This is a genomic window from Bradyrhizobium iriomotense (assembly GCF_030160715.1).
Taxonomy (GTDB): Bacteria; Pseudomonadota; Alphaproteobacteria; order Rhizobiales; family Xanthobacteraceae; genus Bradyrhizobium; species Bradyrhizobium iriomotense.
Genome location: NZ_BSOW01000020.1, coordinates 56,437 through 166,023 on the forward strand (window position 1 = coordinate 56,437; position 109,587 = coordinate 166,023).

The window sequence follows — 109,587 nt, forward strand, 5'->3', positions numbered from 1 at the left end:
CCGCATCCTCGGCATCGACGCCGAGTGCAAGTGTCCAGCGACGGCTGCGTTCGTCGGTCTCGCTCATCGTGCCGCTCCGGATGTGAGGAGTGCGAGGATACGTGTCTGGTGCTCCGGCCAGATATCGCTTGCGCGTGCGATCAGCCGATATCCTCTGGCGCCACCCGTGCTGCGTGCGAATAGCGCGTCCATCAATCGCCTGCGTTCGGTGCGGTCGAGCGCCGAGAATACGCGGCGGAACAGCGGCAGGCTGGCAGTGAAGGCCTCATCGTCCAACGTCATCAACCAGGCGTCGACCGCGCCGCGCAACGCTCCATCATGGATCAGCCGCTGACCCGCGCCCTCGAAGAACCCTTCGAAGAAGCCGGCCGCTTCCGCGACCGGCGTTCCCGGCGAGAGCATCCGCGCCAGCAGGCCTGCCGCGTCCTCAGCGGCGAGCAGCTCGGCCTCGTAGAGGAGCCGGGCGGCGGTGCCGGCGATCAGCCGGGTCGCCTGGTCATCGTGCAGCAGGGCTGTCAGCGCGTCGCGCCATTTGGCGACGACGTCGGCCTCGAGTTGAGCGAGCTGGATCGCGGCATCGCCCGCCAGGATTGCGCCGCGCAGCTTGGCCGCGGCTGGACCGTCGAGATTGCGCGCGGCGTAGGGCAGGGCGAGAGACGCCTGCACCACGATGCGCGGCATCAGGGCGGCGAGATGCTCGACCGTGCCGGCGCGCGCCTCGCCATAGCGCAAGATGTCGGCCATCGGTGGCAGTGCGCCGAGCAAGGCCTGGCCATCGCTGGTGAGCGCCGCCTTGGTCTCGAGCGCCCCGATGCCGCATTCGGTGGCGCGCGGCAGATCGGCGATCATGGCATTGCGCACGAGGCTCGCCAGCGTCCCGAGCTCGGCCTCCTTGCCTATCGCTTCGATGAGGCGTCCACCGGCGGCTTCCGCGATGGTCGAGCCGTAGATGAGATTTTCAACCAGCCTTACCGCGAATTCCGGCTCCCAGCGCAACTGCCAGTTCTCGCGAAATGTGCCGCGGCTGCGTCCCATATCCGTCAGCCGTCCCCAGAGTATGTCGAGCACGTTCAGCCGGTGCAGCAGCGTGGAGCGCATTAGCCCGCTCTCGCTGCGCAGATCCAGCGTCAGCGGTCGCTCCAGCGCTTCGGGTTTGAGCCGCACCGCCTTCTGCTGGCGCTGAAGGTCTTCAAGCAGCGGCGCGAGTGGCGTCGCGGACGGGATCGATCCGACGCCCGAGCCGATCAAGAGCACCGCCGAAACATCGTCCCACACGGCGCGCTCGCCATTGCAGAGGCAGGCGATGGCCGCCTCCCGCAGTTCCGCGAAACCCGGTGCAGGGCGGCCGCGCAGGGCCGCAAGCGCGGTGCCGAGCCGCTGTGCCTCGATCACCGACGCCGTCGATACGAAGTGACCGCGATCGCGCAGCACGCGCGCGACCGTGGCCAGCCACACCGCAGCCCGATCGCCCTCGGGTGTCCCCCAGAGATGCGCGCACCAGCCGGGCGCGACCACGCCCGCGCCATAGCCGCTCGCGCGGGCCAGACGCGGCGCGGTCCATGGCGCCCAGGTCGCCTTGATCTTCGTCTTCGGCCGGCCCTTGAGCAGTTCGCGATCTGCGGCAAGGCTGCGGCGCTCGCCGAGCGCCGGCACGTGCCACGCACCGCAGACGACCGCGATGGGGCCATCGCACTCCTTCGCGACTTTCGCGATCTCGATCCGCATATGCGCTTCGCGCGCGGCCTCGCGGGCCGACAACGGCTTTGCTTCCGCGCGGAGTGCCGTCATCGCGTCGGCGACGGCCGCGAACACGGGGCCCGACGCAGGATTCTCCTCGATGACGTCGGACCACCAGGACTCGCCGTCGTCATATCCAGCCGCCGTCGCGAGCGCGCCGATCGGATCGCGGCTGACCGGATCGTCGTCGGCGCTCTGCGCCGTCTCCTCTGCGATGCCGCCGGCGGCGACGCCGAGCCTGTCCGATGCAGGCAGATCGATGAAGCGCAATGTCGCGCCGTGGCGCACCGCCCAGCGCACGGCCTGATATTCCGGCGAATAGTCGGCAAAGGGAAAGAAGCTGGCGTTGGCGGGATTGTCCTCTGCATAGGTGAGCAGCGCCACCGGCGTCACCATGTCAGGGTCGCCGAGCATCGGCAGCAGGTCCGATGCATCCGCAGGGCCCTCGACCAGCACCGCGACCGGCTTGAGCATGTCGAGCGCGTCCACAAGCCGCCGCGCGGATCCCGGCCCGTGGTGTCGGATGCCGAACAGGGAGACCTGACCAGAGACTTGGCCTGCCATTTGGCCCGCCTGGTCTCAGATCAGATCGGTGAGCGAGGCATAATAGCCTTCGAAGCCGCGCCGCTTCTTCAGCACGGTCTCGAGATATTCGCCGAGCACAGCAGTGTCCTGCACTGGGTCCTTCACGACTGCGCCGATCATGTTGCTCGCAAGCGTTTCGGGCGTCAGCTCGCCGTCATTGAAGAACGTCGCCTGGCTGATCCCGCCGATCATCACCGCGATCGCCTCAGCGGTCGAAAGCCCGCCCGAAGGCGTTTTGAGCGCGATCTTGCCGTCCTCGGTCGAGCCGGAGCGCAGCTCACGGAAGATCGAGACCACGCGCGCCACCTCGTCGGCGACGTTCTTCGGCGCCGGCAGGTCGAGATTTTGCGCCATCTCGCCGACGCGCTTGACGATGATCGCCACTTCCTCCTCGGCGCTGTCGGGCAGCGGCAGCACCACGACGTTGAAGCGGCGCTTGAGTGCGGAGGACAATTCGTTGACGCCCTTGTCGCGGTTGTTGGCGGTGGCGATGATGTTGAAGCCGCGCTGAGCGTAGACCGCCGTGTTGAGCTCGGGGATCGGCATCATCTTTTCGGAGAGCACGGTAATCAGCGTGTCCTGCACGTCGCTGCCCATGCGCGTCAGTTCCTCGAAGCGGCAGAGCTTGCCGCCTTCCATCGCGCGCATCAGCGGGGTCGGGACCAGCGCCTCGCGGCGAGGCCCGTGCGCGAGCAGCTGGGCATAATTCCAGCCGTAGCGGATCTGGTTCTCGTCGGTCCCGGCCGTACACTGGATGACCAGCGTCGAGTCGCCGGTGATGCCGGCCGCGAGATGTTCAGAGACCCACGATTTCGCGGTGCCGGGCACGCCGAGCAGCAAGAGGGCGCGATCGGTTGCCAGTGTTGCAACGGCGGTCTCGATCAGCCGCCTGTCGCCGACATATTTGGGCGAGACCGTCGTGCCGTCGGCAGCCTTGCCACCCATCAGATAGGTCACGACCTGCCGCGGCGAGAGTGCCCAGCCTGGCGGGCGATGGCCGTCGCCGGCGGCGAGCGCCTTCAGCTCGGCCGCATAGCTCTCCTCGGCGGGCAACCGCAGTTTCTCGCTCATGGCTTCGCTCCATTGTCGTCCAACGCGGCGTTGAGCCGCAGCATGTCGAGGCGCGGGTCGCCTTGCAGCAGGCCTGCGCCGGTCAGGTGTTCCAGCGACTGTCGCGCTCCATCGCGCGAGGCGATGAGCCCGACCGCATAAAGTTCGCTAACTTGATCGGAAGGCTTTGCATCGTCCCGCCGGAGTGCGGCGAGCAGCGCGTTGCCCGCAGGTGCCGAAAGCGGATCGGCGAGCCGCGCCGTTGCACCTGCGATCAGTTGCGCCGTTTCGAAGTTGATGCCGTGCCTGCGCAGGGCGACTTCGGCAAACCTTGCGCGCTCGCTGGGCGCAAGCCGCGGAGCCAGCGCCACGACCAGTCCGGTCGCATCGCGTTCGCTGATGGCCTCGGCCGCCTGCGTGACGAGCGCATCTGTCCCGGTCTCCGCGATCAGCTTGATCAACGCGGTGTCGGCCGCTTGGTCCACGTTCCAATCCCAGGCGGCAACCAGCTCGTGCGGTGTAACGCCGAGCGCACCCGAGAACGAGGTGAGATCGGCGCCGTCGAACAGTGCCTTCCGGCGTTGCCATCGTGCCGGCGTCTTGGGCGGTTCGGCCTGGATCACGCGCGAGCGGCGCAAGAGCCCTTTGGTCTTCAACGAGAAAAATCCGGCGAGTTCCGCAACATCCTCGCCGGCCCCAGGACCCCGGCCGAGACGCGCAAGCAGCGATGTCGCAAGTGCCTTGACCTTGGGGGCGCGGTCGTTCGCTGCGATGCCTCCGAGGAAGGCGATATCGTCATCGGATAATCGCTCCGACAAGAGCGATAGCAGGCGCAATCGCGCATCGGCGCTCTCGTTGCCGAGCTTTGCCTCGAGCACCGTGCGTGCCGCGGATGGATCACGGCGCCTCAGCTCGGCCAGTGCCGCCTTGCGCGCCGCGGGCCAAAAATCCTCCCAATTGTCCGCGGTGAGCCGGTCACTCGTCTGCTGCCGTGAAGCGATATTGGAGGCGGCAATCTCCGCCCAGTCGCGCCAAGCGGCGTAAACATCGGGCGCATCCTCGTCACCGGCCTCGGGCATCCAGTCCGCGGGATGCGAGGTCCAGCCGCGAGCTGCGAGAAAGTGGACGAGTTCGTTCTTGAGCTGCGGGTCCTTCTTCGCTGCCATAAGGCGACGCACGAGCGGGCGCAATGCCTCGGGCACGGTCGGCAGTGCGAGCGCGGGAATGTCGGGCAGGAAGCGCAGGGTCGAGGATGGCTCTGTCGTCACTGCGACGGCGAGGAACTGGCCAGAAAGGGCGAGCAGCCGCAACTCCGCCTCGGCAGGATCGTCGCCGAACTCGGCGCGCCAGAACGGCGCGGTGGGCGTGGCCGCCGAACCCATTGTCCAGCGGGTCAGCACCGCGCCGATCGCGTCGTAGATCGCCTGAGCATTCGCTGCCTCGGTCATGGTGGCCCGATCCGCCCCCAGGGAGTTTGCGCGGCCAGGATGGTGAGCCGGTTGCCCGACCAGATCGCGGCTGTGCGCGTGAGGCTGGTGCCGCACAGGATGCCCTGGGCTTCGGTAGCGACGGGCAGTGTCATCGCGCCGTCGGCTGATCGCCACCATATGTGGCCGGTGTCGTCACGCGCGATCCGCCCCTGCGGCAGCAGCAAGGGAATATCGATGATCCAGGGTTCAGCGAGCAGGGGGCGGGTCAACGCGTCGCTGGGCGCTTCGTCCGGTATCGGCCATTCGGCCGACGTCTCCTCCGTGGTGTCCCGTCGCACGAGCAGGGCGCGGAGCGGCTGCTGCGATGGGTAGAAAGCGAGTTCGCCCTGGAAGCGCTCACCGGGCGTGAAGACCGAGCCGCGCCGTCCGGCACTGGCGGGAAAGAAGTCGAGCAGCATCGCAAAGCGTGGACCGGTCGTGGCCAGATTGAGCAGCCAGGTGGTCTGCGATACCAATCCGTCGCGGCGCGTCCGGACCTGCTCGGCGAGCACCTCCCAGGGCGCGTTCACGCGCAGCGCTAGCGGATCGGTCAGCACCGTCTCGCGTGTCTCTGAGGTCGCGACCGCGCGCCGGATCTCGGCGTCCCGCGGCGTGGCGCGAAACGCGCGAGCAAGCAGCACCAGCTTGCCGAGTTCGACGACCGCGCCACGTGGCCGGTCGCCTGCCGGGAGCGCGAGCAGTCGGCCTGGCAATTCATCGATCCGCCCGGCCAGCACCGCGGCCTTACCATCGACGAGCCGCGCCGCGATACGCCGGCATCGCGCCGTTACGTCGTCGATGAACGGCGACAATCCCAGGCGAAGCTGATCGCCGACCCATTGCTCGAGCGCGTCGAGTGCATCCAGGATCGCGCGCTCGGTCTCGTCGCTACGCTTCGCGGCTTGCGCCTCACGCCGCGCCGCGTCCTTTGGATCTTCGATGGTCTCCGGCTCCGCGCGCTGAGCAGCGCGCAGGTCCTTGTCGCCGGCCGGCGCAGCATTGCCCGCTGGCTTTGCGGCTGATGCGCCGCGCCGACGGCCCAGCCAGTCGCTGACCCAGGAGGGCGTGTCGGCTGGCGTGAACGGCACGATGGCTTCCGCATTCAGCCACAACAGGCCGAGCACGTGCTTGCAGGGAAATTTGCGCGACGGGCAGGTGCACTTGTTGCCGAGATCGCGCAGGTCGGCCATCACCCGGTAGGGATTGGCGCCGGAACCGGCGCATTCGCCCCAGATCAGCGCGCCGTCCCCGCTGCCGCCGATACCGGACCATTTCGCAGGCTTGGCGAGCCCTGCGGCTGCCTTGAGCGAAGATTGATCGGTAGCGAGTTGCTCGACCGCTTTCAGATCAATCGCCACGCCGGGGTCCCAAATCGAATCCAGGACGGTGAGTATATCGGGGAAGGATCCCAGCGGCATGTCCAAGTCGTGACGCTTTGAATTTGCTGGTGAAACCGCCTTCGCAAGATCATCACGCCCTCGTGGCTTGCGTTTTTGATCTCAAAACATATCTTACGATATATCTAACATAGGAGACGTAAGATATGTTTCGAGACAAACACCACAATCGACCTGACGGAGACGAGCGGGAGTTCCGCTTTGCCTTTGCCATGGGCCGGCATGGCGGGCGGCATCGCTTCGGCCGCGGCGGGCATGGCTTCTTCGGACGCGGCGGTGGCGCCGACTTTCCGGGCGCCCGGCGGCTGTCGTCGCAGGACCTCCAGCTCGTCATCCTCGCCTTGCTCGCCGACCAGCCGGCGCACGGCTACGAGCTGATCAAGACCATCGAGGAGCGTTCGGACGGTTTCTACAGCCCGAGCCCCGGCGTGATCTATCCGGCGCTGACCTATCTCGAAGAGGTCGGGCACGCCAGCGTCGAGCAGGACGCCGGCCGCAAGCGCTACAGCATCACCGCGCAGGGCCAGGCCCATCTCGCCGAGCATCGTACGACCGCGGATGCGATCCTTCAGGCGCTGTCGCGGATCGGACGCCGCATGGACGAGGTGCGCGAGGCCTTTGCCGGCGTCAGCGATCTCGATGGCGATGCCTCCGACGAGTTGCATCGCGCCCGCCACGGCCTGAAGCGCGCGCTTCGTTCCAAGCAGGGCTGCGAACCCGATGAAGCGCGGCGGATCGCCAAGATTCTCGACCGCGCGGCGGCCGAGATTCTGCGGAGCTGAGGGGAATACGATCATGTCGCAAGAGCAACCGCACAGCCCGATCCAGGATGCGCGTGTCAACGCCGTGATCGAACGCATGCAGGCCGCGCGGCGCCGTCCTCCGGGCGGCGGACCGCGCGGCGGCTTGGGTAGCCGCGATCCGCATGCCTATGCCGAGCAGGGCTTTTCCATTCATCCCGAGCAAGGCGAGCTGATCTACCTGTTGTGCCGGGGCATGGGCGCGACACGCGTTGCCGAGTTCGCAACCTCGGTTGGCATGTCGACGCTCTATTTCGCGGCCGCGATGCGCGACAATGGCGGCGGCACCGTGATCGGCTCGGAGATCGTGCCGGCCAAGGTCGAGACTGCCGGGCGCAATCTCGACGACGCAGGCCTTGCCGCCTACGCCGAGATCCGCGAGGGCGACGCACGCCAGACGCTGCGCGATCTCGGCGGCCCCGTCGACTTCATCCTGATCGACGGCTGGCCGGGCGGGGAGGGACCTTCGCTTGCGCGCCAGGTGATCGAGATCGTCGCGCCGCAGCTTCGCATCGGCGGCTACGTCATGAACGATAATGCCGAGCCGGATTTCCTGGAGTTCGTGCGCGATCCCAAAAGCGGCTTCGTCTCGATGACGCTGCCGCTCAAGGGCGGCACGGAGCTGTCGCTCAAGGTGAGATAACGCTCGTCAGGCCTGCAACGCCTGCATCACGACCTGCACCACCTGGCTGCCTTCCGGCGTGGTCCAGTTGCCGACGAGTTCGGCGATCAGTTGATTGGTTCCGGTGAGCGTGACGCCGCCGCGTTCCATCCGGCGCAGCGCCATGTCTTCGCCGATCGTGCTCGGCGAGCCGCCGGCATCGACGACGACCTGCACGTCAAAGCCTTCGCGGACAAGCGCGAGTGCCGGAAATACCGTGCAGACGTCATTGGTGACGCCGGCAATGATCACCTTCCTGCGTCCGGTCGCCCGGACGGCGGCAGCGAAATTCGCATCACCCATCGCATTGACGATGCCGATACGCTTGATCCGCGCCGCGAATGCTTCCGGCAGTATCTCCGCAAGCTCGCCGAGGAGCGGGCCTTGCGCGTACTCCTCCATGCTGGAGGTCAGGACCACCGGCAGCTTGTAGATCCGCGCGAGCTTGGCGAGCATCAGCGCGTTGCGCTTCATCTCCTCGAACGGAATCGATTTGACCCAGCCCATGGTGCCGACCTGGTGATCGATCAGCAGCATTGCGGCGTTGTCGGCACTGAATTTTTCATAGGTCACTGCGTGCTCTCCATGTGTTGCGCGAATTGTCCGTCAGATCAAAAATGGGATAAATACGGATGAATTGAATTGACTGATCCATCATTGGAGCAATTGGAATGGATCATCTGAACGACATGGCCTTGTTCGTCGAAGTGGTGAAGGCCAGGAGCTTTCGGCGGGCGGCCGACGCGATCGGCGTGCCGAACTCGACGCTGTCGCGCCGGATCAGTGCGCTGGAGAAGGCGGTCGGGCTGCAGCTCCTCAACCGCACCACGCGCAAGATCGAGCTGACGGAAGCCGGCCAACTCTATTTCGAGCGGTCCAAGCGCATCGTCGAGGAGGCGCGGCTCGCGCACGAGCAGCTCGGCGAAATGGTGGCGCAGCCGAACGGAGTGCTGCGCGTCTCGCTGCCGGTGGATTTCGCCGCCATCTACCTGACGCCGCTGCTGTCTGAATTCGCCACGCACTACCCCGGCATCAGCTTCGAACTGGATCTCACGCCGCGGCGGGTCGATCTCGTGGGCGAGCCGTTCGATGTGGCGATCCGCATGGGTGAATTGTCCGATTCCGGCCTGATCGCGCGTCTGCTCGCCCGCGTGCCGCGCCATCTCTATGCCTCGCCGCGCTATCTGAAGCAGGCAGGTGAGCCCAAGGAGCCGGGCGAGCTCGCTCAACATGAATGCCTGTGCATGCCGCGGACGGCGTCCTGGACTCTCCAGGCCGGAACGAAGAAACGCGACATCGCGGTCAAGGGCCGCTTCACGCTCAACAGCGTCGGCATGATCTGTCGCCTGGCGGTCCACGATCAGGGCATTGCGCTCTTGTCCGAGGCCATCGCCGCCGAGGACGTGGCGCGAGGCCGACTGCGCCGCGTGCTGCCGAAATGGCAGGCCTCCCCGATCTCGGTTTATGCGATCACGGCGACGCGCCTGCTGCCCGCGAAGACGCAACGCTTCATCGAATTCCTCCAGACCCGCCTGGGACGCGCGTAGCTGCCGGCGAGACCAACAAAGGGATGGCCGATCACCCTTGCGGGCAGTGGGCAGATGAGGCGGACACATCGGCTTTTGAGCGCGAACCAGAAATCAAATGCTCGCCCAAACCGGACATGGATGCCTTGTGCTGTGCCGTTGGATGTAATTCAATTTTTGAGATGCGGCGCCACCAAGTGGCGGGATAGGCTGCCAGCCGGATCGAGGGCCGTATTTTGGCAAAGCCGATTGATACTGAGCGCAGGCTGGTCGCTATTTTTGCGGCCGATGTCGAAGGATACACCCGCCTGATGGGAGCCGACGAGGTCGGCACCATGCGGGATTTGACCCAGCGGCGACGAACTCTTGACGGTCTAATCGCCTCCCATCGCGGTCGGATAGCAAATACCGCGGGGGACAGCGTGCTGGCGGAGTTCGGCAGTGCCGTTGACGCAGTTCGATGTGCCGTCGAGGCGCAGGAGGCGCTTACCGAAGCCAATGGCGGGCTGTCCCCGGACCGGCAGATCAACTTTCGGATCGGCGTTCACGTTGGCGACGTCATGATCAGGGGCGGCGACCTCTTCGGAGATGCTGTGAACGTCGCTGCACGGCTGCAAACGCTCGCCAGCGCGGGCGGCACCTGCATCTCCGGTGTGACGCACGCTCAGGTCAGAAAACTTCTGCCTTATGCCTTCGTTGACCTTGGTCCTCAACAGGTCAAGAACCTCGAAGAGCCGATTCAGACTTTTGCCGTAACTGCGAAGGGCTCGTCGCCCAACGCGGCTTCATCGAATGCCTCGGTGCCACTTACGCTCCCGGACAAGCCGTCGATCGCGGTTCTGCCGTTCCAAAACATGAGCGGGGATCCGGAACAGGAGTATTTTGCTGACGGAATGGTGGAAGAGATCACTACAGCGCTCTCCCGGTTCAAGGCGCTGTTTGTCATCGCGCGTAATTCGAGTTTTACTTACAAAGGCAGAGCCGTCGATATCAAACAGGTCGGGCGCGAGCTTGGCGTCCGCTACATTCTCGAAGGTAGCGTTCGCAAAGCTTCCGGAAGAGTTCGCATTACCGGGCAATTGATCGATGCGGCGATCGGGTCCCACCTTTGGGCGGATCGCTTTGAAGGTGACCTAAGAGATGTTTTTGCCCTTCAGGATCAGATGACGGAGAGCGTGGTCTCCGCAATCGCGCCGAGATTGTTGCAGGCTGAAATCGAACTGGCGACGCGGCGGCGACCAGACAACCTCAGCGCTTATGACATTTATCTCAGAGCGGCAGCGCGGCTTTATTCTTATACCCGCGAGGGTTCAACCGAGGCCCTGCAGCTATTGTATCGTGCTTTGGAGATCGACCCTCGGTATGGCGTTGCGGCGTCACTGGCAGCAAGTTGCCATCTTCACAATATCAGTCACGGATGGGCCGTCGATCCGAAGTCTACGATTGAAGAAGCGACGCGGCTTTCGCGATTGGCACTAAATGTTGACGAGAATGATCCGGAGGCATTGGCTATTGCCGGTCGCGTAACGGCCTTCTCTGGCGATATCGATGCTGCTATCGAGCTAGTAGACCGGGCGGTCGCTCTCAATCCAAATTCAGCCAATGCATGGAACCGAAGAGGCTTGACCTATCGGCATGTTGGACAGCCCGATGAAGCACTTCGGAGTTTTGAGCGCGCTATCCGCCTGAGCCCAGTCGACCCCTGGATTTTCTTGATGTTCACGGGAATGGGGATTGCCTTCATTGACCTTCAGCGCTTCGATGAGGCGGCCGCGTTTGCAAGGAAAGCTCTTCGCAAGAACCAAGTTTCTTCGATGGTTTATCGCTGCCTCGCGGTCGCCTTGGCGCATCTCGGACGCGAGGCAGAAGCGAAAGAGGCAGTTACCCACATGCTTCAACTCGAGCCCAACTTTCGCATTGCTGAATGGGTAGCCCGCACCAGTTCGTCAAAGCTCGAGGTATTTATCGAGGGTCTGCGTAAAGCAGGACTTCCTGAATGAGTGACAATGCTGGCATATTGCCAGTGATTTGCCCGACGCGTCAAGTTGTTTTCGTAAAATCCGCAATGCGCGATCCGGCGGCCGTCGACTCCTTTGCATGGGGTTGTTTTTCATATTTTGCCGTGGCGTGCCGTGAGGGAGGCCAATCTGGGGGCCACACTCCTGCGCGCATCGTCATTTACCCCAGCCGCAACTCCTTCCGCGCCTTGCGCGTCAGCTTTGCGACCACGAGCGCGTGCGCCTGGTCGAGATAGGCGGCAAGCTCGGAGTCGGGCAGGGCCTCGTTGTCGACGAGTTGCACCCATTTGGCTCGCGCGAGATAGGGCGCGGGGCGCGCAAGACCCTGCTCGATCAGCATCGCGTAGGCCATGTTCGACGTCTTGAACATGAAGCCGCCGGAGCTCTCGACGAAGCCGCGCGCGAGCGCGAACATCTTGCCGCCGACCTTGAACACCGAGGTGCCTTCCCATTGCACCACCTTGGTTGCGGCGGGCAGTCGCAGGCAATGGGCTTCGAAGCGTTTGGGAGTCATGTCAGGGTCAAAAGAGGGCCGGGGCAAGATCATTGGCCGAGTGCGTGAAGCTCGACAAGCCGAAACTTCCGTGCGTCTTCACAGTTTTGCCCGAGGCACGCATTACCTGCAGCTTCTCACGAATCCACAGGCATCGCGGAGTTCCCATGCACACGCTGTCAGCCGACCGGCCGGCCACCCGGCTCGCGACACGCCTGTCCTTCCTCGTCGCGGGCTTCGGCATCGCCTGCTGGGCGCCGCTGGTGCCATTTGCCAAGGAACGGCTCGCGGTCGACGACGGCATCCTCGGCCTGCTCCTGCTCTGCCTCGGCATCGGCTCGGTCGCGGCGATGCTGCTGACGGGTGCCTTGAGCACGCGTTATGGCAGCAAGCCGATCATCCTCATTGGCGGCATTGGCCTCGCCGTGATCCTGCCGTGGCTCGTGGTCGCAAGCACGCCGGCCGCACTCGGTCTGGTCCTGTTCGGCTTCGGCGCCGCGCTCGGCTCGATCGACGTCGCCATGAATATTCACGCGGTTGAGGTCGAGCGCGCCGCGCATCGCCCGCTGATGTCCGGCTTCCACGCGTTGTTCAGCATTGGCGGCTTTGCCGGATCGAGCCTGATGACGCTGCTGCTGTCGATCCATCTCGGCCCGCTTGCGAGCACGCTGATCGCCTCGGCTCTGATGCTGGCGGCGATGATCGCGGCCTGGCCGCTCCTGCTGCGCAGCGCACAGGCGCAGGACGGACCGTTGTTCGTCCTGCCGCACGGCATCGTGCTGCTGCTCGCGCTGCTTGCCGCTGTTACCTTTCTCGTCGAAGGCGCCGTGCTCGACTGGGGCGCGCTGCTCATCGTCGGCGCCGGCCTCGTGCCGGACACGCAAGGCGGGGTCGGCTACATGCTGTTCTCGATCGCGATGACCGCAGGACGGCTCGGCGGCGATGCCGTGGTGGCGCGGGTCGGCGATCGCGCCACGTTGATCGTCGGCAGCCTGCTGGCGATCGCCGGCTTCGTCGTTCTGCTGACTGCGCCGATCGCCGCCATCGCGATGGCCGGGTTCGTCCTCATCGGCCTTGGTGCCTCGAACCTGGTGCCGGTGCTGTTTCGCCGCGCGGGCTCGCAACGAGCCATGCCCGCGGGCCTTGCCGTCGCTGCAATCACCACCGCGGGTTATGCCGGCGTTCTGGTCGGGCCTGCCGGTGTCGGCTTCGTGGCGCGGATCGCGAGCCTGCCGATGGCGTTTGCCATGCTCGGAGCGCTCTTGTGCCTCGTGACGCTAACCGCGGGGATCGTGACGTCGGGCGACCGCTCAAGCGGTCGCAGCCGCTAGCGCGGCCCGCCGCATTGTGAGTTGAGTTGTCATCACGGGCGGCTACCATGCCGTTCAAGCTTTCCGGCGGAATGCCGGAGACATCGTTGAGGGGAGGCGATATGAGCGGCCAGGCACGGGTGGTGAAGGGATCGGATCTGTTTGTCGCGGCGCTCGAGAATGAGGGCCTCGACCGCATCTTCGGCGTTCCCGGCGAGGAAAATCTCGACCTGGTCGAGTCCCTGCGCAACTCCAAGATCGAATTGATCCTGACCCGCCACGAGCAGGCCGCAGCCTTCATGGCCGCAACCCACGGCCGGCTGACGGGCAAGCCCGGCGTCTGTCTCTCCACGCTCGGCCCGGGTGCGCTCAACCTGTCGACGGGAGCGGCCTATGCGCATCTCGGTGCGATGCCGATGATCATGATCACCGGCCAGAAGGCGATCATGAGCAGCCGGCAGGCGCGCTTCCAGATCGTCGACGTCGTTGCGAGCATGAAGCCGCTCACGAAACTGGCGCGGCAGATCGTCAGCGCCTCGAGCATTCCAACCGTGGTCCGCGATGCCTTCCGCGTTGCGATGGAGGAGCGGCCAGGGCCGGTGCATCTCGAACTGCCCGAGGACGTCGCGGGCGAGGAGGTGGCGTCCGTGCCGGTGGTCCCGGTGCATCCGATCGAGATTCCCGTCGCCCATCGCGCCGCGCTCGACCGGGCCGCCGAGATGATTTTGGCGGCGAAGCGCCCGCTGGTCATGATGGGCGCGGCGACCAGCCGGCCGCGGTCGACCCACGGCATTGCGAATTTCGTGCGGCGGACGCAGATCCCGTTCTTCACCACGCAGATGGGCAAGGGCACCGTCCCCGGCGGCACCAATCTCTATATGGGCACCGCGGCACTGTCCGAGCGTGACTATGTCCACGAGGCCATCGACGCCGCCGACCTGATCATCGCGATCGGCCACGACGCGATCGAGAAGCCGCCCTTCATCATGGGGCCGTCGGGCCCGAAGGTGATCCACGTCAGCTACACGCCGGCGAGCGTCGAGCAGGTCTATTTCCCCGATGCGGAGGTCGTCGGCGACGTCGGGCCGAGCCTCGAATTGCTCGCCGACCGCCTCGAAGGCCGGTTGCCGGATGCGGGCGCACTGTTGCCGCTGCGCGAGCAGATCCTCAGCCACATCGCCGATCGCGCGACTGAATCGCGTTGGCCGCCGACGCCGCAAAGAATCGTGCACGACATCCGGCAGGTGATGCCGGAGAACGGCATCGTCGCGCTCGACAACGGCATGTACAAGATCTGGTTCGCACGCAACTACCGCACCAGGGTCGCCAACACGCTGCTGCTCGACAATGCGCTGGCGACGATGGGCGCCGGGCTGCCGTCGGCGATGATGGCCGCGATGCTGTATCCCGAGCGCCGCGTGCTGGCGGTCGCCGGCGACGGCGGTTTCATGATGAACAGCCAGGAGATGGAGACCGCCGTCCGGCTCAAGCTCAACCTCGTCGTGCTGATCCTTCAGGACAACGCCTACGGCATGATCCGGTGGAAGCAGGCGGTCGATCACTTTGCCGATTTCGGCCTGACGTTCGGCAATCCCGACTTTGTCCTGTACGCGAAATCCTATGGCGCCAAGGGTCATCGCGTTGAGACGATCGACAGTTTCGTGCCGACGCTCGATACCGCCTTCACGGAGGGCGGCGTGCACCTGATCTCGATCCCGATCGACTATTCGGAGAACGTGCGGGTGCTGGTCGATGAGTTGAGGGCCCGCGACAAGCAGGCGTAGCTGCAAGACATGCACTCAAAAGAGGAATTGAAATGATCCGCGTGCGCTGTATCACCGAGATGGGCATGGGCGTCGACGTCCATGGCAAGGACGCGACCAAGGCGGCCAAGCGCGCGGTGTCGGACGCGATCAGGCATTCGAGCCTCGGATTCTTCCGCATGCTCGGCAAGACCGCCAACGACATGTTCGTCGACGTCACGATTGCGGTGCCGAACCCGGAAGCGGTCGATAGGGACGCTGTGGCCAAGGAGCTGCCCTACGGCACCGTGACCGTCAACGCCGTCAAGGGCGGCCTCGAAATTCCGGCCGAGCAGGGCAGCGATGCCATCATCATCGCCAATGCGGCCGTGATCGTGAGCCTCGATAAGGAATAGAGCCCGTGTCCGATTCCGATTTGGCGCTGCTGGACCGGCCGATCTGGAGCGCACTGACGACACGACAGCGGGACCTGGCGCAGGGCGGTGCGCGGGCGCTGCGCTTTCCCTCGGCGATCGGTCCCTTCGCCGACATGGTCGATCTGTCGGCCGCGAGCTTTGCGGCTCTTGGCGAGTTGATGGCGCCGTCCGAATATGTGGTGCTGTTCACCCATGACGCGGTGACCGCGCCTTCCGGCTTCAAGGTGCTGCTGGCCGAGACAGGCGAGCAGATGATCGGCACACCCGCCGAGAGCCCGCTCCACGATGCCGAGATCATAACGCTCGGCGTCGATGACGTTCCGGCGATGGTGGCGTTGACCGCGTTGACGAGGCCCGGCCCGTTCAGCAAGCGGACGCACGAGCTCGGGACGTTTCTCGGCATCCGGGTTGGTGGCGAGCTGGTCGCGATGGCCGGCGAGCGGATGAAGCCCGGCAATTTCACGGAGATGACGGCGATCTGCGTGCATCCCGACCATCGCGGACGCGGCTATGCGCAGGCGCTGCTTGGAGCGATTGGGCGCCAGGTCGTGGCGCGGGGCGAAACGCCTTTCTTGCACGTGTTTTCCAACAACGCGTCGGCGATCGCGCTCTACCAGCGGCAGGGGATGAGCATCCGCCGCGGCCTGCATGTGACCGTGCTCCAGAAGGAGGGATGAGGCCCGGTGGCGGTTGCGACCGAGCCTTGCAGACCTGCCTTGGGCTCAGGTCCTGTAGTCAACGAGCAGCGAGCTCGATGCGGAAGAGGACGAGGCGCTGCCGCTGGAGCTGTAGGAGGTCGACTGGCTGGTCGCATTCTGGAGCAGTGCGATCAGCTCCTTCATCAGGTCGGCGGTGGTAGTGGACGACGAGCTGGAGGAGCTGGAGGAGCTGGAGTCCGTGCTGCTCGTGCTCGATGAGTCGCTGCTTGCATCCGGCGGCGGAGGGGGAGCGCCGGCGTCGCCGGAGAACGTGTTGGCGAACACGTTCTTGAGCTCGTCCGCCTGATCGCTGGTCAGCTTGCCGCTCGACACCTCGTTCTGGATGAGATCGTCGATCTTCGACTGCATCTCGTCGGGCGAAGGAGGCGTTGAGGCGCTCGAGCTCGATGCATCGCTCTTAAGAGCTGAATCGATGTCATCGAGTGCCGACGAGAGTGCAGAATCGTCGCTTGAGCTGATGGTGCCCGCGGAGACTTCCTTGGTGAGTTCGCTCTTGAGGCGGTCAAGCGGTGAATAGGAACTGGTAGAGGTTGCAGAGATCGAGGTCATTGCCGGTCACCCGTGATGAAGTTGAAAATACGCCTAACATGGGTGTGAGGCTAAAGGTCGCGCGCTTAACAGGGTCTTGCCGGATGCTTGCCGGAAAGGTTGCAGCGCTTTTCGTTGTGTTGCTCGGTCCGGGATGAACACGCGGCGAAACAAAAAAGTCGCTGCTGTCGGCGCGGCCGCGACATCGCGCGGGTGGGCTTCCCCGGAGCCGATTTGTCGTTATATCCATTTCAACCAATTCAGGGAGGCAGCAGCAGATGGATGCCAGGACGCGTGATTTTTCCGCCGCGCGGACGGCGATGCAGCGCTACGTCGATCAGGAGATCGTCGCCGGCGTGTCCTGGGCGGTGCTGCGCGGGCGGGAGGTCGTCGATCAGCAATGCGTGGGCCACCTTCGCCCCGACGCCTTTTGATCCGCCAAATTCGACTGGCGAATTCCAGTGGGGCGGCGTCGCCGGCACGCATTGGTGGATATGCCCCGCGGCCAATACGGCCGGTGTGCTGATGGCACAGCGGGCGATGGGGTTCTGGAATCCGTTCTTCTTCGAATTCAAGCGGCTCGCTTACGAGGCATTGCGGACAGGCTGACGTGCTCCGCGAAGATCGCTGGAAGTGAACGGCGCAAACGAAGTGGGAGGCGTCGCCTCCCACTCACTGTTTGCATCAGTCCTTCCAGGGATCGAACTCGCCTTCGCCGGCCATGGCGACTGCGAACGGTCGCAGCGTGTGCAGCACCTTGACCGTGCCGGCATGCTGAGCGAGCACCTCGGGCAGGCGCCGATAGGCCATCGGGCTTTCGTCGAGGTCGGCACCGATCAGGGTGACGCCGCGCTCGTTCAGCCAGCGGTCCATCTCGACACGGGTGAAGCGTCGCTTCGCCTCCTTGCGTCCGAACAGGCGGCCGGCGCCGTGCACGGTCGAATAGAGCGAAGCCTTCGCCTCGGGACTGTCGACGCCTTCGAGGATCACGGCGTCGTCGCCCATGGAGCCGCCGACAAATCCCCTCTGGCCAGGGAAAGCCGGCGTCGCGCCCTTGCGCACCACCCACAAATCCCGGCCGTCATGCGTCTCGCGCCAGGCATAGTTGTGGTGGTTGTGGATGCGCTCGGTGACGCTGCCGCCGATGATCTGGCGGACGCGCTCCACGACCCACTCGCGGCCTGCATAGGCGTAACGCCCGGCGAGCTGCATCGCCGCGATGTAGCGGCGGCCGAGTTCGGAATCCTCGTCGACGACGGCAGGCGGGACGTTCATCCCGTCCTTGCCGCCGGCGGCCTTCAGGTAGCGCGTCGCCGAGGTATGTCCGAGGCCACGGCTGCCGAAATGGACGCCGATCCAGACAAAACCGTCCTCGTCGCGCATCAGGTCGACATAGTGGTTGCCGGACCCGACCGTCCCGAGTTGGGCGACGGCCTTCTGCCGATAAGCTTCCATGTCGCTCTCGCGCCACGCATCGCCGTCGTCGAACAGCTCGTGCTCGGCGCGCTCGGCGTTGGCCCGGCCGATCCCGAAGGAGATCGTTTTCGCGACGTCGCGGATGATCGTGGGCACGATCGCCGAGATGTGGTCGAAGCGCGTATCGAGCCGCGCGGCCATGTTGCCGCAGCCGATGTCGAAGCCGACGCCGGAGATGCTGATCTGCTTCTCATAGGCGATGACCCCGCCGACCGGCTGGGCGTAGCCGAGATGTCCGTCGGCGCAGATCACGCCGGACACGACGTTGCCGACCGCCATGCAGTTGCGCATCTGCGCCACGGTCGCCTCGTCATGCTCGCCGAAGATCTTCAGCGGTGCATTCTTGAAGCGCTCATCTTGCGGGCGGAGGTTCGCGATCTCGCTCGCGGCCGCGCTGGTTTCACGGGCCAGTTGTTCTTTCCGCGCGGCGTCTCGATAGAGACACCAGGCAGGCTGGCCGCGTCCTTCGCCGACGCGCGAATCCGGATCGACGCCGGCGGCGAGGCACAGTTCGCGGGCACGTTCCTGGTGGGGATCGGGTCGTCGCATGGTCTTGCTCCTACTTCATTCCGCGCGCGCCGTCTGGCTCGCGCGGGTCATTGCCGGCTACTCGAGTTGGTCGGTTCCGCCGGAACTCCGCCAAAAATAATTAAACCAATCGGTTGACAATCCATTTTGGGCGCGTATGTTTAACCACATGGTTGAACAATTCGCGCATCTCGACGCCGTTTTTCATGCCCTCGCGGATCCAACGCGGCGGGCAATGCTTGGTCATCTGGCGGAACGGGAGCTCACGATCGGGGAGCTTGCGACACCGTTCAGCATGAGTTTCGCGGGCGCCTCGAAGCACGTTCGGGTGCTGGAGCATGCAGGCCTCGTCACCCGCACGATCCGCGGCCGTACCCATCTGTGTCGGCTGCAAGCCGCTCGCCTCGCGGAAGCTGATGCCTGGCTGCGGCGTTACGAACGCTTCTGGAATGACAGGCTCGACTCGTTGGAGGCGCTGCTGCGCGCCGAGGACGAAGCGCAGGCAAAAAAGAAGTGAGGAGCAGAACGATGGATGCAAAGACCAAGCCCGATGCCTATGGCGTGCTGATCGAACCTGCGACATTGAGGATCCAGCGCCTGCTTCCCGGACCGATCGAGCGTGTCTGGGCCTATCTGACCGACAGCGACCTTCGCCGCAAATGGCTGGCGGCGGGCGTGATGGAGACGCGGGTCGGTGCGCCCTTCGAGTTCGTCTGGCGCAACGATGAACTCAACGATCCCCCAAGCAAGCGCCCGGCCGGCTTTCCCGAAGAGCATCGGATGCAGAGCCGGATCACCGAGTGCGATCCGCCACGAAAGCTTTCGATTGCCTGGAGCAACAGCGGCGACGTGACCTTCGAGCTGGAGCCGAAGGGAAAAGGCGTGGTCCTCACCGTGATCCATCGTCGTCTGCCCGATCGTCCGACCATGCTCAAGGTCGGCGCCGGCTGGCACATGCATCTCGACATTCTGGTCGCGCGCATCTCTGGCGAGGAGCCGGAGCCGTTCTGGGATGGCTGGGCTCGGCTTCAGCAGGACTACGATCGGCGGTTGCCGGCCTGACGGAACGCACCAAACAACAACAGGAGGTTAGCCATGCAGACTCATGTCGTTTCGGCGCAGGAGTGGGAAGCTGCGCGTCAGCAGTTGCTCGTCAAGGAGAAGGCTGCAACCCGAGCGCGTGACGCACTGGCCGCCGAGCGGCGGCGGATGCCGTGGCTCGCGGTGGAGAAGAGTTACGCCTTCGACGGACCCGAGGGCAAAGCGAGCTTGCTCGACTTGTTCGCGGGCCGCCATCAGCTCATCGTCTATCGCGCTTTTTTCGAGCCGGGCGTGTTTGGTTGGCCCGACCACGCTTGCCGCGGCTGTTCCATGGTGGCCGACCAGGTCGCCCATCTCGCTCATCTGAACGCGCGCGATACCACGCTCGTCTTTGTCTCGCGTGCGCCGCAGGCGGACATCGCACGTCTCAAGGCGCGGATGGGATGGGAGATACCCTGGTACACGATCACGGACGGCTTCGACGCCGACTTCGGCGTGGGCGAGTGGCACGGCACCAACGTGTTTTTCCGCGACGGCAGCAATCTCTTCCGCACCTATTTCATCAACAACCGCGGCGATGAGCAGATGGGAGGTACCTGGAACTACCTCGACATCACACCGCTCGGCCGGCAGGAGGTGTGGGAAGACTCGCCCGAGGGCTATCCCCAGACGCCGACCTACAAGTGGTGGAACTGGCATGACAATTACGAGGCAGGTGCGGCGCCCGACAAGAGATGGGTCGAGGTGTCGGATGCTGGAGAGGCGGCGTTCCGGAAGCAGCAGGCGAGCGCAAAGTCGTGAGCAAGACCGCGGCGATCGGCGCGGCCAATTGGCTACGCCTCGCGGCCGCGCCGACCTTCGCGGTCATGGCGCTGCTGACGGCCGTTCTTGGCGGCGGATCGATGGATGCGTTGTGTTCGACTGCGGGGGCGTCGCCGTTCGGTGGAATGGTCCCGATGTACCTGCTGATGAGCGCGTTCCATTTGGCGCCCTGGCTGAAGTTGATCGGCAGCCGCCCCAGATTGTCTCGCGTGGGTGAAGGCCCAGCGTAAGGCGCAAGATCGAGTGACCCGGGCGCGGGAGACCGCGCCCGGGTCGTTCATGTGACGCATCAGTGCAGCGTCGTCTCCGACGCTGCGATCCACGCGATCACGGCCTCCGAGAAGCCGTTGACTCGGGTCCACGCGCCGTGGCCGACGCCGTGCTGATGCGAGGCGACGTTGACCATCGTGCCGCGTGCCTTGGGCTCGGGCACCTGGTCGTGGCTCTGCTCGTCGGTGAAGACGATCAGGCGATCACCCTTGCGGTCGATTTCCGCAACCGCCTTGCCGAGATACGTCCCGCCATGCGGCTGCGAGTTGATGATCGCATCCCGCAGTGCGAAGCCACGCCGAGGAGGAATCTTCACGACCTCGTTGGAGAAGGTGAAGATCTCGACCTCGTCGCAGATCTCGCGGGCGAGGATCGCAAGACCACACGCGGCTTCCGCGCGGGTCATTTCCGACTGCGCGGAGAGGGCCGCGAACATCGAGCCCGACACGTCGATCAGGAGCCGCGTGCGGCCGGGCAGCCGCACATGATCCTTGATCGACTTCAGCATCGCACCTTCGAGCTCGGGCTCGAAATCCGGCGCGTAGCGCGCGGCCGTGATGAAGCGATAGGGCAGGATACGATCCGTCCGCATCGCCTCGATCGCGCCCGCGATCACCTCGCGCGGCACCTGCGCATTCTGCATCAGTCGCAGGTTGCGCAGGAGCGCCATGCCGCCGAGCTTTTTCTCGGCGATCAGCCGCTCGAAGCTTTCACGCTTGCTCTTGCCGGCCGAGAGCGAAACCTCCCACGTGTCGGGGGAGGCGAGCTCGCCGTCGACGAGCTGCTTCCACACTTTCTCCTGCTCGGCGTCCTTCGGCTTGGCGTGCACCAGGAACAGCACATCCCTGATCCGCACCGCGCCGTCGCGGTCGTACTTCGCGAGCTGATAGGCGTCGAACTTGGTCAGCGCACGGGCAAGGCCCTTCTTGACCTGCGCCGAGACCGGTTGACGCTTGCGCTGCTGCTGCGGGCCGAGCGCGTCCGCCCAGTAGATCGCGAGCAGCTCCGTCATCTCGTCGGGGCGCTGGATCACCTGCGCGAGCGTGTCGGCAACCAGGGCGCGATGCTTCTCGCTACGCGCCATCTCGCGGACCACGAGCAGCGGCGCGTGTCGCAGCTTCATGACCTCGCGCGCCTCGATCGCAAGCTGCGCCACGCGGGCAGGAGCGACCTTCGGCACGAGAGCCTTGATGCGGTCGGCGATGGCGACGCCGTCCTCGTAGAACTGGTTCTCCCAGAGGAGGCAGTTCATCAGCGCGCGCTTCAGCTCCATCTCGGGCGTGAAGCGCACGGCGCGCGCACCCTCACGCGTGAAGGCGCGAACGATCTTGTTGAGCCTGACCATGACGGCCTCCTCTAGGTTGATGGTGGAATGGAAACGGTGCCGGGGAACAAGCGAGGCTGTACTGCCCCTTTCAGGGCTTCACAGAGCGGGCTCAATCTCCCAAGAGAGTCGAGGCACCGCCGTTGCGATCACGAAGTAACAGCGTTCTTCACCACCGGCGGTGGGGATGAAGTGACACGATCCGGGAACAGGCGATTGCTGTGACCCGGCCAACTGACGTTGGCCGGAAAGCGCTCTTTCCACTGAGCTACCGGTGCATGGAACACCGGACGGGATTCGAACCCGCGACCTCTCGCGTTGCAGGCGAAGTAACAGAAATCTTCACCACGGATCGTGATGGGGTTGGCGGGGAACCATCGATGCTGTTGCTGCTCTATCGAGCGGACTGAGCTACGGCATTTCAGCCGGCGGGATACGAACCCGCGACCTCCGTTCTGGCAAGCCAGCACGGCGCTCTAACCGAAGTAACAGACATCTTCACCACCGCCAGGCCGATGCTTTTGGCTTCGGCCTTTGACGGGTACGCTGGGGAACGGGCGATATCGGCGTTCAGTGACGACAACACAGGGTCTTTCCTTGCGGAGAGACTCTGCGCCGGGCCGCGTGCAAGCCTTTTCCGAAGCCGCATCCCGGTGCGTGTGTCAAAGGCGGGAGGCATACCCGCTTTGCCGTGGTGGAGAAGTATCCGACATCTTCACCACCAGCGTCGGTTGAGCCGCGACCGTCGCGGCAAACCGTCTTTAGAAAAAATCGATTGCGGCGCTTTCGACGCGCCGCCATTTGCGAACCCTTGCGAGGTTCGCTCTGCCATCGGTGTCCGGCTCATCGCCTCGTTCCCTCCGGCAGGCCCCGCGCGCTTGGGCACGCGCTTCTCCAGCGCGAGCCCCGGGATCCGGGTCTCCCGTTCCGGCATCGTGCCGGCGTATTCGAACGGGCCGCGCGGAGGGCAACAAAAAACCCTCCGGAGCGGCTGGCTCGGGAGGGTCCGTGAGAAGCGGACTTTCGATCTCGCCGTCAGGCAAGATCGCTCCCATGAGCCGGGCATGCGCTATCGATCGGTCCGAGACCGTTCGACAGTCGTGCAGATCTTTCGTAGCGGTGGTTCATCACTCGGTTCATGGTCTTTTCGCGGACGGAAGTGTTCGCGAGGGCGCGGGACATACGCCCGCAACTTGCGGATGTCAAGCGTGCTCGAAGACTTGCAGCAGACGGAAGAGGGGATGCCAAGCTATCTCGGCCTCGATGGCTTTCGGTTTGGCTGGGTCGCGGCCTGGATCGACGAGCGTGGTGACCACGGCTTTGACTATGCGCCCGGGCTCACGCGCTTGCTCGCGATGCCGCACAAGCGGGCGATGATCGACATGCCCATCGGATTGAAGATGGAAGGCTATCGCGTGTGCGACGTGCGTGCGCGCGAGCTGATTGGTCCTGCGGTTTTCCTCGGCGCGCGTCGAAACCTCTGGACGTTTCCGGACATGGCTGCGGCGAACGAGCATTACTGGCAGCGCAATGACAAAGGCGTGTCGAGCCAGCTATGGAATATCAGGGACAAGATCAGGGAGGTCGACGACGTCATGACGCCGCAGCGCCAGGCGATGATCGGCGAAGCACATCCGGAATTGATCTTCTGGAATCTCGCAGGCACCAAAAAGCTTGACCGAAAGACATCGGCGGCCGGACGCGAGCAGCGCATCGAGCTCCTGGAGAAGCGGGGCTTCGCCAAGATCCGCAAATGGCTGACGCAACGTCACGGCACGGGTATCGGTCGCGATGACCTCATCGATGCCTGTGCCTGTGCAGTGGCCGCGCGCGACAGCACACGGCACGTCGGCGACGATGAGATTGATCCGCGCGGATTGCGAATGGAGATCAACTACTAGATCGGGAAGATTCGGCAATATTTCGGGCGCGCCAGGAACCACGTCAGCCGAGCAGCGTTGGATGCCTGCACTGAAAGGATGGCGCTGAGGGACAATGCGATGAACGACGCCAGTCAATTGGCGACAGCGATGGTTGCGATCACGTTCACGGCCATGCTGCTGATCACGGGGCAATGGTTCGTGGATTACCAATTGGAGCATGAGGCGAGGGCGCCGATTGTCAGGATGGTGGCCCTGCCGCCATAGTGAGGTGCGGGATGAAGCACGCGGCCTTGCGTTGTTGCGCTGCTCGCCTAGATTGAGAGGCGACCCAACACCAAGTCCAAAGGTCCTGATGTCCGATCTCTCAGTCTTCCCGATCACCAAGCGCTGGCCAGCCAAAAATCCCGAGCTCCTTCAACTCTACTCCCTGCCGACGCCGAACGGTGTCAAGGTCTCGATCATGCTTGAGGAGATCGGGCTGCCTTACGAGGTCCATCTCGTCGACTTCGGCAAGGACGACCAGAAGACGGTGGAATTCCTGTCGCTCAATCCGAATGGCAAGATCCCTGCGATCCTCGATCCCAACGGCCCCGGCGGCAAGCCGCTGCCGCTGTTCGAGTCCGGCGCGATCCTGCAATACCTCGCCGAGAAGAGCGGCAAGCTTCTGCCGCAGGACGCGGCACGCCGCTATCAAACCATCCAGTGGGTGCACTTCCAGATGGGCGGCATCGGGCCGATGTTCGGCCAGGTCGGCTTCTTCCACAAATTCGCGGGCAAGGATTTTGAGGACAAGCGGCCGCTCGAGCGCTACGTCGGCGAGTCCAGGCGCCTGCTTGGTGTCATGGAGACGCATCTTGCCGGCCGGCAATGGGTGATGGAGGACGAGTACACCATTGCCGACATTTCCATGCTCGGCTGGGTCCGCAATCTCATCGGATTCTATGGCGCGGGCGATCTGGTCGAGTTCAACAAGTTCAAGGCGGTCGCCGACTGGCTTGAGCGTGGCCTGGCGCGACCGGCAGTGCAGCGCGGACTGAATATTCCGAAGCGTCCGTGAGGTCAGCTCAGCGCTTTGCAGGTCATGTACACCGCCATGAGCGAGACGAAACCGATCATCATCCGCCGCAGCACTGATTTGCTGACGCGGTTGGCCATGCGCGCGCCGAGATCCATGCCGACCCAGAGGCCGGCAAGGATGCCGATGACGGCCGGCCAGCCGACCACGAGGCCGTTGCTCCAGTAGATCCATGCCGGCGGAATGGTGGTGGGGATGACGGAGAAGATCAGGCTGACGAGTTGCGCCTGATGCTGCGGCACGCACAGGCCCGCGGCGAGCCCGACGGTGATCGCAAGTCCGCCGCCGATACCCATGAAGCCTGAGGAAAAGCCGGCGAGGGTGCCGACGAGGAGGAGAGGGAGCCACGGCAGCTCGCGCTGTTCCTTCTCGTCGTGACCTTTCTTGTGGTCGCGGCGCAGGACAAGGGCGGCGGTCAGCGCCGTGAGATAGACGACATAGGCCCATTGCAAAAAGCGGTCGGATACTGCGGCGGCGGCATAACCGCCGCTCACGCCGCCGATCAGAAATCCAATGCCGATCCAGACGATCCATTGCAGCGGGCTGCGGTTGCCGTTCTGCCAATAGCGCCGGATGCCGGCGAGTCCCGTCGGCGGTATCTGCGCGACCAGCGATGTCCCCTGGGCGACATGCTGCTCGGCGCCGAGCAGGAGCACCGAGAAGATCACGAGGCCGCCACCCGGGCTCACGCCGAGCAGGCCAGAGGTGAGACCGCCGGCCAGACCGACGCCGATGCCGGCGAGCAGCTCATATGCCGAGGACATCATCGCTCACGCCCTGGTCCGACGCCTGGTCTCCGCCCTGACCGGGCGAAAGCCGTCGAGCATGCGGCTGGCGGCGGCCGTGCACGCCTCCACATCGATGTCTTCGCCCCAGCATTTTTGCAGCACAAAACCCTGGAACATCGCGATCAGCGTGCGCGCGATCGCATCGGCGCTGACGTCGCGTTTGAAGACGCCGTCGTGCTGGGCCCGTTCGATCAGCGCGACGATGACCGCGCGTGGCATGTCGATGCCTTCAACGACGCTGGCGCGGACGCGGCGGTTACGCAGCGCCTCGGCCCAGCCGTGGATTCCGACGCGTCGGCGCGCCTCGCCTGCGGGATCGGTGAGCCATTGCGCATAGACGCGGACCAGCGCCTGCAACCGCTCAAGCGGATCGCCGGACCCTTGCGCGACCGAGTTGAGCACGGCCTCGCGGCGATGCCGGTCGTCGGCCAGCGCCTCGATGAGGTCGTCCTTGCTCTGGAAATAGAGGTAGACGGCGCCGTGGCTCAAGCCCGACCGTTTCACGATGTCGGCCATGCCGGTCTGGTGGAAGCCATTTTCGGAGAAGCAGGCGAGGGCAGCCTCGAGAATCTGCTGGCGCCGGCTTTCGCGCTGTTTTTCGCTGATCTTCGGCATCGCGGCTCGCTCGCAAAATAACTGACCAGATGATCGTTTTGCTTGGGATTTCTCTAACTTAAACACTGATATAAAAACCGATCAGTCAGTCATTTTTAACGTCGACGAACGGCGGCGTCAAGAGATCGGCCTGCCGTTGCTGGCGTGCCAGAAATCGAACGGCGCTACGATGTCTGACGGTCTGGGGCGGCTAGAACAGCCGGCCGCCGTTCGGCACGGCTTTGCTCGGCTGCATCAGCACGACCTTGCCCTCGGCGTCGGGGAAGCCGAGCGTCAACACCTCGGAAACGACCGGCCCGATCTGGCGCGGAGGAAAATTGACGACAGCCGCGACCTGCTGTCCCACCAGCGTTTCCAGCGGATGGTTTTCGGTGATCTGCGCCGAGCTCTTGCGCACGCCGATCACGGGGCCGAAGTCGATCCACAGCCGCCATGCCGGCTTGCGCGCTTCGGGGAACGGTTTTGCGTCAATGATGGTGCCGACGCGGATGTCGACCTTCAGAAACGTATCGAAGTCGATGGTCGGCGCAGCGGCGGCGGTGGAATCGTGATTGACGTGCATGGTGAAATCCGTGTGGCGAACTTGGGTGGTGAATATTGTGGGGCGCGCCGTAGTTTCGTACAACGCCGATCATCGTCACGCGACCCATGCATGAGGAGCGGCCTTGCCCACCACCATTTATGGCATCAAGAACTGCGACACCATGAAGAAGGCGCGCGCCTGGCTCGATTCCAACGGTGTGGCCTATGATTTCCACGACTACAAGGCCGTTGGCGTCGAGAAGGAAAAGCTCAAGGCGTGGAGCGACAAGGTCGGCTGGGAGACGCTGCTCAACCGCGCCGGCACCACCTTCAAGAAGCTACCCGAGGCCGACAAGGAAGGCCTCAACGAGAAGAAGGCGCTCGCCTTGATGCTGGCGCAACCCTCGATGATCAAGCGGCCCGTGCTCGAGATCGGCAGCAAGCTCCTGGTCGGATTCAAGCCGGATATCTACGCCAAGGACATCGGCGCCAGGCGCAAGGGCTAGTTCAGGGCGCGCGATCAAAGAGATCGTGGTCGATCGCCGCGCGCGGTTTCGGGTGCGACATCGCGTTATTTCCGCGCATCGGATTCTTGATCTCGAAGCCGCCGTCGTCGCTGATCGTCTTCACCTGATGCGATGACGTGGATGCGCGGGAAAATTTTCTATCGAGGGCTGGCCGAGCGCGCGAAAGACCGTTAACGACGGCCTGATGACCGATGCTTTGCAAGCGAGGTCATCGGGCAGGTGCGACATCAACGCCTTCGACTAAGGGAGCATCTATCCCGTAGTCGACGGCTCCGCCTGCTCCGCTTTCCGCCTTGCCTAACCCCCGTCACCTCCGGCATATTCCGCCGCCGGAGGCGGCGTTCCGGGAAGGGCTCCAAGGCTTCCGGAAAGCCGATAGCAATAAGCAAAGCCACGCGCGGCCAGCGCGTCGCGCGGGCAGGGGGAAATTTGTTTGGCCGATGAGTTCATTCTCGAAACGGAAGGGCTGACGAAGGAGTTCGCGGGATTCTTCGCCGTCCGCGATGTCGCCCTCAAGGTCCGCCGTGGGAGCATTCACGCGTTGATCGGTCCGAACGGGGCCGGGAAGACGACGTGCTTCAATCTCCTGACCAAGTTTCTCAGGCCCTCTGCCGGAAAAATCCTCTACAAGGGGCAGGACATCACCGCGATGGCGCCGGCCGACGTCGCACGCATGGGATTGGTGCGCTCGTTCCAGATCTCGGCGGTGTTTCCGCATCTCACTGCGCTCGAGAACGTGCGGGTCGCGTTGCAGCGCCAGCATGGCAGCTCGTTCGACTTCTGGCGCTCCAAGTCCGTGCTCAACCGCTTCAACCATCGCGCGCTGGAACTTCTGAACGATGTGGGCCTCAGCGAGTTTGCCAATACGCCGGCGGTCGAGATGCCCTATGGGCGCAAACGTGCGCTCGAGATTGCAACGACGCTCGCGCTCGACCCGGAAATGATGCTCCTGGACGAGCCGATGGCCGGCATGGGGCATGAGGACATCGACAAGATCGCGGCGCTGATCAAGCGCATCTCGGCGAAATACACCATCCTGATGGTCGAGCATAATCTGAGCGTGGTCGCCAATCTCTCCGACATCATCACCGTCCTGACGCGTGGACAGGTTCTGGCGCAAGGCCATTACTCCGATCTCTCCAAGGACGAGCGCGTCAAGGAAGCCTATCTGGGAGCCGGTCATGCCTGACACTGCGATCGCCGAGGCGCCGGCCAAGGCTGCAACGACCGGAGGTAACATCCTCCAGGTGCGCAACCTCGAAGCCTGGTACGGCGAGTCCCACATCCTGCACGGGATCAATTTCGACGTGAATGCAGGCGAGGTCGTCACGCTGCTCGGGCGCAACGGCGCCGGCAAGACGACCACGCTGAAGTCGATCATGGGCATCATCGGCAAGCGCGCCGGCTCGATTCGTTTCAACAACGAGGAGATCATCCGGGCGACCTCCGACAGGATCGCGCGCATGGGGATTGCCTTCTGCCCCGAGGAACGCGGCATCTTCGCAAGCCTTGACGTGCGGGAAAACCTGCTGCTGCCGCCGATCGTGCGGGCCGGGGGTCTGTCGCTCGACCAGATCTTCGAGCTGTTTCCGAACCTGAAGGAGCGCCTGAGCAGCCAGGGGACAAAGCTCTCCGGCGGCGAGCAGCAGATGCTGGCGATTGCGCGCATCCTGCGTACCGGCGCGAGCTTCCTGATGCTGGACGAGCCGACGGAGGGTCTTGCACCCGTCATCATCCAGCAGATCGGCCACACCATCGCGCGACTGAAGAAGGAGGGTTTTACCATCCTGCTGGTCGAGCAGAACTTCCGCTTCGCCTCGACCGTCGCCGATCGCTATTATGTCGTCGAGCACGGCAAGATCATTGACGGATTCTCCAATGCCGAGCTTGCCGCCAACATGGACAAGCTCCACGCCTATCTCGGCGTCTAGAACTGCCAACGAGAAACTTCAAAAAAGGAAAGTTGCATGAAGACCAGGTCGATTGCGTCATTTCTGCTCGGCACCGCGCTGTCGCTCACCGCGGTGGGCGCGGCTTGCGCACAGGACAAGGCCGTCAAGATCGGCGCGCTGTCTGATCAGTCCGGTCTCTACGCCGATCTCGGCGGCCCCGGCTCGACGCTGGCGGCGCAGATGGCGGTCGAAGACTCCGGCTTGGCTGCGAAGGGCTGGAAGATCGACATCATCTCCGGCGATCACCAGAACAAGCCCGACATCGGCACCGCGATCGCGCGGCAATGGTTCGACGTGGACAAGGTCGACGTCATCGTCGACGTGCCGAATTCCGGCGTGGCCCTTGCCGTCAACAACGTCATCAAGGAGAAGAACGGCGTCTACATCAATTCGGGCGCTGCGACCTCCGATCTTACCAACGCGCAGTGCTCGCCCAACACCGTGCACTGGACCTACGACACCTACATGCTCGCCCACACCACGGGCCAAGCGCTGGTGAAGGCCGGCGGCGACACCTGGTTCTTCCTCACCGCAGACTACGCTTTCGGCGCGGCGCTCGAGCGCGACACCACGGCGGTCGTGCAGGCCAATGGCGGCAAGGTCGTCGGCGGCGTCAAGCACCCGCTCAACACGCCGGACTTCTCCTCCTTCCTGCTCCAGGCGCAGTCGTCCAAGGCCAAGATCATCGGCCTTGCCAATGCCGGCGGCGATACCACCAACACCATCAAGCAGGCAGCCGAGTTCGGCATCACCAAGGGGGGGCAGAAGCTCGCGGCGCTGCTTCTGTTCCTCACCGACATCAAGGCGATCGGGCTCGAGACCGCGCAGGGCCTCAACTTCACCGAGACCTTCTACTGGGACATGAACGACCAGACCCGCGCCTTCTCCAAGCGTTTTGCCGCGAAGATGAAGAACGGCGCGCCGCCGACCATGGTGCAGGCGGGCGTCTATGCGGGCCTGCGTCATTACTTCAAGGCGCTGGAAGCGCTCGGCGGCAATCCGCATGATGGCGTCAAGGTCGTCGAGAAGATGAAGTCGATGCCGACCGAGGACGACCTGTTCGGCAAGGGCGAGATCCAGCCGAACGGCCGCACCATCCACAACGCCTATCTGTTCGAGGTGAAGAAGCCCTCCGAATCGAAGGCGCCGTGGGACTTCTACAAGCTGGTCGGCACGGTGCCGGGCGATCAGGCCTTCACGCCGCTGTCCGAAAGCAAGTGCGCGCTGTTGAAGAAGTAATAAGCAACAACGGTTCGCCGGCCATCGCCGGCGAACCACATGAGGAACGCTGAAGGGACTGGGTGCGAGATCGATGCAGGCTCTCTATGCACAGCTACTGGTGGGACTGATCAACGGCTCGTTCTACGCGCTGCTCAGCCTCGGGCTTGCCGTGATCTTCGGCATGCTGAACATCATCAATTTCGCCCATGGCGCGCTCTACATGATGGGCGCGTTCGTCGCGTATTTCCTGCTGAACAACGACTACCTCAGTATCGGCTACTGGCCCGCGTTGATCATCGCGCCGATCGTGGTCGGCATCTTCGGCATGATCCTGGAGCGGACCATGCTGCAATGGCTGACCGGGCTCGACCATCTCTATGGCCTGCTGCTGACGTTTGGCCTGGCCCTGATCATCCAGGGCGTGTTCCAGAACTACTTCGGCTCGTCCGGTCTGCCCTATGCCATTCCCGACCAGCTCAAGGGCGGCATGAATCTCGGCTTCATGTTCTTACCCATCTACCGCGGCTGGGTGGTGGTCTTCTCGCTGGTGGTGTGCCTTGCGACCTGGTTCCTGATCGAGAAGACCCAGCTCGGCGCCTACTTGCGCGCCGCGACTGAAAATCCGACGCTGGTGCGCGCCTTCGGCATCAACGTGCCGCGCATGATCACGCTGACCTACGGCCTCGGCGTCGGCCTTGCCGCGCTTGCCGGCGTGCTCTCCGCGCCGATCAACCAGGTGCGGCCGCTGATGGGCGCCGACCTCATCATCGTGGTGTTCGCGGTGGTGGTGATCGGCGGCATGGGATCGATCATGGGCTCGATCATCACCGGCTTCGCGCTCGGGGTGATCGAAGGCCTGACCAAGTATTTTTACCCCGAGGCCTCCAACACCGTCGTGTTCGTGCTGATGGTGCTGGTGCTGCTTGTGAAGCCGACGGGACTGACGGGAAGGGCGGCCTGATATGACAGCCTTGACAGACGACACCCTGCCTGTGACCGCGCGCGCGATGCGCGACGAGATGATCGTGTTCGTGTTCGTGGCGCTGGCTCTGGCCGCCGTGCCGTTCACGGGCATCTATCCGTTCTTCGTGATGCAGGCGCTGTGCTTCGCGCTGCTCGCCTGCGCCTTCAACCTGCTGATCGGCTATGGCGGTCTGTTGTCGTTCGGCCACGCGATGTTCCTCGGCACCGCCGGCTATTGCAGCGCGCATGCGCTGAAGGTGTGGGCGCTGCCGCCGGAGCTCGGTATCCTCGCCGGCGTTGCGGCAGCCTTCGTGCTCTCGATCGTGACCGGCTACATCTCGATCCGCCGCCAGGGCATCTACTTCTCGATGATCACGCTGGCGCTGTCGCAACTCCTCTATTTCATTTACTTGCAGGCGCCGTTCACGCATGGCGAAGACGGCATTCAGGGTATTCCGCAGGGCCATCTGTTCGGGATCTTCGATCTTTCCAAGCCCACGGTGCTCTACTACGTCGTGCTGGTCGGTTTCCTCGCCGGCTTCCTCTTGATCTACCGCATCATCAACTCGCCCTTCGGCGAGGTCTTGAAGTCGATCCGCGAGAATGAGCAGCGCGCGATCTCGCTCGGCTACCGCACCGATCAGTACAAGCTGCTGGCCTTCATCCTCTCGGGCACGCTGGCCGGCTTTGCGGGCTCGCTGAAGGTGTTCGTGGCGCAGAACGCCTCGCTCACCGACGTGCACTGGTCGATGTCCGGTGAGGTCGTGCTGATGACGCTGGTCGGCGGCCTCGGCACCATTTTCGGGCCCGTGGTCGGCGCCTTCGTGATCATCGCCATGCAGCAGTACCTGGCGAGCTACGGCCAGTGGGTGACGGTGATTCAGGGCGCGATCTTCGTGATCTGCGTGCTCACCTTCCGCCGCGGCGTTGTCGGCGAAATCGCACATTACTTCCGGAGATCTCTGTAAGTCTCTGATCTTGATGCGGTTTCTTTGGTTCCTGAAAGTGGTGGATGAATTGCTTCAGGCGGCGTGACGTGGCACGCGCGCGGCCTGAAAATGGTCTATGACAGTTGGGTGACAGTCCTTCCGGACCGGCCAATCTCAACCCGGCAGTTTTCCCCATGATACGTTGGTTTCGTGCCTTTCTCCCCAAGGAGGAACGGTTCTTCGACCTGTTCGACCGCCATGCCCAGACCGTGATCCAGGGCTCGATCGCGCTTCAGGGCATGCTGAACGGCGGCGAGGAGACGCCGGTCTATTGCCAGCGCGTCAACCAGTTCGAGAACGATGCCGACAACATCACGCGCGAGGTGCTGACCGCGGTGCGCCGCACCTTCATCACCCCGTTCGACCGCGGCGACATCAAGAACCTGATCACCTCGATGGACGACGCCATCGACCAGATGCAGCAGACCGCCAAGGCGGTGATGCTGTTCGAGGTCCGCACCTTCGAGCCGCCAATGCGCGAGATCGGCGGGCTTCTGATCGAGTGCGCCAACCTGGTGGGGCGTGCGCTGCCACTGCTTCAGGAGATCGGCAAGAACGTCGCCATGCTGACCGCGATCACGGAAGAGCTGACCAAGCTGGAGGGACGGGTCGACGATCTCCATGACATCGGGCTGAAGGAGCTCTTCCTGAAGCACCGCGACGGCAACGCGATGGATTTCATCGTGGGCGTCGAGATCTACGACCATCTCGAGAAAGTCGCGGACCGCTTCGACGATGTCGCGAACGAGATCAACAGCATCGTCATCGAGCAGGTCTAGGGCAGGGGCTGCGCCGTGGATGCCGTGTTGGGTCTTCCCGTCCTGGTCGGATTGATCGCCGTCGCGCTGCTGTTCGACTTCCTGAACGGCCTGCACGACGCCGCCAATTCGATCGCCACCATCGTCTCAACCCGCGTGCTGCGGCCGCAATTCGCGGTGTTCTGGGCGGCGTTCTTCAATTTCGTCGCCTTCCTGGTGTTCGGCCTGCACGTCGCCCAAACCATCGGCACTGGCATCATCGATCCCGCGGTCGTCGACGCACAGGTGATATTCGCGGCGCTCGTCGGCGCGATCGTCTGGAACCTCGTCACCTGGGCACTCGGCATTCCCTCCTCGTCGTCGCACGCGTTGATCGGCGGTCTCGTCGGCGGCGGCATGGCCAAGGCCGGGATCTCGGCAGCAGTCTGGAGCGGATTGTCGAAGACCGTGCTGGCGATCGTGCTGTCGCCGCTGGTCGGCTTCCTGCTCGCGATGATGCTGGTTGCGATCGTCTCCTGGGCCTCGGTGCGCTCGACGCCGTTCGCCGTCGACCGCGCCTTCCGCATCCTGCAATTCGCCTCCGCCTCGCTCTATTCGCTCGGGCATGGCGGCAATGACGCCCAGAAGACCATGGGCATCATCGCCGTGCTCCTGTATTCGCAGGGCCATCTCGGCGGTGAATTCTCCGTGCCGTTCTGGGTGGTCTTGTCCTGCCAGGCCGCCATGGCGATGGGAACGCTGATGGGCGGCTGGCGGATCGTCCGCACCATGGGCCTGCGCATCACCAAGCTGACGCCGATGCAGGGGTTTTGTGCCGAGACCGGCGGTGCCGCAACCCTGTTCATGGCGACCTTCCTCGGCGTTCCCGTTTCGACCACCCACACCATCACCGGCGCGATCGTCGGTGTCGGCGCCGCCCGCCGCGTCTCGGCGGTGCGCTGGAACGTGGCGAGCTCGATCGTCTACGCCTGGGTGATCACGATACCGGCGTCCGCGATCGTCGCCGCGCTGTCCTGGTGGGCAGTGCAGTTTTTCAAGTAACGAGCTTCAGCCCGACAATGCCGCCGACGATCAGCCCAATGCTGACGAGGCGCAGTGCCGTGGCCGGCTCGCCGAACAGGATGATCCCCAGCGCGGCGGTTCCGACCGCGCCGATCCCGGTCCAGACCGCATAAGCGGTTCCAATCGGCAGCGATTTGAGGGCAAGCCCAAGCATGACGCTTCCGGCCATGGCAGCAAGGGTGAGCACCGATGGAACCAGCTTGGTGAAACCCTCGGTGTATTTGAGGCCAATCGCCCAGGCGACCTCCAGGAGACCGGCGACGAACAATATGGACCAAGCCATGACGACCCTCCGTTCAAGGCAGGGTCGTCCCCGCGGGCAATTGCTTATGGAAGGGGAAGGTCGTCCTTCCCACCACCGATATGGGGGTGGTCACAGGGCTCCGCAATCACCACATGAGGCTTGATCAGCCTCGTTTTCCCTGCCAAACGCTCCCGCCATGTCCGACATCGCCATTACAGCCGAATCGCCGGCCCGTTCCCCGCTTGCCGTTGAAGTGGCGCGGCGGCGGACCTTTGCGATCATCTCCCACCCGGACGCCGGCAAGACCACGCTGACGGAAAAGCTGCTGCTGTTCGGCGGCGCCATCAATCTGGCCGGCCAGGTCAAGGCCAAGGGCGAACGGCGCAACACGCGCTCGGACTGGATGAAGATCGAGCGCGAGCGCGGCATCTCCGTCGTCACCTCGGTCATGACGTTCGAGTTCGAAGGCCTGGTGTTCAATCTCCTGGACACGCCCGGCCATGAGGACTTTTCGGAAGACACTTATCGCACGCTGACGGCGGTCGACTCCGCCGTGATGGTGATCGACGCCGCCAAGGGCATCGAGGCGCGCACGCGAAAACTGTTCGAGGTCTGTCGCCTGCGCGACATCCCGATCATCACCTTCATCAACAAGATGGACCGTGAGAGCCGCGACGTTTTCGAGCTTCTGGACGAGATCGAGAAGACGCTGGCGCTCGACACCACGCCGATGACGTGGCCGGTCGGTCGCGGCCGCGACTTCCTCGGCACCTATGACGTCGCCAACGGCGGCGTGCGCCTGCTCGAAGGCGGTGGCGCCAAGACCGGCGCCGCGCAGCAGATCGAGATCGCCGAACTGGCCAAGCTCAACGCCAATCTCGATGTGTCGGCGGTGAAGGACGAACTCGAGCTCGTCACCGAGGCTTCCAAGCCATTCGAGCTTGGGGCGTTTCGCGAGGGCCATCTGACGCCGGTCTATTTCGGCAGCGCGCTGCGCAATTTCGGCGTCGGCGACCTCCTGGAAGGCCTCGGCAAGTTCGCACCCGAGCCGCGCGCGCAGGAAAGCGACCAGCGCAAGGTCGAAGCAACCGATCCGCGCATGAGCGCCTTCGTGTTCAAGATCCAGGCGAACATGGATCCGAACCATCGCGACCGCATCGCATTCGCGCGGCTGTGTTCGGGCAAGCTCAGCCGCGGCATGAAGGCCAAGCTCGTGCGCACCGGCAAGAGCATGCCGCTGTCGAGCCCGCAATTCTTCTTCGCGCAGGACCGTTCGGTTGCGGACGAAGCCTTCGCCGGCGACGTCGTCGGCATTCCCAATCACGGTACCTTGCGCATCGGCGACACGCTGACGGAAGGTGAGGATTTCACCTTCGTCGGTGTGCCGAGCTTTGCGCCGGAAATCGTCCGCCGCGTGCGTCTCACCGACGCGATGAAGGCGAAGAAGCTGAAGGAAGCGCTTCAACAGATGTCGGAAGAGGGCGTGGTGCAGGTGTTCCGTCCGCGCGACGGCGCACCGGCGCTCGTCGGCGTCGTGGGCGCGTTGCAGCTCGACGTGCTGAAGGCGCGGCTCGAGGCGGAATATTCGTTGCCGGTCGAGTTCGAGGTGAGCGAATTCCAGCTTGCGCGTTGGGTCTCCTCGAATGATCGTAAGAAGCTCGACACCTTCATCGCCGCCAACACCTCCAGCATCGCAGACGATGTCGATGGCGACCCCGTGTATTTAGCCCGGAACGAATTCTATCTCGGCTATACAAGGGAACGCGCCGAGGGAATCGAGTTCGCCAATGTCAAGGACGTGAAGAAGAAGGGGTAAATCGCCCGTCCCCTTTCTCCGCCGTCATGCCCCGCGAAGGCGGGGTGTCCAGTACGCCGCGGCCTCTCGATTTCAATCTCGCCGTCTCTGGAATACCGCGTCGCCCGGGCAAGCCGGGCGACGACGCCGGTGCTTGAACGCGCGCATGTGAACGGACGCTCACTTGACCTGTGCGCGGCCGATGCCACGTTTGCCGATGTAGCATTGCGGTTTCCTGGTCATGTGGCGCTGCATCCTCGTTCTGCTCCTGATGACGGCGCTGCCGGTCTCTGCCGACGCGCGGCGCCGGCACTTTGAGCCGATTCAGTTCGAGCCGATTCCGTTCTCATACGAGCCGTGCGGCGGACCATTTCAGGGTCCCTGCATCACCGAGATACCCTTTCCGTTCGGCGAGACGCTCCAGGTCACGGTCGAGACCGTTCCATCGCAAGCCGACAGCGCGAAGTACCAAAAGCCGGATCATGATCTCGACACGATCGGTGACCTCATGGCCGAGCTGCGCTCGTGCTGGTCGCCACCCTCAGTCGATAGTGCGCGGGAGGGTATGCAGATGTCGGTGCGCTTCAGCCTCAACAGGTCGGGCAGCCTGATCGGCCCGCCGCGCCTGACCTTTGCGACGGCGGGCGCGCCCGCGGACACGCGAACCACGTACCTCGATGCCATTAACGCGTCGCTGAACGCCTGCCTGCCGCTGAGGCTCACCAACGGCTTTGCCGGCGCGCTGGCCGGACGGCCGATCGCGATCCGCTATGTCGACAATCGCGAGCTGAGGAAACCCGGGACGCAGCAGTGATCCGCGAATGACGCATTGCGGGCGGCAGGCTTGAAGTGATACCCGGTAGAGGGGGCGCTCGTTAAGGGGAGGATGCCGTGGGCTTGTTGGTGATGATCCTGGGGCTCGCGTTGTTTTTCGCGGCCCACATCTTCACGACGAAACGCGAGGCGCGCGCGCAGGCGATCGCGCGGCTGGGCGAGGGCACCTACAAGATCCTCTATGCGGTGGTCTCGCTGGCCGGCCTTGCCCTGATCGTCTGGGGTTTTGGCCACTATCGCGCCAGCGGCTGGATCGACATCTGGTATCCGCCGAAGGCGATGAAGCACATCACGGTCGCGCTGATGCTGCCGGCTGTGATCCTGGTGGTGGCGTCCTACATCCGCGGCCGCATCTATGCGACGCTGAAGCACCCGATGCTGGCAGGCATCAAGCTGTGGGCAGCGGCGCATCTATTGGCCAATGGCGATCTCGGCTCCATCATCCTGTTCGGGTCGTTCCTGGGCTGGGCAGTGTATGACCGGATCTCGCTGAAGCATCGCAAGGATGCCGGCGCCCCGCCGATTCCGGTTGGCGGCACCTCCAACGATCTGATCGCTGTCGCAGTCGGTGTCGTCGCCTATCTGGCGCTTGCCTTTGCCTTCCATCCCGTCGTGATCGGCGTTCCCGTGATGGGAGCCTAGAGCCAGCCGATCAGCGCAAGACAGAAGCGGCTGTCCGTGCAGGGAAGGTGACAAGAACAACAAGCCGGGAGCATCCCGATGGATTGGTGGCAATCGCAGATTCCGCCGATGCGGCTGGAGGCACGTTTCGGAGATCGCGTCGTGCCGGCGTTCGCAGACCGTCCCAAAAACATCTGGGAGATGGTGTTGAGCGCTGCGTCGCGAAATCCAGACGGCGATGCGCTCATCTGCGGCGAGCGTCGCCTGCGATGGCGCGACGTTGTGCCCCAGGCGGCGCAAGTTTCAGCGGGGTTGCGCAACAAGGGGCTGCAACATGGTGACCGTATTGCGCTCCTACTCGGCAATCGGATCGAGTTCGTGTTGTCAATGCTTGCTGCCGCTCACCTTGGGTTAGTGACGGTGCTGCTCTCGAAGCGACAGCAGAAGCCTGAAATCGCCTATGTGCTAGCCGATTGTGGCGCGAAGCTCTTGCTTTTCGAAGCGGCGCTCGCTGATCGGCTGCCCGATGCCGATGACGTGCCGGATCTCAAACATCGGATCGCTGTGGACGACGATGCGATGCTTTCGGAGTTTCTCGAGTTTGCAGATTGGGCGCCGCTCGAAGAGACCACCGACGTGGACGAAGAGCACACCGCGATGATCCTCTACACCTCCGGCACCACCGGCAGGCCGAAGGGCGCGATGCTGGCCCATTGCAACATCGTCCATTCCTCGATGGTCTTCGTGTCCTGCCTAAAGCTCACGGCGGCCGATCGGTCGATCGCGGCGGTGCCGCTTAGCCACGTCACCGGCATCGTCGCCAACATCACGACGATGGTGCGCTGCGCCGGCACACTGATCATCATGCCCGAGTTCAGGGCGTCCGACTATCTCAAGCTCGCCGCACGCGAGCGCGTCACCTACACGGTGATGGTGCCGGCAATGTACAATCTCTGCCTGCTCCAGCCGGACTTCGACAGCTATGACCTCTCGAGCTGGCGTATCGGCGGCTTCGGCGGCGCGCCGATGCCGATCGCGACCATCGAGAAGCTCGACGAAAAGATTCCCGGCCTGAAGCTGATGAACTGCTATGGCGCAACAGAGACCACATCGCCGTCGACGATCATGCCGGGCGAGCTCACGGCACGCCACATCGACAGCGTCGGCTTGCCCTGTCCCGGTGCGCGGATCGTCGCAGTTGACGCGGATGGGCGCGAGCTGCCGCGTGGCGAGATCGGCGAGCTCTGGATCGCAAGCGCGTCCGTGATCAAGGGCTACTGGAATAATCCGAAGGCGACTGCCGAGAGCTTTACCGGCGGCTTCTGGCACTCCGGCGATCTCGGTTCGGTCGATACCGACGGCTTCGTCCGCGTGTTCGACCGCCAGAAGGACATGATCAACCGCGGCGGCCTGAAGATCTATTCCGCCGAGGTGGAATCCGTGCTGGCCGGACATCCGGCCGTGGTCGAGAGCGCGATCATCGCAAAACCGTGCCCGGTGCTCGGCGAGCGCGTCCATGCTGTCGTCGTCACGCGCGAGGCGGTCGGGGACGAGGCGCTGCGTGCCTGGTGCGCCGAGCGGCTGTCCGATTACAAGGTGCCGGAGACGATTGTCCTCACCTCCGAGCCGCTGCCGCGCAACGCCAATGGCAAGGTGCTCAAGCGACAGTTGCGGGAGACACTGGCCGCCCTCTGAGGCCGGCGGAACCGAGAAGGCCTCTGGGTGAAGGGTTAACGCCTTGATCGGGCTCGCTTCGCCTTGCCACCGCCATATCGATAGCGTATCGCAGCCGCGACGCGGGGACGGGATTCCTGACGCGAACGCTACGGCGCGCGCTCCCGGCCGGGCATGGGATTGGCATAAGTGTCTGAATTATTTGACGAAGTCGACGAGGAAGTACGTCGCGAACAGCTCAAAAAGCTGTGGGACAAGTATTCGATCTACTTCATCGCCCTGATGGTGCTGATCGTGGCCGCGGTCGGTGGCTGGCGCGGCTATCAGTACCTGGAGGCCCAGAAGGCCGCCGAAGCCGGCGCCGCCTTCGAAAAGGCCGTGGAACTATCCGAGCAGAACAAGCACGCCGAGGCCGAGGCGGCCTTCACCGAGCTCGCGGTCAAGGCTCCACGGGGCTATCGCACGCTGGCGCGCCTGCGCGCCGCAGCCGAGGCCGCCGCACGCGACCCCAAGGCGGCCGTGAAGATGTATGACGATATCGCGGCTGACAGCAGCGCTGGTGCCGAACTGCAGGCGCTCGCAAAGCTTCGCGCCGGCGGCCTTCTGATCGACACGGCGGCCTATGCGGACATCCAGCAGCGGCTGGAGGCATCCGCCGCGGCCGGCTCGACCTTCCGCCATAGCGCGCGTGAAATGCTGGCCCTGTCGGCCTGGCGCAATGGCGATGCGGCCACCGCGCGCAAATGGCTGGATGCGATTGCGGAGGATGGTGAAACCCCGCCGGGCCTGCGCTCGCGCGCCGAGGCCTTGCAGGCTCTGCTGCCGCCGGTCGCCAAGAGCTGACGATCCGAGATAGCTGGACGAGACTTTGAGATGCGCCGTACGCAACGTTTGATCGCAGCTACTGTTCTGATCGCCTTCTCAGGCCTCCTGGGCGGCTGCTCGAGCGGCGGATTCGATCCGAGCGACCTCATGGACTGGCTCGACACCAAGAAGAAGTTGCCGGGCGATCGCAAGCCGGTCTTCCCCGAGGGCGTGCCGGGCCTGGAGCAGGGCGTGCCGAGGGACCTCTACAAGGGCGCACAGCAGCAACCGGACCAGCAGAATGCGGACGCCGCGGCTGCCGCAGCACCGCCGCCCGAGCCGCCGAAATCCGGCAAGGCCGCGAAGTCGAAGAAGACCAAGCAGCCGGCAGCTGCCGCCGCTGCGCCGGCTGGCGAAGTCGACGGCGAGGCCCAGCCGGAGGCGGCGCCGCCCACCGCGGCACCGGCGCCGAAGCAGAAGATCGTCCGCAAGCGCACCACCGCGCCGCCGCCGGATCAGGATCAGACCGCCCAGCCCGCGCAATCGACCCAGACCACGCAGCAGCAGTCGCAGGGAGCTTTCCCGGCGCCGATGCCGAGCGGCAGCTTCACCCGCTGATATTTTTCACTGCATTGACAGGCGCAGCCCCGGCAGCGCACGAATGACCCATGTCCTTTACGATCGCCATCATCGGCCGGCCCAATGTCGGAAAATCGACGCTGTTCAACCGCCTGGTGGGACAGAAGCTCGCGCTCGTCGATGACCTGCCCGGGGTGACCCGTGACCGCCGCGAGGGCGATGCAAAGCTCGGCGATCTCGCATTCACCATCATCGACACGGCCGGTCTCGACGAAGGCGCCAAGGGTTCGCTGACCGCGCGGATGCAGGAACAGACCGAAACCGCGATCGCGCAAGCCGACGCGCTGTTCTTCGTCATCGACGCGCGCGTCGGCCTCACGCCGACCGATCGCGCCTTTGCCGATTTCGCGCGCCGCGCCAACAAGCCGGTACTGCTGGTCGCCAACAAGAGCGAGGGCAAGCACGGCGATGCCGGCGCGATGGAAGCCTTTGCGCTGGGCCTCGGCGATCCCATCCAGATTTCCGCCGAGCACGGCGAGGGTATGGGCGAGCTCTACGATGCCCTGAGCAGCCTGATGCCGGAGCCGCCCGAGGAGGAGGAGGCCGAGGACGAGGAGGAGCTGTCCGAGGAGGAGGCCGCCAGGCGTCCGATCCGGGTTGCGATCGTCGGCCGCCCAAATGCCGGCAAGTCGACGCTGATCAACCATCTGCTCGGCGAGGAGCGCCTCCTGACCAGCCCGGAGGCGGGTACCACGCGCGACTCGATCGCGGTCGAGATCAACTGGAAGGGGCGCGATTTCCGCGTGTTCGATACCGCGGGCCTGCGCCGCCGCTCGCGCATCGAGGAGAAGCTGGAGAAGCTCTCGGTCGCCGATGCCTTGCGCGCCGTGCGCTTTGCCGAAGTCGTCGTGCTGATGATGGACGCGCAGCACCGCTTCGAGGAGCAGGATCTGCGCATCGCCGACCTGATCGAGCGCGAGGGCCGCGCCGTCGTGCTGGCGGTCAACAAATGGGACCTGATGGAGAGCAGGGGCGGCGGCGCGATCTCCAACCTGCGCCGCGATGCCGACCACTGGCTACCGCAGGTCAAGGGCGTGCCGATCGTCGCCGTCTCTGGCCTGATGGGGGAAGGCATCGACCGCCTGATGCAGGCGATCCAGGACGCCTATGCGGTATGGAACAGGCGCGTGCCGACGTCGGCGCTGAACCGCTGGTTCGAGCAGGCGGTCCAGGCCAACCCGCCGCCGGCGGTTTCGGGGCGCAGGCTGAAGCTCAACTACATCACCCAGACCAAGGCGCGCCCGCCGAGCTTCGTGCTGTTCTGCTCGCGCGCCGACGCCGTGCCGCAGGCCTATCTGCGCTATCTCACCAATTCCATGCGCGACGCCTTCGAGCTGCCGGGCACGCCGGTACGGATCACGCTGCGCGAGAAGGCCAATCCGTTTGCGCATAAGCGCAAGCGGCCGTCGTGAGTACATAGCTGCAGGCGCGTTGTCCAAAATGTCGATGCCCGGGACGAGCCCGGGCACGACGTCGTGGAGACATGCGCGATCGCTACGCGGTTACTTCTTCACCAGCGGACACTCACTCGCCTCGAGCGGCTTGGCTGCGTCTTCCGGTGCGATGGTGGCGACCAGCTTGTAATAGTCCCACGGGCCCTTCGACTCTTCCGGCTTCTTCACCTCGAACAGATAGGCCGGGATGAGGCGGCGGCCGTCGGCGCGCAGCGGGCCCTTGCCGAACAGCGGATCATCCGTCGGCAGCTCCTTCATCTTGGCGACGACCTTGGCGCCATCGTGCGGATTGCTGCCGAGCGCGTCCATCGCCTTCAGATAATGCAGGATTTCCGCATAGAGTCCTGCGACCGTCATCGAGGGCATCGCGCCCTTCGGCGAGACTTTCTGGAAGCGCTTCGACCATTCGCGGGTCTGGTCGTTGAGGTCCCAGTAGAAGGACTCGGTGAAGGTGAGGCCCTGCGCGGTTTTCAGGCCGAGCGAGTGCACGTCGTTGATGAACAGCAGGAGTGCGGCGAGCTTCTGGCCGCCGGAGACGATGCCGAACTCGGCAGCCTGCTTGATCGCGTTGGTGGTGTCGCCGCCGGCATTGGCGAGCCCGATGATCTTGGCTTTCGACGACTGCGCCTGCAGCAGGAAGGAGGAGAAGTCGGACGAGTTGAGCGGATGCTTGACGCCGCCGAGCACCTTGCCACCCGTGGCGGTGACAACGTTGCTGGTGTCACGCTCCAGCGCATGGCCGAAGGCGTAGTCCGCCGTGAGGAAGAACCAGGTATCGCCGCCCGCTTTCGTCAGCGCCTTGCCGGTGCCGTTGGCGAGCATGTAGGTGTCGTAAGTGAAGGAGATCGTATTGGGGGTGCAGGCCTTGCCGGTGAGGTCGGCGGTGGCCGCGCCCGAATTGAGCAGCACCGAATTCTTTTCCTTGACGAGGTTGCTCACTGCAAGCGCGACGCCCGAGCTTGGCGTATCCGCGATGGCGTCGACCTTGTCGGCATCGATCCATTGCCTTGCGATGTTGACGCCGACGTCCGGCTTGTTCTGGTGATCGCCCGAGACGACGTCGATCGTCCAGCCCTTGGCTTTCATCCCGGAATCCTCGATCGCCATCTTTACGGCGGCGACCGAGTTCGGCCCGCCGATGTCGGCATAGAGGCTCGACATGTCGTTGAGCACGCCGATCTTGATGGTCTTGTCTTGGGCGGAAGCCGAGGTGGCAAAGCCGAGGCCGGCACAGGTCAACAGCGCGGCATAGCGCCACGCGCGCAAATTCTTCATCGTATTCCCTCCAATTGTTGATGCCGGGGCGGCCCTCTTGGATGGGGCTTTTGACCATCGGCGCGATCGGTCACGATCTTGATGTTCCCGATAGCGTGTCCTGATGCTTGCGGCAATGCGCTAATCGTAGCGGTCCGGGCGATCGGTTAACCCGGTCGTCCCATGCTGACTTAAATTTCATCAATCCGCCGCGTGACCGCCTGGCGGCCAGCATGCGCGGGTGTCAGGCCGGCGGGCGGAAGCTCATCAGGGTGCGCGACTTGTAGTCGTAGAATTTGCCGGTTTCGGCCCAATCCGGCGCGCACATCGGCACGATGAATTCGGCAACCTGCTCGGGCGTGTCGAGCGTCGAGGGATCCTCGCCCGGCATCAGGGTTGCGCGCATCCGGGTGCGGATCGGCCCTGGATTGAACAGGTTGACGCGCAGCTTCGTGCTCGCGGTTTCCTGTGCCCAGGCGCGCGCCAGCGTTTCCAGCGCGGCCTTGGAGGCGGCGTAGGGGCCGACATAGGCGGTCGCCTTGTTGGCTGCGCCCGAGGTGATGAACACCGCGCGGCCGGCGTCGGATTGTTTCAGCAGCGGCTCCATGCAGCGGATCAGCTGGAAATTCGCGGACACGTTGATCGCCATCACATCGGTGAAGGTCTTTAGCTCGATATGGCCGAGCGGCGAGGAGGGGCCGAGCACGCCGGCATTGCCGACGAGAATGTCGAGCTTGCCGTGGCGTTCATGCAGCGCGGCGCCGAGCCGCGCGATACCGTCGAAGTCGGTAAGGTTGAGCGGCACCAGCGTGGCGTTGCCGCCTGCTTTCCGGATCTCGTCGTCGAGCTCTTCCAGGCCGCCCTGCGTGCGCGCGACCGCGACGATGTGCGCACCGGCTTTCGCCAGCGCGATTGCGGTGGCGTAGCCGATGCCGCGCGAGGCGCCGGTGACGAGAGCGATGCGATTGGCGAGGCGGGTTGTCATTTGAACAGCTCTATCAAGCGTCGTCCCGGCGAAGGCCGGGACCCATACGCCGTGACGGCGATGATTGGATTAAGAAGGTCGTGGCGAACCTTCTTCGAACCACGCAGACTTGTGGTTGGGTCCCGGCCTTCGCCGGGACGACCAAATCAAGGCGACCAACTTAACTCGCCTCCGCCAGCAGCGACAACTGCCGCGGCTGCTGCTCGGTCTGGGTCTGGTCGGTGAGATGCGTCGGATAGGCGCCGGTAAAGCAGTGATCCGAAAACTTCGGATTGGCCGGGTCGCGGCCGGGCTCGCCCATCGCGCGGTACATGCCGTCGATCGACAGGAAGGCGAGCGAGTCCGCGCCGATGATCTCGCGCATCTCTTCGAGCGAGTGCGTCGCCGCGAGCAGGCCGCCGCGATCGGGCAGGTCGATGCCGTAGTAATCGGGATAGAGGATCGGGGGCGAGGCGAGACGGAAGTGCACTTCGGTCGCGCCCGCGTCGCGCATCATGCGCACGATCTTCTTCGAGGTGGTGCCGCGCACGAGCGAGTCGTCGATCAGGATGATGCGCTTGCCTTCGATCGCGGCGCGGTTCGCCGAATGCTTCATGCGCACGCCGGATTCGCGGATCGCCTGCGTCGGCTGGATGAAGGTGCGGCCGACATAGTGGTTGCGGATGATGCCGAGCTCGAACGGCACGCCGGAGAACTGGCTGTAGCCGACCGCCGCGGGCACGCCGGAATCCGGCACCGGCACCACCACGTCGACCGGCACGTGGCTTTCCCTGGCGAGCTGCGCGCCAAACGCCTTGCGCACCTCGTAGACCGAGCGGCCGTGGACGATGGAATCCGGACGGGAGAAATAGATGTATTCGAAGATGCAGGGCCGCGGCGCCGTCGGCGGGAACGGCTTGTGGACGTCCTGGCCGTTCTCGTCGAACACGATGACTTCGCCGGGCTCGATGTCGCGCACGAAGCGTGCGCCGATGATGTCGAGCGCGCAGGTCTCCGACGTCAGGATCGGGCAGCCGTCGAGTTCGCCGAGCACCAGAGGCCGGATGCCGCGCGGATCGCGCGCGCCGACCAGTTTCTTGTTGGTCAGCGAGACCAGCGCATAGGCGCCTTCAATCTCGCGCAGTGCGTCGATATAGCGTTCGATGAAGCGGGCGCGCTTGGATCGCGCGACAAGATGCAGGATCACCTCGGTGTCGGTGGTCGACTGCATCATCGCGCCGTTCTTGACGAGCTCGCGGCGCAGCGTCAGGCCGTTGGTGAGGTTGCCGTTATGGGCGACCGCAAGGCCGCCGGCATTCAGCTCGGCGAACAGCGGCTGCACGTTGCGCAGGATCGTGGCGCCGGTCGTGGAGTAGCGGACATGGCCGACCGCGACACTGCCAGGCAGGCGGTCGATCACCTCGCGGCGGGAGAAGGTGTCGCCGACGAGACCGAGGCGGCGTTCGCTATGAAATCTGCTGCCGTCGTAAGATACTATACCCGCGGCTTCCTGGCCGCGGTGCTGAAGGGCGTGGAGGCCGAGGGCGGTGATGGCGGCGGCGTCGGGATGGCCGTAAATGCCGAACACGCCGCATTCCTCGCGCAGCGTATCCCCCTCGAGATCGTCCTGAAGCTCGAGCCCGGCCGGGGGGAGGTCGAGATCAAGCTGGGCGTGCCAGTCGGGGTTTTGCATCTCGTCCATCGCGCCTCTCTTCGGGCTCAATTCAACGTGCCGCGGGTTTCTCGATCAGCTTCTTGAGGCTGTCACGAGCCGGTTTACTGTAGCCGTCGCTGCCGCCCGCAGGCGGCTGCTCGGTATCAGCTTGATCATCATCTGGTTTGTTTTTCTTGAATCTCTTCAAGATGGTGTTCTCGGGGTCATCCGGCAAGAGCGACATCAGCCAATCCCCGGTTCCCTGCAAGACCACCCGGGATTTGGCGCCCGTCACCCAGTCCGGGCGCTGCTTGTCCGGGACCAGCCAGGTGAAGAACAGGAAGGCGACCACGACGATCAGGAGGCCGCGGGCAAGGCCGAACAGGAAGCCCAGGGTGCGGTCCAGGGCGCCGATCCGGGAATCCAGGATCATGTCGGAGATCCGGACCGTAATCACGGAGACCACGATCAGCGTTCCCACGAACACGCCGGCCACGACCACGACGCTCGCGACCGTGTCGTTGTTGAAGTAGGTCTTGGCGGTCGGCAGCAGCTTCGAGAATGAATAAAGCGTCACGATTGCCGCCGCGCCCCAGGCCGCGATCGACAGGATTTCGCGCATGAAGCCGCGGACCATGGCAAGCAGGCCCGAGATCAACATCACACCGAGCAGGATCAGATCGAGGAGTGTAATCGGCATCGGCTGGTCTGGTCCGCTCGTACTCTCAAAGGTGCTCAGCGAATCGGTGTTTTGGCCGCCGCCCTAAGTGAGGGGCAGACGGTGCTCCCGGCAAGTGCGGAACCACGCGATCCCATGCTGCTTTGTGACGGCTGTATAGCGGCGGGGCCGGGGATCGTCACCTCCAGCTAGCCTTCTCCACGGCGGAATCTGGCGGGTGTGGCATTTTTCTCGGGCGTGCCTGCGGATTCGCCCCGGCGGGAGCCGCGGGCGGCGATCTCGGCGACCAGCGTGGTCAGGCTGTTCACGGCGTTGAGCGACAGCCCGGCGTCGCCGCCGGCCTCGCCCCGGGCCGATTCCGGCAGCACGGCGCGGCTGAAGCCGAGCTTTGCGGCCTCCTTGAGCCGCGCGGGGGTCTGGGCCACCGGCCGCACCACGCCGGAGAGCGAAATCTCGCCGAAATACACGGCATCGGTGGGTAACTGCGCGTTAACCAGGGAGGATACCAGCGCTGCCGCGGCGGCGAGGTCGGCGGCCGGCTCGTGGATGCGCAGGCCCCCTGCGACGTTCAGGTAGACGTCGTGGCCGGACAGCTTGACCCCGCAATGGGCCTCCAGCACCGCCAGCACCATGGACAGCCGGCTCGGGTCCCAGCCGACCACGGCACGACGCGGGGTGCCGAGCGAGGTCGGCGCCACCAGGGCCTGCAATTCGACCAGCACGGGGCGGGTGCCCTCGATCCCTGCGAACACGGCGGTGCCGGGGGTGCCGAGGTCGCGCTCGGACAGGAACAGCTCTGAGGGGTTGGTGACCTCGCGAAGGCCGAGGCCGGTCATCTCGAACACACCGATCTCGTCGGTCGGCCCAAAACGGTTCTTCACGGCGCGCAAGATTCGAAATTGCTGCGAGCCTTCGCCCTCGAAGGACAGAACGGCGTCCACCATGTGCTCGACGACGCGGGGGCCGGCGATCTGGCCGTCCTTGGTGACGTGGCCGACCAGGATGATGGCGGCTCCCGTCTTCTTGGCGAAGCGGATCAGGGCCTGCGCGGAGGCGCGCACCTGTGTCACCGTGCCGGGCGCGGACTCGACCGTGTCGGTCCACATGGTCTGGATCGAGTCGATCACGATCAGGCGGGGGACCGCTCCTTCCGACAGCGTCGAGATGATGTCCTCGACCGACGTCTCCGCGGCCAGCTGCACCGGCGCGTCCGACAGCCCGAGCCGTTCGGCGCGCAAGCGCACCTGCGCGATCGCCTCTTCGCCGGAGATGTAGACGATGCGGTGGCCGGCGCGGGCCAGCAGGCTGGTGGCCTGGGTCAGCAGCGTTGATTTGCCGATGCCGGGATCACCGCCGACCAGCAGCACCGAGCCGCGCACGAAGCCGCCACCGGTGACGCGGTCGAGCTCAGTCATCCCCGAGGACAGACGAGGGGCGTCTGGGCTTTTCCCGGCGAGGCTCTCCAGCGCGAAGGTGCGCCCCTTGCGCTTGGAGCGGATCGACACCGGTACGTTGCCGGTCGCGTCCTCCTCGGCCAGCGTGTTCCACTCGCCGCAGGCCTCGCACTTGCCCTGCCAGCGGTTATAGGCCGCGCCGCAGTTCTGGCAGACAAAGGAGAGCGTGGATTTGGCCATGGGGACTGGTGAATCGGTGTCAGGAGGATTGCGTGGCGTTCCATAGCATGGAGAGCCCCGCCGCGACCATGATGGCGTCCATCACCATGCGGAATACGTCCGGCTTCATGTGCAGCACGAAGCGCTTGGCGATGAACGCGCCGAACATCAGCGAGGAGCCTGCGATGAGGCCTTTGATCGCGACATCACCGGTCAGCGCGCCGAAGCGTTCGAAGGTCACGGATTTCGACAGGTAAAGGCCGAGCGAGGAGGCGGCTTCGGTCGCGAGGAAGGCGCCCTTGGTGAGGCCGTAGAACAGAAACAGTGGCACGCTGAGCGGGCCCGTCGAGACCACGATGCCGGTGAGATAGCCGATGGCCGCGCCACCGATCGCCAGATGCCAGAGATTGGCTTTCAGATCGTGCCGCGCGAGCCAGTGCCGCGCCGGCACCATCGCGATCAGGAAGACGCCGATCGCGATATCTACGGCGTGCGAGGGCAGCGCCAGCAGCGTCCGTGCGCCGAGCGCTGCGGCGGGAATGCCGGTGATGGAATAGGCCGCGCACGCCTTCCAGTCGACCTCGCGCCACCAGGCGAGGATTCGCGACAGGTTCGCCATCACGGCGGCGACCGCCATGATCGGCACCGCTTCCTTCGGCCCATATTCATAGACCAGCACCGGCATCAGCATGATCGACGACCCCGTGCCGACGATGCCGGAAATGGTGCCGGCGATCAGGCCGACGACGAGGACGAACAGGAAGGCCAAGGGGAGGCTCCGGGAATCGGGGGAGTGTAGCCGGGGGCGTTCCTGTGGGCGAATGCGCAATGGTGGAAGCGTGGGTGCTGCTGTGCACTCACTCTCGTGTCCCGGCCGCGCTGCAACGCCCTTAGCGTTGCGGCGCAGAGCCGGGACTCATCCTGCACGCGTTCCTCTCGGAAGCGTGGGCCCCGGCTCTGCAGCGCACCGTTGAGGAAACGCTGCGCTGCGTCCGGGGCACGAGAGCGGGATCCGGTTTCCCGATTCAACTTTCAAACAGCAGCACATGCTGACAGCATGTTGGCAGCAGGGCTCGGCTACGACCATCTCCTGCCATTTTCGAAACGAGGAGCGGGTCATGCCGGTCGAGGGAAGCTGCCATTGCGGCGAGACGGTGTTCGAGGTCACGGAGGCCCCCGTCAGCATAACGCGCTGCACCTGTTCGCTCTGCGCCAAGCGCGGGGCACTATGGGCCTATTACACGCCGGCGCAGTTCCGCCTGCTCTCTCCGCAAGAGAACGTCGCGACCTATCAATGGGGCAGTCGCACCGTCAAGCATCATTATTGCGCGAGCTGCGGCTGCGGCACCTATTCGGAGTCGCCGGACTGGTCGACCGGCAAGCCCGACTTCGACAATCCCAAGGTCGCGATCAACGCGCGCCTGTTCGACGATTTCGATCTCGATGCGGTGCCGGTGAACGTGATCGACGGCAAGAATTTGTGGTGACTGCGCGTACTCGCAAGTGCGTTAGTTGAGACTTTTTCGGCGGCGCGCAGTCTTGTTCACGGCGGGAGGACGGCGCCGCGCGGGTCGGAGGCGCGATTGGAGGAGACGTAGTCGATCTCGCCGCGCCCGATGCCGAAATCGAGCAGCTCCCGGTCACTCAGACCAGCTAACTTGGCGCGCAACGTCTCGCGTGTGCGCCATTCGACAAACGCAGCGCGGCAATGGGCGAGGACTGCGAAGCCGAGCCGCCCAGTCGCGGTATTCCGCCGTGACTCGAATACGTTAAAGGCCGTTGTCATCGGGATATCTCCCGGCGTTGTTTCGCTCGGGGCAGGATGCCCGGACACGGCAAGGCACGCTTGACAGCCGGCTTACATTTTCCTTACCGGCGGCTTATTTTTTCGCGTCAGTTGGCAGGGGGGCGCCCACCCAGGGGTTCATTCGTCTATTTCAGCACGATCCACGCCGGCGCGTGATCGCTGGCGCGGTCCTCGCCGCGGACTTTCTTGTCCACGCTCGCCTTAATCAGCCGCGGCGCAAGCATCGGGCTTAGCAGCAAATGATCGAGGCGCAAACCAGCATCGCGCGGCCAGCGGTTCCGCTTGTAGTCCCAGAAGGTGTAGATGCGCTTCTCAGGATGCAGCTCACGGATGGCATCGCACCAGCCTTGTGTGATCAGTGAGGCAAAGGCCGCGCGGCTCTTGGGCTGGATCAGGGCGTCCTTGTCCCAGGATCTCGTCGGATAGATGTCGAGCGCGGTCGGGGCGACGTTGTAGTCGCCGGCGAGCACGACCGGCAGGTCCTGTTTGAGAAAGGTCTTCGCGTGGCGCTTCAGGCGCGCGAACCAGTCGAGCTTGTAGTCGAATTTCGGTCCGGGCTGCGGGTTGCCATTCGGCAAATAGATGCTTGTGACGATGATGCCGCGCACGGCGGCCTCGATGTAGCGCGCCTCGATGTCGTCAGCGTCGCCGGGCAAGCGGTCGCGGGTCAACACGGGCTCGGCATTGCGCGCGAGAATGGCGACGCCGTTCCAGGTCTTCTGTCCGCGCCAGACCGCGCCGTAGCCGGCTTTCTCGATCGCAGCGCGCGGGAACTCGCGATCGCTTGCTTTCAACTCCTGCAATGCCACGATTTCGGGCTTCGCCGCGCGCAGCCAGGCCAACAAATTCGGCAGGCGGCGATTGATATTGTTGATGTTGAATGTCGCAATCTTCATGTAGAGCTAACCGGCTTCTGCCTTCCGTATCCGGAGATACAATGTCCAAGTTGAGCTTTGCCGCTATCGTCGTCGCCGTCGCGTTCTCCGGTGTCGCTTCGGCACAATCGTCCGATCCGCGCGGCGCGTGCAAGGCGGACTATGACAAATTCTGCGCGGGCATCGCCCCCGGCGGCGGCAAGATCATCGCCTGCCTCAATGCCAAGCGCGATCAACTCAGCGCGTCTTGCAAGACCGCGCTGGATAGCCGAAAGAAGTAGGCCTCGTGTTCCGGACGCGGTGCAGCGTGTAACGCTGCTCCACAGAGCAGCGATCCATTTTACCAGAAGCACTGGGCCCCGGCCCAGCAGCGCATTACGCCGCGAAGAGCGGCGCACTGCGCTGCGTCCGGGGCACGAGATCTCTGTCTAAAGCATGATCCGGAAAAGTGTGAAGCGGTTTTCCGAAAAGATCATGCGCAAACAACAACCTAAAGCGCGATGACGATTCATCCTAATCTCATCGCGCTTTAGCCCGGCAGTGGCGGCGGGCTTGCCGGCTGCTCCAATGGCGGCGGCGCGGGTGGCTCGGCGGCAGGCGTCGCGGCAGGCTGCGCGAGGACCGGCTGTTCGACCGGCGCTTGTGCATTGCCGCCCTTGTAGACGCGGGCATAGCGTTGGCCGAGGCTCGTCAGCACCTCGTATCCGATTGTGCCGAAATGATGCGCGAGCTCGTCGACGGTGATGCCTTCGCCGAGCAGCGTCGCCATGTGGCCGCGCCGCACCGCGTTCGGCGGCAGATCGGTGATGTCGATCGCGATCAGATCCATGGAGACGCGGCCCGCGACCGGACAGCGCTTGCCGGCGACGATCACCTCGGCGCCGCGGGTGCCGTCATTGGAGCTGGCGGCGCGGAAGTAGCCGTCGGCATAGCCGACCGCGATGATCGCGAGCTTCGTTGGGCGCCGCGCCGTCCAGGTGCCGCCATAGCCGACGCTCTCGCCGCGCTCGATGTTGCGGATCTGCACGATGCGGGCCTTGAGATCGACCACCGGCTGCATCGGATTGTCGGCCTCCGGCGTCGGGTTGACGCCGTAGAGCGCTGCGCCCGGCCGCACCAGCTCGAACTGGAAGGGGGCGCCCAGGAAGATCCCGGACGAATTGGCGAGCGCCGCAGGCACGCCCGCGAATTCGCTCGCGATGGCGCGGAAGGCCGCGAGCTGTTTTGCGTTGACCTGGCTGTTGAGCTGTTCGGCGGAGACCAGATGGCTCATCACCAGTGTAATGCCGTGATCGCCGGCATGGATGCGCGGGATGATGGCCTGCGCCTCCTGAAGCGTCAGCCCGAGCCGGTTCATCCCGGTGTCGATGTGGATGGCAGCGCCTCCGGTCCAGCCCGTGCGGCGGCAGAACACGTCCCATTCGGCGAGCTCGTTGAGATCGCCGATCACGGGGCGGCAGTCGATCTTGGCGTAATGCTCGCCGGTGTTCTGGAAATAGCCGCCAAGCACGTAGATCGTCGCGGTCGGCACCGCCGCGCGCGCGGTGCGCGCTTCCTCGATCGTCGCGACGAAAAAGGTCTTGCAGCCCGCCTTGTGCAGGGCGCGCGCCACCGGCTCAGTGCCGCAGCCATAGGCGTCGGCCTTGATCACGGCGGCGCATTCGGCCGGCACCGCGGTCTTCTCGAGCTTGCGCCAATTGGCGACGACCGCGTCGAGGTCGACAGTGAGCACGCCGCCATAGGCGGCGAGCGCCGCGGCCTGGTTGGCATCCGCGGAGAGGAGGCCGTTTTGCGGGATGTGGTTCGGATCGGACGCCATTGTCATGGCGTCGTTTTACGCAAGGGGCCGCTCTGGTTCAAGGAACTCAGTAGTCGCTGCCGCTACGAGCCGGCAGCTGACTGTCAGGTGCGAGGTCTCCGAACCGCGTGACTGAGGCTTCGAACGCCAAATCGACGGTGCCGGTCGGGCCGTGGCGCTGCTTGCCGATGATGACCTCGGCCTTTCCGTGCGCAAGACTCATGTCAAGCTGCCACTTTTCGTGTTCAGGCGTGCCTGGGCGGGGCTCCTTCATCGCGAGGTAATATTCCTCGCGGTAAACGAACAGCACGACGTCGGCGTCCTGCTCGATTGATCCGGATTCACGCAAGTCGGAGAGTTGCGGCCGTTTGTCGTCGCGGGATTCGACCTGGCGTGAGAGCTGGGACAGCGCGATGACGGGAACGTTGAGCTCCTTGGCGAGCGCCTTCAGACTGGTTGTGATCTCCGTGATTTCCTGCACGCGGCTGTCACTGGCGCGCTTGCCCGAGCCCGAGAGCAGCTGGATGTAGTCGATTACGAGCAGGTCGAGGCCCTTCTGTCGCTTCAGCCGGCGCGCGCGCGCCATTAATTGCGAGATCGACAGGCCACCAGTCGCGTCGACATAGAACGGCAGCGATTGCAGCTCGATCGAGACTTCCCGGATCTTCTCGAAATCGGCCTCCGAGATGCCACCGCGGCGGATGTGGGAGGAGGGAACGCCCGTGCGCTCGGCCACGATACGCGTGGCAAGCTGGTCGGCCGACATTTCGCAGGAGAAGAAGCCGATCACGCCGCCATTGGCGGCCTTCGTGGTGCCGTCGGCCTGGAGTTCCGGAACGTAGGCTCGTGCGACGTTGTAGGCGATGTTGGTCGCAAGCGAGGTCTTGCCCATGCCGGGACGGCCCGCGACGATGATGAGGTCGGAGTGCTGCAGGCCACCCATCTTGGTGTCGAGATCGCGCATGCCGGTCGAGATGCCGGACAGCTTTCCGTCGCGCTGGAACGCCTTTGCCGCGAGGTCGACCGCAACCGCCAACGCTTGCGAGAATTTTTGGAAGCCACCGTCATAGCGGCCGGACTCGGCCAGTTCGTAAAGCTTTCGCTCGGCGTCCTCGATCTGCGCCCGCGGCTGGAAATCGACCGGGGCGTCATAGGCCACATTGACCATGTCCTCGCCGATGCCGATCAGGTCACGCCGCAACGATAGGTCGTAGACGGTACGGCCATAGTCCTGGGCGTTGATGATGGTGGTTGCTTCCGCCGCGAGCCGCGCCAGATATTGCCCGATGGTCATGCCGCCGACGTCGGTATCGGCGGGCAGGAACGTCTTCAGCGTCACCGGGGTGGCGATCTTGCCCATCCGGATCAGGCTGCCGGCGGTCTCGAAGATCGTCTGGTGCAGCGGCTCGAAGAAGTGCTTGGGCTCGAGGAAGTCGGAGACGCGGTAGAAGGCGTCGTTGTTGACCAGAATGGCGCCCAGAAGGCTCTGTTCCGCCTCGATGTTGTGCGGTGCGCTCCGGTAGGCGGGGGTTCCGGCATCGGGCGCGAGTTTCAGGACGGTGGAATCAGTCAGAGCCATCGATCGTTTCGTACTTTTTCGTTGCGAGCGCGGGCCGGGGATAAAGCGCTTCTCTCCGACGCAGTGAAAGCGCCCGCATGCCTTATGCCCGATTCACACAACGCCGTGTGTGAATCGTCTCGTCGCGCGTTGTCAACGCTTGACGGTTGCTGCTGCGCCGACGGCCGAGTCTTCGCACCGCTGCCTGGTGGAAATGTGAGGAGCTTGAAGGGGTTCGCCGGGTTTATGGCAGCGGGCTCCGTCCGCCTCGGACGGGCCGCGGAAAAATCCGGATGATGTGAACCTTATATGTCGGCGCGCAGACCAAATTTGCAGGCGCGCATCATGCGGCGCACTGGCCGGCCGACTGTTTAGACGATCAGGAGGTAGACCAGCGCAACCAGGGCGGCGGCAACGCCGGTGGCGATCAACGCATAGTCGGTACGGAGATCGTCCTGCACGTCGAAGGAGGTTTGGATCTTCTTGCTCATGGTGACGGTCTAGGACAATTCCGACCACCACTTTGTGAAGCAGATCACAGAAGCCCGGATTCTTTCGGGTGAGCTTGGAACGAGCCGGCGGGCAGGGAATTAATCCGATTCGCGGCCGTCAGGAGACGAGGCGACGATGCGGCAGAAGCTGCAGACATTGCATCAGGCTTGGCATCAGGCTTGGAAAAGCGAGGCAGGCAGCCGGATCTGGCTGTCGGCGCTGATTGCTGCCATGGAGGACGCTTCCCGCCCGGAACCTGAGCGGTCCAAGCTGCCGGCCGAGACTCTGGCGCAGTTCCGTGCGCAGCTCGCGCTGCCGGTCTCGCGACTCTATCCAGCCTCGCGCCTGCGCCACTAGCCTTTATTTTCATTTTTCGCCCGCCAGCTTCAGCCTCGGCTTGCTGCCGATCTCCAGGCCGCGCAGCTGCGCCTCCTCATGGGCGAGGCCGGTTCAGGACCTGCTATTGCGTTGTGTTCAAAGCCGATATTCGCAAAACGCGCGATCACATCCTTGCGTCATGAGCGCGCTTCCAATTGCAGCGCAATCGGATAAAAGGTGACCCGCCGCCGGCGCCGCCTGACGCGCGCCGGCCGGCAGTTTCAATGGAGATGACGGGATGTCGAGCCGTGCGCTCAGCCTCGCGACGGTGTTGCTTCTGATTGGCCTTGGCGCTCCAGAGGCGGCGTTTGCGCAGGCGACGAACCTCGAGGCCGGCAAGAGCCCGTCCCAGATCTTCGCCCAGACCTGCAATGCCTGCCACAAGTCGCCTCGTGGGCTGCTCAAGTCGGTGCCGCCGGGCTCGCTGCCGGGCTTTTTGCGCCAGCACTACACCACGAGCTCCGACATGGCGGGCGTGCTCTCCTCCTACCTCGTCTCCAACGGAGCGACCGACGCGCGCTATCAGGCCAAGGACGGCAAGGACAAGAAGGACGGCGCCAAGGAGAAGGACAAGGAGAAGGAGGCCAATTCCAGCGCCACGCAACAGCCCGAGCATCCCAGCCGGCGTCAGCGTCAGGACGCGGCGAAGCCTGACGGTGAAAGCGCTCCGGCGTCCGAGACCGGCCGCGCGGGTTCGAGGCGGATGGCGCGGCCGAGCGAAGAGGGTGCGAAGGACGGTGCCAAGCCCGATGGCCAGGCGACCAGTGACCGCAGCCCCGAGGGCCGCAAGTCCAAGCAGCGTCTGAGCAAGCGCGGCAAGCCCGAGCCCGAGGAAGCTCCGAAGGCTGATGCGCCCAAGGGCGAAACGCCCAAGGAGATGCCTGCCGCAGCCGAGGACAAGAAGAGCGAGCCCAAGAACGATACAAAGAACGACAGCGCCAAGATCGATACCGATACCAAGCCCGACAGCGCAAAGGATAAGCCGGCGGAGAAGCCGGCCGATAAGCCCGAGAGCGCCAAGGTCGAGCCTTCGACCAGCCAGAGCCCCGCGCTGCGGTCCGATCCGGTGCCGCAGGTGACGCCGGCTCCGCCGGCCTCTGCGAAACCGGCCGAGGCTGCGCCTGAGCAGAAGCCGGCCGACACCGCGGCGAAGCCCGCCGATGCCTCTTCAAACGGCAGCGGCGCCTCTGCACCAGCGGCGGCCAAGCCCCAGGACGCGCCGCCGGCTGCGACCGCGACCGCCCCGCCGGCTCCGGCCGAGCCGTCCGGCTCGCCGACCCCGCCGATCTCCCGCTAGAGAGACGTTCATTTCGTCACTGCACCGGAGGCTGCTCATCGCGGCCTCCGCGTCGTCGCGATGCTGAGCGAGGACGTCGCGGCCAAAACGAAAAGCCCGGCCGCATAGGCGGCCGGGCCTCCGTTTGGCGCGTGAGCGCGGGCTTACTTCTCGGTTTCTTCCACAGCCGGAGCCGGCTGCACGTCGTCGTGCTGGGCTTCCGGATCGAAGAACTCGCCGGCGGCGGCGATCGCCTCGGCGGCGGCGTCGCGGTCCTCGTTGCGGGTCGAGATGTCCTCGCCGCGGTTGATGCGCTCGGCTTCTTCCTGGCTGCGCGCAACCGTCACGGTGACCTCGATCTCGACCTCCGGGTGGACGGCGATCGTGATGGTGTGCTTGCCGATGGTCTTGATCGGCGCGTCGAGCTGCACCTGCGGACGGGCGAGCGAAACGCCATCGGCCTCGAACGCCATGACGACGTCGCGCACGGTGACCGACCCGAACAGCTGGCCGGCCTCCGAAGCCTGACGGATCACGACGATGTTTCTGCCCGCGATCTTCTCGGCGACCTTGGACGCCTCGCCCTTGGCCTGGAGGTTGCGCACCTCGAGCTCGGCCTTCATGCCGTCATACTTGGCGCGGTTGTCGGCGGTGGCGCGCAGCGCCTTGCCGCGCTTGAGCAGGAAATTGCGGGCATAGCCGTCGCGAACCTTCACGACTTCGCCCATCTGGCCGAGCTTGGCGACGCGTTCCAGCAAAATGACTTCCATAATCGTTCTCCTTTTGAAGTGCTGTGAGTTGGGATTTGAGTTGGACTTAAGGGGTTGGCAGTGGCGGTGGCCGGTTGCGCAGGAAGCGCTCGCGGAAACCGAAGACGGCATCGGCAAGCCCCAGCGCGATCATCGCGATCACGGGCCATCCGAGCACGACGACGACGGCGTAGGTCGAGCCGAGCCAGAACGCGCGGCTCTTCAGCGCAAGCGTCAGCGTATGCAGCACGGCGAAGCCGGTCACCGCATAGGCCATCATCAGTGCCGCCGTGATGATCTGCGCGGCGATCGCCATCAGCCCGCCGGCGAAGCAGAAGGCGATGGCGATACACAGCACCGCGAGCGTCACCGACGGCAGCTCGGCGGTCATCAGCGCGGGCCAGGGACGGCGTAGCCGTCCCGACGTCGCCGTCACCTTGGCCGAGAGCCAGAGGTTGAGGGTGAGCGTCATCATCGAAACGATGGTGGCGACGGCCGGTGCGACGGTCACCAGCGCATCGATGAATTGGTCGGCATCGCCGGAGACCTGCGGATCGGCCGAGCGGAGGATGCGCATCAAGCCGCGGCGCAGCGAGGTCGTGATGCCTTCGGCGTCGCTGCCGAGCGTGAGCAGCGCCGCGATCGTGATCAGCGCGGCAAAGCCGGCGATCCAGAGCAGGATTCGCCCGACCGGAAACCATTCGATCTCGGGTTCGGCCGGCAACTCTGTGCCCGCGGTGATCACGGCGGGCGTAGTATGGCGGCCGAGCAGCACGAGATGGCCGAGCCACCAGGCCGGCAGCGCGACCGTGACGGCGAAGGCGAGGCAGTAGGGCAGGCCGAAAATGGCGCCGAGGCCGATCGCAGCGGCGATGCCGCCGAGGCTCGCATGTAGCGGCCCCCAGCCGATCGCGGCGACCATCAGCGGCAGGGGCGAGAGGTAGAACAGGACGAGCGAGATCAGCGCGCGCGAGACGATCGAGGCGAACATCAGCGCCGACGCAGCGCCGGCGATCAGGGCAATGAGTGCAAGTGCCATCATCAGCTGTCCCGCTCCCTTCGAGCGGTTAGAGGCGTTTCGCCCCAACCATCGGCAACCGGACGACCCGGAAGCCTTATGAGAAGAAAAAGAAGCGACCGGCGGCGTGTCGCCGCCAGTCGAAATTCGTCTTAGCGGATCACGTAGGGCAAGAGGCCGAGGAACCGCGCGCGCTTGATGGCGCGGGCGAGCTCACGCTGCTTCTTGGCGGACACGGCGGTGATGCGGCTCGGCACGATCTTGCCGCGCTCGGAGACGTAACGCATCAACAGCTTGGAGTCCTTGTAGTCGATCTTCGGCGCATTGGTGCCCGTGAACGGGCAGCTCTTGCGGCGACGGAAAAACGGACGGCGTGCACCAGCTTCAGCCATTGATCTTACTCCGCATCCGTCGTGGTGGTTTCAGCTTCGTCGCGCGGGCGACGCGGGCCGCGGTCACCGCGGAAGCCGCCTTCGCGGTCGCCACCACGGAAACCGCCTTCGCGGTCGCCGCGGAAGCCGCCTTCACGCTCGCCGCGGAATCCACCGCCGCGGTCATCGCGCTCGCGGTCACGGTCGGCCTTGCGCATCATCGCGGAGGGACCTTCCTCCAGCTCCTCGACGCGGACGCTGAGATAGCGGATCACGTCTTCGCTGATGCGCTCCTGGCGCTCGATCTCGGCGATCGCCGCGGACGGCGCGTCGATGTTGAGCAGCACGAAGTGCGCCTTGCGATTCTTGTTCATGCGGTAGGTGAGGGAGCGCACGCCCCAGTTCTCGGTCTTGGTGACCTTGCCGCCGAGACCCTCGACGATACCGGTCATCTGGGTCGTCAACTCTTCAACCTGCTGCGGGCTCGCGTCCTGACGCGCGAGAAAGACATGCTCGTAAAGAGGCATGGAAGTCCTTTCCTCATGTTGGCGCTTCACCCGGCGTCAAGCCCTTCGAGGCCTTCGGAAAGGACTCGGACTTAAGCTCAGAAGGCGGAAACACGGGACGACGGGCCGACTGGCCCTGCCACATCAAAATCACCACATCAAAATGAAGGGTGTGAATTTGCTGAGACCGTCCGTTCAGCTCCCGGCCGGGGTCTGCGGATGGCGCGCTTTATACGGATTTTGGCGGCCTTGGCAAGGTTCGGGGAGCAGGTTTCGGGAATGCGCGCAGACGGAGGGCACATGGCGGGTTCCGGCAGGGGAACACCGGACTCGTACGGAATCCCCTGAAGTTACAGAAAGTTGTAGGCTTTTTCTTGCCGGGGCTGAATTTCATCTCGAAACCATTTTTACCGGCAAGGGGCCGCTCCTGAGCGGCCCCTTTCGATTCCAGAGCAATCCAAAGCTGCACGCTCCTCTGCCTTGATTTATTTGTTTGTATGTCATACAAATAAATGACGGGAGGAGCCGATGGCCAAATCTGTCAGAGGTCCGGTGGATGCGCCGGCGGGCGACCCCAAGCATGCTGCCCGGGCCACCCGCTCGGCGGGCCGCAAGATGCGCTCGCTGCTGCTCGATGCGGCCAGTCCTTTGTTCAAGGAGCAGGGGCTGTCCGGGACATCGATTTCCGACATCGCGACCGCCGCGAACGCATTCCCGAGCCAGATCACTTATTACTTCCGCACCAAGGAGGCGCTGTTCGTCGAATGCGCCTGCCGCGACCTGCTGTATCTGGCGCGCGCCACCGAGCAGGCGGCGTTGAAGGCGCACACGCCGCAGGCCTACACGCACGCGCTGACGCAGACGGTGACGGCGACCGATTCGGTGGCCTTCTTCGTCGAAGCGCTGACGCTGACGCGGCGGCGACAGGATCTCGCGCCGCTGGTCGAGCGCACCATCGAGCGCCTGCATGCCGAGGGTGCGCGCGCCTACGCTGCCCAGGTCGAGCGCCACGGCTGGCGGACGTTGCGCGCGCCCGACGAGAGCTCGCGCAGGTTCTGGGCGGTGGCGATCGGCGTCATCGTGGAAGGCTACGCGATGGGCCGCTCGGCGGATGAGCTGTGCGCGGAGATGCTGCGCGTGCTCGGCGAGCAGGCGAAATCGGCGAGCGATACGTCGCGCCTGCGGCTCGTCGACCATCGCGACGCATCAACACCATCGGACGGGGAGAGCTAGGCCATGACCGCGCTTCGCATGCGTGCCCGCGATTTCCTGACCGAGGACCAACTCGTCGATGTGCGTGAGCGCGTCACCTGGAAGGGCGCAGCACTGATCGTGCACGCCTGGGCGCTGATCGCGGCTGCGATCGCGCTGGTGGCGTGGTGGCCCAATCCGCTGACCTATATTCTCGCGGTCGCGATCATCGGCTCACGCCAGCTGGGCCTCGCGATCCTCATGCATGACGGCGCGCATGGCTGTCTGTCGCCGGATGAAAAGACCAATCTGGCGCTCAGCCAATGGTTCTGCGCCTATCCGCTGTTTGCGGAGACGCGCAGCTATCGCCGCTATCATTTGCAGCACCACGCGCGCACCCAGCAGGAGGACGATCCCGATCTCGTGCTGTCGGCGCCGTTCCCGATCACCAAGCTGAGCTACCGCCGCAAGTTTATCCGTGATCTCACCGGACAGACCGGCTACCAGCAGCGTAAGGCACAACTGTTCAGTGCGCTCGGCCCGAAGGATTGGCCGTGGTCGCAGCGCGCCGCGCATTTCTGGGAGCAGCTCGGGCCGCAATGCCTCACGAATGCGCTTCTGTTTGCGGTGCTCGCGGCCGCCGGCGTGTGGTGGGCCTATCCGTTGCTATGGCTGGTGCCGCTCCTGACCTGGATGATGGTGATCACCCGCATCCGCAACATCGCGGAGCATGCCGTCGTGCCCGACAGCAGCGATCCCTTGCGCAACACCCGCACCACGCATGCCAATTTTCTCGAGCGGCTGTTCATCGCGCCCTACTACGTGAACTACCACCTCGAGCATCATCTGCTCTTCTATGTGCCCTGCTACAATTTGCCGAAGGTACATCGCCTGCTCTGCGAAAGCCGGCATGCCGGCCGCATGGAGGTGCAGCCGAGCTATCTTGCCGTGCTGCGGCTCGCCACCGCCAAGCCTGATCAAGAGGATCGCCCCGGGCAGCTCGTGAACAGCGCGCGGCGCGCGAGGGCCGGGGTCAAAGTCGACGCCAACCAACAGGCTGGCGGTTTCTAGCAGGCGAGCGCCGGAGCTCGCGCCGCAGGGACGAGCGGCACCACTTCGGTGATCTCTTCGATGCCGGACGCGTGAATCACGAAGCCGCCCTTGCCGCGGCGCTTGGCCTCGTACATCGCACGGTCGGCCGCGCTCAGCAGTTCATCGGCGGTCACGCCGTCGCGTGGCGCCGATGCGAGACCGATGCTGGCTCCGACGCGGGCGGCTGGTGCGAACTCGAACGGCTCCGAGACGCGCGAGATGATCCGCTGCGCGACGAGAGCTGCTTCGCCGTCGGTGATGTGGGGCAGCAGCACGACGAATTCGTCGCCCCCGAGGCGGCACACGAAATCGACGTCGCGCACGCTGGCACGCAGGCGCTTGGCCACTGCGACGAGGACAGCATCGCCGGCAGCATGCCCGAACCTGTCGTTGACGCCCTTGAAGCCGTCGAGATCGACACAGAACACGGTGAGCTTCGAGGCTTGTGACGTTGCCTCCGGCCACGGGCCGTCGAGCAGCTCGGCGAAGAGCTTCAAATTGAAGGCGCGGTTGGGCAGACCGGTGAGCAGGTCGTGATGGGCCATCAGGCGATTGTTGCGCTCGGAGTGATGGAGCTCGAGCAGGATCTTGTGATTTTCCAGCAGCAGGAAGATCATTCCTGCGGTGTAGACCGGCGTCTGCACGCCGATGACGAACAGAAACGGGATTGGCGACAGGATCGTGGCGAGCGCGAAGGGCAGCGTCAGGATGCAAATCATCAGAATTCCGTAACGCGGGGTCCCGGCGTTGCGTGAGGCAATTCCACCGACCAAGTTTGCAAGCCCGATGCCTGCCATCAGGATCAGCAGCCACATGCCCGAAGCGACACATTGATAACAGCCGGCGGAAATCAGGACGGTGGCCGTCAGTCCGGCCCAGATAGGTGTGCCGTTCGCAGAGGACGGGTCCGAACTCGCCCGCGTGACGGCCTTCATCATCAGATAGAGCCGTGTGGAGCCGAGGACGACTTCCGCTGCCACCCAGGCATAGGCCCATATCGCGCCGGTCAGCGCAGCGGAGAGCGATGCGATCAAGAGGGACGCCAGCACGGCCACGACGAGCGTCCTGGTCTTGTTCGTTCTCTGCTGAAGCAACTCGCTGTGGATGTCGTCGGGCTGCCGGCTAGGACTGCTGAGCAACCAGGCGACAAAGCCTTGCCAGGGCCGATGCGGTTGCGCGGCGGCGGGCAAAGCCGTCGAAATCTGGGGGACCTGAGGTGCCATGGCGGCAACCTAGGCCGGCGGTATTGAGGGCCGCTTAAACGCGGTGGCGAAGTTCCGGACAGCGTAAACGTTTTGCCAGCGTCGGGCCTGCAGCCGGCGCGGGCGAGGCTTGGTCGGCTGGGCCTCCAGGGTGCGGTGTCCCCAACTGGCTGCCGGCCAAACGGCCCCTCGCGACTTGACATTGCGGCCCCGGTCAGTGTCTACGGCCCCCTTTGGAGCATGATCGGGAACAACGGCCCGCGCCCGGCGTAGATTGGCCGCCCGATCCTGACGAGGCTCAGCAAGCCAGGGAGCGCCGATGACGGCAGCATTCACATTTCCGGGGCAGGGGTCCCAGGCGGTCGGCATGGGCAAGGCCCTGGCCGACGCCTTTCCTGCGGCCCGCGCCGTGTTCGACGAGGTCGATGCCGCGCTTGGGGAAAAGCTTACGGCGACCATCTGGGACGGCCCGGCGGAGACCCTCCAGCTCACCGAAAACGCCCAGCCGGCGCTGATGGCGGTCTCGCTCGCCACCCTGCGCGTGCTGGAGGCCGAGGCCGGATTTTCCGTGGGGCGGGATGCGGCCTTCGTCGCGGGGCACTCGCTCGGTGAATATTCGGCGCTGGCCGCGGCCGGGAGCCTGACGATTTCCGATACCGCGCGGCTGCTGCGCACCCGCGGTCTCGCAATGCAAAAGGCCGTCCCGGTCGGCGCCGGCGCGATGGCCGCGCTGCTCGGCCTCGACTACGAGGCGGCGATCGAGGTCGCCAATGAGGCGGCACAGGGCCAGGTTTGCCAGGCCGCCAACGACAATGGCGGCGGTCAGGTGGTGGTCTCCGGCGACAAGGCGGCGGTCGATCGCGCGGTCGAGATCGCCAAGGGCAAGGGCGCCAAGCGCGCGATGCTGTTGCCGGTGTCCGCGCCGTTCCATTGCAAACTGATGCAGCCGGCCGCCGACGCGATGGCCGAGGCGCTCTCCAAGGTCACGATCAAGGCGCCCGCAGCGCCGCTGGTGTCCAACGTGCTGGCGAGCGCCATCACCGATCCCGACGAGATCCGCCGCCGCCTGGTCGAGCAGGTCACGGGCACGGTGCGCTGGCGCGAGTCGGTGACCTATATGGCCGGCCAGGGCGTGACGCGTTTCTTCGAGATCGGCGCGGGCAAGGTGCTGACCGGTCTCGTCAAGCGCATTGCCGACGGTGCCGTTGGCGTCGCCGTCGGCGGGCCGAACGATATTACCGCTGCCAAGGATGCCTTGAAGGATGCCTTGGCTGCCGCGAAGCAGGGGTGAGGAGCTTTTCATGTTCGATCTGACTGGCAGGAAGGCGCTCGTCACCGGCGCGACCGGCGGCATCGGCGGCGCGATCGCGCTGGCGCTGCACGCGCAGGGCGCCACGGTCGCGATTTCGGGGACACGGAAAGAGGTGCTGGACGAGTTGGCAGGCAAGCTCGGCGAGCGCGTGCACGTGCTGCCCTGCAATCTCTCCAAGGCCGACGAGGTCGAGGCGCTGGTGCCCGCGGCGGAAGCTGCGATGGGGCAGGTCGATATCCTCGTCGCCAATGCCGGCATCACGCGCGACAATCTCTTCGTGCAGCTTCGCGACGAGGACTGGGAGGAGGTCATCAACGTCAACCTCACCGCGACTTTCCGTCTCGCGCGCGCCGCGACCAAGCTGATGATGCGCAAGCGCTTCGGCCGCATCATCGCGATCACCTCGGTGGTCGGCGTCACCGGCAATCCCGGGCAGGGCAATTACACCGCGTCGAAAGCGGGTCTGATCGGCATGATCAAGACGCTCGGCGCCGAATATGCCAAGCGTGGCGTGACCGCGAACTGCATCGCGCCCGGCTTCATCAAGACGCCGATGACGGATGCGCTCAACGACAAGCAGCGCGAGACGATTCTGACCAAGGTTCCGGCCGCCCGGCTGGGAACGCCGGAGGATATTGCTGCAGCTGCGGTCTATCTCTCTTCGACCGAAGCGGGCTACGTCACCGGCCAGACCATCCACGTCAATGGCGGCATGGCCATGATCTGAACGTAATCCGGCCGGCCGAGCGCCGGGCGGACCGGATGTGGCAAACGGCCGTTTTCGAAGCGAATTGAGGCTTGTAGTCAAGGCAATTGAAGTATGATAACCGGACCTTCAACGGATGGGCAAAGAACGCCATTGCAGGTTTTTGAAACCCTGTATATTGGCGATGCGGTGCCTTGGCCGTCGTTCGCCGGGCCCTGCATCGGCTAGGATGGGGCCAAATCAAGTTCGTACGCAAAGGCAGTAAAACGACCACGACGGCTCGTATCGTCCCGGGGGGTCGGGTCTACAGGGAACAACACGAGGTTAAGCAATGAGTGACATTGGCGAACGGGTTAAGAAGATCGTGGTCGAACACCTTGGTGTTGAGCCCGAGAAGGTTATCGACAGCGCGAGCTTCATTGATGACCTCGGCGCCGACAGTCTGGACACCGTCGAGCTGGTGATGGCGTTCGAAGAAGAGTTCGGTTGCGAGATCCCGGACGACGCTGCGGAAACGATTCTCACCGTCGGCGACGCGACCAAGTTTCTCGAGAAGAACGCGAAGAGCTAAGGCTCCAAAATCCGCGGTCGGACCACGAAACCGGACGGATCGCGCCTGCGGTCCACCGGTTTCTTATTATCGGCCGCGAGTCCTTGAGAACCGGAGTTTTGGGATATGAGACGAGTCGTCGTCACGGGCCTCGGCATGGTGTCGCCACTCGGCTGCGGTGTCGAACCGACCTGGCAGCGTATCCTGAACGGCGAGAGCGGGGCGCGCAAGATCGAGACTTTCGACGTCTCCGATCTGCAAACCAAGATCGCCTGCGTCGTGCCGCGCGGCGACGGTTCGAACGGCACTTTCAATCCCGACCAGTGGATGGAGCCGAAGGACCAGCGCAAGGTCGACGACTTCATCATCTTCGCCATGGCTGCGGCGACGCAGGCGCTCAACGATGCCAACTGGCACCCCGAGAGCGAAGAGGACAAGTGCGCGACCGGCACCCTGATCGGCTCCGGCATCGGCGGCCTCAACGGTATCGCGGAGACTGCAATCCTGCTGAAGGAGCGCGGGCCGCGCCGGGTCTCGCCCTTCTTCATTCCGGGCCGGCTGATCAATCTCACCTCCGGTTACGTCTCGATCGAGCACGGGCTGAAGGGGCCGAACCATTCCGTGGTCACGGCCTGTTCGACCGGTGCGCATGCGATCGGTGACGCCGCCCGCCTGATCGCGCTCGGCGATGCCGACGTCATGGTCGCCGGCGGCGCGGAATCGCCGATCAGCCGCATCGGCATCGCCGGCTTCAACGCGGCGCGCGCGCTTTCGACCGGCTTCAACGAGACGCCCGAGAAGGCCTCGCGCCCCTACGACAAGGACCGCGACGGTTTCGTGATGGGCGAGGGCGCCGGCGTCGTGATCCTCGAAGAGATCGAGCACGCGAGGCGCCGCGGCGCGAAGATCTATGCCGAGGTGATCGGCTACGGCCTGTCGGGCGATGCCTATCACATCACCTCACCATCTCCGGATGGAGACGGCGGCTTCCGCAGCATGTCGGCCGCCTTGAAGCGCGCCGGGCTGACGCCGTCCGATCTCGACTACATCAACGCGCATGGCACCTCGACGCCGGTCGGCGACGAGATCGAGCTCGGCGCGGTGGAGCGGCTGCTCGGCAACGCGGCGTCCAGGGTGGCGATGTCCTCGACCAAATCCTCGACCGGGCATCTGCTCGGTGCTGCAGGCGCCATCGAGGCGATCTTCGCCATGCTCGCGATTCGCGATAACATCGCGCCGCCGACCATCAACCTCGATCACCCGTCGGTCGAAACCGCGATCGATCTCGTGCCGCAGTCGGCGAAGAAGCGCGAGATCAACGTGGCGTTGTCGAATTCCTTCGGTTTTGGCGGTACCAATGCATCGGTGATCGTCAGGCGCCTGGCCGATTAGCCTGCGTTTGAGACGAATTCACCGTTTTGCCTAAGTCATAGTTGCGGGCGTGTGCTATTAGCCGGGCAGACGATTGTCAGGCTGCGATTGAACCGGCAGGATTCAGGTTTTCGATGAGTGAAAGGCCGCCCATTTCGCCCCGAAGTCCGCGCGCTGCGCTGGAGCCTGAACAGGTCCCGCCGCCGCCGAAGCGGTCGGACCGCGCGCGCAATCCCTTCGTGGTGGTCGGCAACGCCATCATCACCATCCTCCTGATCGCGATGCTCGGGGCCGGCGCGGTCTATTATTACGGCCGGCAGGTGCTCGAGGCGTCGGGGCCGCTCCAGGAAGACAAGATCGTCAACATCCCCGCGCGTGCGGGCAAGCGCGACATCGCCGACACGCTGAACAAGGAAGGCGTCACCGACGTCAATCCCTGGATCTTCATCGCCAGCGTGTTCGCGCTGAAGGCAAGCTCGGACCTGAAGCCCGGCGAATATTCGTTCCAGAAGAACGCTTCCTTACGCGACGTCATCGCCACCATCGTCGAAGGCAAGGTGGTGCAGCATGCGGTGACGATTCCCGAAGGCCTGACCTCCGAGCAGATCGTGGCGCGGCTGACGGACAACGATATCTTCACCGGCAGCGTGCGCGAAGTGCCGCGTGAGGGCACGCTGCTACCGGAGACCTACAAGTTCCCGCGCGGCACCACGCGCGAGCAGGTGGTCCAGCGCATGCAGCAGGCGCACAAGCGCGTGCTCGCGGAAATCTGGGAGCGCCGCAGCCAGGACATTCCGATCAAGACGCCGGAGCAGCTGGTGACGCTTGCCTCGATCGTCGAGAAGGAGACCGGCAAGCCCGACGAGCGCAGCCGGGTCGCGGCCGTGTTCGTCAATCGCTTGAAGCAGAAGATCAAGCTGCAGTCCGATCCGACGATCATCTATGGTCTCGTCGGCGGCAAGGGCACGCTCGGCCGCCCGATCAAGCGCAGCGAGATCACCCAGCCCTCGCCCTACAACACCTATGTGATCGACGGCCTGCCGCCGGGGCCGATCTCCAATCCCGGCCGTGCCTCGCTGGAGGCCGCTGCCAATCCGGCCCGCACCCGCGACCTCTATTTCGTCGCCGACGGCAGCGGCGGCCACGCCTTCACCGAGACCTACGACGCGCACCAGAAGAACGTCGCGAAACTGCGCGCGATGGAGAAGCAGATCCAGAACGACACGGTCGAGCCGGCCGATGACGCCCAGGCGCCGGCGGCGGCCGCGCCCGCCGACACCGCCCCGACCGCGACCACCAAGCCGCCGGCCCAGCAGAAGAAGCCGCCCGCGACGCGCCCGGCCAATCCTGCCCCGGCCCGCCAGGGAGCCGCCCAACCTTCGCCGCCGGTTATCCAGCGCTAGGGCTGATCCGGACCCGCAGGGCCGACCTGCGGTGGTTACGGATTCCACTTTGCGGCAAAATAGTCTTAAGATTCGCGTGCCTTGATGGCCTTTGCGAATCTCATCTGTCCGGAGAAGTTGACCCGATGGCGCTGTCGTCCATGACCGGCTTTGCCCGAAGCCACGGCGCAAGCGGGCCGTATACGTTCGAATGGGAATTGAAATCGGTCAACGCCAAGGGCTTTGACCTGCGCGTGCGGCTGCCGCAGGGCTTTGACGAGCTCGAGGCCCACGCCAAGAAACGCGCCGGCGAGGTTTTGTCGCGCGGCACGGTCTACGCCAATCTCAACGTCAAGCGCACCAACGCCGCGGCGACCGTGCGGATCAACGAGGACGTGCTCTCAGCCGTGCTGAAGGCCGCCTCGCAGATAGCTGGCAAGGTCGACGCGGTGGCGCCGAGCATCGACGGCCTTTTGGCCATCAAGGGCGTCATCGAGGTCGCCGAGCCCGAAGGCAACGAGGACGAGGACAAGGCGGCGCGCACCGCTGCGGCCGAAGCCTTCGACAGGGCGCTCGCTGAGCTCGTCGACATGCGCAAGCGCGAGGGCACCTCGCTCGGCCAGATCCTGACCCAGCGCGTGGACGAGATCGAAGGCCTGGCGAAGAAGGCGGAAGCCGCACCCGGCCGCAAGCCGGAGGCGATCAAGGCGAAGCTCGCCGAGCAGATCGCGACGCTGCTCGACACCTCCGATCGCTTCGATTCCGATCGCCTGATGCAGGAAGCGATCCTGATCGCGACCAGGGCTGATATCCGCGAGGAGCTCGACCGCATCGCGTCCCATGTCGCGCAGGCGCGCGAGTTGATCGGCAAGGGCGGCTCGATCGGGCGCAAGCTCGATTTCCTGGCGCAGGAGTTTCACCGCGAGGTCAACACCTGCTGCTCAAAGTCGAACGACATCGAGCTGACCAATACGGGGCTCGCCATGAAGAACGTGGTCGAGCAGTTCCGCGAGCAGGTCCAGAATCTGGAGTGATCGATGACGACGGGCGGTCACGGATTTGACGGTGTCGAGCGGCGTGGACTGATGTTCGTGCTGTCCTCACCCTCGGGCGCGGGCAAGACGACGTTGTCGCGGATGTTGCTCGAGCGGGAGCCTGGCCTGAAGATGTCAGTGTCGGCGACCACGCGTCAGATGCGGCCGGGAGAGGTCGACGGGCGCGATTATTTCTTCGTCGGCAAGCCCAGGTTCGAGACGATGGTGGAGCAGGGCGAACTGCTCGAATGGGCCACCGTATTTGACAATCTCTACGGGACGCCGCGTGCTCCGGTGGAGTCGGCACTGTCGGCCGGGCAGGACGTGCTTTTCGACATCGACTGGCAGGGCACACAGCAACTGCACCAGAAAGCGAGCGTCGATGTGGTTCGCGTCTTTATCCTGCCGCCGTCGGCGGCCGATCTCGAGAAGCGGCTGCATTCGCGTGCGCAGGATTCCGACGAGGTCATCCGCAAGCGGATGAGCCGGGCCAGCCACGAGATGAGCCACTGGGCCGAGTACGATTACATCGTTATCAACCACAACGTGGATGAAGCCTTCGCCGAGGTGCAGTCGATCCTGAAGGCCGAGCGCCTCAAGCGCGAGCGGCGGATTGGCCTCGTCGGGTTTGTGCGAAATCTGCAGAGCCAGCTTCAGACGTAGGCTGGTTCAACCGCGGCCCCTCACTGAGCAGGCGCTCCAGCATCGCAGTGATGTGATCGATCTCGACGCTGTCTAAACCGGGGTCGGTGGTCTCGTCGACGATCGTGTCGATGACCTCGAGCTGTCTCTCGACAGCTTCATCATCGAGCTCAAACTCGGTGTCTTCGTGCTGAGCGGCTGTGTCCTCGGGCTCGATCGTTTTGGCTTCGATGCGATTTGCGGGCGTCTCGGTTGCACTGCGGGCGTTCGCCGCAGCCGCCAGCGCCAGGCCAAAATCGACGGGCCGCGGAGCTTCCGCGCGCGAAGGACGCTCTGGACGTTGAGCGAAGGCTCCCGGCGCATCGGCCCACGGCGCGTGAGCGTTGTCCCGGCGCTGCTCCCGATTGTCCCAGTTGACCCGGCGGCGGCCCTCGTGCGTCTTAACGCGCACGCTGGCGAAGCGGTAGATCGCGCTGCCAGTGATGCCGGCGAGCGCGAGCGCGCCGGCGATGACGAGCAACAGGGTCGGTAGCGAACCGGTCGGCTTGTCAACCGGGAGGATGTTGGCGGTCGCGACCGTCACTGGGGCAGGCGAGGCAGCTGGGCTCGGGGCGGGCTGCGTGTCGGCCACAACGGTTTCGGGCGCTGGCTGCGGCGCCGGTGCCGGCGCGGCATTGGACGCGTCGGGCCAGCGCGCGGCAACAGCGGGCTGTTGCGCGCCAGCGTCGGCCACGACGGCGGAGCGCGGCGTTTCCGGAGGCGGCGTCATCGCGGCGGCCGAGGCGGGGATCGAGCCGGTTGTTTCAGGGGCGGGCGCCGGCTGCTGTTGTGTGAATTCGGCGCGCGCGTCCTGCACCGAGCGCGCGGGCGTATCCGGTTTCTGCACCGGCGCGGTCGATTGCGCGCTCTTGGCGACCTTGGCGCCTTCCTCACGCAGGTACCAGCACTTCCGCTTGGTGTCGCGTTCAAGGCGGTAGTACCAGTGCTGTCCGTCTGGTGCGGTCGCCTTGGGCGAGGTAAGGCAGTCGTCAGCCGCGCTCGCTGCGCTTTGTGCAGCCTGTCCGCTTGTTGCGCTCTGCGCACTCTGTCCGGTCGGCGCGTTCTGCGACACGGCCGCCAACGGCGCGCCGGCAAGTACGCTCGCAAACAGAGCGGATATGAACTTCGCGGTTCGGTTGCCCATCCTGGTCTCCCGGCTACGCCTTACGCAACACGTCACTGTCTCCCTTCTCGTCAAAGAGTTGGGTGGCAATGAGCCGCAAATCCGGAGAGGATGAGGCTTAAATCGGGCCCGCGCAGCGTCGGTTCCGCCGCGAAAATGAACAGTTTTCGGCTGGCCTTTGACTCGGCCTGTCAACGGAATCTCTGACCGTCGGACCGAGCTTTGGCATCCCTGGATGGTCGGGATGTCCGACGAACAATGGTTGTGTTGGCCCAATTTTCGCGGGATTTGGACAATATAGCCAATTTTGCGGAGGCCGGATGGCTGCTGTGTGCCTTCCTGACACGATGGCGGCATGGCGAGGGCGGCCCGCGAGCAAGAAGGATGCGACCCGAACTCACGAAAACAAGTCGAGGCGGACATGGTACAGGCGCAAAAGTCGACGCTCGCATCCGAGATGTTGCTGTTTCCGGAGCAACCCGCCCTGAAATCGATCTACGACACCGCACCGATCGGGCTTGCCTGCCTCTCTCCGGATTGTCGCTATCTGCAAATCAACCAGCGGCTCACCGAGATCTGCGGAATCTCCGTCGAGAACCACCTCGGCCGCTTCGTGCGGGATTGTGTTCCGGCCTTGGCCAATTCCGTTGCTCAGATCGTGCGCTCGATCATGGAAACCGGAGAGCCGGTGGTCGGAATCGAGGTGTCCGGCCAGCGAGCCGACCGGGTCGAGGAGCGCTACTGGATGACGTATTGGCATCCGTTGCGCGCGCCCAGCGGTGAGATCGTCGCGGTCAATGTCGTTGCCGAGGAGATCACCGAACGCAAGCGCGCCGAACAGGAACTGCGAGAGGCAAGGGATGCTGCCGAAACCGCGCTGCGTCGCTTGCGGGAAACCCAGGAATCGCTGGTGGAAGCTGAAAAGCTCGCGGCACTCGGCCGGATGGTTGCCGGCGTTGCACATGAGGTCAACGGTCCCGTCGGGAACAGCCTGACGATCGCCTCCACGCTTCAGCGCAAGTCCGAGGCATTCTCGTCGGAAGTTTCCAGTGGCAAGGTTCGCCGCTCGAGCCTCAGCGAATTTCTCGACCTGACGAGCGATGCGTCCGCGCAACTGGTCGCCAATCTGTCGCGCGCGGCAGAGCGGATCCAGTCCTTCAAGCAGGCCGCTCTCGATCAGGGCCAGTCTTCCCTGAGCCGCTTCAATGCCGCCGAGTTGTCGGAACAATTGCTGTCGAATCTCGATCGCGAATTGCGGCGCCAGGGCATCTCACTCGATCTCCGGCTCGAACCGGATCTTGAAATGGATAGCTACCCCGGCCTCTTCGGGCAGGTCCTGAATCACCTCGTCATGAATGCCATGACCCATGCCTATCCGGGCAATCGTGGAGGACAGGTTCGCGTTGATCTGAGATCGGCCGGCCACGATCACGTCGAACTCGTCGTTTCCGACGACGGATGCGGAATGGCGCCGGAGGTCAAGCTGCAGGCTTTCGACCCTTTCTTCACAACGCGGCGTCACCACGGAGCGACGGGTCTTGGATTGCTCGTCGTCTACAGCGTCGTCACCGAACGCCTGGGAGGCCGCATCAGGCTGGACAGCGAGCCTGGTGCGGGTACGTCGGTTAGGCTGACCCTTCCGAGATGTGCTCCCGGGCCTGTCGGCTAGCCGTCCCAGGACGGCGGGAAAGTTGCCGGATCACGATTTCGGAGCGCGGCAGTCCTGAGCACAAAATGCCTATCGGGATCGGCACGTGCGCAGTAGGCTTTTCGGGGGGATGTCGTTTGAGGGATCATGACCATGGCCCTGACCCAGCATCATTCCAACAAGACCAGCGAGCTTTCCACCTGGGTGGTGGCAGGCGAAGAGTTCGTGCTTCTCGACACCGTTCAGCCGCCTGCCCGTATCGCGATGGCGCGCGAGCGCCTGTTGCTGAGCCGTCTCTATATCGGCCTGATCCGCAGCCTCAACGACGACTATGGCGCCGACTTCGTCAGGCAGAACGACAGCGCGACTTTCCGCACCATCGGCATCTATCTGTTCCTGCGCACCGCCATGTGCGCGCCGGTGCGGGCAAGCACGGTCGCGCAGGCGCTCAAGCTGCCCCGCGCCACCGTGCTCCGGCGGCTGGAGGAGATGATCAAGCAGGGTTATGTCGAGCGCATCGGCAACGCCTATCGCGTGACCGACAAGATCAACATCCCTGATCTCCAGCAGCGCTTGCAGCAACGGATCGACATGATCCTGGAGACGGCGCGTGAGCTGTCCAGGCTCAGGGACGCCGGCGGCCCCGCGCACTGAGCGCGGCTGAACCGATTGGTCGTTTCCGCCGACCAAACCGGCATGCCCATTCTTCTCTTGCAACTCCTCGTCGCCTCCGCGAGCGTGTTCAACGTGATCCGTTTTCGGCTCGACAACCTCTTGATCGAGAGGGGGGTTGAGCTCGACCGTCTCACCCTCGCAGGGCTGGCGGTGGCTGCCATCTCGACGGCCGCCGTGCTCGTTCTCTGCTGGCGCGTGACGGCACTAACTCCGCCGCGTGCGGGACTTGCGCTTGTGCTGGTCGGGTTCACGGCCCTGTCCGGTGTCGCGCCCGGGATGATTGAATCCCGCGTCCGGGCCGTGGAGCATGCCACGCGCGAAGCCGAACAACAGCAACTGGATGATGCGTTCGCCCGCGAGCTCGTTCAGTGGACCGCTGATATCGACAGGCGCGCTGCCGCGGTTCAGCCACTCCAACCCGAGCAAGCCTGGTCGTTTGTCGATTGCATCGCCAGTGCAGGTTATCGGGACGATGGAGCCAATCCTCCCAGCGCCCAGGCGCTCGAGCTTCTGCGCAAGGCGCTTGCCGCGGGCCTGATCGACGTCAACGCAGCGGTGCTGGGTCATCGGCTCAAGGATACGGCGCCGCGGCCGCTGTTCTTGCAGTTCTACGCGGAGCGCGTCGCGCCCGTGCGCAACGTGCTGGCGCGGCAGGATTGGGAGATCATGCGCCTGCTCGCCGCCGGTGGCGCCGATCTCGCCTCGCCCGACGCGGCGCCGCTCGTCGCGGACCTTGCAAAGGCCGTGGTGGCGGGGCCGTCGCGGTTCGTCAGCTTGAAATAGCTTCGGACGCGTGCGGCCGCGACGCCAGCGTCGCCGTGATCAGTTCTTCAACACGATCCGGCCGACGACCCTGCCGGCGCGCAGAGAGTCGATCCACTTCTGGACATCGGCCATCGACTCTTCCTGCATCGGCGTCGGCTTGATCTTGCCGGCGCGGGCAAGCGCCATCAGCTCGTGGGCCTCGGCGAGCGTGCCGACCATGAAGCCCTCGATGGTCATGCGCTTGTACACCCACTGCACCATCGGCAGCGTGAACTGGCCGCCCATCAGGCCGGAGACCACGGCCTTGCCGCCGCGTGCGAGCACCGAGACCGCGAACGCCATCGACTTCTCGTTGCCGGCGAAATCGACGACCTCGTCGAAACCGCCGTCGGTCTCTTTCAGGATGCGCCGGATAACCTCCGGCTCGGCCGGATCGTAGGCGGTCGCCGCGCCGTTCTTCAGCGCGGTCTCGCGCGCCGCAGGGCTGAGATCGGCCACCGTAATCGGCTGCTTGAACATGGCCTGCGCGAACGACAGGCCCATCATGCCGACACCGCCGAGACCGATCAGCAGCAGGTTGCGCTGGCGCGGGCGGTCGACGAGGCGCTTGAGCGCGCCGTAGGCGGTGACGCCCGAGCACATCAACGTCGCGGCCTGGTTGACCGGCAGGGGATCGTAGTCGAGCAGGTATTTTGCATCGGGCACCAGCACGTGGCTGGCAAAGCCGCCGTCGATGGAGACGCCGAGGAAGCGCTGCTTGACGCAGAGATTCTCGTCGCCATTGGCGCAGTCGCGGCACTGGCCACAGCCGATCCAGGGGAAGACCGCCTTCTTGGCGCCGATGAGGCCGGCAGGCACATCACCGCCGACCTCTTCCACCACGCCCGCGATCTCGTGGCCGAGCGTGAAGGGCAGCGTCATGCCGCGCGTGGTATCGAGCTTCTTGCCGCCGCCGAGATCGGCATAGCCGTCCTGGATGTGCAGGTCGGAATGGCACAGGCCGCAGCGCTCGATGCGCACCAGCACCTCGCGTCCTTGCGGCTTGGGCGTGTCGATGATGGTCTCGCACAGTGGCGCATCGAACTTGACCAGGGACTGCCGACGCATCAACGCCATTTTCCTTCCTCCGAAATTTCCACCAAAGCGCGATCATCGCGCTTTAGCTTATCGTTTGAGCATGGTCTCCTCGGAAAACCGCTGCGCACTTTGCGCTAACGCGGCCCTCCGGATCATGCTTCAGGCTTGGCTGCGTATATCGGCCAATTCACGCGCCATGGCAACAAAGCCGGCGACCGGAATGGTCTCGGCGCGCCGCGTCGCATCGACGCCGGCGGCAGCCGCCAGTCGCGCCGGATCGGCCTGAAGCGATTTCAGGCTCTGGCGCAGCATCTTGCGGCGCTGGCCGAAGGCGGCGGCCGCGACCTGTTCGAGCAGCCGGCGGTCGCAGGGCAGAGGCGCCGCGCGCGGCACGAGACGCACGACGGAGGAGGTGACCTTTGGCGGCGGCACGAAGGCCGATGGCGAGATGTCGAACAGGATCTTGGTTTCCGCGCGCCAGTTGGCGAGCACGCCGAGCCGGCCATAGGCCTCCTCGTTCTCGCGCGCCACGATCCGCTCGGCAACCTCGCGCTGGAACATCAGCACCATCATCTCGTACCAGGGCGGCCACGGCTCAGCCGTGAGCCATCCGATCAGGAGCTGGGTCGCGATGTTGTAGGGAAGGTTGGCGACGATCTTTGCCTTTCGGCCTGCGAGCATCGGCCGTGGATCGAAGGTCATGGCATCGCCATGCACGATCTCGAGCCGCCCCGGATAGCGCGCGGAAATATCCTGCAAGGCGGGGATCGCGCGTTCGTCATGCTCGATCGCGATGACGCGCGCAGCACCAAGCGCGAGCAGGGCGCGCGTCAATCCGCCCGGGCCCGGACCGATCTCGACGATCGTCGAATTCTCGAGCGGCGCGGCGGCACGCGCGATGCGCGCCGTCAGGTTGAGGTCGAGGAGGAAGTTCTGGCCCAGCGACTTGCGGGCCGATAGCGAATGTTGGCGAATCACCTCGCGAAGCGGCGGGAGGTCGTCGATCGCGCTCATGTTGGTTGCGCGGCCATGCGGCTTGCAAGCTGGAGCGCCGCGATCAGACTTGCGGGATTGGCCTTGCCCGTGCCTGCGATGTCGAACGCCGTGCCGTGATCGGGCGATGTCCGGATGAAGGGCAGGCCGAGCGTGACGTTGACCGCGTCGTCGAAGGCCAGCGTCTTGATCGGGATCAGCGCCTGGTCGTGATACATGCAGACCGCGCAGTCATAGGTTTTCCGCGCGGCGTCGTGAAACATGGTGTCGGCGGGCAGGGGGCCTCTCGCCTCGATGCCGTTGTTGCGCAAGATCTTGATCGCCGGCGTGACGATGGTCTGCTCTTCGTGGCCGAGCGAGCCATCCTCGCCGGCATGCGGGTTGAGGCCGGAGATCGCAATGCGCGGCCGGCTGATGCCGAAACGGGATTTCAGCTCGGCTGCGACGATGCGAACCGTCGAGACGATCAGCTCGCGCGACAACTGCGCCAGCGCGTCGCGCAGCGAAAGGTGAATGGTCACCGGCACTACCGCAAGGCGCGGCGACCACAGCATCATCACCGGTTGCGGCACGCGTCCATCGTGGCCAGCGAGCTCGGCGAGAAATTCGGTGTGGCCGGGATGGCGGAAGCCCGCGCGGTAGAGCACGCTCTTGGCGATCGGGTTGGTGACGACGGCGTCGGCGCGGCCTTCGCGGACGTCGGCGACGGCCTGGCGAATGGAGGCGAGCGCTGCGGGCGCGCTGGTCGCGTCGGGCCGGCTAGGCTCGGCCGTTGCGATCTCTCCGGTCGCAACCACGGGCAGAGCATCGGAGAAGGCGGCGCCTGCTTCCTCGGCACGCACGCGCGCGATCCTGATATCGGCGCCGAGCGCCTTGGCGCGGCGCGCGATCAGCGCGTCATCGCCGAGCAGGTAGAAGGCGGGCAGCTCGAGCTCGTTGCGGCGCAGCCAGGCCGCGATCGTGATGTCGGGGCCGATGCCGGCGGGCTCGCCCAGTGTCAGCGCGAGGGGCCTTGCCATCAACGGTATTCGATCATCGCCGCTTTGCGGATTTCTGCCAGATACCGCTTCGAGGTCTTCTCGTACTTCTCGCCGTACATCTTCTCACGGACCTCGCGCCGCTTCGGCGTGTCGATCATGGTCGAATTGCGCGCGCACAGCACGACCATTTCGATGCCCTGCTTGGTGATCTCCGGCGGGGTGAGATGGCCGACCTGCGTGTCGTCGAGCACCTTGCGAAGTGCCTCGGGGAGGTCCGCTGTGGTCTTGGTGACGCTCTCGCGGATCGCCGCGTTGGGCGTCGAGCGGAACAGCGAATTGGCTTCGTCGCAGCTCGTGATGCGGCTGCGGTACAATTCGGCCTCCTTCTTCCGCGCCTCGGTCGCAGCCTGTGACGAGCCGTGCGGCACGATCAGGACGATCGGCTGCATCTTATATTCAAACCCTTCGATCTGCAGCTTCTCGCCGTTCTGGGCCTGCACGGCGGCCGCGACATCGCGCTCGCCGACCTGCAGCTGCTCCTTGAAGCGGCCGCGAACGAGGCTGGTCCAGACCATTTCGGCGCGCATGCGGTTCTTCAACGTCTCCGGCCGTATGCCCTTGACCTCGAGGGATTTCGTGAGCTGGTCCGTCGTGATGCGCATGCGCTGCGCCATGCCGGAGTAGGACTGGTCGATGTCGGAGACGCCCGGCTCGACTCCGTATTTCTTGCCTTCCTTGATCTTCACCTTCTCGTCGATCAGCTCGTTGATGACGTCTTGCCGGGACTGGCTCTTCAAGCCCGATAGCGCGTCCAGCTTGCTGCGCTGCTCGATGTCGAAATCGGTGATCGGCTCGCCATTGACCATGACGACGACGGTCTGCGCCCGCGACGGGGCTGCGCCACCGGTCAGGAGCAGCGCCGTGCCGAGCGCGATGAGGAGAAGGCGATGGACTCGCAATGTGGTCGTCATGGTTGTCGCTCGATGTCAGCCGGGCGGGCTTGCGATCGGGTTACGGCTGATAGCTGGATGCGCTGGTTCCCGAGGAGTTAGCCAGCGTTCGCAGGCCGATCTGGAACATGAACGCGTGACTCAGCGTCGGCGGTGTGCTGCCCGCCGAGTAGCTATAGGACGTTACATAGTTCGCCGCCAGCACGAAGCAATCGTCGACATAGCCGGCGCCGACCACGTATTGATTGATCTTGTTGGCCTCGAGGTCCCAGCGCGCCGAGCCCTGGACCACCCAGTTGGCCGCGACCTTCATCGAGGCACTGGTGAGGATGCCTTCGCGGCGGGTCAGGTAGCCGAGTTCCGGCTGCGGCGCATAATTGCCGTAGATCATGCTGACCGACCAGCGGTCGAAATTGGCGCGGCCTTCAGCCTCGAAGCGCTGGACGTTCCAGGTCTGCTCGTCGAACCGTCCGCGGACGCTGAACGTGTAGGTCCGGTTCGGCGAATAACCGACGCTCGCGACATAGTCGGATCGCGGCTTGTCGAGACCCGAATCCAGACCGGTATTGGTGGAATCCTGGACCGCGAAGGAGTTCATGCCGAACAGCTGGTAGGACTGCCCGAACAGCACCTTGACGGCGCCGCCCCTGTCGAACTGCGTGGTGGCCTGCACGCCGACATTGGCGCGGCCACCGCCTTCGACGCGATCGTAGCCCGAGAACTTGTCGACGCTGAACAAATTGCTCGCGTCGAACACCATGCTCTGAGCGTCCTCGTTGGGAAGCTTGCCGGCATAGGTCTCGTTCGGCCGGATGATGACCTGCGCGATCGGCTCGACGATCGTCGAGCCCCATGGCTGCACGTTGATGAAGGGATAGCGGTACTCGAGGCCGACCGTCGGCATCAGGCGCAGCGCCTGGGTGTCGCCGACCGGCAGGAAGTTCGACACGCCCGGCTGGTTCGAGACCGAGGAGTTGATCGCGTCGGCGCGAAGAATGGCGAAAGGCGTCCAGATTTCACCGAGGGGATCGGTGAAGGACTTCCGCCACTGCGCTTCCGCCGTCAAACGAGTGTAGGTGCCGGGGAAGCCGCGCAACAGACATTGCGAGGGCGTGCGCGCGGCGGGATCGGCCGAGGTGGTGGTGCAGAGGCCGCTGGTGTTGGCGAGCGTCGTGATCGGGTCGAACACGGCGTCGTTACGCGTCAGGTTGACGAAATTGGTCTTGTAGGAGAACTCGCCGCCGAACACCGGGTAGTTGAGCACGTTCGAGTAGTCGATCACCGGGTAGACGACCGGCACCTGGCCCTGATTGCCCGAGAAGCTCAGGAAATACATCGTGCGCGCGTCGAAGAAGCTGCGATTGCCGACGCCCGTCAGGTAGAGCTGGGAGATCGCTTCCGTCGGCAGGCTCAGGAACGATGAGAACGGATCGCGGTACTGCGACAGCCGGTAGTCCGACATGAAGTAGTAGTCGGAGAGCAGGACGCCGTCCCAGCCCCAGACCCATTTGTCGTTCAGCGCGAACTGGCCCTTGGTCTCGACGCCGCCGCGGAACTGGCGGTCGCCGGGCAGGCCGGTGAACTGGCCGCGATCGAGCTGGTCGATGCCGTAGACGCGGACCTGATAGGCGCCGTCCATCAGGCGCTGGCGGAATTCGGCCTGCATCAGCACGCCCTGCTTGGACGTGATGCGCGGGTTGAAGGTCGCGTCCATATCGGGCGCGATCGCCCAGTAGAACGGGACCTCGACGCCGTAACCGAACGCCGTGTAGGACGTGAAGCCCGGCATCAGGAAGCCGGTCTTGCGCTTCACCGTTGGGTCGGGCGTCGAGAAGTACGGCATGTAGGCGAGCGGCACGCCGAAGAATTCGAGCTGCGCCGTCTCGAAGTACAGCATCTTCTCCTGCTGGTCGTGGATGATGCGGGCACCCTTGACCTGCCACAGCGGAGGCTTCTTCGGATCGTCCTTACACGGCGCGCAGGCCGTGTAGACGCCGTTCTCGAACACCGTGTAGTTGCCGCTGGAGCGGTCGGCGCGGCTCGCGGCCATGCGGGTCTGGTCGGCGGTGTCCACGCGCAGCGAATCGACGAAGCCGTCGCGGTAGTCGTCCGACAGATCCATGATCTCGGCATAGGTGATCTTGCCGTCGGCATCCGTCATGCGGATGTTGCCTTCGGCATGGAGCCGCTTGGTCTTCTGGTCGTAGATGACCTTGTCTGCCTCGACGCTGGTGCCGTTGTAGAACAGCTGGACGTTGCCGACCGCCGAGACGCGCGAATTGTTGTAGTCGTAGTCGACCTCGGTCGCCTGCACGAGCATCTGGTTGTCGTTGGCGGCCTTCGGCGGCTTCGGACGCGGCGGCAGCGGATTGTAGGTGAAGCTCTGCGCGGCCGCAGGCGCAGTCGCGGCAAGATCGAGCAATCCACCCAGCGCCAGCGCGGCAACGAAGGCGAGCAGGAGGCTACGGGCAGGCAAGCCGCGTCCGTTCGCGCGCACCACGGTGCGCAGCGCTAGTCGAGACACATGCCCTCGGCGGACGGCAGTCACTATCCGTCCTCCTGATAGAGCAAGGCCAAAAAGCCGGTGAGGCCGCCCACCACAACGGGCAGCCACGCCGCAGCGATCGGATGCATCAACTCAGCCTTGCTCAAATCCTCAGTAACTTTGGACAGCACGTAGAGCAGAAAGCCTGCGCCCACGCCACTCAAAACCATCTTCTGCACGCCGCCCATCCGGAAGAAGCGCAACGATACGGAAGCTGCCAGCATCACCATCGCTGCAAGCAGAAACGGCTGCGCCAGAAGCTTATGGTACTGGAGTCGATATCCGGCTGTCGCGAAGCCCGAGCTTTCCGACGAACGGATGTAGCTCGGTAGTTGCCAAAAGGACACAGTCTCGGGTGTGGAAAAGCTGTTGCGAACCTGCGCTTCGGTCAACGTCGTGGGAATCTCCAGCCGGTCCTGATCGACGGGCGGCGCATCCAGGGAGAAGCGCCGCACGGTCCTGAACACCCAGCGGCCGTCCTCGAGCGTTGCCTCGCGCGCCTCGATGCGCTCCTTGAAGTGATACTGCGTATCAAATCGGAACAGCGTCAGGCCGGTCAGCCGGATGCCCTGCTGCTCGCTGCGCGCGGCGTTGATGATGACCTGGCCTTCGCTGGTGACCTGGTTGAGCCAGAAGCCGGAGGCGTCCTGGATGCCGCCGCCGGGCGCCGAGCCGAACAGCTCCGCCTCCATGCGCTTGGAGAGCTCGCGCAGATTCGCCGACATCGGATTGTAGGCAACCGTCGCGACCACCCCGATCAGCAGCGCGCTGCCGAGCGCGGGCGAGATGAATTGCCAGGCGGAAATGCCGGCGGCGCGCGCCACCACGAGCTCGAGCCGGCGGGAGAGGGCGAGATAGCAGGTCATCGCGCCGATCAGCATGCAGAACGGCGTCAGCTTCTCCAGAAGTTGCGGCACGCGAAACAGCGAGGTCTCGGCCACCATGATCGCGGAGGCGGACGCAAGGCCGGAGGTCTTGCGCACCATCTCGATATAGTCGACCAGCACCAGCAGCAGGAAAATGCTCGCGAATACGCCCAGCGCCGCGACGACGAAGCGGCCCGCGAAATAGCGCCCGAGCGTGTTGGTGAGCATGCTCATGCGGCCACCGGACGTCGGAACAGCCGCGCAATGCGCTCGTTCGATCTGTTGATGGCTTCCGTGAGGCGGGGGGGCGGCTCGACCACGATGCCGCTGATGATCATCCACAGCCCGACGCCGATCGCGCCCATGACCATCGCATATTGGACCAGCACCGGGCCCGGCGACTTCACCGCCATCACCGAGCAGGCGAAGCCGGCCATGCGCAGGCCGAACACTGCGAGGATCGAGGTGCCGATCGAGAAATTGCGGCTCTGGCGAGTGGTGCGCGGCGCACCGAGGAAGGCGAATGTCAGTGCGGCGAAGGCGAACGGATAGATCGGCGCCAACAGGCTGTCATGCAAGGCCGAGCGGAACTGCCCGGGAATCTGCTTGTAGACCGGGTCGTCCTCGGACGGCGAGAACAGCTCCCAGAGATAGCGTTCGCGAATGCCGAGCGTGACGTCGCGGCCCTGGTTGGAGAATTTCGACATGTCGAAGCCGTGGCGGGCGAAGGTTACGAGCGCGGGATCGCGCTTGCCGGCCTCGAAGCGTTGCAGATTGCCGTCCTCCAGCACCAAAATGGTCTCGCCGCCGCTCTTCACCACCGTGCCGCGCTCGGCGACGATCGAGTTGCGTTCCTTCGGATCGCGGCGGTCGTCGATGAAAATGCCTGCCATGATGCCGCCGGGCTGGCGCTCGCGAATCCGGATCGTGAGGTTCTGGTCGAGCTGGGCGAAGCGGCCGGGCTGGAGGATGTTGGTGAGGACGTCGGCGGTGATCTCCGCGTCCCATTGCTTGATCCGCCGCATCCCGTCGGGGGCAAGATAGGCGGCGATGAAGGCGACCAGCAGCGCCACCACGCAGGTGGCGTAGAAGAACGGATAGAACAGCCGGAACGGCGAGAAGCCGGCGGCATTCATCACGATGATCTCGGAATCGGTCGCGAGCTTGTTCAGCGTATGCGAGATCGCGATCATCAGCGCGATCGGCGAGATGATCAGCACGAGCGCCGGAATCACGAGGCTGGTGATGCCGAGGAAGGTCAGGATGGTCTGCCCCTGACTCGTCATCAGGTCGATGCCGCGCAACGCCTGCGTAATCCAGATCACGCCGGTGAGGCTGACCAGGACGACCGCAAACGACGCCAGCGTCGTGCGGAAAATATACCTGTCGATTGACCCCATGCGCTACCGCACGATCCCCACAAGGCCCCTTCTGGGTCCCAAACTCCGGACGTCCCGACCCATCCCGAAAGGGGTCCCCAAGGGTCGTTCTGCCACGTCTTTCACCAGTTCACAGTCTCACTACCATCCCTTTGATCCGTCAACAAAATGGCTGCCCCGTGGCACCCTCGATACACGGTTAATATTTCCCTCGTTGTGGCGCGCCGGCCACGGCGGCGCTTGGCATGCGAGGTGCGGACGGGCCATAGTACGGCCCGGATCAGTGAATCGCCGTTCAGCCGGTATCCTCCGCGGTCCCCGGGGAACGGCAAAAGTCTTGTCTTTTGGAGGAGTTATCCATGTCCGACGCCGTCAAGGTCGGCTTCGTTCCGTTTTCCGCAGTCCCGCGCGACACGCTGGTGGCGTTCTGCGATGACGGCTTGCGATTCGGCCCCGCGACCGCCAAGGCACTGGGGGCGGCGGTGGACCTGGTGAAGCGGGCCGCCGCAATGAGCCAGTTCAAGGGCAAGACGGGCGCGGCGCTCGACATCCTGGCTCCCGAGGGGCTGAAGGCCGGCCGCCTGATTGTGATCGGCACCGGCAAGCCTTCGGCGCTGAAGCTGAACGACTTCCTGAAGTTCGGTGGCGTGGCGGCCGGCAAGCTGAAGCCCGGCGTGAGCGCCATGACCATCATGGCCGAACTGCCTGACGGCGCCATGACTGCGGGGCAGACGGTCGCGATCGGCTCGGGCCTGCGGCTGCGCGCCTATAAATTCGATCGCTACAAGACAAAGAAGAAGGACGGAGAGGAGGGCGGTGCTTTGCGCGCCGATATCGCGTTCGCCGTCGCTGATTTGGCTGCCGCGAAAAAGGCCTTCGCGCCGGCGGGCCATGTCGTCGACGGCGTGATCATTGCGCGCGATCTCGTCAACGAGCCGCCGAACGTGCTCTTTCCGGAGGAGTTCGCGCGGCGCGCGAGCCAGCTGCGCAAGCTCGGCGTCAAGGTCGAGGTGCTCGACGTCAAGGCGATGCACAAGCTCGGCATGGGTGCGCTGCTCGGCGTCGGTCAGGGCTCGGCGCGGCCGAGCCGCACCGTGATCATGCGCTGGGACGGGGCCAAGAAAGGCGAGGCGCCGGTCGCCTTCGTCGGCAAGGGCGTCTGCTTCGACACCGGCGGCATCTCGATCAAGCCGGCCGGCAGCATGGAGGACATGAAGGGCGACATGGGGGGAGCGGCCTGCGTCGTCGGCCTGATGCACGCGCTCGCGGCGCGCAAGGCGAAGGTCAACGCGGTCGGCGCCATCGGTCTCGTCGAGAACATGCCCGACGGCAACGCGCAGCGTCCGGGCGACATCGTCACCTCGATGTCGGGTCAGACCATCGAGATCATCAACACCGACGCCGAAGGCCGCCTCGTGCTGGCCGACGTGCTCTGGTACGTCGCGAAGAGGGTGAAGCCGAAATTCATGGTGGATCTCGCAACGCTCACCGGCGCGATCATGGTCGCGCTCGGCACCGAGCATGCCGGCATGTTCTCCAACAATGACGAACTCGCCGAACGTCTCCTGACCGCCGGCATCGAGAGCGGCGAAAAAGTTTGGCGCATGCCGCTCGGGCCCGAATACGACAAGCTGATTGATTCCCAGTTTGCCGACATGAAGAACACCGGCGGCCGCCATGGCGGCTCGATTACCGCGGCGCAGTTCCTGCAGCGCTTCGTCGACGGCACGCCCTGGGCGCATCTCGACATCGCCGGCACCGCCATGGGCGCGCCGAAGACCGACATCAACCAGAGCTGGGGCTCAGGCTATGGCGTGCGCCTGCTGGACCGTCTGGTCGCCGACCATTACGAGCGCAAATGACCGGAAATGACTGAGGTTCTGTTCTACCATCTGCAAAACATGACGGTGGAGAACGTCTTGCCGCCGCTGCTCGAGAAATCGCTCGAGCGCGGCTGGCGCGTCGTGGTGCAGTCGACCTCGGAGGAGCGCGCCGACGCGCTCGACGCGCATTTATGGACCTATCGCGACGATTCCTTCCTGCCGCACGCGACATGGCGGGTCGGCGACGCCGCGGAGCAGCCGGTCGTGCTGGCGATCGAGGAGGGCAACCCCAACGGTGCCAATGTCCGCTTCCTGATCGACAATGCCGCGCTGCCTCAGGATTCGGAGCGTTATGAGCGCATGGTGCTCCTGTTCAACGGCGACGATCCGGATGCGCTCGCGCTGGCGCGCAGCGCCTGGACGGATTGCAAGACGCGCGGATTTGATGTCACCTATTGGCAGGCCGATGAGCGTGGCCGGTGGCAGCGGCGCAATTAGCGGTCGCCTGCCAATTAATGATAATTTGCGGCTTTTGGGGTAATGCTGGCCTCTAGCCACGGTCGTGCCGCAAAGTGATGTTGGGACAATCGTTTAGGGCTGGTCCTTAACGCGGGGTTCGAGTTTATCGTGCGACATCAAAGGCTTCCTTCGACGCTTCTCCTGGCGTTGTGCGCGGTTGCGCCGCTGATCGCGGGCTGCTCCGGCGCATCCGACATGATCTCGAGGGATGCCGAATGGTTCAACAAGCCGGCCCGGCTCTTCATCAAGAACATCTCGATCGAATCCCCGCCGCTGACCCCCGACAAGCCCGTGACTGCGGAGGATCTGGTCAGTGCCGACGGCGCCTGTCCGGGCATGGCGCCGGCAGGTGCGCCCGCTGACGCCAACGCCTCGAGCGCCTCGCCGGCACCGTCAGGCGGAACGGTTGCGCTCGGCCACACCGAATGCGACGTGGTGCGCGGCATCGGCGCGCCGAGCAGCGTCAATCTCTCCAATGATCCTGGCGGCAGGCGCGTCGCCGTGGTCACCTGGGCGACCGGTCCGCGCGCCGGCATCTACACCTTCACCGCTGGCCGCCTGTCCTCGATCGAGGGCGGCCCCGAGCCGGCGGTCGTGCCGAAGGCGGCCAAGCCGAAAGCGAAGAAGAAGCAGGCGACGTAAGCGGAAGCTCGTGTCGCGGGCGCGGCGCGCCGTGGTGTGACGCTGAGCCTGCTTTCTGGCGAAGCAGACATTCGAGCCGCATCTTCACGCTTGGCTGGTTCTATCCAGATCGCTATTTCGCGAGCTTCCGTGCGCGGATAAATATGAAGGCGGGGAGACGGCAAAGTCGTTCATATCCCTTGGCGTCCTTTTCTTTCAGCGCCTCGCTAGGCGTTGGCTCGCTGATCCGCTCGATGACAAAGCCCGCTGCTGTCAATGGCTCGGTCAAGTCACGCAGTGGCCTTCGGTAGTAACTCATCTTCTGACCGAGCCAGCCCCATTCCTCTTCGATCAACTCCGCGTGCAGGTAACCCGGATCAAGGAGCCCTGCTTGGCGGATGGGGTGATGGGTTGAGAACACCAGTACTCCACCGGGCCGGAGCAGGCGCGACCATTCCCGGAACGTATCCGACAGGTCCGCAATGTAATGAAGTACGAGCGAGGAAAGAATTAGATCAAACGCGTCGCCAGGCAGCAGATGTCGCAAATTGCAGACATCGCCTTGCACCACGCGCGCACGCCCGCACAATCGCTCATCGGCAAGTCTGACCATACTGAGGCTACAGTCGACGGCGACAACGCGTGCTCCATTGTTCGCCAACCATTCCGCGTACCAGCCCGGCCCGCAGCCGGCGTCAAGAACATCCTTGTCGGCCACATCGGGTAAGAGGGTCAGCGTTGCCGGGCGCTCGTAAAGCGCATTCCACGGCCGTTCGTCGATCCCGGCCGCGTAACGCGAAGCGATCTCGTCGTAGTCTGTTGGGGCGGTCATTGAAGACGTCGCTCTTGGGCTGCGCTCGTATACTCTAATCGGCCGAGGCGGGTAAGCGATCTTGCCGATCCAGAGCGGACATTCCGACGTGTCAAAAAGGGCGGTTCAGCAGGAGACTGTGAATGGAGCCGCGCAGGTAGGCAGGACCGGGATCGGCGGAAGAAGCCGCCGAGCCTTTCAACGATCATCGATCGGACTTTTTGCCGTTCGCCTGGCCGTACGCCGGTTTGTTGTCAGGCTCAAATGCGCACGCACTGACCGAGATGCCGATCAGGATCACCCAGGCCGCGGTCGTCCAAAATTTCATTTGCTCATCCTCAGGGTATCGGCGGAGCATTCCCGAAGAACACGGGTCTTTGACGTCGCGGTCCGGGCTCGGGTTCAAAGCAGCACATCATGCAGCGCCCGCATTCCAGCGAGGCCCGGACATTTAAACTAGCGGTTCGCCTTGAAAGCGTCCCATCGCGCCTCTCGCTCTCTTCGGTATTTGGGAGCCTGCTCGGCGACCAAGTCCTCGCGATGGAGCGGCTTTCCGCAGGACTCGCAGGCCGGACCAAGGCCGGCAGGCTTGCCGCAGGTCAGATGCGTATAGGTCACTGCGCGGCCCTCCTTTGGCGACTTGCACCAGGTCTCGCCCCAGGCGCGTAGCGCCAGGATCACGGGATAGAAGGCCTCGCCCTTCTCCGTAAGTTGATATTCATGGCGCAGGGGCCGCTTGTTGTAGACGCGCCGCTTCACTATTCCATCCGCTTCCAGCTTCTTCAGTCGCGCCGCGATCATTTGCGGTGTTGCACCTGTTTGCGCCTGGATCTCCTCGAAGCGGTGCATCCGCATGAAGAGCTCGCGTAGGATCAGCACTGTCCAGCGGTCGCCCACGACGCTCTCGGCTCGAGCAACGGGGCAGAGCGTTTGGTCAGCAATGTTGCCCTTGATCTTGTTCATCACGTTTTCTTCATTGCGCTTGTTACTATGATTTTCATAGCAAATATGGGACGGCGTCAGTTCGAATGCAACGGGCTGCCTCGGGCGCCCGGTTCGTCAACGATGGAGCGAACCATGACCAACGAAAGCAGGAGCTCGAAGCCGGGCACAGTCGATATGAAGCTGGAGGTCGCCGTCATTCCTGTCTCCGACGTCGATCGCGCCAAGCGCTTCTACGAAAAGCTTGGTTGGAGGCTCGATGCCGACTTCGTGAGACCTGACGGGTCTCGGGCCGTACAATTCACGCCGCCAGGCTCTCCGACCTCGATCCACCTCGGCACCGGCCCAACGTTGCCCCACTTCCTCGTCGTGAACGACATCGAGGCCGCGCGCGCCGAGCTCATTTCAAATGGCGTGGATGTCAGCGAAGTTTTTCACCGTGGCCCGCAAGGTCGCGTCCCCGGTCCGGATCCCGACCGTCCCAGCTACGGCTCGCTGGCGACATTCAACGATCAGGACGGGAATGTCTGGCTGCTCCAGCAGGTCACGCAGCGGCTGCCGGGTCGCGTCAGCGCGGATCAGGCGACATTCACCTCGCCAGCCGATCTCGCCGCAGCGCTGCGTCGCGCGGCCGCCGCGCATGGCGAACACGAGAAGCGGACCGGCGGGCACGACGCGAATTGGCCCGACTGGTACGCCGAATACATCGTCCGGGAGCAGACCGGCCAAAAATTGCCTGACTGAAGCAAATTGAACAGGCCGCCCGGCGGCCCCAAGGAGGCGACAAAAATGACCGAGACCACCTATCCACGCGGAAGGACCGCTCTGCTTTTCGTCGATCCCTACAACGATTTCCTGTCCGAGGGCGGCAAGGTCTATCCGCGCATCAAACCTATTGCCGATGAGGTCGGGCTACTCGATAACCTTCGCCGCCTGGACGGCGCCATCCGCGCCGCGGGCATCCAGGTCGTGATCGTCCCACACCGTCGCTGGGAGCCGGGCGACTATGAGACCTGGGATCATCCCAACCCCACCCAGCGGTCGATCATGACGCGCCACAGTTTTGCGCGGGGCGAGTGGGGCGGCGAATGGCATCCTGATTTTGCGCCGAAGCCGGGAGACCTCGTCGCCCATGAGCACTGGGGACAAAGCGGGTTTGCCAACACTGATCTCGATCTGCTGCTGAAGCAGAAGCGCATCACGCACGTGATCGTGGTCGGCCTGCTCGCCAATACCTGCATCGAGTCCACGGCCCGCTACGCCATGGAGCTCGGTTATCACGTTACGCTGGTGCGCGACGCCACCACCGCTTTCACACACGAAATGATGCACGCCGCTCACGAACTGAACGGCCCCACCTACGCCCACGCGATCCGGACAACCGCGGAGGTGATCGCGGCTCTGCCGACCGCATCTCTTGCCGAGGAGATCATCAAATGACCAGGCAATCGAAGAAACCAATTGCAATCGCCACGGTGCAAGCGAACCAGGAAACTATCGATCACGGCAGGCGCAAGCTGCTGGTCGGCGCTGTCACGGGACTTGCTGCTGCGGGGGCCGCCAGTCTGTTTACGATCCGCCCGGCGCCGGCCGCAACGAACGACGAGATCCGTCCGTTCCACATCGATGTTCCCGAAGCCGATCTCGCCGACCTACGCCGTCGCCTGGCGGCGACCCGGTGGCCTGAGAAAGAAACGGTTGCCGACGACTCACAGGGCGTGCCGCTCGCGATGCTGCAGGATCTCGTCCGCTATTGGCAGACCGACTACGACTGGCGGAAGGTCGAGGCTCGACTCATCGCCCTGCCGCAGTTCATGACCGAAATCGACGGGCTCGACATCCATTTCATCCACGTCCGTTCGAAACATGAAAACGCGTTGCCGATGGTCGTGACGCATGGCTGGCCCGGCTCGGTCATCGAGCAGATGAAGATCATCGATCCCTTGACCAACCCGACCGCATACGGCGGCAGCGCGGAAGACGCCTTCCATCTGGTGATCCCGTCGATGCCCGGCTACGGGTTCTCCGGCAAGCCGACCACGACGGGCTGGAATCCGCAGCGTATCGCGGGCGCCTGGATCGTGCTGATGAAGCGGCTTGGCTACAAGAAGTTCGTTGCGCAGGGCGGCGATTGGGGGTCGCCGGTTTCCAACGAAATGGCAAAGCTGGGCGCGCCCGAACTACTCGGCATCCATGTCAACCTGCCTGGCGTCGTTCCGCCCGAGATCTTCAAGGCGGTCGCATCGGGTGGTCCCGCCCCGGACAATCTTTCTGCGGATGAGCAACGCGCCTTCGATCAGCTCAAGGTCCAGTTCACCAAGCGGCGTGCTTACGCGCAGATCATGGGCACGCGTCCCCAAACGCTGGCAGCGTTGACGGATTCGCCGGCCGGTCTTGCGGCCTGGCTGCTCGACCACGGTGACGGCTATGCCCAGCCGGCATCGGCGATGCAATCGGCGGTGCTCGGACGCGCCGTCGACGGGCACTCCGCCGGCGCGCTGACGCGCGACGACGTGCTCGACAACATCACACTCTACTGGCTGACCAACACCGCGATTTCCTCGGCGCGGCTCTACTGGGAAAACAAGGCCAACCTCTATTTGCCTGCAGGCGTGCCGATCCCGGCCGCCGTAACGGCGTTTCCTGGCGAGAGCTTCGTGGCGCCGCGGAGCTGGGCCGAGAAGGCCTATCCTAAGTTGATCTACTTCCATCAGGCCGAGGCGGGCGGTCACTTCGCGGCGTGGGAGCAACCCGATATCTTCAGCCGCGAGGTGCGCGACGCGTTCCGGCCTCTTCGCAAGACAATCTGAAATCTTCGGCGCGTATGGCGCGCGCCGATAAGACCACGAGCACACACAGCAGATCGAGCGGCGGCGCTACGGCACTGATCACCAACTCATCTCGCTCAAGCGTCGGGAAAGGAGATCGTCATGACCACTCTCGTGATTATGGGAACCTTCGAAGTCGCGCCGGGAAAGCGGGATCAGGTCGTTCCGCTGTTAATGGCCCATCGCGCGCGATGCCTGAAAGACGAGCCCGGCACGCTGCAGTTCGAAGTGGTGCTTCCCCGTGACGAGGAGTCGAAACTTCTGATTTACGAGGTCTACGAGAACGATGAGGCCTTCGAGGTTCACCGAAATGGCGCATCCATCGCGCAGTGGCGAGAAGCGACTGCCGGATTGGGCGTCAAGGTCGTTGCAACAAAGTGCACGCCCGTTGAGTAATGCGCTGGCACGGTATCGTGCCGACCTGACGCCGATCTTAGGCGATCGGCTTCAAGCCAACCTTCAGCACAATGTCGTCTGCGGCCGCGCATCCGTGCGATGATACCGAATGTCCACTCTCGGTTCCCCGAGGTAACCGGAACTCCATCCCACAGCAGCTTCAGCGCCGTGACGACCAGTAAATCCGTTGCAGGCGCGCGGGCTGCCGTCATAATTCCGTAATTCTACGGCATCGAACCTTTCTGCGGTCAGCCCTCTTGTCCAGGATGGGACGCCGCCATTGCGGGGAGCTGGGGTTATGACGGAAAATGCACAACAAAGTGCAGAACGGCGCAGTCGCCTGCTCCAGGCAGCGCTGAAGGAAATGGTGGAGTTCGAACGGAAGGAAAACGAGTTTCGCAAGAAAGACCGCGAGGAACGCGCCGCGGAACTCCGTCTTCCTTTGGATAAGATCAAGGTCCACTGAGCGGCAGGGGCAGTTTCATATGACTGTCATATGACGTTTCTAGCCTGATCGTGCGACGGGCCGCCCCGTCGCAAAAGGCTCCCCGTCCACCTTTGGCCTAGACCACCAGACCGGGCGGGGAGCTTGCAGGGTCTCCGAATTGGCAACCCCGTCAGCTGTTTCAGCAGAACTACCGAACGGCGTGTCTAAAGCGCGATGAGATTAGGATGAATCGTCATCGCGCTTTAGGTTGTTGTTTGCGCATGATCTTTTCGGAAAACCGCTTCACACTTTTCCGGATCATGCTTTAGTTCGTCTCGGTCATGTATCGCATTTTCTGTTTCGCCGCCTTCCTCGCTGTCACCGGGATCGCCTTTGTCTTGTTGGTCGGGTTTAGCAAGATCATTGGCGGCTGATGCAACGGGCCGCTTTGTAGGTATTTAGTTACCTTGCAATCCTTTGCGTGGGGTTGTTTTTCAAATTTTGATCTGAGCCTGCCTCGCAGACCCGCGGACAGCCTCTAGCCCGCCGCCTCGTCATACTGCGCGCTCGCCTCCAGCCATTGCTCCTCGGCACGCGCCAGGGCGTCGGCGGCGTTGGCGCGGGCCTTGGAGAGTTGCGCGGCCTGCTTGGGGTCGCGGGTGAAGATGTCGGGCAGGGCGAGCGCGGTGTCGATCTTGGCGATGATCTCGCTGACGCGTGCGATCTCGGCCTCGGCCTCCACGATGCGCTTCTTGAGCGGGCCGCGATTGTCCGACCTCGTGCGCTGAGGCTTGTCATTCCCATTGTTGCGCTCGCGCGGAGCGTCCGCGCTCGCCGCCGACAGCACCACGCGCCGGTAGTCGTCGAGGTCGCCGTCGTAATTCGTCACCGTGCGGTCGGCGACCAGCCACAGCCGTTCGGCGCAGGCCTCGATCAGATAACGGTCGTGCGAGACCATGATGACGGCGCCGGGAAAGTCGTTGATCGCCTCCGCAAGCGCGGCGCGACTGTCGATGTCGAGATGGTTGGTCGGCTCGTCCAGGATGATCATGTTGGGGCCGAAGAAGGTCGCTAAGCCGAGCAGCAGCCGCGCCTTCTCGCCGCCGGACAGCTTGCCGGCCTTGGTGTCGGCCGCCTTGCCGGAAAAGCCGATCGCGCCGGCGCGTGCCCGCACCTTGGCCTCGGGCGCATCGCCCATCAGCTTGCGGACGTGGTCGTAGGCGGAGGCATCCTCGTTCAATTCGTCGAGCTGGTGCTGCGCGAAATAGGCGATCGACAATTTGTCGGCGCGCGTGACCCTGCCGGAGAATGGCGCGAGCTTGCCTGCGAGCAGCTTCACCAGCGTCGACTTGCCATTGCCATTGGCACCGAGCAGCGCGATGCGGTCGTCATTGTCGATGCGCAAGGTGACCCGGCTCAGCACGGGGGTGGTCGGATCATAGCCGACCGAGACGTTGTCGACAGCGATGATCGGCGGCGACAGCGTCTTCTCCGGCGGCGGGAAGCTGATCTCGAGCACGTCCTGCGTCACCAGCGCCGTGATCGGCTTCAGCCGCTCCAGCATCTTGACGCGCGACTGGGCCTGACGCGCCTTCGAGGCCTTGGCCTTGAAGCGGTCGACGAAGGCTTGCAGGCGCGCGCGCTCGGCCTCCTGGCGCTTGACCTGCTTGGCGTCGAGCAATTCCCGCGCGGCGCGCTGCTCCTCGAACGATGAATAGCTGCCGCGATAGAGCGTCAGCTTGCCGCGATCCAGGTGCAGGATCTGGTCGACCGAGCTCTCCAGGAGATCGCGGTCGTGGCTGATCACGATCACGGTGCGCGGATAGTGGGCGAGGTGATCCTCCAGCCACAGCGTGCCTTCGAGATCGAGATAGTTGGTGGGCTCGTCGAGCAGCAGCAGGTCAGGCGCTGCAAACAGCGTCGCGGCGAGGGCCACGCGCATGCGCCAGCCGCCGGAGAACTCAGAGCAGGCGCGAAGCTGGTTCGCGGCCGAGAAGCCGAGGCCGCTGAGAATCGCAGCCGCGCGGGCAGGGGCCGAATGCGCATCGATGTCGACGAGCCGGGTCTGGATCTCCGCGATGCGGTGCGGGTCGTGCGCGGTCTCGGCCTCGCGCAACAGCGCGTCGCGTTCGAGGTCGGCCTTGAGCACGACCTCGATCAGGCTTTCCGGGCCGTCAGGCGCCTCCTGCGCGAGGCTGCCGATGTGCCAGCGCGGCGGCAGCGTGACCGAGCCATGCTCGGCGGCGAGCTCGCTGCGGATCACCTTGAACAACGTCGACTTCCCGGTGCCGTTGCGTCCCACAAGGCCGACGCGCGAGCCGGGCGTGATCTGCACGGAGCTCTGGTCGATCAGGAGGCGTCCGGCGAGGCGGACCGAAAGGTCGGTGATGGTGAGCATGCGGCCTTGTCACCGCAGCGCGAGGCAAACGCAACCCCGTTGTTGCCCCTAGTTCTGCGGATCGCGGTCGCGATCCCGCTTGCGCAGCTCGTTCACGAGGTGCTCGAGATAGGTCGGAAGCCGCGGCTCGGGCCGAAGGCTCTGCTGGAGCCGCTCGCCGATGGCGTCGCAGATCGATCGGCTGGTCCGCCGGTCCATCTGTTCGCTGTCATTGACGAATTGGCCACTCATCACGGGGTTCCACTGGTGTCGCTCACGTCACCCTACCAAGTCGCTGACTGCGAAATAGTTTCGGCCACCAACGGGGATCGCCTTCCACTCCAGTAAAAATTGTATGAACTCGGCGACGTGCGCCCAAGGACAGCCCAAAGGCAAAGCCCCGGCGGCGGGGACGCCGGGGCTTCTTCTGGTCGCTCTCTTGGAAGGTGCTGACGGGCTCAGTAGCAGCGGTTCACCAGCCGCCAGCGGGGTCCCCAGGGGGTCGGGACCAGCTGGCGCACATAGCAGCCGCCATAGCCGTAGGAGACCGGGCCGCCGGCATAGAAGCGCGGTGCGCCCCAGCCCCAGCCGCCACCGTGCCAGCCACCCCAGCCGCCATGCCAATGGGCGGAGGCAGTGGTCGGAGCCAGCGCGGCACCCAGCGCAACCGCGGCGACTGCAGCAAGCGAAAGTTTCCTCAACATGGTGATCTCCTCAAAACTGCCGGCGCGGGCCTGCGCGTCGATGGAATGGCCGCCGAAACGCCTCTTGAAGGGCAGAACGCGTCTCGATGGCCTCGACCTTAGGCCCGCGATCCTGAACCGGGACCTGAACATGCCTTGCAGATTGGGTTCATCTCGGTGAAATTGTTGTAATTCAAAAGTTCAGCCCCCCGCGGCGATCCGCCCGTGAAGCCCTTTTGGCCGGTCGCTTGCCGTTCGCCGATAGCGCCGATATAAGCCCGGCAACTCCAAATCTCCCCCCTTTCTCAAGGACAGAACCATGGCGACTGAACGCACCTTCTCGATCATCAAGCCCGACGCGACCGAGCGTAACCTGACCGGCGCGGTCAACGCCGTGATCGAGAAGGCGGGCCTGCGCATCGTCGCCCAGAAGCGCATCCGCATGACCAAGGGCCAGGCCGAGACCTTCTATGCCGTGCACAGGGCCCGTCCGTTCTTCGGCGAACTCGTCGAGTTCATGACCTCCGGCCCCGTGGTCGTGCAGGTGCTGGAAGGTGAGGGCGCGATCGCCAAGTACCGCGAGGCGATGGGCGCGACCGACCCCTCGAAGGCGGCCGACGGCACCATCCGCAAGCTCTACGCCAAGTCGATCGGCGAGAACTCGGTGCATGGTTCCGACGCCCCTGAGACGGCCGTGATCGAGATCGCCCAGTTCTTCTCGGGCAACGAGATCGTCGGCTGATCGGAAGGACGCATTGTGAACTGGCTCTGGCAGATCTTCGACCCCGCCACGCTCGGGTCGTTCTTCACCCAGTTCCGCAATGAAATGGCCGAGCCGGCCTTCTGGGTCGCGGTCGGCAAGATCATCTGGATCAATATCCTGCTCTCCGGCGACAACGCGCTGGTGATTGCACTCGCATGCCGCGGGCTGAAGCCGCGGCATCAGCTCTGGGGCATGGTGCTCGGCGCCGGCGCCGCGGTGCTGCTGCGCATCATCTTCACGGGCATCGTCGCGAGCCTGATGGCGCTGCCGTACCTCAAGCTGGTCGGCGGTCTCGCGCTGATCGTGATCGCCGCCAAGCTGCTGGTGCCGGAGAACGAGGACGAAGACGGTGTCGCCTCCGCCTCGCATTTGTGGCAGGCGGTGCAGATCGTCGTTGTCGCCGACATCATCATGAGTCTCGATAACGTGATCGCCGTTGCGGCCGCCGCCAATGGCAGTGTGCCGCTCCTGGTGCTCGGCCTTGCGATCAGCGTTCCCTTGATCGTCGCCGGCGCCGCGCTGATCATGGCGCTACTGTCAAAACTGCCGATCCTGGTCTGGGCCGGCGCGGCGCTGCTCGGCTGGATCGCGGGCGAAGTGATCGCGACCGATCCGGGCGTCGAGCCGAAGCTGCACGCGCTGTCCGACGGTCCGCTCGGCGCATCGCTGGATTCTGTGCTGGCTTCACTGCGCATCCCGCCGCAATTTGCCCATGGCGGCGCGGGCGCCGAATATCTCTGCGCCGTGCTCGGCGTCATCGTCGTGCTGGTCGTCGGCTATGTCTGGCGCCGGCGCAGCCTGCATGTCGCTGCGCTCGAAGCCTCCGAGCGCCACGCCAAGGTGTCGGCGGAATAATTTAGCGCCTCACGATCGAGCCGGAGCGGCTGACCAGGCGGGCGAGCTGCTTGAAGCGGCCGCCGACGCGGTCGGCGACGAGATCGCCGAGGCGGTGCTCGAACACCAACATCAGCTTACGGCCGTTGCTGCTGAAATGCGTGGCCGGCAGCACGCCGGGCCGAGCCGCCGAGATCAGATGCGCAACGCGGAACGCCGCCCCCAGAAGGCGCGCGCGCTCGAGCTGGGCGGGCGAGAGCAGCTCCTGCATCGTCACCGGCGGCTGGTTCTCGTCGCTCAGACCGGCATAACGATAGAACACCGACAGGCCGACGAAGGCGCGGCCTTCGTGGCTGACTGCGCCGAAATTGCCGTTGACCACGAGGCTCAGCGTCTGCTCGCCGCGGTGGTCGGGATGGACGCGCCAGCCGATGTCGGAAAGCAGGCACGCGGTGTGGCGCAGCCTGCGGTCCTCCTCGGTCTCGCGCAGCTTCACCACGCGCACGAAGCGGTCGGTCCATTCTATCAGCTCGCGGGCATGGCGCGCCGAGCGTGACATCAGCTGGTTCAGCTCTTCCGCGGCGCAGATCAATCCGTCCTTGGCGCGCTCGGCTTCCGATAGCTTCTCGTGCAGCAGGCCTTCGCGCACGCCGAAGGTCGAGAACACGATCGTCTTCGGCCGTGCGACGCGGATGATGTGCTCAAGGACCAGCGCGGCATAGGCGAGGAGGGGGCGCCGTGCGTCGGCGACTACCTCGATGTCGGCCAGCAAGTTGGACGCAGCCAGGCGGCGCAGGCGTCGCGCGAAATCCAGCGCATCCGCTGCGGGGATCGAATAGCCGTGCATCACCTGGAGCGGATAGCCGCTCTGGATGATGTGGATGCGGGCGAGGGCGCGCCATGTGCCGCCGACCGCATAGAAGGTGCGGCCGCGCCCGGCCTTGAGCTGCGCCACGGCATCGAGTTCCTCGCGCACGATGCGGTCGGCACGCTTCAGCGATTTGTGCGCGAGATCCTGCAAGGCGAGCCCGCCGAGCGGCAGCGTCACGCCGCTGCGGACGCTGTTGCGGTGGACCTCGACGAGCTCAAGCGAGCCGCCGCCGAGATCGCCGACGATGCCGTCGGGATGGTGGATGCCGGAAACGACGCCGAGCGCCGAGAGCCGCGCCTCGCGCGGCCCCGACAGGATCTCGATCTTCACCGCGCAAATGCGCTCGGCCTTGGCGATGAAGTCGGGGCCGTTGGAGGCATCGCGGCACGCGGCGGTCGCGATCGCAAAGACGCGCCCGACCTGCATCACGCGACACAGCGCCCGAAATCGCTTCAGCGAGGTCAGCGCCTTGTCGACCGCGTCAGGCGCGAGCAGGCCCGTGCTCTGCACCTCGCGGCCGAGGCCGCAGAGCGTCTTCTCGTTGAAGATCGGAATGAGGCTCCGCGCCAACGCCTCGTAGACCACGAGACGGACCGAGTTGGAGCCAATATCGATGACCGCGACGCTTGCGCCACGTTTACGCGGCCGTGTCACGGCAACAATCCCCGATCAGGACTGATGGCGTTCGTTCCGGCGCGTGAGACGCCGCGGCGAGGATTCCTTGAGCGACTTTCCACGGCCAGACAGACTCGGATTTGTCATGAAGTAGTTGTGCACGTTGAAAGGCTCCTCGCCCTTCGCGGCCTTCATACGCGTTGACGATCCATCGGGCAACAATTGCCAGCTCTGCTCATTGTCCTTCAGATTCGCGACCATGATCTGTTCGAGAACCTGCTGATGTACCGTCGGATTTTGCAGCGGGCACAGTACCTCGACACGGCGATCGAGATTGCGCGGCATCATGTCGGCTGACGAGATATACACAGCCGCTTTCGCGCTCGGCAGGCCCTGGCCCATGCCGAAGCAGTAGATTCGGCCGTGCTCGAGGAAGCGTCCGATGATCGACTTGACGCGGATGTTCTCCGAAAGGCCGGGGATACCCGGCCGCAGGCAGCAGATACCGCGCACCACGAGCTCGACCTGGACGCCGGCCTGAGATGCCTCATAGAGCGCGTCGATGATGTCGGGATCGACGAGGGCATTCATCTTCATCCAGACCGCGCCCGGCTTGCCGTGCCGCGCATATTCGGTCTCGCCCTGGATGTGCTCGATGATGCGCTTGCGCAGCGTCAGCGGCGACACCGCCATCTTGTCGAGGTCGCTCGGCGCGGCGTAGCCGGTGATGAAATTGAACACGCGCGCGGCGTCGCGGCCGATGGTCGGGTCCGAGGTGAAGTAGGAGAGATCGGTGTAGATGCGCGCGGTCACCGGATGGTAATTGCCGGTGCCGGTGTGAACATAGGTGGTGAGGCTGCCGCCCTCGCGGCGCACGACCATCGAGAGTTTTGCGTGCGTCTTCAACTCGAGGAAGCCGTAGACGACCTGCACGCCGGCGCGCTCGAGGTCGCGTGCCCAACGGATATTCGCTTCCTCGTCGAAGCGTGCCTTGAGCTCGACCAGCGCGGTGACGGACTTGCCGGCCTCGGCAGCCTCGGCCAGCGCACGCACGATCGGCGAGTTGTTGGAGGTGCGGTATAGCGTCTGCTTGATCGCGACGACGTCGGGGTCGCGCGTGGCTTGCTGGAGGAACTGCACGACGACGTCGAAAGATTCGTAGGGGTGATGGACGATAAGGTCCTTCTGCCGGATCGCGGCGAAGATGTCGCCGCCATGCTCGCGCACGCGCTCGGGATGACGCGGCACGTAAGGGGTAAATTCGAGGTCGGGGCGATCGAGGCGGGTGAGTTGCGACAGCTCGTTCATCGCGAGCACGCCGTCGACCAGGAACACTTCGTCGTCGGCCGCCGAGAGCGCGTGCTGCACGAAGCTGCGCAGCTGTTCAGGCGTCTTGGCGTCGACCTCGAGCCGGATCACCGAACCGCGGCGGCGGCGCTTCAGCGCGGTCTCGAACACGCGCACGAGGTCTTCGGCCTCTTCCTCGATTTCCATTTCGGAGTCGCGGATGATGCGGAAGGCGCCCTGGCCGTGAACGTTGTAACCGGGGAACAGGCGGTTGATGAACAGGGCGGTCATCTGCTCCAGCGAGATCAGCCGCACCCCGCCATCCCCGGGCAGGCGGACGAAGCGGTCGATCTTGCCGGGCATGCGGATCAGCGCGTTCATCTGCTTGCCGTCGGCGGCGCGCGTCAGCTGGAGCGCGACGGTGAAGCCGAGGCTCGGAATGAACGGGAAGGGGTGGGCGGGATCGATTGCGAGCGGGGTGAGCAGGGGAAAGACGTTGTGGAGGAAATGGTCCTCGAGCCACGTTTTCTCTGCCTTGGTGACGTCCTTGCCGTCGACCAGCACGATGCCGACCTCGGCGAGCGTGCCGCGCAAATCGCGCCAGATCGCCTGCTGGTCGCTTGCGAGTTGCGAGACGGTCCGGTTGATCAGGGCGAGCTGCTCGGACGGGGTCAGGCCGTCGGGACTGCGCTCGGGGATGCCCTCACGGACCTGCGCCTTGATGCCGGCGACGCGTACCATGAAGAACTCATCAAGGTTGTTTGCCGAAATCGACAGGAATCTCACCCGCTCCAACACCGGGTGGTGGGGGTTGACCGATTCTTCCAAGACCCGGCGGTTGAAATGCAGCCAGGAAAGCTCGCGATTGATGAACCGCTCGGGGCTTGTGGCGATTGCCGGCAGGCCTGCTGTTTCTGGTTCTTTTTCTTTGATTTCAATAGCTTGCGCGGAGTCCATGAGAAGTCGATCCATCTTCTTTCGCCTCATCTTGCGACTAATGCGCAAAACCGGCGCAGAGCATGTGTTAGTGCGATGACGTTTCGATGACATTGATGTTCCGCCGCTCGGCTACGTCAAGCGGCAGCGGCAAACAGACCAAGCCGGGATGGGTCAGACGTCCCGGAGTAGTTCGGCGGCCAGCGCCCGGGTCACGGGCCGGCCGAGCCGCAGGGCTTCGCCGTCGAGCAGCTCTACGGCCCGTCGAGCAGCGGAAGAGGAGCGCTCCAGGCGAGTCGCGAGATAGCTGACCACGCTCTCATCGACGCTCAATTGGCGGTCGGCACAGAACTTGACGATCAGGCCGCGGAAAAGCTGGTCGTCCGGGGGCAGAAGCGACACCACCGGCACGGCGCGCAGCCGCGAGCGGAGGTCGCGCAGCTCGATCTCCAGTGCCGCCGGTACCTCGCGCCCAGTGAGCAGGACGTAGGCTCCGTCCTCGCGCGCGAGGTTCAACAGATGGAAGAGTGCGCGCTCGTCGAGGTCCTTCGCTTTCAGGTCCTCGACGACCAGTGCGCCCGTGGCGAGCGCCCCAGGCACGGCAGCCGCGGTCAATGCATTGGCAGTGGTGGAGCGGGCACCGGCCTCTTCGGCCCAGATGGTGGCGAGGTGGCTCTTGCCTGAGCCTTCGGGTCCGGCAAGCCACATGATCCGGTTCGGCCATTCGGGCCAGCCGTTGATCAGGGCGAGACCGGCGGCGTTGGCGGGGCCTTCGAGAAAATTGTCCCGGCTCAGGCTTTCCGCATGCGGAAGCGAAAACGCCAGTTGTCGGGGATGAACGCGGCCTGCCACGCTTGCTTTGCTCCACGCCGGCGAGCCGGCCAAATACTTGTGCCAAAGGGTTTGGCGCCAAAGGACCTATCGGTTGCGAGTTGGCCTTTTGCGGGGCCGGTCCGCGCTCATTTCGCCTCGATCGTGCTCATGTGCCGCAGCCACTCTACGAGATAGAGAGACACGGAGGTAAGCGTGAAGACCGTGACGAGGCCCATCAGGATAATATCATAGGGCTCCGGCTTGAAGCCGAAGGCGAGTGCGGCCAACACCAAGGCTGCGAATGCGACCTGGGCTGCGGTGTTCAGCTTCGACACCATCAGGGGTTTCATGGCGACCGGCTTGTCGAACAGCCAGGACACGATCACGGCGGTAACGATCATGATGTCGCGGGACACCACCAGGATGACGATCCAGCGCGGGATGGCGCCCCAGATCCCAAGCGACATGTAGATCGAGACCAGAAGCGCCTTGTCGGCGAGCGGGTCGAGCAGGGCGCCGAGCTCACTGGTCATGTTGAAGCGCTTGGCCAGGAAGCCGTCGACGGCGTCGCTGATCCCGGCGATCAGGAACACACCGAACGCCACCTCCATTTGGCTCGACACGATGGCCCAGACGATGATTGGGACCAGCATGATGCGGCCCAAGGTAATGATGTTCGGAATACTCACGCGGCGCTTCCCGGCACCCGGTGTGACCTCGAATCCGGCCCTTTGGAGGCTGAACCGGTTGATATCTACATAGTATAGGCTCAGGCTCCTTGCGAGCCATTGCGCGGCCCTCGAATTCGACGTAACCAGCCGCAAATCCACTGGAAATCCGGCATGACCGACCGCAAAAACGGCCTTACCTACGCCGATTCAGGCGTCGACATCGATGCGGGCAATCGCCTGGTCGACCTGATCAAGCCGATGGTGCGCGCCACCGCCCGCGCCGGCGCCGATGCCGAAATCGGCGGTTTCGGCGGCCTGTTTGACCTCAAGGCAGCCGGTTTCAAGGACCCGGTCCTGGTCGCGGCCACCGACGGTGTCGGCACCAAGGTCAAAATCGCCATCGAGACCGGCCTGCATGGCGGGATCGGCATCGACCTCGTCGCCATGAGCGTCAACGATCTCGTGGTGCAGGGTGCCGAGCCGCTGTTCTTCCTCGACTATTTTGCCTGTGGCAAGCTCGACCCCGAGGCTGCCGCGTCAATCGTCGCGGGCGTCGCCGAGGGCTGCCGCGAGTCCGGCTGCGCGTTGATCGGCGGCGAGACCGCCGAGATGCCCGGCCTCTACAAGGACGGCGACTATGATCTCGCCGGATTCGCGGTCGGCGCCGCCGAGCGCGGGACGCTGCTGCCGCGCAAGGATATCGCCGCGGGCGATGCCGTGATCGGGCTGGCGTCCTCAGGCGTGCATTCCAACGGCTTCTCGCTGGTGCGCAAGATCGTCGAGCAGTCCGGTTTCGGCTTCGAGGCCCAGGCGCCGTTTGCGCCCGTCATGACGCTCGGCGGCGCGCTGCTCGCGCCGACCCGGCTCTACGTCAAATCCTGCCTGCGCGCGATCCGCGAGACCGGCGCGGTGAAAGGCCTCGCCCACATCACCGGCGGCGGCTTTACCGACAACATTCCGCGCGTGCTGCCAAAGCATCTCGGCGTCGGCATCGATCTCGCCCGCTTGCCGGTGCTGCCGGTATTCAAATGGCTGGCGGCGCAAGGCGGCATCGCCGAGCTCGAAATGCTGCGCACCTTCAACTGCGGCATCGGCATGATCGCAATCGTCGAGCCGGATGCCGTCGACAAGGTGGTCGAGGTCTTCACTGATGCCGGCGATACGGCGGCGCAGCTCGGCACCGTGATCCAGGCCGAGGGCGAGCATCGCGTCGTCTATAACGGCCACCTCGACCTTTCGCTGTAAGCGCCATGAAACGCCGCGTCGCCATCCTGATCTCCGGCCGAGGCTCCAACATGGCGGCGCTGATCAAGGCCGCCGCCGCCCCGGATTTTCCGGCGGAGATCTCGCTCGTCATCTCGAACAAGTCCGATGCGCTTGGGCTGGAAAAGGCGAGGGCGGGAGACGTGCCGACGCTGGTGATCGAGAGCAAGCCGTTCGGCAAGGACCGCGCCGGGTTCGAGGCCGCGCTACAGGCAGCCCTCGACCAGCACGGCATCGAGCTGATCTGTCTGGGCGGCTTCATGCGGCTGTTCACGGCCGAGTTCACGCAAGCCTGGTACGGGCGGATGCTCAACATCCATCCCTCGCTGCTGCCGTCGTTCCCCGGCCTCGACCCGCACGGCCAAGCCTTGCGCGCCGGCGTCAAGCTGTCCGGCGCGACGGTGCACTTCGTGATTCCCGCGACCGATGCCGGTCCGATCGTGATGCAGGGCGCGGTTCCCGTCAGCGACAACGACACGCCGGACACGCTGTCCGAGCGCATCCTCGAAGTCGAGCACCGCATCTATCCCGAAGCGCTGCGCCTGCTTGCGATCGGCAAGGTCCGGATCGACGGCGATGTCTGCAAGACCGCGGGGAGCGGGGGCTCGGAGAATTTCCTGATCTCGCCGGTGGTGAGCTGAAGCGTCAGGCGAGCATGAGCCAAAAACGAAATCCCCCGGGCGGAGCCGGGGGGATTCATGCTTGCCTGTATCGATCGTCCGTAGAAAGTCAGTGAACCTTGAGGTTCTCCGCGGAAGTCTTGCCGCGGTTCTCCACGAGATCGTATTCAACCACCTGATTCTCATTAAGGGTGGTTAGCCCAGCGCGCTCGACCGCGGAGATATGGACGAACACGTCCTTGTCGCCGCCGTTCGGCTTGATGAAGCCATAGCCCTTTGTCGGGTTGAACCATTTGACGGTGCCTTTTTGCATCGCCAGTCTCCTCCTTTAGACATAAAAAAGACGCGGCCACGTCTTTGCGCGTGCCACGCCACAAACGGGCTTCCGGAAGTCTGTTCGAGTCTTGAGTCTCAGTGTCGCGAAACGCACAGTCGAGCGGCCAAATCCGATTGTGCCGGATATTGCAACATGAAAATCGCGCGCTAGCAAGCAGCGTGCAGAATTCAAGTCCCGACCCGACACGCGGCGGCAGAGTTTGCGACCTGTGGCAGCGGTACCACAGCGCGGCGAATCCCCCGTGCAATACCGCTCAAGCAATTGACCCTTCAGGCCGGTTCGGCGCAAATCGTCGCAGGTGCCGCGATGCGTGTTGCATATTTGCGCGTCGCCATTTGCTTCGGGAATTGTGTCGTCATGCGCTGCCTATCGCAGCCTTTAGGGATAAGGCGGACGCGCCGGCCGGGTTTTGTCCGGCGGGCCGCGAGCGTCGTCGCGGTCGCCTTTACGCTCTCGTTGATGATCATGGCTGCGCCGGCGCATGCGCAGACGCCCACACCAACGCCGACGCCCACAGCGACCCCAACACCCACCCCGACACCTACGCCGTCACCGACGCCGTCAGCGATGAACTACGGCCAGTCGGCGGGCAACACCACGCTCAACCTCGGCTCCAGTTTCCTGGAGCGACTGGGCAACCAGGCCTCGAATGGCTTCGACCGGACCTCCCGCACCAATCCCGGCGGCGGAGGCGCCGCGGAGGCCGCGGAAGGACCGCGCTACCGGACCTGGTTCGAGGGGTACGGCATTTCGATGCGAACCGACGCGCAGGGCGACTTCGTCGGCGACAAGCGCAAGACCGTTGGCGGGGTCGCGGGCATCGGCGCGCGGCTTGCGCCGGGAGTCAATCTCGGCTTCTCGGTCGACCAGAGCCACACCGACATCGACGTGCCCCTGGCGCTGCAATCGGCAACGCTGGACCTGACCCAGCTCGGCATCAACGGCTCGGTCGACAAGGGGCCTTGGACCTGGGCCTTCGCGCTCGTCCACGGCTTCGGCAACGTCCATTCCAGCCGGGACAGCGGCTTCGGCTTTGCGACCGCGGGCTATCGCGCCACCATCGACGGCGCGCTGACCGAGATCAGCTATTACTGGACCCAGGACCAGACCCGCTTCGTCCCCAAAGGTGCGCTGGAGTATGTCCGCGCCACCAGTGCCTCGTTCCAGGAGACCGGCAGCCTCTTTCCCCTGACCGTCGGCTCGTCCGCACTCGCGCGCGCGCGCCTCATGCTCGGCGCCGAGGTTGGGCGCTACTTCATCTTCGACCAGAAGATCCTGGACCTGTCCGCCTACGGCAAGTTCGTCGACAATTTCTATCAAGACCTGGGATCGATCCAGGTCAGCCTGGGTACGCAGAGCCTCGTGGTGCCCGGCCTCGGCGAGAGCCGCTACGGCCTCGACACCGGCGCGTCGGCCTCGCTCAGCCTGACCAACACCGCGCGCCTCTACGTCAATTATGACGCCAAGTTCCGCAACGAGCTGCGATCGCATCAGGGCACGGTCGGCTTCGAGTACCGATGGTAGCCGCCGCCGATCAGGTCGGCGTCGCCGCGACATAGCCCGTCATGCCAAAGCTCTCGCGGGCCCCCGCCATCATCGGCACCAGCCCGTTCGGGTGGATGAACTCGTCGCGGAAGCAGGGATAGGTGCGGGGATCGAAGATCTTCTTCAGCCACTCGACTACGATCTTGTGTCGCTCGGAGGCGCGGAATTCCTTGTGATAGGTGAGCCAGAGATCGGCATGGTGACTGACGCCGAGATCGACGGCGACGAGCGGCGCGCCGAGTGCGATCGACACCGTTGGCAGAAAGCCGATGCCGGCGCCGCGTTCCACCGCGTAGAGCACGCCGACCGATGAGTTGGTCTTGATCCCGACGATGCCCTCGAGCGACTTGAGCCCGAGGATGCGGGCATAGGCGGTGTCGTCGACCTGCGGTGCGCTCTGCTTGATGATCCGGTGGTTCTGCAACTCGGCAAGCGTTGTGGGCACGCCGTGCAGGCTCTCGTAATCTTTCGAGACGAAGGGATAGATGTGCAGCCGGCCAAGCTTGGCCACGATCAGATCCGGATTGGTCGGCGGCTCCAGCTGAATCGCGATATCGGATTCCAGGCGCGCAACATCGGCCTGCTCCATCGCGCAGCGCAGGTCGACGGTGATCTTGCGATAGGTCTTCTGGAAGTCGATCAGTCGCGGCAGGATCCAGAAATTGCCGGGCCCTTCCGTGACTGCGACGCGCACGGTGCCCGTCGCGTCATTCGATGAGCGCGAGGCGCGGCGAAACACGTTGAAGGCGTGACGCTCCATCAGCGTGACGTCGGAGATCATCGCCGTGCCTTCGTCGCTCAGCGTCAATCCGCTCTGGTCGCGCAGAAACAGCTTGCAGCCGATGCTGTCTTCGAGCCGGTCGATCCGGCGCATCAGCGTCGTCGAGGTGAGGCCGAGCTCCTCGGCGGCGTTGCGGAAACTTTTATATTTCGCGCAAGCTAAAAACAGCTTCAAATCATCCCAGGATGCATCCAGGGACTCATCGCTGCGGTGCTGCGTCATCGCAGCACCCCGGTGCAATAGTTGCTGCATACACCTGTTCCTTACCCGATAAGCTCTTCATCCTAGCGGGACGGGGCGAAACGATAGAGGGGCAGGATGGGTATGGAAAGGGGCTCGTTTGCCGCAAGGCATGAATTTGACGCGCTGCCGCTAAGTCCAGACATCGATGTCCATTGTGCGCAATTTTCCGAAATTGCCGCGCTTGCCGACATGGCGCATCGATTGGTCCCCGGCGTGCGGATCGGCGAGCAGGAGCTTGCGCGCTATTTCACCTTCGATCCCCAATGCCTTCTGACCTTCACCCGGAACGGCGTGCTGGTCGGTGGCATGGCCTTCCTGTTTCTCAATGAGCGCGGCCACGACGCGTTGCTGCTCGACGAGATCTGTCTGACCGAGCCCGACATCCGGCATCTCGCATCTGGCAACGAGGAGGTCTCGGCCACCTACATCTGGGCCATCGCGGCCACTGGCCGCGGCATCGCCGGACTCGGCAAGGCAGCCGCGCATCTTCGACAGCCGCGATTACGAAGCGCCGATTGTTTCGCGCAGCCGTCGACGGCGGCGGGACGCGACATCATGAAAGCGACGGGTTTTGAGCCTATCGCGAGTTTCCAGCCCGACCTCTGGTGTTACGAGCGGCCATGGAATCGTCTGCCCATGCGCAAGCCGGGCGCGATGATAGAAGCAGGGAGTCTTGCAGATGCACGGCACTAGAATTCCTTTAGCCAAACCCGACTCGCGTGCCATCACGATCCGCATCGCGCGCGATCCAAGCGACCTCATGCTGGTCACCGCGATCCGCTCGGCGGTCTATCTCGCCGAGCAGGACTGTCCTTTCGAGGAAGAGTTCGATGGCAACGATTTGGTTGCCGCGCATTTCATCGGGTTCATCGGCAACGAGCCCGCCGGCTGTCTGCGGGTTCGCTTCTTCGGCGAGTTCGCCAAGGTCGAGCGGCTCGCGGTGCGGCACCAGTACCGGCGCTCGCGCGTGTCGTTCAAGCTCGTGCAGGCGAGCGTCGACTATGTGAAGCGCAAGGGCTTCCGCAAGATCTATGGGCAGGCGCAGGACCGGCTGGTCGACTTCTGGGCCCATTTCGGCGCCAAGCCGCTCGGCCACAATCGCAAGATCACCTTCTCGGATTTTTCCTATACCGAGATGGTGCTCGAGGTAGAGCCGGGGCCGGATGCGATCACGCTGGACAGTGATCCTTATGTGATCATCCGCCCCGAGGGCGATTGGGATCGGCCCGGGGTGCTCGATGCCTCGGCGGGACGGGCGGTAACATCGCCGCTGCGTAACGTCTCGATGGTCCAGCGCTGATATTGGTGCAGCTACGAACAAGAAGATGCCGGACTTCATTCACGACGATCCGCCGATCCTGGTTTGCGCCGATCTGCAGGTCGAATATCTGACCCCCGGGCGTCGCCATGTCATTCTCGATGGCGACGCTACGACCTCGCGCTGCCTGGAGTTGTTGACGCTGTGGCGCGACAATCTCTGGCCTGTGATGCATCTCAAGCGCATTGCGCAGGCCGCGTGGTTCAATCCGGCATCCAAGCTGACCGATTGGATTGTCGAACTGAAGCCGCGGCCCGGGGAGATGACGTTCGAGCATCCGCTGCCGTCGGCCTACAGTTCCGCGCGGTTCGCGGACTACACCGCGAACATGCGGAACATCCGCTGCGTGCTGCTCGGCTTTTCGCTCGACGAGACCGTCCTGGCGACGGTGGTCGACGGGTTTCACAGGAGCCATCGCTATCAGGTCGTGGCAGATGCTGTCGCCTGCCGCCATCCGGGCCATGGCGACGCGGCGACCTACAAGCAGTCGGTGATGAATGTGATCGGCAATTTTGCTACTATTCGGCCCAGCGCCGAGCTGATCAGGACCAGCGGCGCCATCGCGGTATAGACGGGCGCGGTCCGCGACAAGGGTGATTGACGACATTGTCCCGGGGGCAAGAGCTGGAACGTCTGGTAGGCGATCTGTCGCGCGCCCTCGAAACGGCGCGTCGGCTTGGCCTGTCGACGACCGTCTATCTGCTCTCAATGGCACTCGCCGAGGTGCGCGAGGCGCTTGATGCCGCCTCGGATGGCGGCGACGACGACAGCGCCGCCTGAACCGACGCTTTAGCTGTTTCCTGCAACGCTGCTGGGCGTTTGCTGCCGACGAATTGGCGTTGCAAGTTGTGCCGTGTCGCAATAGCCAAGTGACGACGCCGTCGACAGACGAGCTCCGTTTCGGCGCGAGCCGAAGGCTGAAGGAATGATGTGATGACCATGCTGCCCAATTCGCAAGAAGCCCGGGATGTCGCCTACCAGCTCCATCCCTATACCAACGCGCGCACCCATCAGCAGAATGGCCCGCTGGTGATCGAGCGCGGCGAGGGGCCCTATGTCTTCGACGCCGCGGGCAAGCGCTATTTCGAGGCGATGGCTGGCCTGTGGAGCGTCGGGCTCGGCTTCAACGAGAAGCGCCTGGTCGAGGCCGCGTACCGGCAGATGCAGGCGCTGCCGTTCTATCATGTGTTCTCCGCCAAATCGCACGGGCCCTCGATCGATCTCGCCGAGAAGCTCGTCGCGCTCGCGCCGGTGCCGATGAGCAAGGTGTTCTTCACCAATTCCGGTTCGGAGGCCAACGACACGGTGCTGAAGCTGATCGCCTATCGTTCGAACGCGCTCGGTCAGCCGCAGCGCAAGAAGGTGATCAGCCGCATCCGCGCCTATCACGGCGTCACGATCGCCTCCGCAAGCCTCACGGGCCTGCCGAACAATCACCGCTCCTTCGATCTTCCGTTGCCGAATATCCTGCACACGGGCTCGCCGCATTTCTACAAGGACGGCCAGCCCGGCGAGAGTGAGGAAGCCTTCGCGACGCGGCGCGCCGAGGAGCTGGAAGCGTTGATCGTGAGGGAAGGTCCGGACACCATCGCGGCCTTCTTCGGCGAGCCGGTGATGGGGGCAGGCGGCGTGATCGTTCCGCCCGCGACCTATTGGGACAAGATCCAGCAGGTCCTGAAGAAGTACGACATCCTGCTCGTCGCCGACGAGGTCATCTGCGGCTTCGGCCGCACCGGCAAGATGTTCGGCTGCGACACCTACAACATCAAGCCCGATGCGATCGTCGTCTCCAAGCAGATCACCTCGAGCTATTTCCCGTTCTCGGCGGTCCTGATGAACGACCGGATGTTCGAGCCGATCGCGGACGAGAGCAACAAGATCGGCGTTCTCGGCCACGGCTATACGGCGGGCGGTCATCCGGTCGGCGCAGCGGTGGCGCTGGAAAACCTCAAGATCATCGAGGAGCGCGGTCTGGTTGCGCATGCTGCGGAGACGGGCGCCCATATGCAGGCGCGGCTGCGCGAACTTTCGGGCCATCCACTGGTCGGCGAGGTCCGCGGCGTCGGCATGATCGCCGCGATCGAGCTCGTGCTCGACAAGCAGCGCAAGACGGCCGCAAGCACGCCGGGAGGCGTCGGCGGCATCGCGGCGCGCATGCTCCAGGAGCGCGGCGTCATCTCGCGCAACATGCTCGACGCCATCGCCATCTGCCCGCCGCTGATCGTCACCAAGGGCCAGATCGACGAGCTGGTCGGCACCATCGCGGGCGTGCTTGATGACATGAAGGGCGAGGCCGCAAAGCTGACGCCGGCGTAGGGCGCGGCGGAGCCTCTTACTCCGCAATGACGAAATGGTGGAATCGACGGCTCACCAAAATATCGAAAACAACCCCATGC

116 protein-coding genes, 1 tRNA gene and 1 pseudogene (1 of these 118 only partly in view) are annotated in these 109,587 nt (G+C 64.4%); 66 read left to right on the forward strand and 52 right to left on the reverse strand.

Annotated features, from left to right (window positions below):
* The 5 genes in view from QQL28_RS26720 to QQL28_RS26740 are tightly spaced (at most 15 nt apart) and all read right to left on the reverse strand, a layout consistent with a single transcriptional unit that may run on beyond the window.
* Positions 1–67: the start of a VWA domain-containing protein gene (locus QQL28_RS26720; protein WP_284270271.1), read on the reverse strand. 1,115 nt of this gene lie to the left of the window's left edge; only the first 67 of its 1,182 coding nucleotides appear in the window; its start codon is at positions 65–67; its stop codon lies off the left edge, out of view.
* Positions 64–2,301: a DUF5682 family protein gene (locus QQL28_RS26725; RefSeq protein WP_284270272.1), complete on the reverse strand. Its 2,238-nt coding sequence runs from the start codon at positions 2,299–2,301 to the stop codon at positions 64–66. Before QQL28_RS26725 ends, QQL28_RS26720 begins: the two co-directional genes overlap by 4 nt.
* A 15-nt stretch (positions 2,302–2,316) precedes the next feature.
* Positions 2,317–3,393 carry an ATP-binding protein gene (locus QQL28_RS26730; protein WP_284270273.1) on the reverse strand — a complete coding sequence of 359 codons (1,077 nt, stop codon included), beginning with the start codon at positions 3,391–3,393 and terminating at the stop codon, positions 2,317–2,319.
* Positions 3,390–4,820, reverse strand: a complete 1,431-nt coding sequence (locus QQL28_RS26735; protein WP_284270276.1) for a DUF5691 domain-containing protein — start codon at positions 4,818–4,820, stop codon at positions 3,390–3,392. Before QQL28_RS26735 ends, QQL28_RS26730 begins: the two co-directional genes overlap by 4 nt.
* Entirely contained in the window at positions 4,817–6,199 is a 1,383-nt protein-coding gene (locus QQL28_RS26740) for an SWIM zinc finger family protein (protein WP_284270278.1), read from the reverse strand. The genes QQL28_RS26735 and QQL28_RS26740 overlap by 4 nt, the downstream gene beginning before the upstream one ends.
* Positions 6,200–6,384: 185 nt before the next feature.
* Here QQL28_RS26740 and QQL28_RS26745 point away from each other — a divergent pair, with 185 nt between their 5' ends.
* Together QQL28_RS26745 and QQL28_RS26750 are read left to right on the forward strand one after the other, a co-directional pair.
* A complete protein-coding gene (locus QQL28_RS26745; protein WP_284270280.1) occupies positions 6,385–7,020 on the forward strand; it encodes a PadR family transcriptional regulator in 636 nt (211 codons plus the stop codon).
* A gap of 13 nt (positions 7,021–7,033) precedes the next feature.
* Positions 7,034–7,681, forward strand: coding sequence for an O-methyltransferase (locus tag QQL28_RS26750; RefSeq protein WP_284270282.1), 648 nt, complete (start codon positions 7,034–7,036; stop codon positions 7,679–7,681).
* A 6-nt stretch (positions 7,682–7,687) separates the two neighbouring features.
* Here QQL28_RS26750 and QQL28_RS26755 read toward each other — a convergent pair whose 3' ends face one another.
* Complete coding sequence (locus QQL28_RS26755) at positions 7,688–8,272, reverse strand: isochorismatase family protein (protein ID WP_284270284.1); 585 nt, start codon at positions 8,270–8,272, stop codon at positions 7,688–7,690.
* A 98-nt stretch (positions 8,273–8,370) separates the two neighbouring features.
* On the opposite strand from QQL28_RS26755, the gene QQL28_RS26760 reads away from it, so the two are divergent.
* Positions 8,371–9,246, forward strand: a complete 876-nt coding sequence (locus tag QQL28_RS26760; protein ID WP_284270285.1) for a LysR family transcriptional regulator — start codon at positions 8,371–8,373, stop codon at positions 9,244–9,246.
* Between the two features lie 215 nt (positions 9,247–9,461).
* Complete coding sequence (locus QQL28_RS26765; RefSeq protein ID WP_284270287.1) at positions 9,462–11,225, forward strand: adenylate/guanylate cyclase domain-containing protein; 1,764 nt, start codon at positions 9,462–9,464, stop codon at positions 11,223–11,225.
* Positions 11,226–11,403: 178 nt separating this feature from the next.
* Here the strand turns inward: QQL28_RS26765 and QQL28_RS26770 are convergent, their stop codons facing one another.
* On the reverse strand, positions 11,404–11,757 hold the full coding sequence (locus QQL28_RS26770) for an MmcQ/YjbR family DNA-binding protein (protein ID WP_284270290.1): 354 nt from the start codon (positions 11,755–11,757) through the stop codon (positions 11,404–11,406).
* A 146-nt stretch (positions 11,758–11,903) separates the two neighbouring features.
* On the opposite strand from QQL28_RS26770, the gene QQL28_RS26775 reads away from it, so the two are divergent.
* The 4 genes from QQL28_RS26775 to QQL28_RS26790 all read left to right on the forward strand — a co-directional run bounded on the left by QQL28_RS26775 (position 11,904) and on the right by QQL28_RS26790 (position 15,902).
* On the forward strand, positions 11,904–13,067 hold the full coding sequence (locus tag QQL28_RS26775; RefSeq protein ID WP_284270292.1) for an MFS transporter: 1,164 nt from the start codon (positions 11,904–11,906) through the stop codon (positions 13,065–13,067).
* A gap of 101 nt (positions 13,068–13,168) precedes the next feature.
* The gene (locus QQL28_RS26780; protein WP_284270294.1) at positions 13,169–14,830 is read left to right on the forward strand and encodes an acetolactate synthase large subunit; all 1,662 of its coding nucleotides are present in this window, start codon (positions 13,169–13,171) and stop codon (positions 14,828–14,830) included.
* 32 nt (positions 14,831–14,862) lie between these two features.
* Positions 14,863–15,204, forward strand: coding sequence for a Lin0512 family protein (locus QQL28_RS26785; protein WP_284270296.1), 342 nt, complete (start codon positions 14,863–14,865; stop codon positions 15,202–15,204).
* 5 nt (positions 15,205–15,209) lie between these two features.
* Positions 15,210–15,902, forward strand: coding sequence for a GNAT family N-acetyltransferase (locus QQL28_RS26790; protein ID WP_284270298.1), 693 nt, complete (start codon positions 15,210–15,212; stop codon positions 15,900–15,902).
* A 45-nt stretch (positions 15,903–15,947) separates the two neighbouring features.
* On the opposite strand, the gene QQL28_RS26795 is transcribed toward QQL28_RS26790, so the two are convergent.
* On the reverse strand, positions 15,948–16,493 hold the full coding sequence (locus tag QQL28_RS26795) for a hypothetical protein (protein ID WP_284270300.1): 546 nt from the start codon (positions 16,491–16,493) through the stop codon (positions 15,948–15,950).
* Positions 16,494–16,750: 257 nt separating this feature from the next.
* On the opposite strand from QQL28_RS26795, the gene QQL28_RS26800 reads away from it, so the two are divergent.
* A complete protein-coding gene (locus QQL28_RS26800) occupies positions 16,751–16,906 on the forward strand; it encodes a hypothetical protein (protein ID WP_284270302.1) in 156 nt (51 codons plus the stop codon).
* A pseudogene (locus tag QQL28_RS46195) lies at positions 16,884–17,081 on the forward strand (penicillin-binding protein); the annotation flags it as partial. The gene QQL28_RS26800 and the pseudogene QQL28_RS46195, both read left to right, overlap by 23 nt.
* 75 nt (positions 17,082–17,156) lie before the next feature.
* Here the strand turns inward: QQL28_RS46195 and QQL28_RS26805 are convergent.
* On the reverse strand, positions 17,157–18,497 hold the full coding sequence (locus QQL28_RS26805) for an RtcB family protein (protein WP_284270304.1): 1,341 nt from the start codon (positions 18,495–18,497) through the stop codon (positions 17,157–17,159).
* Positions 18,498–18,645: 148 nt separating this feature from the next.
* Here QQL28_RS26805 and QQL28_RS26810 point away from each other — a divergent pair, with 148 nt between their 5' ends.
* Genes QQL28_RS26810 through QQL28_RS26825 form a run of 4 tightly spaced genes read left to right on the forward strand, consistent with a single transcriptional unit; the run spans position 18,646 to position 20,569 of the window.
* Positions 18,646–18,993 (forward strand): ArsR/SmtB family transcription factor, encoded by a 348-nt coding sequence (locus QQL28_RS26810; RefSeq protein ID WP_284270306.1) that lies wholly within the window; start codon positions 18,646–18,648, stop codon positions 18,991–18,993.
* Between the two features lie 11 nt (positions 18,994–19,004).
* A complete protein-coding gene (locus QQL28_RS26815) occupies positions 19,005–19,538 on the forward strand; it encodes an SRPBCC family protein (protein ID WP_284270308.1) in 534 nt (177 codons plus the stop codon).
* Positions 19,539–19,571: 33 nt separating this feature from the next.
* Complete coding sequence (locus tag QQL28_RS26820) at positions 19,572–20,318, forward strand: DUF899 domain-containing protein (protein ID WP_284270310.1); 747 nt, start codon at positions 19,572–19,574, stop codon at positions 20,316–20,318.
* On the forward strand, positions 20,315–20,569 hold the full coding sequence (locus tag QQL28_RS26825; RefSeq protein ID WP_284270312.1) for a hypothetical protein: 255 nt from the start codon (positions 20,315–20,317) through the stop codon (positions 20,567–20,569). Before QQL28_RS26820 ends, QQL28_RS26825 begins: the two co-directional genes overlap by 4 nt.
* 59 nt (positions 20,570–20,628) lie before the next feature.
* On the opposite strand, the gene QQL28_RS26830 is transcribed toward QQL28_RS26825, so the two are convergent.
* Positions 20,629–21,954, reverse strand: a complete 1,326-nt coding sequence (locus QQL28_RS26830) for a TROVE domain-containing protein (RefSeq protein WP_284270314.1) — start codon at positions 21,952–21,954, stop codon at positions 20,629–20,631.
* A gap of 258 nt (positions 21,955–22,212) precedes the next feature.
* Positions 22,213–22,317: transfer RNA gene (locus QQL28_RS26835), tRNA-Ser, on the reverse strand.
* Positions 22,318–23,174: 857 nt separating this feature from the next.
* Between QQL28_RS26835 and QQL28_RS26840 the strand changes: the two genes are divergently transcribed.
* The 3 genes from QQL28_RS26840 (at position 23,175) to QQL28_RS26850 (ending at position 24,873) form a co-directional block, all read left to right on the forward strand.
* Positions 23,175–23,834 carry a DUF429 domain-containing protein gene (locus QQL28_RS26840; RefSeq protein WP_284270434.1) on the forward strand — a complete coding sequence of 220 codons (660 nt, stop codon included), beginning with the start codon at positions 23,175–23,177 and terminating at the stop codon, positions 23,832–23,834.
* A 99-nt stretch (positions 23,835–23,933) separates the two neighbouring features.
* Entirely contained in the window at positions 23,934–24,080 is a 147-nt protein-coding gene (locus QQL28_RS26845) for a hypothetical protein (protein ID WP_284270316.1), read from the forward strand.
* Positions 24,081–24,168: 88 nt separating this feature from the next.
* Positions 24,169–24,873, forward strand: a complete 705-nt coding sequence (locus tag QQL28_RS26850) for a glutathione S-transferase family protein (RefSeq protein ID WP_284270317.1) — start codon at positions 24,169–24,171, stop codon at positions 24,871–24,873.
* A gap of 2 nt (positions 24,874–24,875) precedes the next feature.
* On the opposite strand, the gene QQL28_RS26855 is transcribed toward QQL28_RS26850, so the two are convergent.
* From QQL28_RS26855 to QQL28_RS26865, 3 genes are all read right to left on the reverse strand, one after another.
* The gene (locus QQL28_RS26855; protein WP_284270436.1) at positions 24,876–25,655 is read right to left on the reverse strand and encodes a sulfite exporter TauE/SafE family protein; all 780 of its coding nucleotides are present in this window, start codon (positions 25,653–25,655) and stop codon (positions 24,876–24,878) included.
* A gap of 6 nt (positions 25,656–25,661) precedes the next feature.
* Positions 25,662–26,294 carry a TetR/AcrR family transcriptional regulator gene (locus tag QQL28_RS26860; protein WP_284270318.1) on the reverse strand — a complete coding sequence of 211 codons (633 nt, stop codon included), beginning with the start codon at positions 26,292–26,294 and terminating at the stop codon, positions 25,662–25,664.
* Positions 26,295–26,484: 190 nt separating this feature from the next.
* A complete protein-coding gene (locus tag QQL28_RS26865) occupies positions 26,485–26,856 on the reverse strand; it encodes a tRNA-binding protein (RefSeq protein WP_284270319.1) in 372 nt (123 codons plus the stop codon).
* 103 nt (positions 26,857–26,959) lie between these two features.
* Here QQL28_RS26865 and QQL28_RS26870 point away from each other — a divergent pair, with 103 nt between their 5' ends.
* On the forward strand, positions 26,960–27,322 hold the full coding sequence (locus QQL28_RS26870) for an ArsC family reductase (RefSeq protein ID WP_284270320.1): 363 nt from the start codon (positions 26,960–26,962) through the stop codon (positions 27,320–27,322).
* A 1-nt stretch (position 27,323) separates the two neighbouring features.
* Here QQL28_RS26870 and QQL28_RS26875 read toward each other — a convergent pair whose 3' ends face one another.
* Positions 27,324–27,446 (reverse strand): hypothetical protein, encoded by a 123-nt coding sequence (locus QQL28_RS26875; protein WP_284270322.1) that lies wholly within the window; start codon positions 27,444–27,446, stop codon positions 27,324–27,326.
* A gap of 330 nt (positions 27,447–27,776) precedes the next feature.
* Between QQL28_RS26875 and QQL28_RS26880 the strand changes: the two genes are divergently transcribed.
* The 7 genes from QQL28_RS26880 (at position 27,777) to QQL28_RS26910 (ending at position 34,267) form a co-directional block, all read left to right on the forward strand.
* Entirely contained in the window at positions 27,777–28,532 is a 756-nt protein-coding gene (locus QQL28_RS26880) for an ABC transporter ATP-binding protein (RefSeq protein WP_284270324.1), read from the forward strand.
* A complete protein-coding gene (locus tag QQL28_RS26885) occupies positions 28,525–29,274 on the forward strand; it encodes an ABC transporter ATP-binding protein (protein ID WP_284270326.1) in 750 nt (249 codons plus the stop codon). The genes QQL28_RS26880 and QQL28_RS26885 overlap by 8 nt, the downstream gene beginning before the upstream one ends.
* A gap of 36 nt (positions 29,275–29,310) precedes the next feature.
* Positions 29,311–30,534, forward strand: coding sequence for an ABC transporter substrate-binding protein (locus QQL28_RS26890; protein ID WP_284270328.1), 1,224 nt, complete (start codon positions 29,311–29,313; stop codon positions 30,532–30,534).
* A gap of 73 nt (positions 30,535–30,607) precedes the next feature.
* Positions 30,608–31,477: a branched-chain amino acid ABC transporter permease gene (locus QQL28_RS26895; protein ID WP_284270329.1), complete on the forward strand. Its 870-nt coding sequence runs from the start codon at positions 30,608–30,610 to the stop codon at positions 31,475–31,477.
* 1 nt (position 31,478) lies between these two features.
* Entirely contained in the window at positions 31,479–32,447 is a 969-nt protein-coding gene (locus QQL28_RS26900) for a branched-chain amino acid ABC transporter permease (protein WP_284270330.1), read from the forward strand.
* Positions 32,448–32,602: 155 nt separating this feature from the next.
* Positions 32,603–33,247, forward strand: coding sequence for a DUF47 domain-containing protein (locus tag QQL28_RS26905; protein ID WP_284270331.1), 645 nt, complete (start codon positions 32,603–32,605; stop codon positions 33,245–33,247).
* Between the two features lie 15 nt (positions 33,248–33,262).
* Positions 33,263–34,267 carry an inorganic phosphate transporter gene (locus QQL28_RS26910; RefSeq protein ID WP_284270332.1) on the forward strand — a complete coding sequence of 335 codons (1,005 nt, stop codon included), beginning with the start codon at positions 33,263–33,265 and terminating at the stop codon, positions 34,265–34,267.
* Here the strand turns inward: QQL28_RS26910 and sugE are convergent.
* The gene (gene sugE / locus QQL28_RS26915; protein ID WP_284270333.1) at positions 34,260–34,571 is read right to left on the reverse strand and encodes a quaternary ammonium compound efflux SMR transporter SugE; all 312 of its coding nucleotides are present in this window, start codon (positions 34,569–34,571) and stop codon (positions 34,260–34,262) included. The two genes, QQL28_RS26910 and sugE, sit on opposite strands and share 8 nt — an antisense overlap.
* A gap of 157 nt (positions 34,572–34,728) precedes the next feature.
* Here sugE and QQL28_RS26920 point away from each other — a divergent pair, with 157 nt between their 5' ends.
* From QQL28_RS26920 to der, 7 genes are all read left to right on the forward strand, one after another.
* Positions 34,729–36,348, forward strand: coding sequence for a peptide chain release factor 3 (locus tag QQL28_RS26920; RefSeq protein ID WP_284270334.1), 1,620 nt, complete (start codon positions 34,729–34,731; stop codon positions 36,346–36,348).
* Between the two features lie 220 nt (positions 36,349–36,568).
* Entirely contained in the window at positions 36,569–37,141 is a 573-nt protein-coding gene (locus tag QQL28_RS26925) for a hypothetical protein (protein WP_284270335.1), read from the forward strand.
* 77 nt (positions 37,142–37,218) lie between these two features.
* Positions 37,219–37,803 (forward strand): NnrU family protein, encoded by a 585-nt coding sequence (locus QQL28_RS26930; protein ID WP_284270336.1) that lies wholly within the window; start codon positions 37,219–37,221, stop codon positions 37,801–37,803.
* 78 nt (positions 37,804–37,881) lie between these two features.
* Entirely contained in the window at positions 37,882–39,477 is a 1,596-nt protein-coding gene (locus QQL28_RS26935) for a class I adenylate-forming enzyme family protein (protein WP_284270337.1), read from the forward strand.
* Between the two features lie 168 nt (positions 39,478–39,645).
* A complete protein-coding gene (locus QQL28_RS26940) occupies positions 39,646–40,299 on the forward strand; it encodes a tetratricopeptide repeat protein (RefSeq protein WP_284270338.1) in 654 nt (217 codons plus the stop codon).
* 30 nt (positions 40,300–40,329) lie between these two features.
* Positions 40,330–40,878, forward strand: a complete 549-nt coding sequence (locus QQL28_RS26945; RefSeq protein WP_284270339.1) for a hypothetical protein — start codon at positions 40,330–40,332, stop codon at positions 40,876–40,878.
* A 50-nt stretch (positions 40,879–40,928) separates the two neighbouring features.
* Complete coding sequence (gene der, locus QQL28_RS26950) at positions 40,929–42,311, forward strand: ribosome biogenesis GTPase Der (protein WP_284270341.1); 1,383 nt, start codon at positions 40,929–40,931, stop codon at positions 42,309–42,311.
* Between the two features lie 90 nt (positions 42,312–42,401).
* On the opposite strand, the gene QQL28_RS26955 is transcribed toward der, so the two are convergent.
* The 6 genes from QQL28_RS26955 to QQL28_RS26980 all read right to left on the reverse strand — a co-directional run bounded on the left by QQL28_RS26955 (position 42,402) and on the right by QQL28_RS26980 (position 49,286).
* Entirely contained in the window at positions 42,402–43,628 is a 1,227-nt protein-coding gene (locus QQL28_RS26955; RefSeq protein ID WP_284270342.1) for an ABC transporter substrate-binding protein, read from the reverse strand.
* Positions 43,629–43,851: 223 nt separating this feature from the next.
* Positions 43,852–44,592, reverse strand: a complete 741-nt coding sequence (locus QQL28_RS26960; RefSeq protein WP_284270343.1) for an SDR family NAD(P)-dependent oxidoreductase — start codon at positions 44,590–44,592, stop codon at positions 43,852–43,854.
* Between the two features lie 160 nt (positions 44,593–44,752).
* Positions 44,753–46,264 (reverse strand): amidophosphoribosyltransferase, encoded by a 1,512-nt coding sequence (gene purF, locus QQL28_RS26965; protein ID WP_284270438.1) that lies wholly within the window; start codon positions 46,262–46,264, stop codon positions 44,753–44,755.
* Between the two features lie 31 nt (positions 46,265–46,295).
* A complete protein-coding gene (locus QQL28_RS26970) occupies positions 46,296–46,925 on the reverse strand; it encodes a CvpA family protein (protein WP_284270344.1) in 630 nt (209 codons plus the stop codon).
* A gap of 167 nt (positions 46,926–47,092) precedes the next feature.
* The gene (gene radA / locus QQL28_RS26975; protein WP_284270345.1) at positions 47,093–48,538 is read right to left on the reverse strand and encodes a DNA repair protein RadA; all 1,446 of its coding nucleotides are present in this window, start codon (positions 48,536–48,538) and stop codon (positions 47,093–47,095) included.
* 19 nt (positions 48,539–48,557) lie between these two features.
* Positions 48,558–49,286 carry a sulfite exporter TauE/SafE family protein gene (locus QQL28_RS26980; RefSeq protein ID WP_284270346.1) on the reverse strand — a complete coding sequence of 243 codons (729 nt, stop codon included), beginning with the start codon at positions 49,284–49,286 and terminating at the stop codon, positions 48,558–48,560.
* 349 nt (positions 49,287–49,635) lie between these two features.
* On the opposite strand from QQL28_RS26980, the gene QQL28_RS26985 reads away from it, so the two are divergent.
* Positions 49,636–50,004, forward strand: coding sequence for a GFA family protein (locus tag QQL28_RS26985; protein WP_284270347.1), 369 nt, complete (start codon positions 49,636–49,638; stop codon positions 50,002–50,004).
* Between the two features lie 56 nt (positions 50,005–50,060).
* Here QQL28_RS26985 and QQL28_RS26990 read toward each other — a convergent pair whose 3' ends face one another.
* Positions 50,061–50,303, reverse strand: coding sequence for a DUF1127 domain-containing protein (locus QQL28_RS26990; RefSeq protein WP_284270349.1), 243 nt, complete (start codon positions 50,301–50,303; stop codon positions 50,061–50,063).
* 146 nt (positions 50,304–50,449) lie between these two features.
* Positions 50,450–51,220, reverse strand: coding sequence for an exodeoxyribonuclease III (locus QQL28_RS26995; RefSeq protein WP_284270350.1), 771 nt, complete (start codon positions 51,218–51,220; stop codon positions 50,450–50,452).
* A gap of 41 nt (positions 51,221–51,261) precedes the next feature.
* Here QQL28_RS26995 and QQL28_RS27000 point away from each other — a divergent pair, with 41 nt between their 5' ends.
* The gene (locus tag QQL28_RS27000) at positions 51,262–51,480 is read left to right on the forward strand and encodes a cysteine rich repeat-containing protein (protein ID WP_284270351.1); all 219 of its coding nucleotides are present in this window, start codon (positions 51,262–51,264) and stop codon (positions 51,478–51,480) included.
* A 248-nt stretch (positions 51,481–51,728) separates the two neighbouring features.
* Here QQL28_RS27000 and alr read toward each other — a convergent pair whose 3' ends face one another.
* Together alr and QQL28_RS27010 are read right to left on the reverse strand one after the other, a co-directional pair.
* Positions 51,729–53,018, reverse strand: coding sequence for an alanine racemase (gene alr, locus QQL28_RS27005; RefSeq protein ID WP_284270440.1), 1,290 nt, complete (start codon positions 53,016–53,018; stop codon positions 51,729–51,731).
* Positions 53,019–53,064: 46 nt separating this feature from the next.
* The gene (locus QQL28_RS27010; RefSeq protein ID WP_284270352.1) at positions 53,065–54,576 is read right to left on the reverse strand and encodes a replicative DNA helicase; all 1,512 of its coding nucleotides are present in this window, start codon (positions 54,574–54,576) and stop codon (positions 53,065–53,067) included.
* Positions 54,577–55,182: 606 nt separating this feature from the next.
* Between QQL28_RS27010 and QQL28_RS27015 the strand changes: the two genes are divergently transcribed.
* Both QQL28_RS27015 and QQL28_RS27020 read left to right on the forward strand, forming a co-directional pair.
* Positions 55,183–55,404, forward strand: coding sequence for a transcriptional regulator (locus QQL28_RS27015; RefSeq protein WP_284270353.1), 222 nt, complete (start codon positions 55,183–55,185; stop codon positions 55,402–55,404).
* Positions 55,405–55,663: 259 nt separating this feature from the next.
* Entirely contained in the window at positions 55,664–56,722 is a 1,059-nt protein-coding gene (locus QQL28_RS27020; RefSeq protein ID WP_284270354.1) for a hypothetical protein, read from the forward strand.
* A gap of 143 nt (positions 56,723–56,865) precedes the next feature.
* On the opposite strand, the gene rplI is transcribed toward QQL28_RS27020, so the two are convergent.
* The 4 genes from rplI to rpsF form a co-directional block, all read right to left on the reverse strand.
* Positions 56,866–57,471: a 50S ribosomal protein L9 gene (rplI, locus tag QQL28_RS27025; RefSeq protein WP_284270355.1), complete on the reverse strand. Its 606-nt coding sequence runs from the start codon at positions 57,469–57,471 to the stop codon at positions 56,866–56,868.
* A 46-nt stretch (positions 57,472–57,517) separates the two neighbouring features.
* Entirely contained in the window at positions 57,518–58,492 is a 975-nt protein-coding gene (locus tag QQL28_RS27030; protein ID WP_284270356.1) for a DUF2232 domain-containing protein, read from the reverse strand.
* 128 nt (positions 58,493–58,620) lie between these two features.
* Complete coding sequence (gene rpsR / locus QQL28_RS27035; RefSeq protein ID WP_212371059.1) at positions 58,621–58,860, reverse strand: 30S ribosomal protein S18; 240 nt, start codon at positions 58,858–58,860, stop codon at positions 58,621–58,623.
* Positions 58,861–58,865: 5 nt separating this feature from the next.
* The gene (gene rpsF / locus QQL28_RS27040) at positions 58,866–59,366 is read right to left on the reverse strand and encodes a 30S ribosomal protein S6 (protein WP_284270357.1); all 501 of its coding nucleotides are present in this window, start codon (positions 59,364–59,366) and stop codon (positions 58,866–58,868) included.
* A gap of 507 nt (positions 59,367–59,873) precedes the next feature.
* On the opposite strand from rpsF, the gene QQL28_RS27045 reads away from it, so the two are divergent.
* Both QQL28_RS27045 and QQL28_RS27050 read left to right on the forward strand, forming a co-directional pair.
* Positions 59,874–60,578 carry a TetR/AcrR family transcriptional regulator C-terminal domain-containing protein gene (locus QQL28_RS27045; protein WP_284270358.1) on the forward strand — a complete coding sequence of 235 codons (705 nt, stop codon included), beginning with the start codon at positions 59,874–59,876 and terminating at the stop codon, positions 60,576–60,578.
* 3 nt (positions 60,579–60,581) lie between these two features.
* Entirely contained in the window at positions 60,582–61,607 is a 1,026-nt protein-coding gene (locus tag QQL28_RS27050; RefSeq protein ID WP_284270359.1) for a fatty acid desaturase family protein, read from the forward strand.
* On the opposite strand, the gene QQL28_RS27055 is transcribed toward QQL28_RS27050, so the two are convergent.
* Positions 61,604–62,851, reverse strand: coding sequence for a GGDEF domain-containing protein (locus QQL28_RS27055; protein ID WP_284270360.1), 1,248 nt, complete (start codon positions 62,849–62,851; stop codon positions 61,604–61,606). The two genes, QQL28_RS27050 and QQL28_RS27055, sit on opposite strands and share 4 nt — an antisense overlap.
* 298 nt (positions 62,852–63,149) lie before the next feature.
* Between QQL28_RS27055 and fabD the strand changes: the two genes are divergently transcribed.
* The 7 genes from fabD (at position 63,150) to gmk (ending at position 69,848) form a co-directional block, all read left to right on the forward strand.
* The gene (fabD, locus tag QQL28_RS27060) at positions 63,150–64,121 is read left to right on the forward strand and encodes an ACP S-malonyltransferase (RefSeq protein WP_284270361.1); all 972 of its coding nucleotides are present in this window, start codon (positions 63,150–63,152) and stop codon (positions 64,119–64,121) included.
* 10 nt (positions 64,122–64,131) lie between these two features.
* Complete coding sequence (gene fabG / locus QQL28_RS27065) at positions 64,132–64,869, forward strand: 3-oxoacyl-[acyl-carrier-protein] reductase (protein ID WP_284270362.1); 738 nt, start codon at positions 64,132–64,134, stop codon at positions 64,867–64,869.
* A 310-nt stretch (positions 64,870–65,179) separates the two neighbouring features.
* Positions 65,180–65,419, forward strand: coding sequence for an acyl carrier protein (locus QQL28_RS27070; RefSeq protein ID WP_027522576.1), 240 nt, complete (start codon positions 65,180–65,182; stop codon positions 65,417–65,419).
* Between the two features lie 105 nt (positions 65,420–65,524).
* Complete coding sequence (gene fabF, locus QQL28_RS27075; RefSeq protein ID WP_284270363.1) at positions 65,525–66,790, forward strand: beta-ketoacyl-ACP synthase II; 1,266 nt, start codon at positions 65,525–65,527, stop codon at positions 66,788–66,790.
* Positions 66,791–66,903: 113 nt separating this feature from the next.
* Positions 66,904–68,172, forward strand: coding sequence for an endolytic transglycosylase MltG (mltG, locus tag QQL28_RS27080; RefSeq protein ID WP_284270364.1), 1,269 nt, complete (start codon positions 66,904–66,906; stop codon positions 68,170–68,172).
* Positions 68,173–68,297: 125 nt separating this feature from the next.
* Positions 68,298–69,185 (forward strand): YicC/YloC family endoribonuclease, encoded by an 888-nt coding sequence (locus QQL28_RS27085; protein ID WP_284270365.1) that lies wholly within the window; start codon positions 68,298–68,300, stop codon positions 69,183–69,185.
* 3 nt (positions 69,186–69,188) lie between these two features.
* Positions 69,189–69,848: a guanylate kinase gene (gmk, locus tag QQL28_RS27090; RefSeq protein WP_284270366.1), complete on the forward strand. Its 660-nt coding sequence runs from the start codon at positions 69,189–69,191 to the stop codon at positions 69,846–69,848.
* Here the strand turns inward: gmk and QQL28_RS27095 are convergent.
* Complete coding sequence (locus tag QQL28_RS27095; protein ID WP_348522525.1) at positions 69,781–70,938, reverse strand: hypothetical protein; 1,158 nt, start codon at positions 70,936–70,938, stop codon at positions 69,781–69,783. The two genes, gmk and QQL28_RS27095, sit on opposite strands and share 68 nt — an antisense overlap.
* A 406-nt stretch (positions 70,939–71,344) precedes the next feature.
* Between QQL28_RS27095 and QQL28_RS27100 the strand changes: the two genes are divergently transcribed.
* The 3 genes from QQL28_RS27100 (at position 71,345) to QQL28_RS27110 (ending at position 74,095) form a co-directional block, all read left to right on the forward strand.
* Positions 71,345–72,658 carry an ATP-binding protein gene (locus QQL28_RS27100; RefSeq protein ID WP_284270370.1) on the forward strand — a complete coding sequence of 438 codons (1,314 nt, stop codon included), beginning with the start codon at positions 71,345–71,347 and terminating at the stop codon, positions 72,656–72,658.
* A gap of 126 nt (positions 72,659–72,784) precedes the next feature.
* Complete coding sequence (locus tag QQL28_RS27105; protein ID WP_284270371.1) at positions 72,785–73,291, forward strand: helix-turn-helix domain-containing protein; 507 nt, start codon at positions 72,785–72,787, stop codon at positions 73,289–73,291.
* A gap of 42 nt (positions 73,292–73,333) precedes the next feature.
* Positions 73,334–74,095 carry a hypothetical protein gene (locus QQL28_RS27110; protein WP_284270372.1) on the forward strand — a complete coding sequence of 254 codons (762 nt, stop codon included), beginning with the start codon at positions 73,334–73,336 and terminating at the stop codon, positions 74,093–74,095.
* 39 nt (positions 74,096–74,134) lie between these two features.
* Here the strand turns inward: QQL28_RS27110 and QQL28_RS27115 are convergent, their stop codons facing one another.
* The 7 genes from QQL28_RS27115 to lptF form a co-directional block, all read right to left on the reverse strand.
* Positions 74,135–75,193, reverse strand: coding sequence for an alcohol dehydrogenase (locus tag QQL28_RS27115; protein WP_284270373.1), 1,059 nt, complete (start codon positions 75,191–75,193; stop codon positions 74,135–74,137).
* Positions 75,194–75,313: 120 nt separating this feature from the next.
* Positions 75,314–76,168 carry a 16S rRNA (adenine(1518)-N(6)/adenine(1519)-N(6))-dimethyltransferase RsmA gene (rsmA, locus tag QQL28_RS27120; RefSeq protein ID WP_284270375.1) on the reverse strand — a complete coding sequence of 285 codons (855 nt, stop codon included), beginning with the start codon at positions 76,166–76,168 and terminating at the stop codon, positions 75,314–75,316.
* Complete coding sequence (pdxA, locus tag QQL28_RS27125) at positions 76,165–77,166, reverse strand: 4-hydroxythreonine-4-phosphate dehydrogenase PdxA (RefSeq protein ID WP_284270378.1); 1,002 nt, start codon at positions 77,164–77,166, stop codon at positions 76,165–76,167. The genes rsmA and pdxA overlap by 4 nt, the downstream gene beginning before the upstream one ends.
* The gene (locus tag QQL28_RS27130; RefSeq protein WP_284270380.1) at positions 77,166–78,098 is read right to left on the reverse strand and encodes a peptidylprolyl isomerase family protein; all 933 of its coding nucleotides are present in this window, start codon (positions 78,096–78,098) and stop codon (positions 77,166–77,168) included. The genes pdxA and QQL28_RS27130 overlap by 1 nt, the downstream gene beginning before the upstream one ends.
* 40 nt (positions 78,099–78,138) lie before the next feature.
* Complete coding sequence (locus QQL28_RS27135) at positions 78,139–80,625, reverse strand: LPS-assembly protein LptD (RefSeq protein ID WP_284270383.1); 2,487 nt, start codon at positions 80,623–80,625, stop codon at positions 78,139–78,141.
* Positions 80,625–81,722 (reverse strand): LPS export ABC transporter permease LptG, encoded by a 1,098-nt coding sequence (lptG, locus tag QQL28_RS27140; RefSeq protein ID WP_284270384.1) that lies wholly within the window; start codon positions 81,720–81,722, stop codon positions 80,625–80,627. The genes QQL28_RS27135 and lptG overlap by 1 nt, the downstream gene beginning before the upstream one ends.
* The gene (gene lptF / locus QQL28_RS27145; RefSeq protein WP_284270385.1) at positions 81,719–82,888 is read right to left on the reverse strand and encodes an LPS export ABC transporter permease LptF; all 1,170 of its coding nucleotides are present in this window, start codon (positions 82,886–82,888) and stop codon (positions 81,719–81,721) included. The genes lptG and lptF overlap by 4 nt, the downstream gene beginning before the upstream one ends.
* A 338-nt stretch (positions 82,889–83,226) precedes the next feature.
* Here lptF and QQL28_RS27150 point away from each other — a divergent pair, with 338 nt between their 5' ends.
* The 3 genes from QQL28_RS27150 (at position 83,227) to QQL28_RS27160 (ending at position 85,851) form a co-directional block, all read left to right on the forward strand.
* Positions 83,227–84,729, forward strand: a complete 1,503-nt coding sequence (locus QQL28_RS27150; RefSeq protein WP_284270386.1) for a leucyl aminopeptidase — start codon at positions 83,227–83,229, stop codon at positions 84,727–84,729.
* Between the two features lie 6 nt (positions 84,730–84,735).
* Positions 84,736–85,188 (forward strand): DNA polymerase III subunit chi, encoded by a 453-nt coding sequence (locus QQL28_RS27155; protein ID WP_284270387.1) that lies wholly within the window; start codon positions 84,736–84,738, stop codon positions 85,186–85,188.
* Positions 85,189–85,356: 168 nt separating this feature from the next.
* Entirely contained in the window at positions 85,357–85,851 is a 495-nt protein-coding gene (locus QQL28_RS27160; RefSeq protein ID WP_284270442.1) for a hypothetical protein, read from the forward strand.
* Positions 85,852–85,963: 112 nt separating this feature from the next.
* Here the strand turns inward: QQL28_RS27160 and QQL28_RS27165 are convergent, their stop codons facing one another.
* The 3 genes from QQL28_RS27165 to QQL28_RS27175 all read right to left on the reverse strand — a co-directional run bounded on the left by QQL28_RS27165 (position 85,964) and on the right by QQL28_RS27175 (position 87,604).
* The gene (locus tag QQL28_RS27165) at positions 85,964–86,662 is read right to left on the reverse strand and encodes a class I SAM-dependent methyltransferase (RefSeq protein ID WP_284270389.1); all 699 of its coding nucleotides are present in this window, start codon (positions 86,660–86,662) and stop codon (positions 85,964–85,966) included.
* Positions 86,663–86,846: 184 nt separating this feature from the next.
* Positions 86,847–86,969 (reverse strand): hypothetical protein, encoded by a 123-nt coding sequence (locus tag QQL28_RS27170; RefSeq protein ID WP_284270391.1) that lies wholly within the window; start codon positions 86,967–86,969, stop codon positions 86,847–86,849.
* 128 nt (positions 86,970–87,097) lie between these two features.
* Positions 87,098–87,604: a winged helix-turn-helix transcriptional regulator gene (locus tag QQL28_RS27175; RefSeq protein ID WP_284270392.1), complete on the reverse strand. Its 507-nt coding sequence runs from the start codon at positions 87,602–87,604 to the stop codon at positions 87,098–87,100.
* Between the two features lie 114 nt (positions 87,605–87,718).
* On the opposite strand from QQL28_RS27175, the gene QQL28_RS27180 reads away from it, so the two are divergent.
* The 5 genes from QQL28_RS27180 to QQL28_RS27200 all read left to right on the forward strand — a co-directional run bounded on the left by QQL28_RS27180 (position 87,719) and on the right by QQL28_RS27200 (position 91,273).
* A complete protein-coding gene (locus QQL28_RS27180; protein ID WP_284270393.1) occupies positions 87,719–88,327 on the forward strand; it encodes a VOC family protein in 609 nt (202 codons plus the stop codon).
* Positions 88,328–88,372: 45 nt separating this feature from the next.
* Positions 88,373–89,023, forward strand: a complete 651-nt coding sequence (locus QQL28_RS27185) for a cysteine hydrolase family protein (protein ID WP_284270394.1) — start codon at positions 88,373–88,375, stop codon at positions 89,021–89,023.
* Positions 89,020–90,393, forward strand: coding sequence for an epoxide hydrolase family protein (locus QQL28_RS27190; RefSeq protein WP_284270395.1), 1,374 nt, complete (start codon positions 89,020–89,022; stop codon positions 90,391–90,393). Before QQL28_RS27185 ends, QQL28_RS27190 begins: the two co-directional genes overlap by 4 nt.
* Before the next feature lie 120 nt (positions 90,394–90,513).
* Entirely contained in the window at positions 90,514–90,807 is a 294-nt protein-coding gene (locus QQL28_RS27195) for a putative quinol monooxygenase (protein ID WP_284270396.1), read from the forward strand.
* A 298-nt stretch (positions 90,808–91,105) separates the two neighbouring features.
* A complete protein-coding gene (locus QQL28_RS27200) occupies positions 91,106–91,273 on the forward strand; it encodes a hypothetical protein (RefSeq protein WP_284270397.1) in 168 nt (55 codons plus the stop codon).
* Positions 91,274–91,772: 499 nt separating this feature from the next.
* Here QQL28_RS27200 and QQL28_RS27205 read toward each other — a convergent pair whose 3' ends face one another.
* The 3 genes from QQL28_RS27205 to QQL28_RS27215 form a co-directional block, all read right to left on the reverse strand.
* On the reverse strand, positions 91,773–93,632 hold the full coding sequence (locus QQL28_RS27205; RefSeq protein WP_284270398.1) for an ABC-F family ATP-binding cassette domain-containing protein: 1,860 nt from the start codon (positions 93,630–93,632) through the stop codon (positions 91,773–91,775).
* A 48-nt stretch (positions 93,633–93,680) separates the two neighbouring features.
* Positions 93,681–93,863: a hypothetical protein gene (locus QQL28_RS27210; RefSeq protein WP_284270399.1), complete on the reverse strand. Its 183-nt coding sequence runs from the start codon at positions 93,861–93,863 to the stop codon at positions 93,681–93,683.
* Between the two features lie 206 nt (positions 93,864–94,069).
* Positions 94,070–94,315: a sulfur globule protein precursor gene (locus QQL28_RS27215; RefSeq protein ID WP_284270401.1), complete on the reverse strand. Its 246-nt coding sequence runs from the start codon at positions 94,313–94,315 to the stop codon at positions 94,070–94,072.
* A gap of 298 nt (positions 94,316–94,613) precedes the next feature.
* On the opposite strand from QQL28_RS27215, the gene ndk reads away from it, so the two are divergent.
* Positions 94,614–95,036 (forward strand): nucleoside-diphosphate kinase, encoded by a 423-nt coding sequence (gene ndk, locus QQL28_RS27220; RefSeq protein WP_284270402.1) that lies wholly within the window; start codon positions 94,614–94,616, stop codon positions 95,034–95,036.
* Between the two features lie 15 nt (positions 95,037–95,051).
* Positions 95,052–95,912, forward strand: coding sequence for a TerC family protein (locus tag QQL28_RS27225; RefSeq protein WP_284270404.1), 861 nt, complete (start codon positions 95,052–95,054; stop codon positions 95,910–95,912).
* A 1-nt stretch (position 95,913) separates the two neighbouring features.
* Here the strand turns inward: QQL28_RS27225 and ppx are convergent, their stop codons facing one another.
* The 4 genes from ppx to QQL28_RS27245 form a co-directional block, all read right to left on the reverse strand.
* Positions 95,914–97,416, reverse strand: a complete 1,503-nt coding sequence (gene ppx, locus QQL28_RS27230; protein WP_284270406.1) for an exopolyphosphatase — start codon at positions 97,414–97,416, stop codon at positions 95,914–95,916.
* Positions 97,417–97,431: 15 nt separating this feature from the next.
* Entirely contained in the window at positions 97,432–99,621 is a 2,190-nt protein-coding gene (locus QQL28_RS27235) for an RNA degradosome polyphosphate kinase (RefSeq protein WP_284270444.1), read from the reverse strand.
* A gap of 153 nt (positions 99,622–99,774) precedes the next feature.
* A complete protein-coding gene (locus tag QQL28_RS27240; RefSeq protein WP_284270407.1) occupies positions 99,775–100,452 on the reverse strand; it encodes a P-loop NTPase family protein in 678 nt (225 codons plus the stop codon).
* Between the two features lie 107 nt (positions 100,453–100,559).
* The gene (locus tag QQL28_RS27245) at positions 100,560–101,102 is read right to left on the reverse strand and encodes a CDP-alcohol phosphatidyltransferase family protein (RefSeq protein ID WP_284270409.1); all 543 of its coding nucleotides are present in this window, start codon (positions 101,100–101,102) and stop codon (positions 100,560–100,562) included.
* A 153-nt stretch (positions 101,103–101,255) separates the two neighbouring features.
* Here QQL28_RS27245 and purM point away from each other — a divergent pair, with 153 nt between their 5' ends.
* Positions 101,256–102,329, forward strand: coding sequence for a phosphoribosylformylglycinamidine cyclo-ligase (gene purM / locus QQL28_RS27250; RefSeq protein ID WP_284270411.1), 1,074 nt, complete (start codon positions 101,256–101,258; stop codon positions 102,327–102,329).
* 5 nt (positions 102,330–102,334) lie between these two features.
* The gene (gene purN / locus QQL28_RS27255; RefSeq protein ID WP_284270412.1) at positions 102,335–102,988 is read left to right on the forward strand and encodes a phosphoribosylglycinamide formyltransferase; all 654 of its coding nucleotides are present in this window, start codon (positions 102,335–102,337) and stop codon (positions 102,986–102,988) included.
* An 88-nt stretch (positions 102,989–103,076) separates the two neighbouring features.
* Here purN and QQL28_RS27260 read toward each other — a convergent pair whose 3' ends face one another.
* Positions 103,077–103,280, reverse strand: coding sequence for a cold-shock protein (locus QQL28_RS27260; RefSeq protein WP_283042530.1), 204 nt, complete (start codon positions 103,278–103,280; stop codon positions 103,077–103,079).
* A 293-nt stretch (positions 103,281–103,573) separates the two neighbouring features.
* Entirely contained in the window at positions 103,574–103,771 is a 198-nt protein-coding gene (locus QQL28_RS27265; protein WP_284270448.1) for a hypothetical protein, read from the reverse strand.
* Between QQL28_RS27265 and QQL28_RS27270 the strand changes: the two genes are divergently transcribed.
* On the forward strand, positions 103,689–104,828 hold the full coding sequence (locus tag QQL28_RS27270; protein WP_284270446.1) for an autotransporter outer membrane beta-barrel domain-containing protein: 1,140 nt from the start codon (positions 103,689–103,691) through the stop codon (positions 104,826–104,828). The genes QQL28_RS27265 and QQL28_RS27270 overlap by 83 nt on opposite strands.
* A 10-nt stretch (positions 104,829–104,838) precedes the next feature.
* Here the strand turns inward: QQL28_RS27270 and QQL28_RS27275 are convergent, their stop codons facing one another.
* A complete protein-coding gene (locus tag QQL28_RS27275; protein ID WP_284270414.1) occupies positions 104,839–105,882 on the reverse strand; it encodes a LysR family transcriptional regulator in 1,044 nt (347 codons plus the stop codon).
* 66 nt (positions 105,883–105,948) lie between these two features.
* On the opposite strand from QQL28_RS27275, the gene QQL28_RS27280 reads away from it, so the two are divergent.
* The 5 genes from QQL28_RS27280 (at position 105,949) to QQL28_RS27300 (ending at position 109,507) form a co-directional block, all read left to right on the forward strand.
* Positions 105,949–106,566, forward strand: coding sequence for a hypothetical protein (locus QQL28_RS27280; RefSeq protein ID WP_284270416.1), 618 nt, complete (start codon positions 105,949–105,951; stop codon positions 106,564–106,566).
* A complete protein-coding gene (locus QQL28_RS27285) occupies positions 106,553–107,173 on the forward strand; it encodes a GNAT family N-acetyltransferase (protein WP_284270418.1) in 621 nt (206 codons plus the stop codon). The genes QQL28_RS27280 and QQL28_RS27285 overlap by 14 nt, the downstream gene beginning before the upstream one ends.
* A gap of 25 nt (positions 107,174–107,198) precedes the next feature.
* Entirely contained in the window at positions 107,199–107,762 is a 564-nt protein-coding gene (locus QQL28_RS27290; RefSeq protein ID WP_284270420.1) for an isochorismatase family protein, read from the forward strand.
* A 26-nt stretch (positions 107,763–107,788) separates the two neighbouring features.
* On the forward strand, positions 107,789–107,971 hold the full coding sequence (locus QQL28_RS27295) for a hypothetical protein (protein WP_284270450.1): 183 nt from the start codon (positions 107,789–107,791) through the stop codon (positions 107,969–107,971).
* Between the two features lie 153 nt (positions 107,972–108,124).
* On the forward strand, positions 108,125–109,507 hold the full coding sequence (locus QQL28_RS27300; RefSeq protein WP_284270422.1) for an aspartate aminotransferase family protein: 1,383 nt from the start codon (positions 108,125–108,127) through the stop codon (positions 109,505–109,507).
* The last annotated feature ends 80 nt before the right edge of the window (positions 109,508–109,587 follow it).

Excerpts from the sequence above, each read along its gene's own strand:
- QQL28_RS26725 (WP_284270272.1), bottom strand. The coding sequence starts at position 2,301 with ATGGCAGGCCAAGTCTCTGGTCAGGTCTCCCTGTTCGGCATCCGACAC.
- QQL28_RS26730 (WP_284270273.1), bottom strand. The coding sequence starts at position 3,393 with ATGAGCGAGAAACTGCGGTTGCCCGCCGAGGAGAGCTATGCGGCCGAG.
- QQL28_RS26735 (WP_284270276.1), bottom strand. The coding sequence starts at position 4,820 with ATGACCGAGGCAGCGAATGCTCAGGCGATCTACGACGCGATCGGCGCG.
- QQL28_RS26745 (WP_284270280.1), top strand. The coding sequence starts at position 6,385 with ATGTTTCGAGACAAACACCACAATCGACCTGACGGAGACGAGCGGGAG.
- QQL28_RS26750 (WP_284270282.1), top strand. The coding sequence starts at position 7,034 with ATGTCGCAAGAGCAACCGCACAGCCCGATCCAGGATGCGCGTGTCAAC.
- QQL28_RS26760 (WP_284270285.1), top strand. The coding sequence starts at position 8,371 with ATGGATCATCTGAACGACATGGCCTTGTTCGTCGAAGTGGTGAAGGCC.
- QQL28_RS26770 (WP_284270290.1), bottom strand. The coding sequence starts at position 11,757 with ATGACTCCCAAACGCTTCGAAGCCCATTGCCTGCGACTGCCCGCCGCA.
- QQL28_RS26775 (WP_284270292.1), top strand. The coding sequence starts at position 11,904 with ATGCACACGCTGTCAGCCGACCGGCCGGCCACCCGGCTCGCGACACGC.
- QQL28_RS26780 (WP_284270294.1), top strand. The coding sequence starts at position 13,169 with ATGAGCGGCCAGGCACGGGTGGTGAAGGGATCGGATCTGTTTGTCGCG.
- QQL28_RS26785 (WP_284270296.1), top strand. The coding sequence starts at position 14,863 with ATGATCCGCGTGCGCTGTATCACCGAGATGGGCATGGGCGTCGACGTC.
- QQL28_RS26795 (WP_284270300.1), bottom strand. The coding sequence starts at position 16,493 with ATGACCTCGATCTCTGCAACCTCTACCAGTTCCTATTCACCGCTTGAC.
- QQL28_RS26800 (WP_284270302.1), top strand. The coding sequence starts at position 16,751 with ATGGATGCCAGGACGCGTGATTTTTCCGCCGCGCGGACGGCGATGCAG.
- QQL28_RS26805 (WP_284270304.1), bottom strand. The coding sequence starts at position 18,497 with ATGCGACGACCCGATCCCCACCAGGAACGTGCCCGCGAACTGTGCCTC.
- QQL28_RS26810 (WP_284270306.1), top strand. The coding sequence starts at position 18,646 with ATGGTTGAACAATTCGCGCATCTCGACGCCGTTTTTCATGCCCTCGCG.
- QQL28_RS26815 (WP_284270308.1), top strand. The coding sequence starts at position 19,005 with ATGGATGCAAAGACCAAGCCCGATGCCTATGGCGTGCTGATCGAACCT.
- QQL28_RS26820 (WP_284270310.1), top strand. The coding sequence starts at position 19,572 with ATGCAGACTCATGTCGTTTCGGCGCAGGAGTGGGAAGCTGCGCGTCAG.
- QQL28_RS26830 (WP_284270314.1), bottom strand. The coding sequence starts at position 21,954 with ATGGTCAGGCTCAACAAGATCGTTCGCGCCTTCACGCGTGAGGGTGCG.
- QQL28_RS26840 (WP_284270434.1), top strand. The coding sequence starts at position 23,175 with ATGCCAAGCTATCTCGGCCTCGATGGCTTTCGGTTTGGCTGGGTCGCG.
- QQL28_RS26845 (WP_284270316.1), top strand. The coding sequence starts at position 23,934 with ATGAACGACGCCAGTCAATTGGCGACAGCGATGGTTGCGATCACGTTC.
- QQL28_RS26850 (WP_284270317.1), top strand. The coding sequence starts at position 24,169 with ATGTCCGATCTCTCAGTCTTCCCGATCACCAAGCGCTGGCCAGCCAAA.
- QQL28_RS26855 (WP_284270436.1), bottom strand. The coding sequence starts at position 25,655 with ATGTCCTCGGCATATGAGCTGCTCGCCGGCATCGGCGTCGGTCTGGCC.
- QQL28_RS26860 (WP_284270318.1), bottom strand. The coding sequence starts at position 26,294 with ATGCCGAAGATCAGCGAAAAACAGCGCGAAAGCCGGCGCCAGCAGATT.
- QQL28_RS26865 (WP_284270319.1), bottom strand. The coding sequence starts at position 26,856 with ATGCACGTCAATCACGATTCCACCGCCGCCGCTGCGCCGACCATCGAC.
- QQL28_RS26885 (WP_284270326.1), top strand. The coding sequence starts at position 28,525 with ATGCCTGACACTGCGATCGCCGAGGCGCCGGCCAAGGCTGCAACGACC.
- QQL28_RS26890 (WP_284270328.1), top strand. The coding sequence starts at position 29,311 with ATGAAGACCAGGTCGATTGCGTCATTTCTGCTCGGCACCGCGCTGTCG.
- QQL28_RS26895 (WP_284270329.1), top strand. The coding sequence starts at position 30,608 with ATGCAGGCTCTCTATGCACAGCTACTGGTGGGACTGATCAACGGCTCG.
- QQL28_RS26900 (WP_284270330.1), top strand. The coding sequence starts at position 31,479 with ATGACAGCCTTGACAGACGACACCCTGCCTGTGACCGCGCGCGCGATG.
- QQL28_RS26905 (WP_284270331.1), top strand. The coding sequence starts at position 32,603 with ATGATACGTTGGTTTCGTGCCTTTCTCCCCAAGGAGGAACGGTTCTTC.
- sugE (WP_284270333.1), bottom strand. The coding sequence starts at position 34,571 with ATGGCTTGGTCCATATTGTTCGTCGCCGGTCTCCTGGAGGTCGCCTGG.
- QQL28_RS26920 (WP_284270334.1), top strand. The coding sequence starts at position 34,729 with ATGTCCGACATCGCCATTACAGCCGAATCGCCGGCCCGTTCCCCGCTT.
- QQL28_RS26925 (WP_284270335.1), top strand. The coding sequence starts at position 36,569 with ATGTGGCGCTGCATCCTCGTTCTGCTCCTGATGACGGCGCTGCCGGTC.
- QQL28_RS26935 (WP_284270337.1), top strand. The coding sequence starts at position 37,882 with ATGGATTGGTGGCAATCGCAGATTCCGCCGATGCGGCTGGAGGCACGT.
- QQL28_RS26945 (WP_284270339.1), top strand. The coding sequence starts at position 40,330 with ATGCGCCGTACGCAACGTTTGATCGCAGCTACTGTTCTGATCGCCTTC.
- der (WP_284270341.1), top strand. The coding sequence starts at position 40,929 with ATGTCCTTTACGATCGCCATCATCGGCCGGCCCAATGTCGGAAAATCG.
- QQL28_RS26955 (WP_284270342.1), bottom strand. The coding sequence starts at position 43,628 with ATGAAGAATTTGCGCGCGTGGCGCTATGCCGCGCTGTTGACCTGTGCC.
- QQL28_RS26960 (WP_284270343.1), bottom strand. The coding sequence starts at position 44,592 with ATGACAACCCGCCTCGCCAATCGCATCGCTCTCGTCACCGGCGCCTCG.
- purF (WP_284270438.1), bottom strand. The coding sequence starts at position 46,264 with ATGCAAAACCCCGACTGGCACGCCCAGCTTGATCTCGACCTCCCCCCG.
- QQL28_RS26970 (WP_284270344.1), bottom strand. The coding sequence starts at position 46,925 with ATGCCGATTACACTCCTCGATCTGATCCTGCTCGGTGTGATGTTGATC.
- radA (WP_284270345.1), bottom strand. The coding sequence starts at position 48,538 with ATGGCCAAATCCACGCTCTCCTTTGTCTGCCAGAACTGCGGCGCGGCC.
- QQL28_RS26985 (WP_284270347.1), top strand. The coding sequence starts at position 49,636 with ATGCCGGTCGAGGGAAGCTGCCATTGCGGCGAGACGGTGTTCGAGGTC.
- QQL28_RS26990 (WP_284270349.1), bottom strand. The coding sequence starts at position 50,303 with ATGACAACGGCCTTTAACGTATTCGAGTCACGGCGGAATACCGCGACT.
- QQL28_RS26995 (WP_284270350.1), bottom strand. The coding sequence starts at position 51,220 with ATGAAGATTGCGACATTCAACATCAACAATATCAATCGCCGCCTGCCG.
- QQL28_RS27000 (WP_284270351.1), top strand. The coding sequence starts at position 51,262 with ATGTCCAAGTTGAGCTTTGCCGCTATCGTCGTCGCCGTCGCGTTCTCC.
- alr (WP_284270440.1), bottom strand. The coding sequence starts at position 53,018 with ATGGCGTCCGATCCGAACCACATCCCGCAAAACGGCCTCCTCTCCGCG.
- QQL28_RS27010 (WP_284270352.1), bottom strand. The coding sequence starts at position 54,576 with ATGGCTCTGACTGATTCCACCGTCCTGAAACTCGCGCCCGATGCCGGA.
- QQL28_RS27015 (WP_284270353.1), top strand. The coding sequence starts at position 55,183 with ATGCGGCAGAAGCTGCAGACATTGCATCAGGCTTGGCATCAGGCTTGG.
- QQL28_RS27020 (WP_284270354.1), top strand. The coding sequence starts at position 55,664 with ATGTCGAGCCGTGCGCTCAGCCTCGCGACGGTGTTGCTTCTGATTGGC.
- rplI (WP_284270355.1), bottom strand. The coding sequence starts at position 57,471 with ATGGAAGTCATTTTGCTGGAACGCGTCGCCAAGCTCGGCCAGATGGGC.
- QQL28_RS27030 (WP_284270356.1), bottom strand. The coding sequence starts at position 58,492 with ATGATGGCACTTGCACTCATTGCCCTGATCGCCGGCGCTGCGTCGGCG.
- rpsR (WP_212371059.1), bottom strand. The coding sequence starts at position 58,860 with ATGGCTGAAGCTGGTGCACGCCGTCCGTTTTTCCGTCGCCGCAAGAGC.
- rpsF (WP_284270357.1), bottom strand. The coding sequence starts at position 59,366 with ATGCCTCTTTACGAGCATGTCTTTCTCGCGCGTCAGGACGCGAGCCCG.
- QQL28_RS27045 (WP_284270358.1), top strand. The coding sequence starts at position 59,874 with ATGGCCAAATCTGTCAGAGGTCCGGTGGATGCGCCGGCGGGCGACCCC.
- QQL28_RS27050 (WP_284270359.1), top strand. The coding sequence starts at position 60,582 with ATGACCGCGCTTCGCATGCGTGCCCGCGATTTCCTGACCGAGGACCAA.
- QQL28_RS27055 (WP_284270360.1), bottom strand. The coding sequence starts at position 62,851 with ATGGCACCTCAGGTCCCCCAGATTTCGACGGCTTTGCCCGCCGCCGCG.
- fabD (WP_284270361.1), top strand. The coding sequence starts at position 63,150 with ATGACGGCAGCATTCACATTTCCGGGGCAGGGGTCCCAGGCGGTCGGC.
- fabG (WP_284270362.1), top strand. The coding sequence starts at position 64,132 with ATGTTCGATCTGACTGGCAGGAAGGCGCTCGTCACCGGCGCGACCGGC.
- QQL28_RS27070 (WP_027522576.1), top strand. The coding sequence starts at position 65,180 with ATGAGTGACATTGGCGAACGGGTTAAGAAGATCGTGGTCGAACACCTT.
- fabF (WP_284270363.1), top strand. The coding sequence starts at position 65,525 with ATGAGACGAGTCGTCGTCACGGGCCTCGGCATGGTGTCGCCACTCGGC.
- mltG (WP_284270364.1), top strand. The coding sequence starts at position 66,904 with ATGAGTGAAAGGCCGCCCATTTCGCCCCGAAGTCCGCGCGCTGCGCTG.
- QQL28_RS27085 (WP_284270365.1), top strand. The coding sequence starts at position 68,298 with ATGGCGCTGTCGTCCATGACCGGCTTTGCCCGAAGCCACGGCGCAAGC.
- gmk (WP_284270366.1), top strand. The coding sequence starts at position 69,189 with ATGACGACGGGCGGTCACGGATTTGACGGTGTCGAGCGGCGTGGACTG.
- QQL28_RS27100 (WP_284270370.1), top strand. The coding sequence starts at position 71,345 with ATGGCGAGGGCGGCCCGCGAGCAAGAAGGATGCGACCCGAACTCACGA.
- QQL28_RS27105 (WP_284270371.1), top strand. The coding sequence starts at position 72,785 with ATGACCATGGCCCTGACCCAGCATCATTCCAACAAGACCAGCGAGCTT.
- QQL28_RS27110 (WP_284270372.1), top strand. The coding sequence starts at position 73,334 with ATGCCCATTCTTCTCTTGCAACTCCTCGTCGCCTCCGCGAGCGTGTTC.
- QQL28_RS27115 (WP_284270373.1), bottom strand. The coding sequence starts at position 75,193 with ATGGCGTTGATGCGTCGGCAGTCCCTGGTCAAGTTCGATGCGCCACTG.
- rsmA (WP_284270375.1), bottom strand. The coding sequence starts at position 76,168 with ATGAGCGCGATCGACGACCTCCCGCCGCTTCGCGAGGTGATTCGCCAA.
- pdxA (WP_284270378.1), bottom strand. The coding sequence starts at position 77,166 with ATGGCAAGGCCCCTCGCGCTGACACTGGGCGAGCCCGCCGGCATCGGC.
- QQL28_RS27130 (WP_284270380.1), bottom strand. The coding sequence starts at position 78,098 with ATGACGACCACATTGCGAGTCCATCGCCTTCTCCTCATCGCGCTCGGC.
- lptG (WP_284270384.1), bottom strand. The coding sequence starts at position 81,722 with ATGAGCATGCTCACCAACACGCTCGGGCGCTATTTCGCGGGCCGCTTC.
- lptF (WP_284270385.1), bottom strand. The coding sequence starts at position 82,888 with ATGGGGTCAATCGACAGGTATATTTTCCGCACGACGCTGGCGTCGTTT.
- QQL28_RS27150 (WP_284270386.1), top strand. The coding sequence starts at position 83,227 with ATGTCCGACGCCGTCAAGGTCGGCTTCGTTCCGTTTTCCGCAGTCCCG.
- QQL28_RS27155 (WP_284270387.1), top strand. The coding sequence starts at position 84,736 with ATGACTGAGGTTCTGTTCTACCATCTGCAAAACATGACGGTGGAGAAC.
- QQL28_RS27165 (WP_284270389.1), bottom strand. The coding sequence starts at position 86,662 with ATGACCGCCCCAACAGACTACGACGAGATCGCTTCGCGTTACGCGGCC.
- QQL28_RS27170 (WP_284270391.1), bottom strand. The coding sequence starts at position 86,969 with ATGAAATTTTGGACGACCGCGGCCTGGGTGATCCTGATCGGCATCTCG.
- QQL28_RS27175 (WP_284270392.1), bottom strand. The coding sequence starts at position 87,604 with ATGAACAAGATCAAGGGCAACATTGCTGACCAAACGCTCTGCCCCGTT.
- QQL28_RS27180 (WP_284270393.1), top strand. The coding sequence starts at position 87,719 with ATGACCAACGAAAGCAGGAGCTCGAAGCCGGGCACAGTCGATATGAAG.
- QQL28_RS27185 (WP_284270394.1), top strand. The coding sequence starts at position 88,373 with ATGACCGAGACCACCTATCCACGCGGAAGGACCGCTCTGCTTTTCGTC.
- QQL28_RS27190 (WP_284270395.1), top strand. The coding sequence starts at position 89,020 with ATGACCAGGCAATCGAAGAAACCAATTGCAATCGCCACGGTGCAAGCG.
- QQL28_RS27195 (WP_284270396.1), top strand. The coding sequence starts at position 90,514 with ATGACCACTCTCGTGATTATGGGAACCTTCGAAGTCGCGCCGGGAAAG.
- QQL28_RS27200 (WP_284270397.1), top strand. The coding sequence starts at position 91,106 with ATGACGGAAAATGCACAACAAAGTGCAGAACGGCGCAGTCGCCTGCTC.
- QQL28_RS27205 (WP_284270398.1), bottom strand. The coding sequence starts at position 93,632 with ATGCTCACCATCACCGACCTTTCGGTCCGCCTCGCCGGACGCCTCCTG.
- QQL28_RS27210 (WP_284270399.1), bottom strand. The coding sequence starts at position 93,863 with ATGAGTGGCCAATTCGTCAATGACAGCGAACAGATGGACCGGCGGACC.
- QQL28_RS27215 (WP_284270401.1), bottom strand. The coding sequence starts at position 94,315 with ATGTTGAGGAAACTTTCGCTTGCTGCAGTCGCCGCGGTTGCGCTGGGT.
- ndk (WP_284270402.1), top strand. The coding sequence starts at position 94,614 with ATGGCGACTGAACGCACCTTCTCGATCATCAAGCCCGACGCGACCGAG.
- QQL28_RS27235 (WP_284270444.1), bottom strand. The coding sequence starts at position 99,621 with ATGGACTCCGCGCAAGCTATTGAAATCAAAGAAAAAGAACCAGAAACA.
- purM (WP_284270411.1), top strand. The coding sequence starts at position 101,256 with ATGACCGACCGCAAAAACGGCCTTACCTACGCCGATTCAGGCGTCGAC.
- purN (WP_284270412.1), top strand. The coding sequence starts at position 102,335 with ATGAAACGCCGCGTCGCCATCCTGATCTCCGGCCGAGGCTCCAACATG.
- QQL28_RS27260 (WP_283042530.1), bottom strand. The coding sequence starts at position 103,280 with ATGCAAAAAGGCACCGTCAAATGGTTCAACCCGACAAAGGGCTATGGC.
- QQL28_RS27265 (WP_284270448.1), bottom strand. The coding sequence starts at position 103,771 with ATGATCATCAACGAGAGCGTAAAGGCGACCGCGACGACGCTCGCGGCC.
- QQL28_RS27275 (WP_284270414.1), bottom strand. The coding sequence starts at position 105,882 with ATGCAGCAACTATTGCACCGGGGTGCTGCGATGACGCAGCACCGCAGC.
- QQL28_RS27280 (WP_284270416.1), top strand. The coding sequence starts at position 105,949 with ATGGGTATGGAAAGGGGCTCGTTTGCCGCAAGGCATGAATTTGACGCG.
- QQL28_RS27285 (WP_284270418.1), top strand. The coding sequence starts at position 106,553 with ATGCACGGCACTAGAATTCCTTTAGCCAAACCCGACTCGCGTGCCATC.
- QQL28_RS27290 (WP_284270420.1), top strand. The coding sequence starts at position 107,199 with ATGCCGGACTTCATTCACGACGATCCGCCGATCCTGGTTTGCGCCGAT.
- QQL28_RS27300 (WP_284270422.1), top strand. The coding sequence starts at position 108,125 with ATGACCATGCTGCCCAATTCGCAAGAAGCCCGGGATGTCGCCTACCAG.